The following is a 110,652-nucleotide window of genomic DNA, read 5'->3' as shown; positions in this document are numbered from 1 at the left end:
TTTCGGCCACGCCGGCGACGGCAACCTCCACTACGCGGTGATGGTCGACCCCGACGACCCCGAGGACGTGGCCCACGGGAAGGAGGTGTCCCGAAAGATCGTCGAGCGCGCCATCGAACTCGGCGGGACCTCGACGGGCGAACACGGCATCGGCCTCGGCAAGCAGGACTACCTCGTGGCCGAACACGGAGAGGCCGCGGTCGACGCGATGCGGTCGGTCAAGAAGGCGCTGGATCCGGCCGGGATCATGAACCCCGGCAAGGTGTTCGACGGCCCGGACGCCTGAGTCCGGGCGACGGCGATCCGATCAGGGCTCGGAACTCGTGTACAGATACAGGGTCGCCACCGCGAACAGCACCTCGGCCGCCTTGGCGACGACGGCCATCACGTTGAGTTCGCCGCCCATGTAGAACGCGGAGACGAACCCCTCGAACCCGCCGAAGAAAAAGAAGGCGAGGAAGGTGACGAGGGCGTACCCGGCGGCGACCAGGTACAGTTCACGGCGCCAGTATCGCGTCAGGTAGACGACGATGCCGCCCGCGAAGCCGAGGCCGTTGAGCGCGAAGAGGATGGCGAGGGTCTGACTGAATCCGATCACTCGCGGCGCCAACACGAGGTGGATGACGCCCGTCACCGCCGCGAGGAGGATGGCGACGTAGCCGACGGGGTTCTCCGGCAGGTCCACGAGCGACCCTCCACCGCTCGCGGTCGTGTTGCTCACGCTCATCGCACCGCCCCCGGTCCGGCGGACTCCCCACGGGTCGGTGGGCGCGCTGTCTCTGTCGCTCGCGTGTTGGTTACTCGCATCGACGGGGGCGTCGACACTCCGAATTCGGGTCGTACCATACACCGGACTGTCAACGGCGCGAGGCAAATGTCGATTGGTACGATCCTCGAAACGCGTCCCGAATCCGTTAGACGACGCGGCTGTGGCGACGCCCCTCACAGATCGACCCGGTCGAAGTCGTAGAACACGGCCTCGAAGTCCTCCTCGGTCATCTCCGACTCCAGTTCGTCGATCCGGTCGCGCGCCCGCTCGAACTCGGCTCTGAGTCGGTCGTACTCCTCGCTCTCGGCGAGTTCCTCCTCGGTCTTGTGGGAGTCGAGGGCGGCCAGTTTCGAGGCGGCGGCGAACAGATCCGAGAGGGTGCGGTCGTACTCGTCGCGTTCGAGGAGGCCACGGACGAGTCGGCGGATGTCCTCCCGGAAGAGCGGCTTGACGACGTAGTCGTCGAAGCCCAGTTCGAGGACGTCGAAGTCGGGTTCGACGGCCGTCACCATGGCGACCCGCACCGAGAGGCCTCGGTCGCGGATCCGTTCGAGCACCTCGTCGCCGGAGATGCCGGGCATCAGCCGGTCGAGCAACACCACGTCGACGTCCTCGTCGACCCGTTCGAGGGCTGCCTCGCCGCTCGTCGCGACGCGAACGTCGTAGTCCTCCGAGAGCCACTCGGCGAACAGTTCGGCCAGTTCGGTCTCGTCTTCGACGACGAGGACGCAGGGTGGTGACGAGGTCATTGGAACGTCTCTCCGGGACGGTTACGGTACCTTTCGGAGGCTCCCTCAAATCAGTTCTCCCGCACGGGACCGGTCCGCGGGGATCGCTCCCGGCGACTCGCCGTCAGGACTCCGACCGGGAGCGTCGCTCCAGCGTGAGCGTCCCACAGACCGGACAGAGGTAGTGATCGTCGTCGAACGTGGACTCGCATCTGGAACAGACGTAGGTGGATCCCTCCTCCGGTCCCAGATCGAGCATCCCGTCGTAACTGTACGGTGCGGTCACGGGTTCCACACCTCGCGGCTGTGTTTACCGGCTACTCCCACGTGCATGTTGGGGTGGTCCGTACCGATCCGTACCACTCCATAGTACCAAAAGTTACCGGTCGTCGGTCCCCCGCCTCCCCGCGGCGGCCGACCCGTCCGTCGGCACCGGTCGGAGGGCCTACGCAGGGCTTACCTGTCTTCGCGCTCTCGGACGATGTATGTCCAACCGCGTCGTCCAGGGGCGCATGGTCACCCCCGAGCGCCTGGCCGAACTGATCGAGGGCGAACCGCCGATGGAGGCCGACGGCATCGAGGACGCCGACCGGCAGTGTCCGGACTGCGGCGGCGACGTCCTCGCCGTCTCCTACATGCCGTCGGTCACCGAGTTGATCACCGGCTACAAATGTCAGGACTGCGACTGGGCGGCCGACGACCGATAACCGAAATCCCTTTACCGTCCTTCGGGTAACGGAGTAGCGAGGGGTTGTGGCCAAGCCCGGCATGGCGACTGACTCCAGAGGCCACGCCCGGTGACGACACTCCAGACTGATATACCGAGCGCGCGACTGATCATCGCCGCGCGACGACGACCCTCTGGAGTACCGAGGCGCAACCGGAGATATCAGTCGATCGGGGGTTCAAATCCCTCCAACCCCACTCTGAAAATAAGTGTTTCGGGGGGTTTTACGGCCTCTCGAACGCGCTTCACTACCGAAACGTGAACGCGAGCGGCTGCTCTGCCCGGTTCCAGTCTTCTACAGAAGAGACGAGGCGAGTGCCTCGGGGCTTGACCCCGAGGCGGTTCACGCCGGGCTCCGGCGTGGGTGACCAGGTCGAGGAGTGTGCCGGCTCTCCTCCCGTCGTACTCCCTCGGCTCGTACCACGTGAGAAGACGTTCTTCCCGTTCTCCCTGACGTGATCCCCGTCAGATTGACGACGTGACACTCGTCGAGACCGTCGGCTCGGCCCGAGTGCGAGCAGATCCAGTAGCCGTCAAGTTCGCCGAGTGCGTCGACGTCGCGATCCTCCAACGCCGACGGGGCTTCGGGTCGCCGCTGGGACCTCCCTGCGACGCCCGGCTAGAAGACCGCCGCGATGGCCTCGTCGAGTGCGTCGACCGCCGTGTCGATCTCCGCGTCGGTCACCGGGAGCGGCGGCGCGACGACGACCTGGGTGCGCGGCCGGCCGCCACCGACGAGGACGCCCCGCCGTTCGGCCTCGTCGATCACGTCGTCGACGGGGTTGTCCCCCGACTCGATCCATGGGTGATGGAAGGGATCGCCCGTCTCGGGATCGGTGAACTCGACGGCCCACAGCAGGCCGCGGCCGCGCACGTCGCCGACGGCGTCGTGGGCGTCGAGGTCCCGCAGGCGCGATTCGAGGTGGGCGCTCCGGGCCCGCGCGTTCTCGATCAGGCCGTCCGCGTAGACGTCCATGGCCGCCACGCCCGCGGCACACGCGAGCGGGTGGCCGGCGAAGGTCTGGCCCACGTCGATCCCCGAATCGTGGAGGTGAGCGGAGAGTTCGGGGCTCGTGATCACGCCCGCGAGCGGGACGTACGCGCTCGTCGCCCCCTTGGCGAAGGTGAGGAGATCCGGCACCACGTCCTCGGTCTCGATGCCGAACCACTCGCCACACCGGCCGAAGCCGGTGATCACCTCGTCCGCGATCAGGAGGACGCCGTACTCGTCACACACGTCGCGCACGCGCTGCCAGTAGTCCGCCGGTGCCGGATACGCGCCGCTGGTCCCGCCGACGGGTTCCATCAGGACCGCCGCCACGGAGTCCGGCCCCTCGTTGTGGATCACGTACTCCAGGTGATCGGCGGCCTGTCGGGCGACCTCCTCGGGCGTGTCACCGTCGAACGGCGAGTGGTGAGTCAGCGGCGGCAGGAACTTCGCCGCGCCGGTCGTCTCGGCCTGCCGCCCCATCGCGTTCCGCGTCTCCGGATCGCCCGTCAGCGAGGCCGCGCCGTAGGTCGCGCCGTGGTACGACCGGTAGCGCGTGAGCACCTTCCGCCCGCCGGTGAACTCCCGCGCGAACTGGACGGCGGACTCGTTGGCCTCGCTCCCGGAGACCGAGAAGTAGACGTCGCCGAGGTCGCCGGGCGCGACGTCGGCGATCCGGGCGGCGAGCGCCGACCGCGCGTCGTTTCCCTTCGACGAGGCGACGTAGGAGAGCTTCGACGCCTGTTCCGTGATGGCGTCGACGATCCGGTCCTCGCCGTGGCCCGCGTTGACACAGTAGAGCTGTGAGATGAAGTCGAGATACGCGTCGCCCTCGTCGTCGTAGACGGTGACGCCGTCGCCGTCGACGAGCGTCAGTACGTCGTCGTCGCCGTACCAGTGCGGGATCGCGTCCGCACGGGCCTGCGCGGGTGGGTGTGCCATACGGCCCCGTTGGTGACGGCAAAAATAAACGTTCGCCCGTTACTCGTGGGCGAAGTACGCGACCGTCCCGTCGTCGGCGTGGTCGTCGACGCGGGCGAAGCCCACACGCTCGAACTGCACGACGTCGTCGACGGCGGCGTCCGCGATGGCGGGTTCGGCGACCCCCGTCACGTCGCCGTCCATCGTCCGCAGGCGCAGGGGGACGCCCTCTTCGGCGGGCGCCCAGTGGACCACCGGCACGTCCTCCTCGCGGACGGCGGCGATGTCGTCGCCGACGTACTCGAACCGGTCGTCGACGCGGCGGACGCAGCCGTAGCCCTTCAGCCAGACGCGGTCGCCCGGAGCCGGGAGATCCGCGGGTTCGACGAGCACGGCGCCCGACATCGGCACGTCCCGGCGCCCCCGCTCCTCGTGTTCGGGGTGGACCGGCGGGTGGCCGGCGTCCGGGCCGCCCTCGACGGTCACCTCGACCCCGTCCCGGACGAAGAAATAGCGGTTCGCGTCGTCGTCGATCAGGTCGCGGTTGTTCGCGTAGACGGCGCTCATCGACAGTTCGACGTTGCTCGTCGAGGTGCCGAGTTCGATCATCGCGTCGACGATGGCCTGGCCGCGGATCCCCCGACGCCGGAGGCTGGCGAGGGTGGGCGCCCGGGGGTCGTCCCAGCCGTCGAGTTCCCCCGCGTCGATCAGTTCCTTGATCGTCGAGGTGGAGAGGGTCACGTCGTACTCGTCGACCTGGACGTGCCCCCAGTGGACCACTTCGGGGTACTCCCAGTCGAAGTAGTCGTAGACGAACCGCTGGCGCTTCGCGGAGTCCTGCAGGTCGATGCCGCGGATGATGTGCGTGACGCCGGTGAGGTGGTCGTCGACGCCGGACTGGAAATCGAGCATGGGCCAGCAGCGGTACTCGGCCGCCTCGGGCCGGGGATGCGGGCGGTCGATCATCCGGAAGGCCACCCAGTCGCGCAACGCGGGGTTCTTGTGGGTGATGTCGGTGCGGACCCGGAGGGTCATCTCGCCCGCCGAGTAGTTCCCGTCGACCATCGCCTCGAACTCTCGTTTCGTCTGCTCGGCCTCTTTCTCCCGGTGCGGGCAGGCCTCGCCAGCGTTCTTCAGGTCGGAGAACTCCCCCTGCGGGCAGGAGCAGGTGTACGCGCCGCCCCGGTCGATCAGTTCGCGGGCGTGGTCGTAGTAGGTCTCCAGGCGGTCGCTGGCCCGCAACACCTCGTCGGGTTCGAAGCCGAGGTACTCGATGGCGTCGAGGATGGCGTCGTAGGCGTCGAGGTCGGGGCGCTTGGTCTCGGGATCGGTGTCGTCGAACCGGCAGACGAATCGGCCGTCGTAGCGCTCCTTGTACGTCCCGATGACGGCGGGCATCCGGGCGTGGCCGAGGTGCCACGGGCCGTTGGGGTTCGGCGCGGCGCGCATGACCACGCCGTCGTCGACGTTCGGCAGGTCGGGGAGGGGGTGGTCCTCGCCTTCGTCCTCGCTCTCGATTGCGGCCAGTTCCTCGGGTGCGAGTTCCTCGAGTTCCGCCCGCCGCTCCGCGGGCGAGAGGTCGTTCACCTCGGCGACGACGCTCCCGACGACGCCCGGAATCTCGTCGGCGTGGTCGCGGAAGTCGGGGTTCTCGCCCATCAGCGGCCCCATGACCGCACCCACGTCGGCGTCGCTGTCGTACTTCACCGCGTTGAGGAGCGCGTGCGTCCGCGCGGCTCGTTCGACGCGGTCGCGAAGTTCGGAGTCCATTACCTCCCGGTTCCGGCCGACGGGTAAAAACTGGCGTGGATCGGGGGCCGCGGGTAGGGGTACGTCCATCGTTACCGTTTGTCATACAAAACCGTTTCGCCGCCGTTCCACAAGCGGTTTGTCGGTCGGCCGGGACGGGGGCGTATGAAACTCGCACGCATCGCGGTCGATGGCGAGGTGTACACCGGCGAGTACCGGGACGGTGCCGTCGAGACGGACGCGGGACGGTTCGTCGTCGGCGAGGACGGCGCACTCGCCGCCCCCTGCGATCCCTCGGCGCTCTACTGCGTCGGCCGGAACTTCGCCGAGACGCTCGACCAGATGGAGTACGACGTGCCCGATCAGCCGGCCTTCTTCATCAAGCCGCCGGCCTCCGTCGTCGCTCACGGGGAGCCGATCCCCTACCCGACGTTCTCCGAGGAGGTCACCTACGCCGGCGAACTCTGTGCCGTGATCGACGAGCGGTGTCACCGCCTTGACCCCGAGGAGGTCCCCGAGGTCGTCCGGGGCTACACCATCATGAACGACGTCGACGCCCTCGATCAGCCCGGGCGGACGGCCCGCAAGGCCTTCGACGGATCCGGCCCGCTGGGGCCGTGGATCGAGACGGACCTCGACCCCCACGGGATCGACATGCACACCGACGTGAGCGGCGAGCGCCGGCAGGAGGCCAACACGGAACTCATGCTGTTCGACCCCTACGAAATCGTCTCTTTCCTCTCGGAGCGGTTCACCTTCCGCCCCGGCGACGTGATCGCGTTCGGCAGTCCGGCCAACCCCGGCACCGTCGACCCCGGCGACACGGTCGAGATCACCTACGAGGGCGTGGGGACGCTTCGGAACGACGTGGCGCCGCCGGAGCGCTAGACGACCTGGTTCTCCAGTTCGTCGATTCCCTCCTCGATCCGCCGCAGGTTCTCCACGAGGATGTCGGCGAGGCGGTCGTAGTACTTCGGCGTGTTGCCGGCGTTGTGCGGGGTTATCTGGACGTCGTCGAACGACCAGAGCGGGTGGTCCGCGGGCAGCGGTTCGGGGTCGGTCACGTCGAGGGTCGCCCCGCGGATGTCCCCGTCCCGCAGCACCGTCACCAGCGCGTCGGTGTCGACGACGGGGCCGCGGGCGACGTTCACGAGCAGGGCGTCCGCGCGCATCGACGCCAGGGCGTCGGCGTCGATCAGGCCGCGAGTGGTGTCGGTGAGCGGGCAGGCGAGGATCACGTAGTCCGCGCGGGCGAGGGCGGAGTGTACCTCGTCGAAGCCGACCACTTCGTCGGTCGGGCCGCCCTTCTCGGGGGTGTAGCGGACGCCGATCGTCTCGACGCCGAAGGGGTGGAGTCGCTCCACGAGGGCGGAGCCGATGGCGCCCAGGCCGACGACGGCGGCCGTACTCCCGTGGAGTTCGCCGACGGGGTAGGCCTCCCAGTGGGCGCGCTCCTGTCGCTCCCGGGCGAGCCTGAACCGGCGTTCGTGGCCGACCAGGGCGCCGACGACGTACTCCGAGATGTTTGGGCCGTGGACGCCGGCCGCGTTGGTGACGGCGACTCCGGCGGCCTCCAGCGCGTCCACGTCGAGGTGTCCCGTGCCGGCGAAGGCGCAGGCGAAGAGGTCGAGGTTCTCGGCCACCTCCAGCCACTCGGGGTCGAAGCTGATGCCGGTCGCCACCCGAGTCCGGCGAAGCAGGTCCCGCTCCTCGTCGGGCGTGGTCGCGACGGCCACCTCGTGGTCGGGGAGTCGGTCGCGGAGTTTCGCGCCGTACGCTTCGGGGGCCATGCCGTGAACTTTCTGCCGCAGGACGACGACGTCCGGATCGGTCATGGAGGGGGTTGCTCCCGCCTCCGTTATAGTCCCTCGGGGGACGACCGCGGGACGGGGCCCCGGCCGCCGGGCCGCGTCGCGTTCCGGGCCATTAATACAGTCGCCCGCCAGGACGTAGGGTATGGAACACGTCGACGTAGCCGTCGTCGGCGGCGGCCCCGCCGGGTCGGCGGCAGCGCGCGCGGCGGCGGCGACCGGTGCGTCCGCGCTCGTCCTCGAGAAGGGGGTCCCCCGCGAGGATCGGACAGGCCTCGGCCCGGACTCGACGGACGCCGCCGGCATCCTCGACTACTGGGTCGACATCATGGGCATCCACCCCGACGAGTTCCCCGACGGCGTCCTGCTGTCGGAACTCGACCGCGCGGAGTTCGTCGGCCCGTCGGAGTCCTGTACCCTCCGAAGCACCGGCATCGACTCCTCGTACGACAACTTCGGCTACACCTTCCACCGCGCCCGGTTCGACGACTGGCTTCGGGAGCGCGCCGAGACGGCGGGCGCCGACTACCGCGTCGGCGTCTCCGTGCGGGACGTGGAGACGACGCTCGACGCCGACCCGCGGCACACGCTCCGGCTGGCCGACGGCGACGCGGTGACCGCCGACGTCGTGATCCTCGCGGACGGCCCACAGCGAACCGTCACCAACCGCGTGCTGGACCGCTACCTGCCCTACCCGGTGACCGACCGCCTCGGGACGACGACGGCCAACCACATCGCGTATCAGGAACACCGAAAGCTGCCGCCGGCCGTCGCGGAGGACCTCCGCGGAGCCATCACGTTCTGGTGGGGGTACATCCCCGGTCACACCGCCTATCCGTGGATCTTCCCCAACGACGACGACGTGGCCCGGATCGGCCTCACCATGCCCATCGGCCTCGACCTGGACGACGTGACGGATCCGGCGTCGTACGCCCTCGTCCGGCCGGACGACGAGTCGGTTCCGGGGGGGAGCGAGTACCTCCGTCGCCTCCTCGAACACGAGTACGGCGACGAGTACGACGTCCCCGAGGACTTCCCGCTGGTCGAGGACCGGGGCAAGTCCGCGGGCACCGAGACGTATCCCATCTCCTCGACCAGACCCGTCGACTCCCCCGTCGACGCCGGCATCGCGGTCGTCGGCGGCGCGATGGGCACCACCTCCGCGTTCCACGAGGGGGGCGACCACGTGGCCGTCCGCACCGGGAGCATCGCGGGCGAACTGGCCGGCTCGGGCGACCTCTCCGGCTACAACGACGCCTGGAAGGACGCCATCGAGGACGAGATTCTCCGGAACGTGACGATGGCCGACATGACCGCGGCGTACGGCCCCGACGACTGGGACCGGGTCTTCCGCACCGCACGCAAGATGCTCGCCGAGGAGTCGGGCTACCGGCTGTTCGAGCGCAAGTTCGCGGCCGGGTGGGACGCGATCAAACTCCTCGTGGGATACCGCTGGCGGAAACGGCGACTCCGAGGCGGGTACGTCAACGTCCCCGAGTCCGACTACGTCTACTGACCCGACCGGTCCGCAAGACGTTACCGCCTGGGGGGCGTACCCCGCCGTGCGTGCCTTCAGTCCCCGCCCGAGCACGCCCATCAGGGCGCGATGACCGCGCGGCGAACCCGGGCACGCTACACGTGGCGCCGTCCCACGCATCCGACGGCCGCCCGGCACGAGGGTTAGCCGGCCGACACGGCACGCTGCCAGGGATGAGGCCGGACGTTAGTGTTCCGGGCGTACATTTCGGTCCGAGTGTTGTCCTTAGCGTGGAGAATCAGCGAATTACAGCCAGCTTCGGCTCACGTATTCGAGCGTCACGTCAGACTGATCGATATACCCGGAGAGTTCGTGTACGATGTCCCCTACTTCTCGGGCCGAAAGCGTCTGATCTTTCTGAAAGAGAATCCCAGCAGTATCTTCGACATCCATCTGGGTGAAGAAGTCGTCATCCTGTGTGAGAATGAGACGGGTCGTTTCGCGTCCGTAGGCAGCGATCGATTCGTCGTCAGCACCGAGGCCGAGTTCCTCGACATCGCCGATCCACTCGACATCGTGATCGAGTTTCTGCAGATAGTTGATCGTCGCCTGTTCGACGTTTTCGTCAGCTAGAATGCGATACCCCATTAGTCTCGAACGTCGTCGGGGTCGGTCGTCAGGTGGTCGTGTTCGTCGGTCACGGATTGACGCTGGCGTTCGATCGCCCGCATCTCCCCGGGGTGATCGTGGTAATAGGTGAGTGCCCGGTAGACATCAGCCACGTCGAGCTCATGGCGATCTGCGACCGTTCTCGGATCGAGTCCACGCTCCTCGACTTGTTCTTTGATGAACTGAACAGTAATCCGCCGCCCTTCGAGGTGTGGCTCGTCGTGGAGTTCCTGCACGATACGTCTCGTCACCTGGCTCATACTGTAAGCTACGGCGCCACCATACTTGAACGTCCGGCCGGGTTCGTACCCAGATCACTTCCACCGAGCCTACTAGTAGAAACTCGGCCGGTAGTGTTCCGGGCGTACACTTTCACTCGCTCAGTCACTCGTGGAGCCAGTCATACCACTCGTCGAGATCAACGAGTTCGTTCTCGATATCCCGCGAGCCGTACTGATTGAACACCTCGTCTACTGTCCGGGCAAGCCCCTCGGGATCACTATCGGGAAGCTTCTGATCGTAGTACAACAGCATTCCGGCGTGTTCTGTGGTCCGGTGGAGCGGTTCGAAATCCTTGGCGTTGTTCGTGACCAAGACTACCCCCTTCGCTGTCACACCACCGAAGTAGTTCGACGTCATCGGTCTACTCTCCGAACTCGTCTTTGGCCTGAACCACATCGTATCCTCGCTCACGGAGTAACCGCTCAAAGATGCGGCCAACGTGTTCGTCTAGGAGAATCCGGGCACCCGTCACTGGATAGTCTCTTTCGGCTTCAGCGAGGACTCTCGAACCCGATCGAACGCATCTTCGTTTTTCTGTTCGAGTTCACGCATCTCCTTGATGTGGTCATAGTAGTACGAGAGTGCCTCGTACACCGCTGCGAGCGAGACATCGAGTTGGTCAGCGACGTACGCCGGCGACTGACCGGAGTCTATCACCCGCGCAGCAACGTGACGAACCCCGACTCTGGTCCCATCGATACGCGGCTCTCCTCCGAGAATATCCTCGTCGCGGGTAATCGTCATGCTACGATATAGGGCCGTCTTCGTTTATACTTCTTTGGCGCCGTCGCGCAATCGGTCGAAATCCGACCCGAGCGGAAAAGGAGACAACCGACGCCTTAGCGCGTTTCGACCCCGAATATTATATTCCACTTTCACTGCGCCTACTAGTAGATTCTCGCCCGGTAGTGTTCCGGGCGCACATCGATCTTGTACGCTGCGCGAGTGAATCCACGATCTACCGGATCCTTCGGACCGATCGGCCGACGGACGCGGTATCTACGTCCACCGGATCTGCGGGTAGATTCTCGACCGGTTCTGTCGTCCTCTCGATACCCCCCGGTCTGTTCACGGCGACCGGCGGCGTACCGCCGGGCTTCGGACCGTCGTAGAGAGAAAAGAACAGGTCCGTCCAGCACGAGACTCCGGCGATGACCGTCTGGTATCCGTCGGTCGGGGACGTTCTCGACATCCACGAGGACATCGTCTCGGAGTATTCCGACACCAGTCCGGGAGTCCGGAGCCGTGGCGATGTCGAATTCGCACTCGAGTACGTCGGCGGACGGAGCTTCGGGTCGGGTCCCGAGACGATTCACGAGACGGCGTTCCAGTCGCTTCGACTCCTCGTCGCCAATCATCCGTTCGTGGACGGCAACAAGCGCACCGCACTCAACGCGACGGCCGTGTTCTACCTGCTCAACGGGTATCGGTTCGACTACGACGACGAGATCAGAGGGATACTGAAGCGGTTCGGAACGGACGAGACGACGGTCGACGAGGGCCACTATCTCCGGACACGGACGACGGCGGTCGATTTGGCGGCCGTCGTCGAACGGTGGCGGGACGACCTGGTTGCGGACGGACTGGATCGACCGGCCGACACCCCTCCCGACGACGTGATGGCGGACGTTCGTGGGGAACTCGTCTCGCGGGTCGCCCGGGCTGACAGGGACGAACACCGCGAGATCTACGACGCTCTCGAAACCGAGTAACTCCCTCGTCCGTCGAGGTCCGGCCCACGGACGTTCGGCTTTCAGCCCACCCGAGTCTATCGGGAGGTTCTCGCCCGGTAGTGTTCCGGGCGCACACTCCGGGACGTCTATCGCGGCCACGACCGTCGATCACTCCCGCTCGGGATCCAGGAGGGACGATGCGACGAGTCGCCTGATTCCACGTCGAAGGAGACCACTGGCCGCAGGTTGAGAGATGTCCAGTTCGGCGGCGACGTCGCTCAGGGTTGCGCTTCGCGGTTCCTCGAAATACCCCGCGTCGAATGCGACGAGGAGTGCCTCTCGCTGGCTATCGGTCAACCCAGCCTCCGTCTTCCCCAGACTCGCGTATTCGTTCACCCGCAGCAGTTCGATCCCGATGTCGTTCCGTTGTGCATAGTCCCAGAGGTGGACCAGGTCCGTTCGGTCGGGCATCCACACTGTCAACATCCAGGCGCTCCCGTCGTTCTCCATGTCGAGGGTGACGCCGTTCGCGGCCGAAATCACCGGTGAGACGACCTTCGCTTCGTCCGTATACTCGAAGGTGTAGATCGCCGTCTCGTCTCCGGTTTCGGTGACGCGCTCGAATTCGCCGACGGTGTCGTCGTTGCGCAACCCGTCCTCGAACCGGTCGAGATCGGCCGACGCGATGTGATAGAAGAACTTCCCCGACGTCGGGTCGGTTCCTGCCTCCGACACCGACTCGACGGTCGAACTCCGGTCGTGCGCGACCGTCTTCGTGAGGACTATGTCGGGGTGTTCGACTCGGACGACCGCTTTGATATCCGCCATTGTTCTGTCGGGTGGTGATTTCGGCGTGTCGAGCCCTGCGATCGGACGGCCACGCGACGCGCAGTGACCATCTTGCGACGTCTGCTACCGGGATCGTAGCAATGGCGGTGTGGTGGCTTAACTGAGTCGGTGAGTCGTGTGGGTCGACTCCGGGACTCCGGTTCGATCTTGCACGGTTCAGACGCGACGGTCGAACAGCGTCGCCCAGATGGCCGCGACCCGACTGGCCTCGAACGGCGGGGCGACGCCGGCTGGGAGGTAGAATTTCGATTCGGTAGCATTGCTGCGGTCGTCGGTACGGTTTCGCCGTGCCATACCCGAATAGGGGGCCCGTAACCGCATTGTTCTGTAGCTTAATCGTATAATCCGTTTATCCCGTGGCCGGGGGCTATCGCCCATCCCGGCCCCAGTTCGTCGTCGGCTGGTGGGGCGGGAACCTTCGGTCGTCGAATACGACGGCCGCTACGACGACGGGCTATTCTCGGCCCTCGAATAGCTCTCGGAGAGCGTCGCGGAGGTAGATCACGTCGTCGTACCGGTCGTCTTTCTCCTTTGCCAGCGCGGTCAGCAGTATTCCGTCGAGCGCCTCGGGGACGGAATCGACCTCGCTCGGCGGCGTGGGTGACTCGTTCAACACCTGATGCATCGCCCTCACCGGGGCGCCTTCGAACGGCGGTCGTCCGGTGAACAGCTCGTAGAACACGGCCCCCAGCTGGTAGATGTCGGTCGCGTCGTCGGTCGGCCCGTACTCCTCGGAGAACTGTTCGGGGGCGGCATACTGCGGTGAGAGCATCTCGTCGCCCGTGGAACGGTCGAGCAGGTGTTTGGACACTCCCCAGTCCGCGACCTTCGGCGCGTCCCAGGCGTCCTCGACGGTTCGAAAGAGGATGTTCTCGGGCTTGAGATCGAGATGGGCGACGCCTCTCCGGTGAGCGTACCGGACCCCCTTCGTCACGGCGAGAGCCGTCCACAGGGCCTGGGGCAGGCGCATCTCCCCGCATCGCTCGCCGAGGTGGCCGCCGTCCATGTACTCCATGGCGATCCAGGGCAGCGGTTCGGCGCCGTAATCGACGACGTCGACGACGTGATCGTGGTCGTCCAGTCGTGCCCACGTCTCGGCCTCGTCGAGCATCCGCTCGACCTGGTCGGTGTGGAGCGTTCCGGAGGCGCGTGACTCCTTGATCGCCAGCGTGACGTCCCCATCCGAGGTGGGCAGTATCGCTTTCCGCACGTCGGCGTTCCCACCAGCACCGATGGGTGCCTGCTCCGTCAGCGCCCCGTACCGAACCGACAGCGTCGGCGCACCCGGAACCTCGTCCGGAATTCGCGTCGTCTCGACTCCTTCGACGGCGGTGGTACTGCCCGGACGACTGCCGTCACCGTCTCCTCGTGTGTACCACCACGCGCCGGCACCGGCACCCCCGAGGCCGATCATGCCGGCCAGTACCGGAAGCACTCCCGAGTCGTCCCCGCGTCCGCCGCCACCGGTCGTCCTCCCCCCAACCGCGGTGGTTGCCGTCGGTGACGGCGTGAGCGGTTCGGTCGGTGTCGCAGTCTCCGTCTCGGTCGGGGCTGGCGTCGACGACGGCGTTGCGGTCTTCGCCGACGGCGTTGCGGTCTTCGCCGACGGCGTTTCGGTGATCGCATAGACGCTGTCGTCCCAGCTTCCGATGTAGACGGTTCCGTTCACCACCGCCGGCGACGAGCGAATCGCGTCACCCGTCTCGTATCTCCACCGTTCGGTCCCGTCCGCCGCCGACAGCGCGTACACGTTGCTGTCCTTGTTCCCGACGTAGACGCTCCCGTCTACCACCACCGGTCCGAGCATGATGTGATCGCCGTCCCTGAACGACCACTGCTGGCTCCCGTCGCTCGCGTTCAGCGCGTGGACGTTGCCGAAGCTATCTCCGGCGTAGACGGTTCCGTCCGCCACCGCCACCGAGCCGAGTGCGTACCCGTTCGTCTCGAAGCGCCACCGTTCGGCCCCGTCCGCCGCCGACAGCGCGTAGACGTACTCGTCGTTGCTCCCGACGTAGACGGTTCCATCCGCCACCGTCGGCGCGGTGTACACGTCGGCACCCGTCTCGAAGCGCCACCGTTCGGTCCCGTCCGCTGCCGACAGCGCGTAGACGTTGTCGTCGGCACTTCCGACGTAGACGGTTCCATCGGCCACCGCCGGCGCACCCTGAATCAGAGCAACCGAATCGCCGTCGGAGGGAGCAGCGCTCCACTGGCGGCTCCCGTCACTCGCATCGAGTGCGTAGACGGTCCCGTCGCCACTCCCGAGGTAGACGGTTCCGTTCGCGACGGTCGGTGATGGATGACTCGTTCCCGTCTGCTCGGCGACCCACCGCTCAGTTCCGTCCGACGCCGACAGCGCGTACACGGACCCGGAGAGGTTCCCGACGTACACGGTGTCGTCCACCACCGTCGGTCCGCCGCGCACCCAACCGTCCGTCTCGAAGCGCCACCGTTCGGTCCCGTCCGCTGCCGACAGCGCGTAGACGTTTCGGTCGTTGCTTCCGACGTAGACGGTCCCATCCACCACCGCTGGTGACGAAGACACTTGCCCCCCCGTCTCGAAGGTCCACCGCGGGCCGACGCCGTCGGTCGGTCCGGTGTTGTCGGGCGCGTGCCCGGTGTTGGCGTCGTCGTAGCCGAACTGTCGCCACGCCTCTCCCGACTGGGCACGCGCGGGCCGTCCCGTCTCCGAGAGAAGGGTCCCCCCGACGCCCATCACGCCCACCGTTCGGAGCACTCCCCGCCGCGTCGCTCGCATCCCTGTCACAACCTCGCAGAACACGGCGTTCTCGAAAAAAGATTCCGTCGCTCGACACTGCGCCGGCACACGGACCAGGGCGACACGCCGGGATTAGCGGTCGCCGAACAGCTCTCGCAGGTCGTCGCGGAGGTAGATCACGTCGTCGTACCGGTCGTCCCGCTCCTTTGCCAGCGCGGTCAGCAGTATCCCGTCGAGCGCCTCCGGGACGGAAGCGACCTCGCTCGGCGGCGTCGGTGACTCGTTCAACGCTCGCTGCATCACCGTAGCGGCCTCGCCCTCGAACGGCGGTCGGCCGGTGAACAGCTCGTAGAGTACGGCCCCAAGCTGGTAGATGTCGGTCACGTCGTCGGTCGGCCCGTACTCCTCGGTGAACTGTTCGGGGGCGGCGTACTGTGGCGAGAGCCCCTCGACGCTCGTGGAGTGATCGAGCAGGTGCTTCGAGAGCCCCCAGTCCGCGATCTTCGGCACGTCCCACGCGTCCTCCACGGTCCGAAAGAGCACGTTCTCGGGCTTGAGATCGAGATGGGCGACGCCACGCCGATGGGCGTGCCTGACTGCTCTGGCCAGGACGACTCCCGTCCACAGGGCCTGGGGCAGGCGCATCTCCCCGCATCGCTCGCCGAGGTGGCCGCCGTCCATGTACTCCATGGCGATCCACGGCGTCGGGGCGCTTCCGTAATCGACGACGCCGACGACGTGGTCGTGGTCGTCCAGTCGCGCCCACGTCTCGGCCTCGTCGAGCATCCGCTCGACCTGGTCGGTGTGTAAGGTGCCGCTCATTCGCGGTTCCTTGATCGCCAGTCGGACGTCACCGTCCGGGGTCGCGAGTACGGCCCTCTTGACGTCCGCGTTGCCACCGACACCGATGGGCTCCATCTCCCGCAGCGCCTCGAAGTCGACGGAGAGGGTCGGTGCATCCGGAATCTCGTCGGGGACCATCGCGGCGTCGATGCGCTCGGCGCCGCCGGTCGGGTCGGCGGCCCCTCTCCCGGACGGGGACGTCCTCGTCCGGGGTGTCGCATCCGACCGTGTTGTCGACTCCCCGCCGTCCGGGCCGTCGACATCGCTGTCTCCCCTGCGTCGCGTGTACCACCACGCGCCGGCACCGGCACCGCCGAGTCCGACCATGCCGAACAGCAGTGGGAGCATTTCTCGGTCGTCCCGGCTCCCGCTCCCTTCCGCCGGATCCCCGCCCCCGCCGGTGGGCCCCGCCGGCTCCGGGGTCGGCGACGGCGTCGGCTCCGGAGTCGGCGACGGCGTCGGGGAGCGGCCGGTCAGCGCGGACACGTTGAAGGCACCGCTCGTGACGTAGACGGTGCCGTTCGCCACCGCCGGGGACGCCCGCACGAACCCGCTCACCCCGAGGCTCCATCGCTCGGTCCCATCACTCGCGTCCAGCGCGTACGCCGTGCCTTCGCCCGTGGTTCCGAAGTAGACGGTCCCGTCCACCACCGCTGGGGGCGAGGGTGTTCCATCGGCTTCGAAGCTCCACCGTTCGGTCCCGTCCGCCGCCGACAGCGCGTACAGCTGCCGGTCAGTACTCCCGACGTAGACGGTGTCGTCCACCACTGCCGGCGACGACGTCACGCCACCACCCGTCTCGAACCGCCACTCCTCCCCTCCGTCCGCCGCCGACAGCGCGTACACGTTCGCCTCGTTGACGACCGAACAGCCGACGTAGACGGTGCCGTCGACGACCGCGGGCGACGACTCCACTTCCCCGCCCGTCTCGAAGCGCCACCGTTCGGTGCCGTCGCCCACGTCCAGCGCGTAGACGTTTCGGTCGTTGCTTCCGACGTAGACGGTGCCGTCGACGACCGCGGGCGACGACTCCACTTCCCCGCCCGTCCCGAAGCGCCACCGTTCGGTGCCGTCGCTCGCGTCCAGCGCGTAGACGTTTCGATCGTTGCTTCCGACGTAGACGGTGCCGTCGACGACCGCGGGCGACGAAACGTACCCGCCAGTATCGACGCCCCACTCGTCGGACCCGTCGCTCGCGTCCACCGCAAAGACGGCGTCTCCGCCCCCGACGTAGACGGTATCGTCTACCACTGCCGGCGACGAACGAACCGTGCCGCCCGTCTCGTACTCCCACTCTTTGGCGCCGTCGCCCGCGTCCAGCGCGTGCAGCGTGCCGTCCCAACTTCCGACGTAGACGGTGCCGTCGACGGCCGCCGGCGACGAGGACAGTCCGCTCTGCTCGTCGAGGTCGGGATGGTCGGCGGTATAGGTCCAGCGCTCCCGAATATCGTCGATGGGGCCGGTGTTGTCGGGCGCGTGCCCGGTGTTGGCGTCGTCGTGGCCGAACTGTGGCCAGGATTCCCCCGGTTGCCCGTGGACCGGTCGACCCGTCCCCGACAGGACTGCACTCCCGACGACACTGCTGCCCGCTGCGCGAATCACCCGCCGCCGAGTCACTCCGTTCGGTGACACTACCGCCCATCGAGTGGGGTTACTGGCAAAAAGATTTCCGTGATGCGAAGGATCGCTCCGGGAACGGGTCGAGTTCTCGACTCCGTCGGGCCGTCGCCGCCGGAGCCTTCCGCCACCGCCGCTGTTTCTCCGGGAGGCGGTCGCGGGGAACACGTATCGGACCGGGAGCCGGTGCGTGGGGGCTCGAGCGACGAGAACCGCCGCTCGGTACACGTACGGGAGCGGTGTCGCACCGAACCCAACCCCTATGTCCTTCCGTCCGATACGGTGGATACCAGTGAACCACCTGATCGCGAAATCGGAACGGCGCCGGACCGACGCGATGAGCCGAGGGATCGAGTCCGCCCGGGCCGGGGGCGGATAGCATGCCGTGGGGCGTCAACACGGAGTTCACCGACGACGAGGGGCCGGAAGTCGAGATCGACGAGGAGGGGGAGTCGGTCGACCGGGGCGAGGAGGGGTCCGAAACCACGCAGGACTTCGACGTCGACGAGGCGATCTCGAAGCTGGAGTGAGCGAGGCGGGTCCCCGAGGCGACGGAGCGACGTGACTCACGCGTCGGCGGTTTCAAGCGGCTCGCTCGCGGAGCGGACGTCCAGATAGCGCCGTTCGATCCACCGGACGGCGTCCGGATCGCGGGTCACGATGGTCCCGCCGAGATTCCGGTCCTCGGTGTGGGTCACGACGATACCCTCCGTTCGCGACCCGGAGTCGGCGACGACGAGCGTGTAGGTTGGCCCCTCGTCGGTGCGATACCCCGAGAACAGCTCCAGCTTCCGGAGTGCGGCCATCTCCCCGGGGAAGTCGGACTGCAACGCCGCCAGCAGTTCCTCGCCGAAGACGATCTCCACCGGCACCTCCGACGCGAGCCCTCGCGCCAGGTCGAGACCGTGCGGGTTCGAGAACGCGGGCACGTACACGCGGACGCGGCCCTCGGGTCCCGGCCGCTCCAGCACCGCTTCGACGGCGTGGTACGGTTCGTACGGGCTCGGACTCCCCGGCGTGGCGACCACCGCGTCCGCGAGGACGAACGCCGGCAGGTCGGCGTCGGCCGGTAGCGGTGCGAGCACTTCGCGGGCCCGCACGACGTCCCCGACCGTCCCGACGTAGTCACGATACCGGTCGGCCAGGAGCGAGCCGAGGAACGTGGTCCGACAGCCACGCGGCGTGTCGTCGATCAGGCCGGCGTCGGCGAGGCGGGCGGTCGCCCGGTTGACCGTCGAGCGCGAGCAGTCGAGTTCGTCGACGAGGTCCCGCTTCCGGAGTCGATCCCCGTCGAGACGGGTGAGGACGTCGATGCGCGCGGCGACGAGATCGAGGACGTCCTCGACGGCCGTGTCCGAGCTCATGCGTGATGCTCGTGACCGTTCCCCATAGTTTATTTGCCCACGGGGTGAGCAGCTTCGCTCCCGGTAACGATATGCCCTCCCCCTCGCATCGAGTGATCCGAGGGGGGAACATGGAAGGGGAAATCGACTGGTCCGCGGTGTTCGGGGCGCTGGCGAACGAGCAGCGGCGACTCCTCCTGCGGAACCTTCGGACGAGACGTGGCCCGGTCGCCCTGAGCGAAGCCGTCGACGACCTGTCGGGCGGCGCCGACGACCTGTCGGGCGGCGCCGACGACCGGAGGCGGGTCGCCGTCGGCCTGTACCACGTCCACCTGCCGAAACTGGAGGCGGTGGGGATCGTCGAGTTCGACCTCGACGGGCGAGTCATCGACCGGGGGCCGGCGTTCGAGGCCGCCGCAGACCTGCTGGATCACGCGAGCCGCGTCGACGGCAGTCGCGGCCGATCCGGTGCGACTGGGGCGCGGTGACGTCGACCGGGCGGCCCCGGCTGGTGGCCCCGGGGACTATAGCGGATCGACTCCCTCGTCGCCCCGTCCTCCGTCCCCTCGACCCTGATCGTCGGGAGGGCGGCGAGCAGGCGTCGGGGGAGCCGGTCGACGAGTCGGGTCACCGGGACGGACGGATGCCGGAGGACACGTAGAGCCCGGCGACGACGAGCGTGGCGATCAGCCAGCGATCGGCGACCGGCCCCGTGGCTCGGTCGTTCGCCGCCGAACCTTCACCGCTCCTCGACGACGAACTCGGTCCCGGGCTCCATCCGGGCCGTCATCGCGCCGATCAGCGGCGGGTCGGGATCGGGGACCGGATAGTCGAGGCGGTACTCCCGGCCGATCGTCGCGAGCGCCAGTTGCGCCTCGATCAGCGCGAACTGACGGCCGATACAGCGCCGTGGTCCGCCGCCGAAGGGGGCGTACGCGAAGTCGGGCAGTCGCTCCCGGAGGTCCGCGGCCCAGCGCTCCGGGCGGAAGGCGTCGGGGTCGTCGTAGAATCGGGGATCGCGGTGGACCTGATCGACGGTGAGCCACGTCGGCGACCCCTCGGGGATCCGGTAGCCGTCGAGGGTCACGTCGGTCGCGGCCTCGCGCGGGATGGTGTACACCGGCGGGTAGAGGCGCAGCGCCTCGGTCACGACGCGGCCGGTCACGTCGAGGGCGTCGAGGTCCCCGACCGTCGGCGGGCCGTCGAGGGCGTCGACCTCGGCGTGGAAGCGCTCCCGAACGTCGGGGTTCGTCGCCAGCGCGTAGAACGCGAAGGCGATGGCCGTCGAGGTGGTGTCGTGGCCCGCGAAGATCATCGTCACCACCTGATCCCGGAGTCGGTCGTCGCTCAGGGCGCCGTCGGCCGCGACGCCCGACTCCCGGAGCGCGACCAGCAGGGAGAGCAGGTCGTCGGCCGCCCCGGGATCGGACGGCGGATCCGCGGCCGCCGAGTCGAGCAGGCGGTCGGCGACGCTCCGGAGCCGTCGCTTCCCGCGCTTGAACCGCCGGCGGGCGGGCGTCGGCACCCAGGTCGGGAGCGGGTAGGAGGTCGGCGCGAACCAGTGTTGCAGGCGGTCGGCGGCCGTTCGGATCGCCTCGTCGCCGTCGATGGCGAGTTCCCGGCCGAACAGCGTGGCGAAGAGCACGTCGAGGCTCAACTGACTCGTCTCCGCGGCGAGGTCGATCCGCGTGCCGGCGTCCCAGCGCCGCCGGCGGCGGCGGATCTGTTCGACCATCTCGTCGACGTAGTCGAGGAGCCGATCACGGGCGAACAGGGGCTGGAGTACCTCGCGCTGGCGGCGCCAGTCGTCCCCCTCGACGGCGACGAGGCCGCCGTCGAAGGCGATGCGGAAGTCCTCGGACTTCCGGAACTTCCCGCGGTCGCTCAGGAGGACGCGCTCGAAGTGGTCGGGGTGACCGAGGTGGTAGACGTCGCCCGGCCCGAGGAGTTTGACCCGGACGAAGTCACGCTCGGCCATGGCCCGGTTCCGGAAGCCGAAGACGTCGCGCATCGCGCCCACGGTGTGGGTCAGCGGGTGGCCGAGCGTCGACGGGTAGGGTGGTAACGGCGGATCGGCGGTCGCTCCGTCGGATCCCTCGTCCCCGTCCTGGCCGTCCGCGGCGCGTCCCTCCCGTGCCATACGTCGCCGTACGGCCTCGGGCGGTTAGTCCTTCGGGGACGCGTCGGTCAGATCCCCTGGACGGTGTCGATGACGCCTCCCGATTCGAGCGTCATCCAGGCCAGGAAGACGACGTACAGGACGAGCAGCGCGTACGCCTCGGGGTTCGTCAGTTCGAGGTGGGTTCGCGTGAGGACGACGAACACGATGGTCGCGAAGGCCAGGAAGCCGAGCATCGGGATGGCGACGAGGAAGTCGACGGTGACCGACCCGGCCAGCAGGACGCCCACGGGGATGGCGACCAGGAGGTTGAACGTGTTGCTCCCGAGGACGTTGGTGAGGCTGGTGACGTCGTCGTCGTCACGGGCCGCGCGGACGCTGACGAACGTGTCGGGGAGGCTGGTCGCGGCGGCGATGACGGTCAACCCCCACAGGAACGAGGGGGTACCGAAGAAGGCGCCGAGCGCGAGGGCGGCGCGGACGATGCCCTCGACGCCGACGGCGATGAGCGCGAGGGCGACGACGAGCCACGCCCACTCCCGTCGGACGGAGATGTCGGGCGGGTCGGCGGGGGTGTGGTCGCGGGTGTCCTGGTACTGCAGGAAGACGTACACCCCGTAGGTGAGCAGGGGGAAGACGGCCAGCGTCGGCGTGAGGATCGCCGCCTCGTTCGTCCCGCCGGGGACGTACGTCGCGCCGAGGGCGAACGTGAGAAAGAGGACGAGGACGCTGATGATGTAGAACTGGGCGTCCTTGTGGACGATGTCGCGGGTGGCCTCCAGTTCCTCGCTCGTGAGTGCCGACGCGGCGGGGATCACGAGGAGGTTGAAGATGGCGCTGCCGACGATGGCGCCGACGCCCAGCGAGAACTCGCCGTGGACGAGCGTGCTGATGACGACGGAGCTGAGCTCCGGGAAACTGGAGCCCACGGCGACGACGACGGCGCCGTGGACGGCCACCGGGAGCCCGTAGTACCTGCTGAGGTGGCTGGCCGCCGATTCGAGTCGTTCGCTCCCGACCCAGATGACGGCCGTCGAGACGATCGCCAGACCGACAGCGAGGAGCGGACCGAGCACAGCCGGGAACGTCGACTGGCAGGGGCATATGGTTGTCCCCTCGTCGGAAGCGAGGACCGCGCGGTATAAGTGTCGGGCGGGGGACCGTTTCGGTGTGTCCGACCGCTGGCTCTACGCTTGGGGGCTGGTCTCGCTGGGTCTCGGCGGCGCGTCGCTGATCGTGCCGCTGTACGTGGTGGAACTGGGCGGCGGGCCGGCGACGCTGGGCGTCCTCGCGGCCGCGGCCGCGGTCGCCGGCGCCCCCGGCGCCCTCGGGATGGGGTGGCTGAGCGACCGGACTGGCCGCCGCCGGAGCTACGTCCTCGCGGCCGTTGGCGTCGTGACCGTCTCGCTCGCGGCCGTGCCGCTGCTTTCGTCCATCGCCGCCGTCGTCGTCGCGAACGCGGCCGTCTGGCTCGCCTTCGCCGCCGCGGTGCCCGTCCTCACGCTCCTGGTCGTCGTCGACGAACCGGAGGCGGCCTGGAGCGACCGGATCGCCCGCCTCAACGAGGGACAGGGGATCGGCTGGGCGCTGGGCCTGCTCGTCGGCTTCCTCGTCCTCGTCGCCGGCGACCGACTCGGGCTGTCCGCGGCCGACGCCCAGCGCGCCGTCTGTCTGGCGTGTGCGGCGAGTGCCGGTGCCGGCGGTCTCCTCGCGGCCCGGTCGCTGCCGGCCGACGGCCGACCGGGCCGCGATCCGGCGCCCCGGCGACTGCGGCGGGCGATCCGGGACGCGTCACGCTTCGGCGTCCGCGGCGCGGGCTTCCCGTTCACGCCCCGGCGGATGGACACCCGCGGCCTCCATCCCCGGCGGTTCGTCCGCCGGTTCACACCCGAACTCGCCGTCTTCTTCACCGCCGTCACCCTCGTGTTCGCGGGGTTCGGCGCCTTCTTCGCCCCGCTTCCGGTCTACCTCGCGAGCGTCGGCGTCGGCGACGGCGGCGTCTTCGGCCTCTATCTCGCCCTGAACGTCGCCGCGGCCGCCTGCTTCGGCGCGGCGGCGACGCTCACGGCGCGCTACGAGGCGACGCTGGTCCACGCCGGCGGCCTCGCCATCCGGGGTGTCGCCTTCCCCGTCGTCGCGCTGTCCGGCGGCCTGCTGGCTCCCGTCGTCCTCCTCTTCGTCGTGATCGGGGTGTCGTGGGCGCTGGTCGCCGTCTCGGCGGGCACCCTCGTCACCCGCCTGTCGCCGCCCATCGTCCGCGGCGAGGCGCTCGGGGTGTACAGCGCCGTCTCGACGCTTTCCAGCGGCGTGGGGAGCGTCGTCGGCGGGTGGGTGGCCGCGAGCGGGTACGTGCGGACGTTCGGCGTCGCCGGCGGCGCCGTCCTCGTGGGTGCGACGGTGGTCCTCTTTCTCCGCCGTCGCGTGGCCCGTCGGTCGGCCACGAACGCGGAGCGGACGGTTTATTCGACCGACCGCACAGAATGAGGTATGGACACCTGGCAGCGCCGGACGCTGCAGTACGTCGTCGGCCTCGCGGCCGTGATGGTCGCCTACGCGGCGGCGTACGACGCCGGGATGAGCGTCTACGAGGGGTCGCCGATCAGCTTTCTGCACGCGCTCCAGGTCGTCGTCGAGACGTTCACGACCACCGGCTTCGGCTCCGACGCGCCGTGGACGAGCCCCGAGATGAACGTCCTCGTCATCGTCATGGACCTGACGGGCGTGGTACTCATCTTCCTCGCCCTCCCGGTGCTGGTCTTCCCGCTGTTCGAGCAGGCCATCTCGACGACGGTGCCGGCGGCGGCCGACGAGCGCCTCTCGGACCACGTCGTCATCTGCACGCTCACGCCGCGGGGCGAGACGCTGGTCGAGGAACTCGACTCGTGGGGCGTCGACCACCTGATCCTCGAACCCGACCGCGACCGGGCGCGGGACCTCTACGAGGAGGGCTACGACGTGATCCACGCCGATCCCCAGTCGGTCGACGGCCTGGAGGCCGCGCGCCTCCCCGCGGCCCGGAGCCTCGTCGCCGACGACTCCGACCCCGTGAACACGAGCACCGTCCTGACCGCGAAGGAGGTCGCGGAGGACGTCCGGACGGTGAGCGTCGTCGACGACCCGGACCGCGAGCGGTACCACCGCCTCGCCGGGGCCGACGACGTGCTGTCGCCCCGGGCGCTGCTTGGCGAGGGGCTCGCCTCGAAGGTGACCACGGGCATCTCGACGGAACTCGGCGAGGCCATCGAGATCGGCGAGGACTTCGAGGTGGCGGAACTCCCGATCCAGCGCGGGAGCGACCTCGTGGGACGCACCATCGCCGAGAGCGGCATTCGCGAGCGTGCGGGCGCGAACGTCATCGGGGCGTGGTTCCGGGGGGAGTTCGAGAGCCCGCCCGACCCCGACGCCACCCTCGACAACGGCACCGTGTTGCTGGTCAGCGGCCACGAGGATCAGCTCGAACGGCTGAAGGATCTGACGATGTCGGACGTGCGCCGGTTCGGCCGGGGACAGACGCTCGTCGTCGGCTGCGGCGAGGTCGGCACCACCGTCTCGACGGCGCTCTCGTCGGCGGGCGTCCCGAGCGAGGTGATGGACCTCCGCGACGAGCCGGGCGTCGACGTGGTCGGCGACGCCACCGACCCCGAGGCGCTCTCGCGGGCCGGCGTCGAGGACGCCCGCACCGTCATCCTCGCGCTCCCCGACGACACCCTCACCGAGTTCGCCATCCTCGTCGTCCGGGACCTGAACCCGTCGATAGAGCTGATCGCCCGCGCGGAGCAGACCGAGAACGTCCAGAAGATGTACCGCGCCGGGGCGGACTACGTCCTCTCCCTGGCGACGGTCAGCGGCCGGATGCTCGCCTCCACGATCCTGGAGGACGAGGAGGTGATCTCGCTCGACAAACAGGTCGAGGTGGTCCGGACCCACGCCCCCAACCTCGTCGGTCGGACGCTCGGCGAGGCGGACGTCCGCGCCAGGACGGGGTGTACCGTCGTCGGCGTCGAGCGCGACGGGGAGGTGGTGACGGACCTGGGTCCGGATTTCCGGGTCCGCGAGGGGGACGAACTCGTCATCGCCGGCACCGACGAGGGGACCAACCGGTTCACCGAGACGATGTCGTGACGACGAGTTTGCCGAGCGTGTCGCGCTCCTGCATCGTCGCGAAGGCGGCACCGGTCTCTTCGAGGGGGAAGGTCCGGTCGATCCGCGGCGACAGGTCGCCGCTCGCCACCAGGTCGACCAGCCGTTCCAGGTCGGCCTGCGTCCCCATCGTGCTCCCGATGACGCGCTTGTGGCCGAGGAACAGGTCCGGCACGTCGATCTCGGAGGTGGCCCCGGCGGTCCGACCGCAGACGACCATCCGCCCCCCGCGGCGCATCACGTCCAGTCCGAGGCCGGTGTAGGCGCCGCCGAGGTGGTTGAGTACGGCGTCCGGCCGTCCGACGTCGGCGACGGCCGACCGGAGCGTCTCGGGGTCGGTCCCCTTGATCGTGTGATCGGCACCGAGGTCCGCGAGCGTCTCCAGTTTCGACGCCGAGGACGAGGTGCCGACGGTCCGGACGCCTTGGAGCGTCGCGAGCTGGACGGCGGCGACGCCGACGCCCCCCGTCGCTCCGGGGACGAAGAGCAGGTCGCCGGGTTCGACCTCGGCCCGGCGGAGCATGTGGTAGGCGGTCAGATACGCCGTCGGGAGTGCGGCGGCGGTCGTCGCGTCGACGCCGTCGGGCAGGCGGAGCAGCCGCGACGCCTCGACGCGGGCCGACTCCGCGAGGCCACCGTGGTACAGCGAGTAGTCCGCACAGAGGTTCTCGGGGCCCTCCCGGCAGAACCGGCAGGTGCCACACGTCTCGTTCGGGCAGAGAACCACCCGGTCACCCGGTTCCACGCCGGTGACGCCCTCGCCGACGTCGCTGACGGTGCCCGCGACGTCGAGGCCGCTGACGAAGGGGAGGTCGGTCGGGTCGACCATCGACGACTCGCCGTTCAGAATCCAGAGGTCGTGGTGGTTGATCGAGCAGGCCTCGACGTCGACGACCGCCTCGCCGCGTCCGGGCTCGGGGGTCGGCTGGTTGACGACGCTCACGCCGTCCGGTCCGGTCAGTTCGGTGAAGGCAGCGGCACGCATCGGCCGAACCTTCGGCGCCGGGGACGTAAGGTTGCGGGTGTCGAGTCACGACCTCGCGTGGGACACGTTAGCGGGCGTCTCCGATGACTTAACCGTGCGCGACGCGAAGTACGGGTATGAGTGAAGAGACGGGGCGTCGGAACCTCCGAATGCCCGACGACGACGAGCTGTTCGCGGTGGTAACGGAACACAACGGCGGGAATCACGTCCGCGTCCGCTGTGAGGACGGCGAGAACCGCATGGGCCGCATCCCCGGCCGCATGAAGTACCGCACCTGGATCAACGAGGGCGACGTGGTCCTCGTCGAACCGTGGGACTGGCAGGACGAGAAGGCGAACATCGAGTGGCGCTACTCGGGGCAGGACGCCGAGCAGCTGCGCCGCGAGGGCCACATCGACTGAAGACGATCCATCCCGAGCGGCGGGGCACCGCGACGACCCTTCTGTAGTCCCGTCCCGTCCCGTCAGTCCTCGACGAGCGGGAATCGACGCACGGCGTCGGTGGCGAGGCGCACGATTCGTGCCCCGAGGCCGCCGTCGATCATCGCCGTCCGATAGCTCTCGGCCACCTCCGCGCCCGTCGCCAGCGGGTGGGTGCGGATCCACGTCCCCCGCGGTCCGATGGCGACCGTTGTGACGGCGTGTGGCACCGAACACGCGGGCGGCGCGACGACCTCCCTGACGCCCGTCCGTGTCGTCGCCGCGGGGACGTGGTGGTGGGCAGTCAGCGCCAGCGGGACGTCGTGGATCGCGAGCGTCCGGCGGAGCGACGCCCATCCGCGGACCGGGAACGTCGACCACCGATCGTGGCCGTCGTGGGCGTCCAGCGGCCCGAGGGTGTGATGGAGGGCGACGACGGGCGTCTCCGCCGAGTCGAGGACGGCCGGGAGACGGGCGCGCTGTGCCCGCGACACCGCGCCGCCGGTCGTCTCCCGGAGCGATCCGTCCGGGAGCGCCGCGCTGTTCAGGCAGACGAGCGTGACCGGGCCGATGCGGGCGACGAGCGGGTAGCCGCCGGGCGCGTACCGTCGCTCGAACGCTCGAATCGGCAGGCTGTCGCCGCCGTCGTCTGCCTTCGGGACGTCGTGGTTGCCGGGGATGACCACTGTCGGGGCGTCGAGGCCGGCGACGGCGGCGTCGAACGCCTCGAAGTTCCGCCGCTCGCCGTCCTTCGTGAGGTCGCCGGCGACGAGGACGGCGTCGACGTCAGCCTCGTTCAGCGTCCGCACGGCCCGCCGAAGGAACGCCGTGGTGCGGTGGTACGCCTTCCAGGTGCCGGTCGCCCGCGTCGCCACGTGCGGGTCGGCAATGACGCCGATCGTGACTGGGGGCGACGCCCGCGGCCGCCGGAGCGTGGCGAGCGTCCGCGGGGTCCCACCCGCCCGGACCGTCAGCCGGCGTCGTGCGCCCGTCACGAGTCGATGACGTGGAGGCGGTCGGTATCGACGGCGAGGTGGACGCGCTCGTCGGCGGCCAGGCTCGTGTCGTCCGGGCGGACCGTCAGGGTCGTCCCGTCGTCTGTTTCGACGATGGCCTCCCGGCGCTCGCCGAAGTAGAACACGTCCGACACCGTCGCCTCGATGTCGCCCGTGCCGACCGTGAACGCCTCGGGCCGCGCCACCACGGTCGGGTCGGTCGTCCCCTCGGGCAGGCGGTCCAGCGTGGCGAAGCCGAGGTCGAGGGCCTCACCCTCGGCCGCGGCGTCGAGCAGGTTCGTCGTCCCGATGAAACTGGCGACGAACTCGTTGGCCGGCCGCTCGTAGATCGTCTCGGGTGCACCCACCTGCTCGATCCGGCCGTCGTTCATCACGGCGATGCGGTCACACGTAGCCATCGCCTCCCGCTGGTCATGAGTGACGTACAGCGTCGTGACGCCGAGATCATCGAGGAGCGCGCCGAGTTCGGGTCGGAGCTGGCGCTTGAGCTTCGCGTCCAGACCAGTCATTGGCTCGTCAAGCAGGAGGACTCGGGGCTCGGGAGCGAGCGCCCGAGCGAGTTCCACCCGCTGTTGCTGGCCGCCCGAGAGCCGGCGGGGATCCCTGTCGGCTAGGTCGGCGATGTCGAGCATGTCGAGCAGCGTCCGGGCGCGCTCGTGCCTGTCGGGTTCCGGGACGCCCTGCATCCGGAGGCCGAACGCGACGTTCTCGACGACGCTCATGTTGTCGAACAGCGCGTTCGACTGGAACAGCAGACCGACGTTGCGCTCGTCCGGCGGGACGGCCGTGACGTCCGTGTCGCCGAAGCATACCCGTCCCTGCGTCGGCGCCTCGAACCCCGCGATGGTCCGAAGCGTCGTCGTCTTCCCACAGCCCGACGGGCCGACGAGCCCGAGTATCTCCCCGTCGCGAACCGTCAGCGACACGTCGTCGACGGCGACGTCCGACCCGAACGCCTTCGTGACGCTCTCGACGGTGACGCGGGTCACGCGTTCCCTCCCGTCTCGTGGATCCGCTGGTCGGACACCATCTGGAACACGACGAGCGACAGGACGACGATGCCCACGAACAGCGAGGCGAGCGCGCTCGCCTGTCCCACGCTCGCGGTTCTGAACCCGCCGAACAGGGCGATGGGGAGCGTCGCGTTCCCCGTCGCGTAGATGAAGAACGTGATGTTGAACTCGCCCATCGACAGCGCGAACACCATTATCGCGCCTGCCACGACGCCGCGATAGATGTTCGGAACGACGACGTACAGGAACGTCTCGACCCAGCCCGCTCCGAGGGCGCGGGCGCTCTCTTCTAGCCGTCGGTAGTCGATGGATTCGAGCGTCGACATGGTCGTTTGGACGATGAAGGGGACGGTAAACAGGACGTGCGCACACGCGATCAGCGCCGTCGATCCGGCGAGGTCGACCCCGAACCGGGGCACTCCCCACACCCGGACGATGCCGATGCCGACGACGATCCCCGGAATCGCCATCGGGAGGACGGTTAGTTCCCGCAGCAGGTCGACGAACGCGAAGTCGTAGCGGACCAGCGTGTACCCCGCTGGTACGCCGACGAGGGTCGCGACGACGGTGGTGAGGAGTGCGACCTGCAGGCTCAACAGCAGCGGGTCGAGGTTGGTGGCCAGGGCGCCGGCGTAGTGAGCGAGCGTCAGCGACCCGAGTGATCGCCCGGAGAGCGACCCGCCGACCGAGTGAAACAGGATGGTCAGGAGGGGCAACAGGATGAACGCGAGGACGGCGATACAGACGACGTAAAACGCCGCCAACCCCACGTCGACCGACTGCCCGCGACGGGATCGCTCACTCATACACCGCCCCTCCGAACAGCCGCGCGTAGCCGTAGATGACCCCCACCGTGATGGCCGTGAGGACGATGGCCATCGCGGATCCGGCGCCGTAGTCGTACGTCCCGAGGATGACGCTGTATATCTTCAGCGGGAGGATGTCGACGGTGCCGCTGGCGAGGAGGAGCGCCGTCCCGAAGGCGGCCATCGAGACGCTGAACGCCAGGACGACGGCGGAGGCGATGCCCGGAAGGATGGCCGGAAGGGTGACGTGGCGGAACGTCTGTCGGGGCGACGCGCCGAGTGACCGCGCCGCCTCCTCGACGGTCGGGTCCACCTTCTCGATAGCGCCGACGAGCGACATCGTCGTCCGGGGGAGCGTGAAGTAGACGTAGCCGATGAGAAGTCCGACGAGGCCGAACGCGACGCTGTACCCCGACGGGTCGCCGCCTGTCACGGCCGCGGCCGCCCGCGTCAGCACGCCCGTCCGGCCAACGAGAACGATGACCGCCCACGCGACGAGGATGCCGGGGAGGCTGATGGGAAACGAGATGACGGCCACGATGACCCGCTCGCCCGGCAGGTCCCGCCGGGCGATGAAATACGCCATGAACAGACCGAGGACGACGGCGACGGCGGTGACGAGAGCCGCGATGGCGAGGCTGGTGACGAGCGCCGTCCGGTAGGTGGGGTCGAGGAACACGGCGGCGTAGTTCGCGCCGATCCACGCCTCGTCGTCGAGGCTCAGCCGGACCAATCTGAGCAGCGGCAGGCCGAGAAAGAGGGCGTACAGCGCCACGAGCGGGCCGCTGAGCAGCCAGGGGAGCAGATCGTCGAGCCGCCGGCGCCACGACACGTCGGGGCGTCGCCACGCGAACGCCGGGTGGTCGTCGGCGTGATCCGACATTACAGTATCTCGCCGACGAACCGGGACCGCGCCCGCTGCTGGTTCGACTCCAGTTTCGTGTAGTCGATGGGCTCGGACGCCTCGTAGGCGCTCTGGGGGAGCTTCCGCTCTTGCACCTCGCTCGGCAGTTCGACGCTCGGCCGGATGGGATTGACGAACGCCCGCGCGAATATCTTCTGCCCTTGGTCGCTCAACTGGAAGTCGAGACACCGCTTGCCGGCCTCGGGGCGCGGGGCGTCGGCCACCAGATTCAGCGTGTAGGGGACCTGTACCGAGAGGTCCGACGGCACGACGACCTTCACCTCGTCGGGGGAGAGGTCGCTTTGGTATTTCGCCATGTAGGCGTTGAAGTCGTAGGCCAGCAGGACCGGAATTTCACCCTTGAAGAAACTCGTCACGACGCCCTGTTTCGGCATCGTCGCGATGTTGCCACGGCTCTGGAGATCGCTGAAGAACTGGATGCCGGGATCGAAGTCGTCGAGCGACCCGCCCATGGCGAGGTTCGCGTTGACGAAGTTGATGAAGCCGTTGAACGCCGAGTCCGGATTGTACAGGCCGATGCCGTTCTCGAATCGCTCGTCGAGGAGGTCCTCCCACGTCTCCGGTGGCTCGTCGACGGCGCCGGTGTTGACCGCCCAGCCGACCGTGGCGTAGTGGTTCGAGAACCAGTTACCGTCCGGGTGTTTCAGCTGATCCGGAATCTCGTCGAAGCCCGTGACCTCGTAGGGAGCACACAGTCCCCGGCTGTCCGCCTTGATGGCGTCCGTGATCCCCATGTAGGCGGCGTCGGCCTGTGGGTTGTCCTGCTCGTTTGTGAGGGCGTTGAGCGTCTGCCCGCTGTTTTTCGTGTCCTCGGGGAAGTCGATCCCCGTCTGCTCGGTGAACGTGTTCCGAATCGTCTGATAGTTCGCCCAGCCATTGACCGCGTTGTACTGGACGACGGTGTCGGCCGGACCGTCGCCGCCACTTCCAGCGCTGCCGAGACAGCCGGCCATCCCAACGACACAACTCCCCGCGAGTCCGAGCGCGGCCCGCCGCGACACGCCGCGCGAACGCGATGATCCGTACATCGTCGCCCGATTCTTGCCGGCATCCTCTCAAGGGGGTTTATAATAGGCGTCCGTAGCGTTCGTGGGGCGTACCCACCGCTCGCAACGGGTATGTAGCCGTTGCCAACGCCCCCGTGGCGTCTCGGCGTGGATGACCCGTTCACGACCAGCGGCCCGTGGACACCAAACGACTTTGTGCGCACGGGGTGTCGGTCGGCGCATGGATTCGAGGCCGGACCTCGACCGGTTCGACTCGCGCCGGTCGACAGCCTACGCACAGGGGGGGATGGTGGCGACGAGCCAGCCGCTCGCCGCGCAGGCCGGCGTGGCGGCCCTCCGCGACGGCGGCAACGCCTTCGACGCCGCGGTGACGACGGCGGCGGCGCTGAACGTCGTCGAGCCGATGAGCACGGGCATCGGCGGCGATGCGTTCGCGCTCTACCGCACCGCCGACGGCGACGTGGGTGCGTTCCGGGCGTGTGGCGGCGCCCCTGCCGACGCGACGGTCGACGCCGTCCGCGAACGGGTCGCGGAGCGCTCGGGCGGCGACCCCGACGAGGCGTCGATGCCGAACGCCGGCCCACTCGCCGTCACGGTCCCCGGGACCGTGCGCGGGTGGGAGACGCTGCTCGCGGACCACGGGACCCGCTCGCTCGCGGCCGCCCTGCAGCCGGCCATCGACTACGCGACCGAGGGATTCCCGGTCAGCGAGGTGATCGCCGACATGTGGACGGCGGCCGAGGCGCTGTTCACCGAGGCGGACGCCCGCGAGGAGTACCTGATCGACGGCCGGTCGCCGGAAACCGGCGAGGTGATGACCCTCCCGGACCTGGGTTCGACGCTCTCGACGGTGGCGACGGAGGGCGCCGACGCCTTCTACGAGGGCGCCATCGCCGACCGCATCGGGGCGGCGGTGCGGGAACGCGGCGGCCTGCTGACGGCCGCCGACCTCGCGGAGTTCGACCCCGAGTACGTCGACCCCGTCTCGACGACGTACCGCGGCGCCGAGGTGTACGAACTCCCGCCGAACAACCAGGGGCTGGTCGCCCTGGAGGCGCTGAACGTCGCGGAGGAACTCGACGCCGGCGCCTACGACTACGACGCCGCCGAGCGCGTCCACTACTTCGTCGAGGCGCTGAAGCGGGCCTTCCACGACGGCCACCACTACATCACCGACCCCGAGTACGAGGACGTCCCCGACTTGGGGTCGAAGGCCCACGCCGCCGAGCGCGCGGCGACGGTCGGCGAACGCGCCCGCTCGGTCTCCGTCGGCGGGCCGGCCGCCCCCGGCGACGGCGACACCGTCCTCCTGACCGTCGCCGACGGGGCGGGCAACGTCGTCTCCTTCATCAACTCCGTCTTCGGTCACTTCGGGAGCGGCGTCGTCGTGCCGGGGACGGGGATCACGCTCCAGAACCGCGGGAGTTCGTTCTCGCTCGACCCCGCCCACCCGAACCGGATCGAACCCGGAAAGCGGCCGTTCCACACCCTGATTCCGGGGCTCGTCCGCTTCGACCGCGACGACTGGGCGGCCTTCGGCGTCATGGGCGGCTACATGCAACCCCAGGGGCACCTGCAGGTGCTCGCGAACGTCCTCGATTACGGCATGCCCCTGCAGGCGGCGCTGGACGCGCCGCGCTGGCGCTACCTGGCCGACGGCTCCCTCGCCGTCGAGGACCGGTTCCCCGAGGGCCTGCTGCCGAAGCTCTCACGCCGGGGTCACGACGTGGTCGTGAAGTCGGCCTCGGAGTTCGGCGGCGGACAGATCACCCGGCTGGCCGACGGCGTCATTTCGGGGGCGACCGAACCCCGGAAGGACGGGGCGGCGGCGGGCTTCTAGGCGCGCCAGCGCGCGAGCGCGTGGTAGCCGACGAGGCCGACGCCGAAGGCGACGCCGACGTTCGTCAGCAGCGCGACGACGCCGATGCCACCCGCCAGGAGTGGGTCCTCCGTGTCGATTCCGGCACGGCCGAGTTCCAGCGCGACAAGGACGAGCACCACCCCGAGGACGGCCATGGGGAAGGCGGCCACGGCGTCGACGGCGACGACGGCGAGCAGGAGGTAGACGCCGCCGAGAACGAGGTTCGAGGTGGCGGTGCGGGCGCCGAAGGCGTACTTCCCGGCGACCCCGCCGCTCCCGTGACACATGGGCATCGCGCCGAAGGGGAGCGCGAGCAGGTTCATGAGACCCATGCTCGTCGAGAGCTCGTCGGGCGACGCCTCGGCGTCGAAGTACTCCTCGACCAGCAGCGAGGTGGCGACGGCGGCGTTGCCGACGGTCATGGCGAGTTGGCCGAGCGTCGCACCGACGGCGTCCCGCGAGAACGCGAGCGCCCCGATATCGAGGAGTGCGAGCGAGGGGAGTCGCGGGGTGATCGATCCGCCGGCGGTCACGGCGACGGCCGCGCCCACGCCGAGGACGACCAGCGCGGCGGCGTCGCGGTAGCCGAGGACGACGGCACCGAGCGCGACGACGACGGAGAGCGCGGCGAGTCGGGGGTCGCCGAGTCCCGTCGTCACGCCGGTCCGGAGCAGGATCAACGCGACGCCGACCTGAATCCCCCGAACCACGGGTTCGCCGACGTAGGGGGCCAGCCGACCCAGCGTCCCGGTCGTGCCGATCAGGAGCAGGACGCCGCCGGCGAGCAGGCCCGCGGCGACGTACTCGCCGCCCGAGAGGCCGCCGGCGATGACCAGCGCCGCCAGCGCCTTCATCGGCTCGACGGACATCGGGTGGCCGTAGTACAGCCCCCAGACCACCTGAAAGAGCCCGAACCCGAGCAGCAGCCGACCGAGGCCGAGGTCGGTGAGCGCCGCCACGGCCACCACGATGGGAAGGACGGTGACGGTGTCGCCGACGGCGCCCGTCACCTCCCTCCAGGCGACGTCGAACCGCGACTCGTGCCAACTGGCCAGCGACATCTCTCGCCTCCGGCTTCCCTCTCGACACCTAAACAGTTATCGAGAAACTGATATATGTCACGATCGCGGGCGGATGTGGTCGGTTTCGGTTACGGGCCGGCGTCTCGGCGGCCGTGAAGCGGTCACGGACCCGAGTTCCGGTGTCACGGGATCTACGGACTCGATAAACTCTCTAAAAATCCCTGACGACGCGATAAAACGACACGAATCGCTCGGCGGCCGGCGTTAACCGAGCGAAACGAGACGAAGACAGCCCAACGATTTGCCCCCTATATGGGGGTGGGGATCCATGCATCGGGTGGAGCCAGTCACCATGTCCCTGTCCGAACGCACCCCCCTCGACGCCACCGGCACCGAACCGCTGCCCACCCTCGGGAACGCCCTCCGCACGGCCGTCGCGTACGCCGCGCTCCCGGTCCAGTTCGTCGCCTTCTGGCTGGCGACCCTGCTCCCGCTGACGTACCTCCCGCTGCTGGCGACGGGGATGGTGGCCGGCAATCGTCTCTCGTTCGCCGGGCTACTCGGCCTGAACGCCGTCGCCTTCGTCGTCGGTCACTCCCACAACCGGCCGGAGTGACGACGCGCTTCGGACTGGTTCCACCCGCCCATATCGGAATCCCTTTTCGCTCGCCCGCGCAACGTGCGTCCATGGAGGTACGCGAAATCGAGGGGCTCGGCCCCGCCGAACGGGCGGCGCTGTTCGAGCGCGACGCGGGGATCGAAGCCGTTCGCGAGGACGTCCGCGACATCGTGGACCGCGTCCGCGACGAGGGCGACGTGGCGATCCGGGAGTTCTGCCGGGAGTTCGACGGCGTCGAGGTCGGCAACCTCGACGTGACCGACGCCGCCGAGCGCGCCCACGAGAGCGTCGACGACGACCTGCTGTCGGCCATCCGCGCCGCCGCCGAGAACGTTCGCGAGTTCCACGAGCGGCAGCTGCCGGCCGACTGGCGCGAGGACTTCGACGGGCGCGAACTCGGCCGCCGGTTCCGGCCGCTCGACCGGGTCGGCGTCTACGTCCCCGGCGGCACGGCCGCCTACCCGTCGAGCGCGCTCATGGGCATCGTCCCCGCGACGGTCGCCGGCGTCGACCACGTCGTCGTGACGACGCCGCCGGCCGAGGAACTGAACCCGGCCACCCTCGCGGCCGTCCACGAGGCGGGCGCCGACGCCGTCTACAGCGTCGGCGGCGCCCAGGCCGTCGCCGCCATGGCCTACGGCACCGAGACGGTCACGCCGGTCGGGAAGGTGGTCGGCCCCGGAAACCGCTGGGTCACGGCGGCGAAAGCCGAGGTCCGGGGCGACGTCGACATCGACTTCCTCGCGGGGCCGAGCGAGGTGCTCGTCCTCGCCGACGGGACCGCCGATCCGACCTTCGTGGCCGCGGACCTGCTGGCACAGGCCGAACACGACGACCACGCCTCGGTCGTCGCGGTGACTGCCGATCCGGACCTCGCCGAGGCGGTGGTCGACGAGGTGGAGCGTCGGCTTCCGGACGTCGCTCGCCGCGAGACGGTCGAGGCGGCACTCGACAACGACGCCAGCGGCGTCTTCCTCGCGCGCTCGATGTCCGAGGCCGTCCTCTTCGCCGAGGAGTACGCCGCCGAACACCTGTCGATCCAGGCCGACGACGACGAGGCGCTGCTGGATCGGATCGACAGCGCCGGCAGCGTCTTCCTCGGTCCCTACACTCCGGTCGCCGCCGGCGACTACGCCTCCGGCACCAACCACGTCCTGCCGACGGGGGGTGGCGCCCGGCGCTTCGGCGGGCTCTCGGTCGAGACGTTCCTCCGCTCGACGACCGTCCAGCGCCTCGACCGGGACGCGCTCGAGGGCCTCTCGGGGACCATCACGACCCTCGCCGAGGCGGAGGGCCTGGACGGCCACGCCGAGAGCGTCCGCCGCCGGTTCGAATAGTCCGCAAATTTGACAGTCGAGGCCCGTGACGTTCGGAACGCGATGCGTCCCTCCACTTCCGTTCCGACCGCCCTGAACCGAACGAAATCGTCACTCGCGCTCCTGCTCTCGGGAGCGGCGTGGCTGCTCGGCCGACTGGCCGCCGGGACGTCGTGGCTGCTCTCGCGTCTCGTCGGCGGGGGCCGTCGGCTCCGGCGTCGGGCCGAGAGCGTCCTCCGTGGCCCGGTGTCCCGGGTCGTCCGCGGGCCGCTCCTGACCTTCCTGCTCGGCCGCCGGGCCGCCGTCTCCGTAGCGCTCGTCGGCCTCGGCGCCCTGCTCGGGGCCGTGACCGCGTGGGGCGTCGCCGCGACGACGGGCTACCCGCCCCTCGAGGGGTGGCTCGCCGGGACGTGGGACGGCACCGACCCGCAGGCCGTCGTCTTCGTCGGTGGCGCCCTCCTCCTCGCCCTCGCCGCGGCCAGCGCGGCGCTGAACGCCGGCTTCCTCCCGACGACGCTGCTGGTCGCCGGCCCCCTGTTCGGTCTCGGCCTGACCCGCTACGGCACCGTCGTCTCGACGCGCTACGGCCAGCACGTCGTCTCCCTGCCCGAGGCCCTCGCCTTCGCGTTCGCCGTCGCGGCCGTCGGTGCCGGCACCCTCGGCGTCGCCGGCTACGTCCTCGGCGCGGGCTGTCGCCGCGCGGTCCGGGTAGTCCGGGCGGACGCCGCGCTCCCCGCCCTCGCCCGGCGTAACGAGGACTGATTACGTCACCCCGTCAGGGTTAACAGGCTTCGCGGTGTATCCACGCCCATGAGTACCGAGAGCATCGACGGGACGAGCGACGCGGTGGTGGAGGTCACGGCCGACGCCGCCTCGGAGGCCCTCGACCTGATGGACCGTGAGGGGATGGACCGCGACGTGGGTGGCCTGCGCCTGTTCGTCCAGCAGGGGGGCTGTGCGGGGCTCTCCTACGGCATGCGATTCGACGACGAACCGGAGGAGGACGACCTGGTGGTCGAGAAACACGACCTCCGCGTGTTCGTCGACCCGGCGAGCGCCGACTACATCGGCGGCTCCGTGCTGGACTACGAGTCCGGCCTGCAGGCGGAGGGGTTCCACGTCGAGAACCCGAACGTCGTCTCCGAGTGTGGCTGTGGCGAGTCCTTCCGGACCTGACGTGAACGCCCGTTCGACCCCCGACGACCGGACCGTCTACGTCGACCGGGAGGACGCCGAGCGCGGCGCCGACGGCCCCTTCTTCGTCGCCTACTGCTCCCCGGACCGCGACCGCCGGTGGGGCTACCTCTGTGGCAACTGCGACAGCTTCGACAACGCCATGGACGCGATGGGACGCATCGAGTGCAACGCCTGCGGCAACTACCGGAAACCGGACCGCTGGGACGCCGCCCACGAGTGACTCCTTGCCGTGGTAACACTTATCATCCGACCGGTCGTAGGGGGGCGTACATGGCCCCTGTTACCATGCCACCTGTCGAAGAGGCGCGGAGGATCTTCCGTCGCCTCGGCTACTCCGTCGACGGCGACGGGGTCGACCTCCGGGCCGAACGGAAGTGGCGCACCGTCCACGTGACCGCACTCGACGCCGACGACGCGTCCTCCCCGCGGCGACTGCGCGCGGACGGGGGACGGACGGAGTATCGACTCCGGTGTTTCGTCACGTGGATGGAGGCCACAGGGGACCTCCGTGATCGACTCGCGTCGCTCGATCCGGACTACGAGTGGGCCATCATCGGCGTCGACGACGGGAGCGACGACTACGAGGTCGTCGACCCCGTCGGGACGGCGGCGTAGGGCGCCCCGGCGCCGCAGTTTTACGTTCCCGGCGACCGGCCATCGGGTATGGCCGGCGTCGCACTCCAGTCGAACCTCCTCCGGGGCGCGCTCGTCGAGTTCCTCCACCGCCTCGTCGAGGCGCTCCCGACGGTCGTCACGGGTATCGTCTTCCTGGTGCTGGCGGCGATCCTCGTCAAACTCGTCCTCGCGGTCCTGAAGGCCGTCCTCGCGCGGACGATGCGCGGGCAGTCGCCCGTCTACCGCCAGTTTCTCACCACCATCGTCGCCGTCTTCCTCTGGTTCGGGGTCGGCCTCTCGACGCTCTCGGTCGTCGGACTCGACGACATCGCGGCGTCGCTCGGCACGGCCGCCGGCTTCCTCGCTCTGGGCGTCTCCTACGCCACGAGCGACATGATCGCCGACGCCGTCGCCGGCGTGTACCTCCTCCGCGACCCCGACTTCGAGACCGGCGACACCGTCCGCGTGGGCGACATGGAGGGGGAGGTCCGATCCATCGAACTCCGGAAGACCCGCTTCGCGGTCGACGACGACATCGTCGTCCGCGGAAACGCCGACATCGAGGCGCGGTGGGCCAAGGTCGGGGACGAAGCCGCCTGACGCCCCCTGTCACCTGTTCGCACGACGCCCGCGCAGTTTATACTCGTTGCCCGAGAATTCGGTGCATGTTCGTGGGTCACGCCGCTTTCGCGTTCGCCGTCGTCGGCGGCGTCGCCGTGTGGCGCGGCTGGACCGCGGAGCGAGCCCTCACCGTCGGCCTCTTGGCCGGAGGCTTCGCCGCGCTCCCCGACGTCGACATCGCGTACGCCCTCGTGGGCGTCGCGGCCGCCGCCGGCGGCGACGCCCTGACCCTCGCGACGGCGTTCTGGTCGACGGGCAACCTCGTCCACCGCGCGGTGACCCACTCGCTCGTCCTCGCTCCGGCAGTGGCACTGCTCGCGGCGCTCGTGGGTACCACCCGCGGCGGCCGGTTCGCCGCGGCCGCCCTCGGAGCCCTCCTCGTCGCCGTCGCCTGGACGGCGAGCGGCCCGCTCGGCGTCGTCGTCACGGTCCCCTTCGTCGTCGGTGCGGCCCTCCTCGGGGGCGTCGCCGACGCCGTCGGCCTCCCGGCGCCGAAGGTGTTCGCTGTCGGGCTGGTCGGCCTCGTCTCTCACCCCTTCGGCGACCTCTTCACCGGCGACCCGCCGGCGATGGGCTATCCGCTCGACGCGACGCTCGTGGCCGAGCGGGTCGCCCTCGCGGCCGACCCGACGCTCCACCTGCTCGCGGCGTTCGGCGCCGAACTCGCGACGATATGGGCCGCCGTCCTCGTCGTCGGCGCCGCCACGGGGCTCCGCGCCCGAACCGCCGTCGCTCCGAGGGCGACCCTCGGCGCCGGCTACGCCGCGAGCGTCCTCCTCGTTCCCGCGCCGACGCTCGACCTCTCCTACCCGTTCGTGTTCTCCGTCCTCGGCGTCGGCCTCGTCGGCGCGCTCCCGCGGGTCCGGGTGGTCGGCACTCCCGACGGCCCGACCGTCGAACCGCCGGACTGGCTGGCGGCCTGTCTGACCGGCCTCTCGGCGATTACGGTCGCCTGGCTGGCCTACGCCGTCGCCTACGTGATCGTCGGCTAGAACGCGAAACGGGGGCTCAGTACCCCCGCGAGATCAGGTACTCGGAGAGGTCGGCCAGCAGCCCCCGCGCCTCGTTGTCGGGGAGGACGTCGAGGTCCGCCTTGCTCCGGTCGACGAGCGACCGGGCCTTCTCGCGGGCGTACTGAATGCTTCCGGCCTCCGAGAGCGTCGCGACCGCGTCCTCGACGGCCTCGTCGGTGAGCGACTCGGCGTCCTCCGCGTCGACCAGGCCGTCCACGTCGACGCCTTGCTGGCGGGCGTGGAGGGTGATGAGCGTCTCCTTGTTCTCGACGAGGTCGGAGCCGCGCTGCTTGCCCAACTGCTCCGAGGGCACCGTCAGATCGAGTACGTCGTCCTGGATCTGGAACGCCGACCCGGAGTGGATCCCGTAGTCGTAGAGGGCGTCGACCACCTCGTCGTCGGCGTCGAGGAGGACCGCGGGCGTCGCCGCCGCGTCGCCGTACAGCACCGCCGTCTTGGACTCGACCATCTCGAGGTACTCCTCGGGGAGCACCTCGGTTCGGCGCTCGAACTCGACGTCGAGGGCCTGGCCCTCGCAGATGCGCGTACACGTGTTCGCGAGCATCCGCATCGCCTCCAGCCCGTTCTCCGGCGCCGCACCGGTCTCCGCCATGATCTCGAAGGCCGTCGAGTAGAGGGTGTCCCCCGCCAGGATGGCGGTGTCAACGTCGTAGGCCTTGTGGACGGCGGGAACGCCGCGCCTGAGCGCGTCGTCGTCCATGATGTCGTCGTGGATGAGGGTGAACGACTGGATGATCTCGAGGCTCAGTGCGCCCGCCATCACGTCCACGTCCCCGCCGTCGAGGGCGGGGAACTGTCGGTAGTCGACGGAGAGTGGGGGGACGTCCGCGATGGCCTCGGCCGCGAGCAGCGACACCGTCGGCCGGAGGCGCTTGCCCCCCGCCTTCAGCAGGTATCGCGAGGCCTCCCAGAGCCGTTCCGGCTCCTCGAGTGGGAGGTCCTCGTCGAGGGCCGCGTTGACCCGCTCGCGGCGCTCGCGAACCGCCGCGAGCACCCGCTCCTCCGCCGAATCGGTCGTCATTCCACCAGCTGGATCATGTTCCCGTTGCGCGTGACGTGCAGGTCGCGGCCCAGCGCGTAGCCCTGGCTCTCACACAGGTCGACGTAGGGCGCGAACCCTTCGAGGTCCTGGTGGGCGGGGATGACGTGCTGGGGCTGCAGGGCGTCCAGCATCTCGTAGTGGCCCTCCTCGCGGAGGTGGCCGGAGACGTGAATCTCGTCGTAGATGCGCGCGCCCTGCATGCGGAGCAGGCGCTCGGACTGGTAGCGCTGGCCCTCGTTGGTCGGCTCCGGGATGACGCGCGCCGAGAACAGCACCTTGTCGCCGTTCTCCAGTTCGTACGGCGTCTCGCCGCGACCCATCCGCGTCAGCATCGCGCGCGGTTCGCCCTGATGGCCCGTGACGATGGGCAGGTAGTTCTCCTTGCCCTCCTTCATGATCCGCTTGAACGTCCGGTCGACGGACTTGCGGTGGCCGTACATCCCCAGGTCGTCGGGGAAGTCGACGAAGTTCAGACGCTCGGCAGTCCCGGAGTACTTCTCCATCGACCGACCCAGCAGGACGGGCTGGCGGCCGATGTCCTTCGCGAACTCGACGAGGCTGGTGACGCGGGCGATGTGGGAACTGAACGTGGTGGCGACGATGCCCCCGTCGTAGTCCTCGATGGAGTACATCACGTCACGGAGGTGCTTGCGCGCGACGGACTCGCTGGGCGTGCGGCCCTTCCGACCCGCGTTGGTGCAGTCCTCGATGTAACAGAGGACGCCCTCGCCCTCGCGGCCGATCTCGCGGAAGCGGTCCATGTCGATGGGGTCGCCGATGACCGGCGTGTGGTCCATCCGCTTGTCGAGGCCGTAGACGACGGCCCCCTCCGGCGTGTGGAGGACCGGGTTGATCGCGTCGATGATGGAGTGGGTGACGTTGACGAACTCGAGGTCGACCTTCCCGGAGTCGCCGATGGACATCGTCTCGCCCGCGTCCATCTTCACCAGGTCGTTGCCGACGTTGAACTTGTCCTCGCCCTGGACCTGCTGTTTCACCAGTTCGATGGTGAACGGCGTCGCGACGACTGGCGCGTCGTAGCGGTGGGCGAGTTTCGAGATGGCACCGATGTGGTCCAGGTGACCGTGCGTGGGGACGATCGCCTGGACGTCCCCTTCGAGGTCGCTCATCACCCGGTCGTCGGGGATGGCGCCCATGTCGATCAGGTCGAGACTGTGCATCTGTTCGGTTTCGACGTTGTCGTGGATCAGCACCTGCGACAGGTTCAGACCCATGTCGAAGACGACGACGTCGTCACCGGCGCGGACGGCAGTCATCTGCCGCCCGACTTCCTCGTAGCCGCCGATCGTTGCGATTTCGATTTCCATTGTTAGCATTGAAACGCCACAGTCGTGGCAAGTTGCTCATGCAAATCCCGTCCTCGGGGGCCACCGGCCCCGGCGTCTTGCAGCACGTCGGTCGCTGGTCCCCGCCGTGTGGCCGCTGCCACACTTGCCCGCGGGTCGCTGGTAACGGCCTCTACACGCCGGGGTGATAAAAAGTGCGTGGGTCCGCGGCGCCGGGGACACGACGTGACACGGACACGCTTATCGGTCGGGGCGCCTCCCGTCGTGACGCATGCCGACACGACGGACGCTTCTCGCGGCGGTCGGCGGCGCGCTCGTCGGCGGCGGCGTGACGTACGCCGGCGACGCGGCGACCGAGTCCGGGTACGGCTCGATCGAGTGGGCGAACGAACTCGACGAGGAGGTTCGGGTCCGGACGGTCGTCCGCTCGGACGGTGGCCCCCTCGCCGGGCGGACCGTCGTCTACGAGAACGACACCCGGCTGTTCCCGACGGACCACTACCGCGCCGTGGAGACGAACGCCGTCCGGACCGGCACCTACGGGGTGGAGGTCGCGGTGACTATCCCGGGCCGATCAGCGCCCGTGGGTCCCGCCTCGACGACGTGGACGCCGGCCGGCTGTCACCACCAGCGGTTGATCGTCCTCGTCACCCGCGACCCGTCCGTCGAGTTCCTGCAACGCGAGTGTTGACGCGGGACGGGTGTCACCCGTCGACCCACTCGAACGCCACGCCCGCCCGCTCGGCGGTCACGGCGTCGCGCTCCGAGTCGCCGACGAACACCGTCGATCCGGGGTCGGCACCGATGCGCTCGATGGTCGTCAGCAACGGCTCGGGGTCGGGTTTGTGCGTCGCCACCGAGTCCCGGCCGACCACGGCGCCGACGTGGGAGCGCAGGCCGTGTCGCTCCAGCGCCAGCCGACAGGCCGACTCGGCGTTGAGCGAGCAGACGCCGACCGGCCGGTCGTGAGGGAGGGCGTCGGCACGCGGGAGGCGGATCGATCGCTCGGCGCCCCGACGCTCGTGGGCGGCGAGGATCGACTCCAGTTCGTCGGCGAGGCCGTACTCGGGCGCCCGCTCCAGCAGCGACCAGAGGTCGGCGTCGGCGTCGACGCCCGCGTCGGCGAAGGCCGCCGTCGCCTCCTCGGCGGCGGCTCGCCAGTCCACCGCCAGCGTGACCAGCGTCCCGTCGAGGTCGTACACGACGGCGTCGTGGTCGTCGATGCGGGTGTTCACGCCGCGGCGTAGGCGGGCGCGGATAATGGGGCCTTCGGTCGCGAGCGTCGGACCGGGGGCCGGCGCCGATGAGGTTCGTCAGAACCCTTTTCCGACCGTGCCGAATACGCGGAGCCATGCCGACGACCGTCGGTCACTCCGGACACCGGATCGCCTTCGAGCGCCCGCCGTCGCTCGCGAGGTGCCGTCCCTGCCGCTCCTCCCGGCCGACGGACCCGTCCGCCCGCACCCCGGCCCAAACGCGTCCGCCTGTCGCCACGGGCGACCGGGGATGGTCCGGCAGCCATGCGTAGCCTGGACCTCCTCGCCGCGGCGCGCCGGCGGGTCCGCGAGGACCTGGGGGCGTTCCGCGAACGCGACCCCGCGGCCGGCAGCCTGCTCGTCCTGTTGACCTGCTATCCCGGCCTGCACGCGCTGTGGATCTACCGGATCGCCCACCTGTGCTGGGCGGGCGGTCACACCGTCATCGCCCGCCTGCTCTCGCAGGTCGCCCGGCTGACGACCGGCGTGGAGATCCACCCCGCCGCGGACGTCGGCCGGCGGGTCGTGATCGATCACGGCATCGGCGTGGTCGTCGGATCCACCGCCGAGGTCGGCGACGACGTACTCATCTACCACGGCGTCACCCTCGGCAACCGCCGCCCGACCGACGGCAAGCGCCACCCGACCGTCGGCGACGACGTGATGCTCGGCGCCAACGCCACCGTCCTCGGGCCGATCGAGGTCGGCGACGGCGCGACCGTGGGCGGCGCCGCCGCCGTCGTCGACCCCGTCGATCCCGGCACCACGGTCGTCGGGAACCCCGCCCGTCCCGTCGGCACGACCCATCCGGTCGACGAGAGCACGGGACAGGGGGTCGGGGCCGGGGACGGAGCCGGGGACATCGACCGGATCGTCTGTGACGGGAGCGGTCGTCCCGGCGACCACGCCGACGACTGAGCGGCGTTCGCAACTGCCGGCGGCGTCCCGCAGTGACGCGAGCGCCGCCGCCGACTGCCGAGACTCCCGACGAGCGCCACGAGCTATTTACTGGACGACGCCGTACGCCCTCCCATGACACGTCCCCCCGTAGTGCTGTGTGTCGCTCTGATCCTCTCGCTCGTCGCTCCAGCGGCCGTCGCCCCCGTCGGCGCCCAGTCCGACGGCGGGACGGTCACGCTCACCGTCGCGGTCAGCAACGAGGCCGGCGACCCGATCGGCGACGCCGACCTCGACGTGGCGTGGTCCGGCGGATCGACGACGGCCACCACCGCGGGCAACGGCAAGGCGTTCGTGGACGTCCCCGACGGTGCCCGGGTCGAGATCACGGTGACCCATCCGCGGTACCTCCGCGACTCGCCGTACGTCGTCGAGTCGGCGTCCGAGCGCGAGGTGTCGGTGACGGTGTTCCGGAAGAGCACGCTCCGCCTCGACGTCGCCGGGCCCGACGGCCCCATCGCCGACGCCTCGGTCCTGATCGAGCGTGGCGGACTGGACGTCTCGACCGGGACGACCGGCGAGAACGGCGTCTTCGAGACCGGCGTGTTGCGTGCGGGCGACTACACGATCACCGTCACCAAACCGGGATACTACGTGCGGCGGAAGCCGATCCGCATCGATGGCGACATCACGAACCGGGTGGCGCTGCGGCCCGGGTCGGTGTCGGTGACGGTGAGCGTCGAGGACCCCCACTTCGATCCGGGACGGCCCGTCGGCGACGCGCTGGTCACGATGGAGGGGGTCGGTGACGGGCGCACCGACGCCGACGGGAACGTCACCCTGGAGGTGCCCGTCAACACGCCGACCACCCTCCGGGTCACGAAGGACGGCTACCGGACCGTCACGCGCGACCTGACGGTCGGCGAGGAGAACGCCACCTTCACGGCCGACGTCTCGCGAACCCCCGACCTCACGGCGAGTCTGACCAACGACCGCATCGTGGCCGGCACGCGAGCCGTCGTGACGGTGACGAACGCCTACGGCGAACCCGCGTCGGGCGTGACCGTCACGCTCGACGGGGAGCGCGTCGGCACCACGGACGCGGAGGGGGAGCTCGCGGTGCGGATCGACGACCCCGGCGAACACACCCTCCGGGCGTCGCGCGGGAGCGTCACGTCGAACGCGGTGACGGTCGAGGCCATCGCGGCCGGCGACGGGGTGACGCCGACCGCCGACCCGACGCCGACGGCGACCGACGCGGCCACCGAGACGCCCACCGGAACGGGCGCCGGCGGTCCCGGGTTCACGGCCGCGCTCGCGGCCCTGGCGGTGATCGCTGCCGGATTCCTGCTCGGCCGTCGCTAGCCTCGCAGCGACTCGACGACGTCCTCGGGGTCGGCGTCGAGGCCGCCGCCCTGTGCGAAGGTCGGCCCGCCGCCACCGCCGCCGCCGAACCGGTCGGTCACTTCGCCGACGGCGTCGCCGGCGTCCACCTCGCCCGTCGTCGCGACGACCACGTACGGCGACTCGGAGTCGCCGACGACCGCGACGACGTCGGCGCCGTCGCCGACCCGCTCTTTCGCCGCCTCGCCCACCTCGTTGGGGCCGAAGCCGGCGACGGTGCCCACCCGCCAGACCGCGCCGTTTCGCTCGACCGTCGGGAGCGCCGACAGGCGTGCGCCGAGTACCTCGGCCTTGTACTCGCTGGCCGCCGCCTCGGCGTCGTCGCGTTCGGCCACCAGGGCACGCACCGCGTCGTCCAGGTCGGCGACCCCCGTCCCGAGTTCGCGGGCGGCGTCCAGGGCGGCGCCCCGAACCGTCGCCCGGCGGTCGATGGCCGCGGGTCCGACGGCGAACTCGACGCGGGTGAGCCCCTCGCCGGGATTCGAGCGCTCCAGGACCTCGACCGGCCCGATCTCGCGGGTGTTCCCGACGTGCGTGCCGCCACAGGCCGCGACGTCCCAGTCCTCGATTTCGACGAGGCGAACCGTGTCCGCTCCGGCCATCACGCCCTCCTCGGTCTTCGTGTTGAACGCCACGTCCTCGCGGGCGCGGGCCTCGTCGACGGGGACCCGTTCCCACGAGACGGGACGGGAGTCCCACACCGCCCGATTGGTGAGCCGTTCGAGTTCCACCAGCACCGCGTCGTCGACGTCGGTCGAGGTGGCGAAGTCGACGCGGACCTTCTCGGCGTCGATGCCGAACCCGCCGTACCCCAGGTCGTCGAGGAGCCGTCGGCCGGCGCCGTACAGCAGGTGACTGGCCGTGTGGGCGCGGGTGCAGTAGGTGCGGAAGTCGTCGTCGATCACGCCGACCACCTCGTCGCCGGGGGCGAGGTCGGCGTCCGCCGCGAGGGTGTGGACCACGGCGTCCCCGTCGGCCTGCACGTCGGCGACGGGGACGCCGGCGAGCGTGCCGCGGTCGGCGGGCTGACCGCCGCTCTCGGCGTAGAAGTACGTCCGGTCGAGGGTCACGTCGCGGCCGTCGACGCCGCGAACCGTCGCCTCGAACTCCCGTACGTCGGGGTCGGCAGGAGCGCGCGTCTGCATGGACGTGGGTCGGGCGCCCGGCGCATAAATCCGTTCGGCTCCTACTCGTCGACCAGTTCGATCCCGAGGCGTTCCTCGACGGCGCGGACGAGCGACCCGCCGACGCCGGCACGCGTCGCTCGCCCCTGTTCGAGGGCGAGGACGTCGTCCTCGTCGGCGTCGAGTTCGGCGGCGAGCTCCTCGACGGTGAGGCCGGCGTCCTGTCGGGCCGTCTCGACGCGCTCGCCGTAGCCCGAGACGAGGTAGGGCAGGCGGTCGGCCTCGTAGTCGGTGCCCTCCTCCTCCCAGCGTTTCGTGTCGCCCCGGGAGGCGTCGTAGATGCGGGCGGTGTTCCGGGCCGCGCGCTTCCGGCGGCTGGGTTCGTCGGCGTCGGTCCGTGATCCGGATCCCGATCCGGATCCCGACTCCGACCCGCGCCCCCCGCTCGATTCGCCGTGTGGCGCACACTCCGAGCAGACCAGCAGGCTCGCGCCCGCGACGTTCGCGCGTTCGAGCGACGACGTCTCGCGACCGCAGAGTTCGCAGGCGTCGCCGTCGTCACCGCCCCCGCCGGAGCCCGTGGAATACTTCGCCATACCCCGGTGTACCGGGTCGTCCTATTTTAACTCCCTGCCCTCATACGGCTTATTGTAACTGTCTACCGGTGGGCCGCCGAGACGATCCGGCGACCCACCGGTACTGGCTTCCAATAACCCGTATCACTCCTCCTCGAACCGGAGGTCGGCCGACAGCCCCTGTGCCAGCGACACCTCCGGGTCGTTGTTCACCGTCCACGCCGTGCGCTCGGTGACCGCCTCGATCACCTCGCGGGCGGACGGCGACCCCTTCCCCGACTTGCCGAGGCCGCCGAAGGGGAGTTGCACCTCGGCGCCGATGCAGGGCAGGTTCGCGTAGGCCAGCCCCGCCGTCGCGTGATCCCGGTAGTAGTTGAGCTGTCGGTAGTCCTCGCTGACGACGGCGCCCGCGAGGCCGTAGTCGACGGCGTCGTGAATCTCGACCGCGCGCTCGATGCCGCCGCTGTAGGGGATCAGGGCGACGTGTGGGCCGAACACCTCCTCGCTCAGGACGCGACTCTCGGGGTCGAAGGGGAGTTCGTAGACGAACGGGCCGACCCAGTGGCCGGCCTCGTGGCCCGCCGGCACCGCGTCGGCGTCGCCGGACGCCCCACGGCTCCCTCCCGACCCCGCCTCCGCGCCGTCGAGGGTCGCGCGGTCGACGAGGACCGTCGCTCCCTCCTCGCGGGCGAGGGCGTTGTACTCGTGGAACTTCTCGACGGCCGACTCGTCGATCAGCGGCCCCATGAACGTCCCCTCGTCGAGGGGGTCGCCGACCGCGACCCGCGAGGCGGCGTCGACGAAGCGGTCGCGGAACTCGTCGTAGACGTCCTCGTGGACGATCAGGCGCTCCGCGGAGACGCAGCGCTGGCCCGTGGTCTTGAACGCCGACAGCACCGCCGCGTTGAGCGCGACGTCGAGGTCCGCGCGGTCGGTCACGACGACGGCGTTTTTCCCGCCCATCTCCAGACTGCAGTCCCGGCCGGCGACGCCCCCGAGCGTCGCGTCGATGTCGTGGCCGACCGCCGCCGACCCGGTGAAGAGGACGGTGTCGACCCGGTCGTCCTCGACGACGGCCCGCCCCGTCTCGGCGGCGCCCTGCACGAGGTTGAAGACGCCGTCCGGGATCCCGGCCGCCGCGAACAGTTCCGCGACGACCTCGCCACACCGGGGCGTCTGCTCCGCGGGCTTCCAGACCACCGTGTTCCCCTCGACGAGCGTCACCGCGACGTGCCAGAAGGGGATGGCAATCGGGAAGTTCCAGGGGGTGATGGAGCCGACGACGCCGCGGGGTCGGCGCCGCATGTACGCGTCCCGGCCCGGGAGTTCGCTCGGCACCACGTCGCCGTGGGGGTGGCGGGCGTTGCCGGCCGCCCACTCGACCATGTGGATGGCCTCCTCGACGTCGGCCAGTCCCTCGTCGATCTCCTTGCCACACTCCCGGGTGACGAGTTCGCCGAGTTCGGCCTTGCGCTCGCGGAGGCGGTCGTGGACCGCCCACAGGTAGCGCGCGCGGTCGACGTACGACCGATCGCGCCACGCCGGTTGGGCGGTCTCGGCTGCGCTCACCGCCGCGGCCACGTCCGTCGCCGTCGCCGTCGCGACGGTCGCGATCGTCTCGCCCGTCGCCGGGTTCGCGCTCGCGAACGTCTCCCGGTTCTCGGCCCCGATCCAGTCGCCGTCGACGTACCCGCCGCGTATCGGTTCGTCCGTCATCCACGGCGCTTGGTGACGCGGGAAGTTAAATTCGCTGTCAGGAGCGGAGCGAACTCAGCACCGCCCGCACCGCGAAGGCGAGGTTCTCGCGGCGCTCCCGAACCCGGCGGTAGAAGTAGGCGGCCCACGCCGACCCGTACGGGACGTACTGGGCCACGCGGTGCGTCGCCGCGAGTTCGCGCTGGCGCCCCTCGCGGACGCCCATCAGCATCTGGAACTCGAACGCGCGGTCGTGTCGCGCCCCGAGGTCGGCCGCGAGTTCGATCAGCGCCTCGTCGTGGGTCGCCACCGCGACGCCGACGGTGCAGTCGGCGAACAGTCGCCGGAGCAGGTCGCGGTAGGCGGCGTCGACGGCCGCCCGGTCGCGGTGGGCGAGGTCGGCCGGTTCGTCGTACGCCCCCTTCACCAGCCGGATCGCGCCGTCCGTGTCCGCCAGTCGCGCCACGTCGTCGGGCGTCCGCCGGAGGTTGGCCTGCAGGCAGACGCCGACCCCGCCCGGGTGGGTCCGGGAGAGCGCCTCGTAGGCGTCGATCGTGGCGTCGGTGGTCCCGTGGTCCTCCATGTCCAGCCAGACGAAGACGCCGGCGTCGGCCGCGGCGTCGACGACGCGGTCCAGATTCCGGCGGAAGCAGTCCTCGTCGACGCCGAGGCCGACCTGCGAGGGCTTGATCGAGATGGCGGGGTGGGGCGTCACGTCGGCGTCGGCCAGTCGCTCGACGAGGGTGAGGTAGGCGTCGGCGTCCGCGGCGGCCGCCTCGGGGGTCTCGTGGTGTTCGCCGAGGTGGTTCACGATGCCGCCGATGCCGTCGGCCGCGAGCGACCGGACGTGTTCGACGGCGCCGTCGGCCGTCTCGCCCGCGACGAAGCGGTCGGCGATCGGTGGGAGCATGGGGAGTCGTAGGCGTCCCGTGGGCATGAACCCGTCTCCGTTCCCGTCCCCGTCGCCCGCCATCGAAGCGATTAAGCCCGGACTGGCCGAAGCGACGCCCATGCAACAGCTCATCGTCAGGGGCGACCCCGGCATCCGAAAGGACGCCGTCATCGACTACGACGGCGAGGAGCAGGTCTGTTTCGCCATCCAGCGACAGGGCGACTACCACGGCCCCGAGGAGGTACAGCTCTGGTGTACCATCGGAACCCCAGACGAGCGCGAGGCCTTCGAGAAGCGACAGTACGTCCCCCACTGGCTCGACGTGGACGCCGTCGACGCCGACTCGCTCGACGTGATCAGCGCGCGCGGCGAGTGAGGGCGACGGTCGCTCACGCAACGCCCAGTTCCCCCTCGTCGACCCGATAGACCGTCACCGCCTCGTTCTCGAACACCGGCGTCAGCCCCGAGACGCCGGCGAACGTGACGTCGCCGTAGCGCGCTCGCTCGGCCGGTCCGACCCACACGTAGTCGACGCCGTAGCGTTCGAGTACGTCGACGGTGCGCTCGGGCGGGCCGGTGTACGCGTCGTCGACGTCGCGGACGCGCGTGAGGTAGGGCTCCCGGCCGCGATACCCCACCTCGTGGTGCCAGCCCGCGACGGTCGGCACGCCGGTGAGGCTGGCGGCCGGACTCGAATCCCAACTGTACATGCCGGGCGGCGCGGGGGCGTCGCGCTCGGGGCCGGGATACCGACTCGTCGCCGGCGCCGAGAGGAGCGTCGGCTGTCCCGACAGGTCGTCGACGTAGGCGATGGCGGGCGCCTCCGCGGGGTGTTCGCGCTCGACGAACCGGGTGGCGTCGAGCGTCGGATCGGCGGGGCCGCCGAAGTGCGCCGGGAGCGCCAGCCCCGCGTAGGGCACCGTCGCGAGGACGACGGCGACGGCGAGGCCGGCTCTGAGCCAGCGGGCGCGGGTGCCGGGCACCGAGGCGCCGCCCGGCCAGCGGACGAACGCCGGCAGGGCGACGCCGGCGGCCACGCCCCACAGCACCCACACCTGCGAGTAGGTCTTGAACACCGTGTTCATGCGGAGCGGCCCGGCGAGTTCGCGGACGTAGACGAGTTCGACGATGCCGACCAGCCCCGCGCCGGCGACGATCAGCACCGTCTCGAAGCCGACCGGACGGTCGGTGCGGCTGGCGGCCCACCCGACGATCAGGAGCGGGCCGACGACGAGCGCGACGGCGAGGTCGGCCGTCAGGGCGAGGACGCCGAGGGCGCCGAGGCCGAGCAGCGGCGCGAGCACCCGGTCGACGGACAGCCGATCAAGCAGGTAGGCGACGAAGACGGCGACGAACCCGCCGTGAACCAAAAGGAGCGCCGGGAGGCTGGACCGCTCGGCGGCCGCCAGGATCGCCACCTCGCGGCCGCCGGCGGCCCCGAGCAGGAAGGGCGCGGCGAGGAGGGCACCGAGGGCGCCCGCGACGACGGCGACGGCGAGCGAGCCGGCGAGACGTTCGAGTTCGGCCGTCAGCGGTCCGGGGCCGGGGTCGCGCGCCCCCCGCCACCGCGCCACGCGCGCCGAGAGGACGGTCCACGGCTCCGCGTCGTCGAGTGCGAGTGCGAGAAAGAGCAGCCCGAACAGGGAGGGGAAACTCCAGGTGTCGACGACGGCCTGGAAGCCGGCGAGGACGGGTACCGCGACGAACGCGAGGGCGCGCCGGCGGCGGACGTCGGCCGCCGGCGTCCGGTAGAGGGCGAAGGCGAGGCCGGCGCCCAGGAGGAGGAAGGGCGTGCCCATCATGTGTGCGTGGAGGTCGCCGTTCAGCCACGCGAACAGGGGGAACTCGTTGATCGTCCCGGGGATGACGCGGCTGGCGGTCCAGTAGGAGAACGATTCGAACCCGGAGAGCACGGCCTCGGTCGAGTAGCGGGTCCGGGCGGCGACGACGTCCGCGGCGGCCGTCCGGAGCGGCCCCGGGAGGACGGCGACGACGAGTCGCGAGACGGTGACGAGGTTGCTCGCGAGGCCGACGAAGAAGGCCGCGGCGAGGCCGGCGAGGCGCCACGACCCGGCGCGGTCGCGGGCGATGGCGCCGGCGAGGCCGTACGCGGCGGTCACCAGCGTCGCGTAGAAGCCGGCGAGCGAGAGGTTGTAGGCGTACCGTGGCGCCGTGCTCGTGAGGTCGGCGAGCGTCGCCGTCAGGAGGTGGCCGCCGTAGTAGTAGGCGACCGGCTCGTTCGCGAACCACATGTCTTCGGGCGGGAGCCGGGTGGCGCGGTCGAGGGACTGCAGGAGGCCGAAGTCGAGGAACTTCTCGCCGCCGATGGGGTAGACCGCCGGGTCGACGGCGCGGACGGCGACGAGGAGGGCGAAGGCGGTGACGAAGACGACGGCCGCCTCGGCGGTCCGGCGGTCGGGACGGACGCCGTCGGCGAGTCCGATCCGGCGGTCGAGGAGCGCCTCGCGGTCGAGCGCGGTGAGGAGGGCGAGGCCGGCGAGGGCGACGGCCCCCGCCGCGAGCGCGAGGGGGCCGAAGGTGAGGTGGCCGACCCAGTAGACGACGGTGCCGAGGACGACGAGCGCCGTCGGGAGGCCGAAGCCGGCGCCGCGACCGGGGAGCGTCGCGAACAGGCGGGCCGCGACCGGACGGCCGAGCGCCCCGAGGATCCCGTAGAGAACCAGCCAGCGGAGGACGAGCCCGTACTCCATCTGTCGGACGGTCGATCCACCGACACTAAACCGTTTGTGGTGTGGGTCGGGGAGGCGAAGTCGTTCGGTTTTTTACCACCGTCGCGAAAGAGGATCCCATGACCCGCTCCGTCGGGGTGGTGATCCCCGCCTACCACCCGGACGTCGACCGCCTCGAAGCCTACGTCGAGGCCCTCCACGAGGCGGTCGCCCCCGAGACGATCCGCGTCGAACTCGACGCCGCGGACCCCGGGGTCCGCGACCGGATCGAGGCGCTCCCGGTCACCCTCCACGAGGCGTCGACACGGCGGGGGAAGGGCGCGGCGATCACCGCGGGGTTCGAGGCGCTCTCGACGGACGTGGTGGCCTTCGCGGACGCCGACGGCAGCACCCCGGCGTCGTCAATCGCGGACGTGATCCGGCCGGTCGAATCGGGGGATGCCGACCTCGCCGCGGGGTCGCGCCGCCACCCCGACGCGACCGTCGAGTCCCACCAGACCGTCGCGCGCCGGTACCTCGGCGACGGCTTCGCGTGGCTGGCCCGTCGCCTCCTCGACGTCCCCCTCCACGACTACCAGTGCGGGGCGAAGGCGCTCACCAACGACGCCTGGACGCGGATCCGCCCGCACCTCCACGAACCGGGGTTCGCGTGGGACATCGAACTGATCGCCGTCGCGGACGCCGTCGGCTGTCGGATCGTCGAGGTGCCCGTCGTCTGGGAGGACCGCCCCGAATCCACCGTCTCGCCCGTGCGGACGACGCTCCGTCTGGCCCGCGGCCTCGTCGTCTCCCGCCACCGGGCGCGCCTGCTGCGGAACGACCGCCTGCACGCACTGCTGGACCGGCCACGGGACTCGACGCCCGCGCTCGTCGACCGAGACCACCGATGAACGGCGGGCTGGGCAAACTCGAGGAACTGTACTCGGGGCTTCGCTTCGGCCAGTTCGTCTCCGTCGGCGCCGTCGGCGCCACCGCCGAGACCATCGTCGTCGCGGTTCTGACGGCGGGGTACGGCACCCTCCCGCAGGTCGCCAAGGCCGTCGGCGCCGAGGTGTCCATCACCCTGATGTTCCTGATCAACGACCGGTGGACCTTCTCCGAGGCCGGCGCCGACGGCTGGCTTCCCCGCGGTCGGCGCTACCTGAAGTCACATCTGGTCCGGGCGGGCGGCCTGCTCGTCGGCTTCGCCGTCCTGACGGCGCTGACCGCGTGGACGGACGTCACGCTCTACGTCGCCGGCGCGGACCTCTGGCCGACGGTGGCCAACGCCATCGGCATCGGCTGTGGCATGTTGCTGAACTACCTGACCGAGGGACTGTTCACGTGGCGCGTCGGCGCCGACTGAACTCCCGTCCGGCACGCGAATCACAACCCTTAATGCCGCGACCGGATTCGATTCCGGTAGCGGGATGGGATAGCCAGGAGATTCCGCCGGGCTCATAACCCGGAGATCGGTAGTTCAAATCTACCTCCCGCTATATTCTGACGGCCATCACGACGGAGGAGCGTAGCGACGAGGGAGTCGGCCGTCGGACCACTCGCCCGGTCGATTCGAATCAGGGGGGAATCAAGTCGACCACCCGCGCGACCGGCGGGGTGACCTACGACAACTCGTACACCGACGTGCCCGCGGCGACCACCACGCGGTCACCGACGAGCGCCACCCCGCCGACCCCCCGCCTCGTCCGGACGGTGTGGGTCCACAGCCGGTCGCCCGCGTGGCGGTCGTAGGCACGCACCACTCCCGCGGTCCGCTCGCCGCCCGCCACCCGTTCGCCGGCGACGACGAGGGTGTCCCCGGCGACGGCGGGCGCGACGGCGTGCCACTCGACGCCGTCGTCCCAGACGGTGGCGCCGGTTTCGAGGTCGAGGGCGACGACGCGGCCGGCCCGCCCGTCGTCGGTGCCGACCGCCGCGTAGCCGCGGTCCGCGACGACGGCGGGGGTGACGACGTCCTGGCCCAGGCGGCGGGGCTCCCAGAGGCGGGCGCCGGTCCCGGCGTCGACGGCGGCGACGACGCCGCCGCCCTCGGCGTAGGTGCCCTGCACGAGGCGGCCGTCGGCGACGGCGGGAGCGTGGACGAAGCCGTCGACGGGACCGGCGCTCCAGGCCCGTTCGGGGTCGGCGTAGAGGTAGCGGTCCCGCCCCGTTCGCCGGCCGTAGGCGACGGTGCCGTCGAGGGGGGCGCCGGCGGCGTACAGTCGGCCGTCGACGAGGGCGGGCATCGTGCCGTCGGCCCGCCAGCGTCGCCCGCCGTCGACGCCGAGGCTCCGGAGCGTCCCGCCCGTCGATCCGAGATACACCTCCCGCGCCCCGACGATCAGTCCTCGTGGGTTGTCGGCGCCGACCGGCGTGCGGTACGCTTCGCGCAGGCCGCCGGTGGCGTAGCCGACGACGGCCGCGGGGTCGGTGGCGGTACCCGATTCGAGGCTGACCGTGTGGAGGCGGCCGTCGGGGCCGAACCCGGCGCGGGGCGTCGCGGCCTCGACGGTCCCCGCCGCCGGCCCGCCGTCGCGGGGGGAGGCCGCGAGCCCCGATCCGTAGACGACGACGTGGTCCGGGCCGACGAGCGGCGGGACCGAGGGGTACCTGGCGGCGGACGGTATCGAGGCGAGTTCGCGGACCGAGGGCCGCTCGCGCGGCGGCGACGCGTTCGGGTTGTGGGCGGTGTTCGCGGGGTCGTAACGGCGGAGCGGCCACGTCCCGGGCTCGGGGGTCCAGGTTTCGAACGCGGCGTCGACCGTCCCGCGGTACAGGCGGTAGGTGCCGTAGCCGCCGGCCCCGACGGCGGCGGCGCCGCCGAGCAGGTGGCGGCGTGTGATGGAGGGCATCGGTCGGCGGTTCGCACTCGCGGTACAAAAGCGTGGGACCGATCGTCGCGGCGAACCGCCGCGACCGGCCTCACCGGAGCGTCACGTCCTGCTGTTCGACCGTCGCGCGGCCCGCACGAAAGCTCCGAAGCCCCGCGGCGAGGGACAGGAGGGCGGCGAGCGGTGCGAACGACAGCCCGCCGGCGGTGACGCCGAGGATGGCGACGACGCCGGCGACGCCCGCGAGCGTCCACACCAGCCACCGGCGGCGCGTCCAGAGCGCGTACGCCGCGACGGCGGACAGACAGAGCAGGAGCGTCGCCCACGCGACGGGCTGTGCCAGCGGTGCGACCGGCGACGTCGGTGCGCCGGCGACGGCGGTCAGCGAGCGGAGGCGCTCGACGGCGGCGGGCAGCGGGCCGCGGTCGCCGAGGAGGAGCAGCGCGCCGACCCCGCCGGCGAGGACGGCGAGGGCGTCGACGAGCGGGCCGATGCGGTCGACGGTGGAGGGGGCCGCGGAGGGGAGGGAGGACCGGGCGGACATGGTCGACGGTGCGTCCGGCAGCGACAAAAATCCTTGTCACCGCGGGAGTGAGGCGGTCGCTCGGGCGGCCCGTCTAGAACTCGACGGCCGAGGACGAGGCGGGACCGCCGTCGTCGAGCGCCCCGGTGTCGACGAAGGCGTACTCCTCGTCGGTCAGGTAGACGTCACCGTCGACGACGGTGACGTCGACGGCTTCGAGGGTGGCACCCTCGCAGGGGCCGAACGTACAGAACCCGGTGTCGGCCTCGAAGTACGCGCCGTGGTTCGCACAGACGAGTTCGCCGTCGCGCATCGGGGCGCCCGAGCCCTTGTCCAGTCGCACGTCGAGCAGGTGTCGACAGTAGTTCAACCAGCCGCGCACGCCGTCGGCCGTCCGGACGAGCACCGCCTCCCGAGGCTCGTCGGTGTCGCGCCGGCGGAGGGTGAAGAGAACGGTCGTGTCGTCGGGAACCGCGTCCAGCGACGTGATCCGTCGGTCGGCGTCCATCGGGCCGAGGTACCCGCCGCCGGGATTTATAGCTCACGTCATCGGCCGCGGGTCGCGGCGACGCGGGCCGCGAACAGTTCCGAGAGCAGGTCGGTGACGGGGCCGCCGCCCACCGGCACGCCGTCGAGGCGGGCCAGGGGGCGGACCCCCGCGGTCGGGTCCGCGACGAACGCCTCGGCGGCCTCCCGCACGTCGGCGGGGGTGTAGGCGCCGTCGACGACCGGCAGTCCCTCGTCCCGGGCGAGTTCGCGGACGACCGACCGGGTGGCGGTCCGCGGCGTCCGGTCGCCGAGCGCCGGCATCCGGACGGCCTCCTCGTCGACGAAGGCGACGTCGGTGACCGTCCCGCCCACGACCCGTCCGTCGGCGTCGAGGAGCAGCGCCTCGTCCGCCGGGTCGTCGTCCGGCGGCGCGGCCCGCCGGAGTTCGGCCTGGGCCCGCACCGCGTCGAGGCGGCCGTGCGTGAGCGCCGTCGGTACGTCCCCGGAACTCGCGCGGGTGCGGACGGTCTGGACGGTCAGCGGCGGCGTCGACGCCGGCACGGGCGTGGCGGTGACGACGACCGTCGGATCGGGGTCGACCGGGGGGCGAAGCCGGGCGGCCCCGGGGAGCGCGGGCGATCCGTCGCCGCCGCGGCCCCGGGTGATCGAGACGCGGACCAGCGCCTCGTCGAGGTCGTTGGCGGCCACCGTCGCCTCGATCCGGGACCGCAGGTCGGCGGCGTCGACGTCCGGGTCGAACCCGAGGGCCGCACAGGCGTCGAACAGGCGGTCGGCGTGGGCCGGCCACGCGAACGGGACGCCCCCGTAGACGCGGACGGTGTCGGTCACGCCGTCGCCGAACGCCACCGCCCGGTCGTCGACGGGCAGGGTCGCGTCGTCGGCGTCGACGAGGTCACCGCCGACGTGGTGCTGCATCGCGCGTCAGCGGTCCTTCGCGCGGTCGATCCACCGGCCGACGCGTTTTTCCGAGAGGTCGACCTTCGGCGCGAGTTCCTCGGCGTCGGCGGCCGCGAGGTCCGTCACCGACTCGATACCGACGCTCGCGAGCCGTTCGGCGTACGCGGGACCGATGCCCTTGATGACCTCGACCGATTCGGACGACGCCGCGTCGTCGTCGTGTTCGCCGGTCGTCTCGCCGACCGACTCGGCGTCCGCCGTGTCGAGTTCGGTTTCGGCGTCGTCGCCCCCCGGCCCCGCCGCCTCGGCGGGTTCCGCGGCGTCGTCGTCCGCGTCGACGAGCGAGTCCGTCGACGCGGCCGCGTCCGCCCCGCTGGCGGCCGCGTCGCCGTCGCCCACGGAGTCGGTTCCCTTGACGGCCGCCTCCGACTCGGTCTCCGCACGTTCGCGCTCGACGCTGACGGTCGTCTCCCGCCGCTCGTCGTCGGACGACGAGCCGCCCAGTCCGAGTACCGACAGGAGCGTATCCAAGATACCCATTGGACCTTGTTACGGTCGCCCGATACTTAAAAACCTTCGAGGCCCTCAGAGGTGCGACCGGAGGGCGGCGTTCATCGCGTCGACCGGGGCGTCCCGGCCGGTCCAGTGCTCGAAGGCGACGACGCCCTGGAACAGGAGCATCCAGGCGCCGTCGATGGTGGTCGCGCCCGCCGCGGCGGCCTCCCGGAGCAGGCGCGTCTCCACCGGGGAGTACACCGCGTCGAGGACCGCCAGATTCCCGTGGAGCAGGGGCGCGGGCACCGGCGTCTCGTCTTCCTCCATCCCGACGCTCGTCGCGTTGACGAGGACGTCGGCGGCGGGGACCCGGTCGTCGAGCGTGTCGAGGCCGCCGGCGGTCACCGTGGCCGCGGGGCGGTCCGCGCGCACGTCGGCCGCGAGCGACTCCGCCCGGTCGACGGTCCGGTTGGCGACGTGGACCGACGCGCAGGCCTCCGCGAGCGCGACGGCGACGGCGCGGCCGGCGCCCCCGGCGCCGACGACGACGGCCTCCGCCCCCGAGAGGGGAACGTCGTGGTGGTCGAAGGCGCGGCGCACCCCCGCGGCGTCGGTGTTGTAGCCCCGCGGGGGCGACGTCGAGAAGTCGACGGTGTTGACCGCGCCGATGCGGGCCGCGAGGTCGTCGGGCTCGACCAACTCGAGGACGTCCTGCTTGAACGGGATGGTGACGTTGAGCCCGTCGATTCCGAGCGCCGCCGCCCCGTCGACGGCGCGGGCGACGTCGTCGGCGTCGGGTTCGAAGGTGACGTATCTGGCGTCCATGCCGAGTTCCCGGTAGGCCGCCTCGTGCATCGGCGGCGAGAGCGAGTGCCCGACCGGGTTGCCGATCAGTCCGTAGACGTGCATCGACCGCGGGTTGGGCGGGCGGGGGGAAAAGCCCACGCGTCCGCCGCCGTCGCCGGTGCTTATCAGTCACCCGCGTGTACACCCGGCCGGTATGCCACGCGCACCGAGGTTCGAACTGTACCAGGACCGGGCCGACGAGTGGCGGTGGCGACTCGTGGTGTCCAACGGCAACATCATCGCCGACAGCGGCGAGGGCTACACGTCGAAACAGGGCGCGAAACGGGGCATCGAGAGCGTCAAGAAGAGCGCGCCCGACGCGCCGGTCGTGACCGAGGACGGGGGGTGAGCGAGCGACGCCGACGCGCCGATCCCGCCCGTCCGGACGGGGATCACGGCTCTCTGCCCGCGATACGCTCGAATTCGACGCTGTGAGCGTCCGTACCGAACGATAATCGCATTCGCCGCTTCTCGGCGAATTCTCCGGGAAGAACCCACTCGGAGCGCCGATATCGGACGGAGGACCGACAACTTGTGTTTTATTAGCCGGGCGAATGCTACCGAAAGACACGACTGGTTCCATGATTCAGACACGCACACTCGCCGCGGGACGCGCCGGCACGTCCCCGGGAATCGGGGACGAACCATGAGACGGCAGGCTCTCACCGCGCTCGGCGGCGCGGGGGCGCTGACGCTCCCGTGGGTCGTCACCTACCTGTCGGGGGCGGCACACGGGCTCTCGACGCTCGCGACGGTTGCCGTGAGCGGGCTGTCGGTGCTCGGCGCGTCGTTCCTGCTCGCGTGGGGCGCCGAGACGGCCGAGAAGGACGTCCCCCGGGCCTTCGCCATCGCCGTCCTCGCGGTGCTGGCGGTCGCCCCGGAGTACGCCGTCGACGCGCTCTACGCGTGGAACGCCGGCGTCTACGCGGGGACGGAGCGGGGGATCGAAGCGGGGAACCTCGCCGTCGCCAACATGACCGGCGCGAACCGCATCCTCATCGGCATCGGCTGGGCCGGCATCGCGCTCTTTACCGTCTTCCGGAGCGGGGCGTCGGACGATCCGGCGGTGGTGACCCGCGACGGCTTCCTCGCCGACGCCGTCTCCCTCGACCGCGACATCGGACTCGAAATCGTCTTCCTCTTTCTCGCCACGCTGTGGGCGTTCCTCGTCCCCCTCAACGGCGGCATCGACGTCATCGACATGGCCTTCCTCGTCGGCCTCTACGTCGCGTACATCGCGGTCGTCCTGAGGGGCGACGTCGACCCGGACGATGCCCACGTCGGCGTCCCGGCCTACCTCCAGCGGTTCCCGAAACCCTACCGCGCGGCGACGGTCATCGGCCTGTTCGTCTACTCCGGCCTGATGATCTTCACCGCGGTCGAGCCGTTCGCACACGGCCTCGAACAGCTGGGACAGAACATCGGCATCCCCTCGTTCTTCATGATCCAGTGGATCGCGCCGCTGGCCTCGGAGTCGCCCGAGTTGATCGTCGTCGTCTACCTCGTCAACAAGGCGCGGTCGACGGCGGGGTTCAACGCGCTCATCTCCTCGAAGCTCAACCAGTGGACGCTCCTGATCGGGACGCTCGTCGTCGTCTACTCCCTCGCTCTCGGGCAGTACGGGGCGCTCCCCTTCGACCAGAAGCAGTCGGGCGAGATCTGGCTGACCGCGGCGCAGTCCTTCTTCGCCATCTCGCTGCTGGTCAACTTCGAAATCTCGGTGCGGGAAGCCATCGTCCTGCTCGTGCTCTTTCTCACACAGGTGCTCTCGGAGTTCCTGCTCATCCGGGGGCTCCTCGAACTCCCCATCTCCGACTACCAGCTCCTGCTGGTGTTCACGGGCGTCTACATCGTCCTGGGACTGGCGCTGTTCGTCGCCCGACGGGAGGCGCTGGGCAGCATCGTCCGGCAGTCCGCCGGGACGGTGAGCGACGCGTTTTCGAGTAGCAGCGATCAACCGAGGGGGGCGGACTGAGATGTTCGACGACATCCTGATCGCCGTCGACGGCAGCGACTGTGCCCGCTCGGCGGCCAAGCACGGTGTGGAACTGGCTGCCAAGTACGATGCCGCCGTCGACGTCGTCACGGTCTACGGCGGCGACGACGACGAGGGGCAGGCCGTCCTCGACGACGTCGTCGGGATGGCCGACGACGCCGGCGTCGCGGTCGAGACGGAACTCCTCTCGGGGAAACCGGCCAAGACCATCGCGGCGCGGGCCGAGCAACGCGGCGCCGACCTGGTCGTGATGGGACGGCGCGGCCGGTCCGGGATCCGGTCGCGACTGCTCGGCACCGTCACCGAACGCGTCCTGCGCCGGAGCCCCGTGCCGGTGCTGACGGTCCCGGAGGGCGACGTCGACAGCGACACCGGCACCGCGTACGGGGACGTCCTCGTGACCACGGACGGCAGCGACCTCGCCGCCGCCGCCGGCCCCTACGGCGCCGACCTGGCCCGTCGCTTCGACGCCGCGCTGCACGTCCTCAACGTCGTGGACGTCCAGGCCGAGGCGGGCGTGTTCAACGCCGGCGGCGTCGACAGGGAGTACATCGAGCGCCTGGAGACGCGCGGCCACCAGGCGGTCGACGAACTGCTCGCGACGGTGGACGCGTCCGAGATGGACGTGCGACGCGCCGTGATTCGCGGCGCCGCCCACGACGCCATCGGCGAGTACGTCGACGAGAACGACGTCGACGTGGTCGTCATGTCCTCGGAGGGGCAGTCGAACCTCGCCGGCCAGCAACTGGGTACCGTCGCGGGGCGGGTCCTCCGGACCGTCGACCGGCCGGTGCTGGTGGTCACGGAAGGCTGACCGCCGGGCCGCGAATCGAGTCCGTTTTGAGGGTCGACCGCCAGGGTTCGCCGTGATCGCTATCGTCGTCAGTCGCGCCGACAGCGCCTCCGAACGCATCGGCGAGGCGTTGCTCGACCTCGCCGACTGGACCGAACGCCGCGACGAGCGCCGCCCCGACGGCGAGGGCGGTGGCACCTACTACCGCACCGACGGCTTCGAACTGCGGACCTTCGACGACCTCCACATCCACCTCGACGAACCGGACGCCGCCTTCGACGACCCCGACCTGCTGGTCGTCGTCTCCCGTCACTCGGGGGAGACGGGGGCGCTCCTGACGGCCCACTTCACGGGCAACTTCGGCGACGCGGAGTACGGCGGCGAGGCGGGCGAGTTCGCCCGCGCCTGTCCCAACGCCGCGGCCGAAGCCGTCGCGGCGCTCGACGAGTACGCGCCGGCGGGCTACGACGTCGGCACCGAGTGCACCCACCACGGCCCGACGAACGTGGGCGTCCCGTCGATGTTCGTCGAACTCGGGAGCGGGGAGGCGCAGTGGTCGGACCCGGCGGGCGCCCGCGCCGTCGCCCGTGCCGTCCTCGACCTGTGCGGGGTCACGGCGGACCGGGACAAACAGGTCGCGGGCTTCGGCGGCGGCCACTACGCGCCCCGGTTCGGTCGGATCGTCCGCGAGACGGCGTGGGCGGTCGGCCACGTCGCCGCCGACTGGGGCCTCGAGGCGATGGGCAACCCCGCCACGAACCGGGACGTCCTCCGCCGAGCGGTCGAGGCGAGCGGCACCGACACCGTCCTCGTCGAGGGTGGCCGGCCGGGGCTGACGGACGTCCTCACCGACCTGGGCTACCGGGTCGTGACCGAGACGTGGCTGCGGGAGACGAGCGCCCACCCGCTCCCCGTCGTCGAGGCCGTGGAGGAGCGTCTGGACGACGTCACCGACGGCCTGCGGTTCGGCGAGGTGGTGCCGGCGTTCGAGGGGACGGCCGGGGACGCCGTCGTCGTCACGGACCTGCCGACCGCCCTCGTCGACGCGGCCCACGGCGTCGACGCCGAGGCCGCGCGGGCCGCCGTCGCGGACCACGCCGTCGCCTTCGAGACGACCGAGGGGGGTACGCGACCCCGCGGCCGGGTCGCGCTGTCGGCCGCCGATCCGGCGGCGGCGGCCGAGGCGACGACCGACGCGCTGTCGCGCGTCCTCGCCGACGACTACGACGAGGTGAGCCGACGGGACGGCGAAGTGGTCGCGCGCACCGAGGCGTTCGACCCGGCGGCCGCGAGCGACCTCGGCGTGCCCGAGGGGCCGGCGTTCGGCCGCCTCGCGGACGGACGGGCGGTCGAAGTCGACGGCGAACGGATCGACCCCTCGGCGGTGCGAACCGAGCGGGTCGAGCGCTTCCCCGTCGTCGAGGCTCCGGAAACGTAAGCTCTCTGACTAATGTCTGACGGGCGCAAGACGCGCTCCACGAAGCGGTTCCGCGGAGCGTCAGACGCGCGCGTGACAACGGGCGGAAAGATAATGTGGCTGCCTTCGAAACGCGTGGGCATACCATGGACTCCATCGTGGAGGATGCAATCGAAGAAGCCGAGGAGCCGGGGGATGGGGCCGCGGCAGGGGTCGACGCCAGCCGGGAGCCCGCGACCGACACGTCCGCCGACACCGGGAATCGAACGGGAGAGATGACCGACGAGGAACTCCAGGACGTCCTGGAGGACCTCCAGACCGATATCACCGTCGTCGGCTGTGGGGGCGCCGGCGGCAACACGGTCAACCGCATGGCCGAGGAGGGGATCAAGGGCGCCAACCTCGTCGCCGCCAACACCGACGTGCAACACCTCGTCGACGTGGAGGCCGACACCAAGATCCTGATGGGGGAGGAGAAGACCGGCGGCCGCGGCGCCGGTTCGCTCCCGCAGGTGGGGGAGGAGGCCGCCATCGAGAGCCAGGAGGACATCTACGGCGCCATCCAGGGCTCCGACATGGTGTTCGTCACCGCGGGTCTGGGCGGCGGCACCGGCACCGGGTCGGCGCCCGTCGTCGCCGAGGCGGCCCGCGAGTCCGGCGCGCTCACCATCGCCATCGTGACCACGCCCTTCACCGCGGAGGGCGAGGTCCGCCGGACCAACGCCGAGGCCGGCCTCGAACGCCTGCGCGACGTTGCCGACACCGTCATCGTGGTGCCCAACGACCGCCTGCTGGACTCGGTCGGGAAACTCCCCGTCCGGCAGGCGTTCAAGGTGTCCGACGAGGTGCTGATGCGCTCGGTGAAGGGCATCACGGAGCTCATCACCAAGCCCGGCCTCGTCAACCTCGACTTCGCGGACGTGAAGACGGTCATGGAGAAGGGCGGCGTCGCCATGATCGGCCTCGGCGAGAGCGACTCCGAGCAGAAGGCACAGGACTCGGTGCGCTCGGCGCTGCGCTCGCCCCTGCTGGACGTGGACATCTCCGGTGCCAACTCGGCGCTCGTGAACGTCACCGGCGGCACCGACATGGCCATCGAGGAGGCCGAGGGCGTCGTCGAGGAGATCTACGACCGGATCGACCCCGACGCCCGCATCATCTGGGGCACCTCCATCGACGAGGAACTCGACGGGACGATGCGGACGATGATCGTCGTCACGGGCGTCGAGTCGCCCCAGATCTACGGCCGCGGCGACGACGAACCGGCGCCGGAACCGTCTGGCGGCGACGACATCGACTACGTGGAGTAGTCGGCGCTCGCGCCGTCGAGGCCGTCGCCGAAGCCGTCGCCGGGGGCGCCGCCCGTCGACGACCCACCCTGTTATCAATAGATAGAAAAAGCCGGCTCGTCTAGACCACCCCATGGACGTCAAATACGACCTCTCAAGCTACGTCCGCGTGCTCAAGATGGCGAGCACGCCGTCGTGGAACGAGTTCTCGCAGGTTGCGAAAGTCGCCGGCGCCGGCGTCTTTCTCGTCGGCCTCCTCGGGTTCATCATCTTCGCCATCATGACGTTTCTCCCCGGAGGGGCATAGATGGGCATCTTCGCGGTCAAGACCACGGCCAGCCAGGAGCGCACCGTCGCGGACATGATCGCCAGCCGCGAGGAGGACGAGGTACACGCGGTGCTGGCCCCCGACTCCCTGACGAGTTATGTGATGGTCGAGGCGGACAACAGCGCCGTCCTCGAACGCGTGATGGACGAGATCCCCCACGCCCGGTCCATCGTTCCGGGCACCTCCTCGCTCACCGAGGTGGAACATTTCCTCTCGCCCACCCCGGACGTGGAGGGCATCGCCGAGGGCGACATCGTCGAACTCATCGCCGGGCCGTTCAAGGGCGAGAAGGCCCGCGTCCAGCGCATCGACGAGGGCAAGGATCAGGTGACCGTCGAACTGTACGAGGCGACGGTCCCGATCCCCGTCACGGTCCGTGGCGACCAGATTCGCGTCCTCGACTCGGACGAGCGCTAACCCGCCCGAGACTTCTCGCCGTGCCGACACGCGGCCACCCGAATAGCAACCACTAACTGCGGCGTCCGTCCAGTTGGTCCCGTGACGTCGGCAGGGTCGACCCGAATCGACATGCACGTGAAGGTACTCGACGACTCCGTCGTCGACCGGGCGAAGGCCCGCGGACTCGACGCGCTCGTCTACGCGCCACACTTCACGCGGTTGCCGACCATCCGCGAACGCGCCGACCGGTTCTCCGACGACGAACTGCTCGTCGTGCCCGCGCGCGAGGTGTTCACCGGCCCGTGGCACGCCCGCCGACACCTCCTCGCCGTCGGCCTCGACGACCCCGTCCCCGACTTCGTCACCTTCGAGGGTGCGCTCCACGCGTTCGATCGGCAGGACGCGGCCGTCCTCGTCCCCCACCCCGAGATGCTGAACGTCAGTTGCTCCCGCGAGGACGTGGCCGACCGCCCCGGGGCCGTCCACGCCGTGGAGACGTACAACGCGAAGTGTCTCCCCCACCAGAACCGCCGGTGTCGGGCGGTCGCCCGCGAGACGGGCCACCCCGGCTTCGGGTCGTCGTACGCCCACCTCCGGCGGACGGTGGGGGAGGCGTGGACCGTCTTCGAGACGGACGTCGACTCCGAGGATGCCCTCGTTGCCGCGCTTCGCTCGGGCGCGCCCCGGCGGGTCGTCCACCGGGGTGGCCCCGGCCACCGTCTGCAGGGCCTCGCCGAGTTCGCCCACCTCGGCTACGAGAACACGTGGGGGAAACTCGACAGGCTCTTTCTCTCGGGCACCGAGCCCACCCACCCGAGCCACATCGCCTACGACGGCCGGTTCGACGACGTGGCGGTCTACTAGATCCCGACCGCGTTCAGCGCGCCCGCGGTGTTGCCCAGGGGCATCACGTAGACGTGAAAGGCCCCGAGCGCGGCGAGTTCCACGCCCGTGACGACCACCGTCACGAGGTCGGCGTACTTGCTGCTGGTCGTCACGCCGGACGGCAGCCCCCACTCCTGGCTCGTCAGCGGGTAGAGGAAGGCGATGCCCCGACGGCTCCCGACCACGTCGAGGAGGTAGTGGGTGGCGATGCCGATCCAGACGAAATAGAGGTTGTCGAAGACGAGCGGGAAGCCGACGAAGATGCCGAGCACGAAGGCGTTGTGCAGGGTCTTGCGGTGTTTGCCGAAGGCGGTGTCCACGTCCGGAAAGAGCGCCCCGAGGACGACGGGGACCGAGAGTTTGGCTATCGTTTCGGCGGTGACGAGTGCAGTCTCGGCCGTCAGCGTCGTCGGCGCCGCGAGCACGACGCCCAGCCCGACGCTCAACAGCGCGGCGTTGAGCACGTGTCCTTTCTTGTTCACGGCCCATGGTTCGCCCCCGCCCACACAAGCGTGTCGACGCGGGGCGGAGCGAAAGAGGGATTTGGGGGCCGTCCGCAGGGCGACCATGGACTACGACACGCCGCTTTTCTTTCACGTCATGCAGTACGCGGACGCGGCCGACCGCGACGTGATCGATCTGGTGAGCGGGGGGCCGGACTGGGAACCGCCGACCGCCCTCCGCGAGGGGTTGCGGGAGTACGCCGACGTCGACCCCGCGGCGTTCCAGTACCCGCCGAGCGACGGCCTGCGCGAACTCCGCGAGGAGATCGCCGCCCGCCGCGGCGTCGACGCCGATCGGGTGATCGTCACGAACGGCGCCGGCGAGGCCAACTACCTCGCGATGGCGGGGGCGCTCGAGCGCGACGCGGGATCGGAGATCCTGCTCACCGACCCCGTCTACCCCTACTATCCGGGCAAGGCGCAGATGCTCGGCTACGACGTCACGTTCGTTCCCGTCGCCGACGACGGCGGCCTCGACGTCGCGGCGATGCGGGAGGCGGCGAGCGCCGACACCGCCGCCATCCTGATCAACTCCCCCAACAACCCGACGGGGGCGGTGTACGACGCCGACGCCGTCGCCGCGATGGTCGACCTCGCCGACGACACCGACGCCGTCCTGATCTCCGACGAGGTGTACGACCACTACGACTTCTCCGGCCGCTTCGAGAGCGCACTCGCCGTCGAGGGCGAGCACACGGTCGTCACGAACTCCTTCTCGAAGTCGATGGCGGTGACGGGACTGCGTGTCGGCTACGGGATCTTCCCCCCACACCTCGCGGACGCGGCTCGCACGCGGCACATGCTCGTGAACGTGACCGGCGCCCGGCCGTCGCAGGCGGCGGTCCTCCGGGCGCTCCGGGAGACGGGGCCGGAGTACTACGAGGCCTCCCGGGACCTCCTGCGCGAGCGCATCGACGCCTTCACCGAGGCGCTGGACGCCGCCGGCGCGGAGTACGTCGCCCCCGAGGGCGCCTTCTACGTCTTCGCGCGCTTCGAGGGCTTCCCCGGGACCCTGGAGAACGTCGAACGCCTCGTCGACGAGGCGGGCGTCGCCTGCATGCCCGGCGACACCTTCGGGACGCACGACGAGTGGGTGCGGTTCGCGCTCGTCACCCCGCGGGCCGAGGAGGCCGCACGACGGCTGGCCGACTACTTCTAGCAGACGACGATAGCCGTGCGGTAGTACGTCCCGTCTCTCACCACGACGTCGATGTCGTGCCACGCGTAGTCGAACGCCTCGACGCTCTCGTTTCGCGCGCGGTCGAAGGTCGCCCGCTGCTCGGCGGTGAGGTTCCCGTAGGGAACGGCCGAATCGCGGTCGGCCGGTTCCTCGTCGAGTTCGTAGACTGTCAGGGCGGGCGGGCAGTCCGTGCCGACCGAGCGGGTCGGACTCGGCGTCGGCGTCCCGGTCGTGGAGGACGTCGGGACCGCGCCGAGACAGCCCGCGGCCGTCACGCTCACGAGCACGGCGACGACGAGCAGGGGGCGCCGGGAGGGACCGATCATGGGTACGGTTCCCGCGCCCACCGGCAAGTGTCTTCCCCGTATCGACGGGTACAGGTGTCCGGGCCGTCTCGCATCGCGTATGAGCGACATCGACGTGGAGCCGGTCGACGAGGTGGACGACGCGGACGCGGCCGATCACGACCACGGCCGCGGGGCCGCGGCGGTCGACGTCGAGGCGGCGACGGACCTGCCCGCGGGCGTGGACGCGCCGGAGTACGTCCTCTACGGTGGGAAAGGCGGCGTCGGCAAGACGACGATGGCGGCGGCGACGGCGCTCTCCTCGGCCGCCGCGGGGACGGCGACGCTCGTCGTCTCGACCGACCCCGCCCACTCCCTCTCGGATACGCTAGACACCGAGATTCCGGCGCGGCCGACGCGCATCCGCGAGGACGCCCCGCTGTGGGCCGCGGAGATCGATCCCGAGGCGGCGATGGAGGAGGGCCTGTTCGGCGAGGGCGGGGTCGGCGTCGCGGGCGACGACCCGGGGGCGGGCGGCGCCCCGCTCGGCGGCCTCGGGGACCTCGGCGAGGCGCTCGGCGACGAGGCGGTCGACCCCCTGATGGGCGGTTCGATGCCCGGCGCGGACGAGGCGGCCGCGATGCGGCAGTTGCTGGAGTACCTCGACGACCCCCGGTTCGACCGCGTGGTGATCGACACGGCGCCGACGGGCCACACCCTGCGCCTCTTGGAACTCCCCGAGGTGCTCGACTCGATGGTCGGGCGCCTGCTCTCGATGCGCGAGAAGTTCTCGGGGATGATGGAGGGGTTCAAGGGCATGTTCGGCGTCGGCGGCGAGGGCGAGGAGGGGCCGGACCTCGACGAACTCCGGGACCGCATCGAGCGCCTCCGGGCCGTCCTGCAGGACCCCGCGCGGACGGACTTCCGGGTCGTGATGGTGCCCGAGGAGATGAGCGTCGTCGAGTCCGAGCGCCTGGTCCGCCGTCTCGACGAGTTCTCGATTCCCGTGGGGACCGTCGTCGTCAACCGCGTGATGGAGGACCTCGCGGACGTGGCCGACGTCGACCCCGAGTGGGTGGTGTCGCCGAACCTGGCGGACTGCGAGTTCTGTCAGCGTCGCTGGGACGTCCAGCAGAACGCGCTTCGCAGAGCGAGTGATCTGTTCCGCGGCCACGACGTGAAGCGCGTGCCCCTGCTGGCCGACGAGGTGCGCGGCGAGCGGGCGCTGCGGGTCGTCGCGGCCTGCCTAGCGTAGCCGGTCCAGCAGCGAGAACGCCCGGTCGCGCAGGCGGTCGGGGACGAACCGACCGAGGACGCTCACCCGGGCGAGCGTCCCGACCGGCACCCGACTCGCCGGCTTCGTCGAACTCGCGGCGTTCAGGACGTCCTCGGCGACCCGGTCGGGCGACACCGCGCCGGGACCGCCGCCGCCGATGGCCTGGGTGTCCTCGAAGACGCCGTAGAAGGACTCGTAGGCGCCCGAGCGATCCAGCCCCTCGACCTCCGACTCCGCGCGATCCGAGAAGCGGGTGTCGACGGGACCGGGTTCGATCAGGACGGCGTCGATGCCGTACTCGTCGACCTCGGCCCGGAGGGCGTCGGTCATGGCTTCAAGCGCGAACTTCGACCCGCTGTAGACGCCGCCGCCGGGGAAGGAGACGCGGCCGGCGACGCTGGAGACGTTGACGACCGTCCCCTCGCGCCGGCGGCGCATGTGCGGCAGGACCGCGCGGGTCAGCCGGTGGGCGCCGTAGACGTTCACGTCGAACTGGCGGTGGACGGCGTCGACGGGGACGTCCTCGATGGGCCCGAACTGCGCGTAGCCGGCGTTGTTGACGAGGCAGTCGATCCGTCCCTGCTCGTCGAGGATCCGGTCGACGACCCGCTCCACGTCGTCGTCCTCGGTCACGTCGAGTTTCGCGACGGTACAGCCGCGGTCACCCAGCGTCTCGACGTCCGCGGGGTTGCGGGCGGTGGCGTACACCTCCCACTCCTCGTCGAGGAAGGCCTCGGCGGTCGCACGACCGATACCGGACGAACAGCCCGTGATGAGGACGGTCTTCGGTTGCACGGAGGCATCCTGAACCCGGCGGCAGTTAACTCATTCCCGATCCACCGCGAACGGGCTCTCCCCCTCGGTCCACTCCCAGCCCGGCAGGCGGGTCTGGAAGCCCGCGGCGAGTGCGGCGTCCAGGTCGTCGGCGCCCGCGCCGCCCTCGGTGTGGGTGACCACGTCGGCGAAGTGGAAGGTAGCCTGCGCGAGCAGCGAGAACGGCTGGCCGCCGGCGACGGTGGCGGCGAGTTCGCGGCCGAGCACCTCGTCGACGACGAACCCGGGGTAGTCGTCGGTCACGTCCAGGTCACGGAGCAGGGCGACGTAGCCGGCGACGTTGACGGCGCGGTCGCCGTCCGCGAAGACGACGTCGACCTCCTCGCGGTAGGCGTCCGGATTCACGCGCCCCACCTCGACGCCGAAGCAGTCGCCGAGGCGGTCCCGCGTCGCGTTGATCAGGGGGACGACCGTCGGGGCGCGGTCGCGCACCCACTCGCACTCGTCGGCCACGGCCGCCGGCGTGAGTTCCATACCCTCCGTCGGGTGCCGATCCCCTTCGACTTTGCGAAGGCTTTTATAATGCCCGGCTGATAGGGTGACTCAAGCGGGTTTTCGCTGCCTCTTCCCGCAGTCGAGCACCTCCCGTACAGCACCGTACCTATGCGACCTCACGGCACGACCGTGGATCGGACTTGCCACCGTTCGGCACCGACCGTCCACGCGGACGCGTTCCCGGCGACCGAGGATCGGACGAGGACGGCCGTACGGAGGGCTCTCAACCGGCACATATGAGCTCCGTAGACAAGCAACTCGAGGAACTGAAAGCAGAGATCGAGGACGAACTACCCCCCGGAATCTCCGTCTCCGACGTGAAATACGAGGGTCCGGAACTGGTCGTGTACACGCGCGATCCCAAGGAGTTCGCCAGCAACGGCGACCTGATCCGGAAGCTGGCGAGCAAGCTCCGCAAGCGCATCACGGTCCGGCCGGACCCCGACGTGCTGATGGACGCCCGCGAGGCCAGAGAGCGGATCCGGAGCGTCATTCCGGAGGACGCCGGCGTGACGGACCTCGACTTCCACGTCGACACCGGCGAGGTCGTCATCGAGGCCGAGAAACCGGGAATGGTCATCGGGCGCCACGGATCGACGCTCAGAGAGATCACGAAGGAGATCGGGTGGACGCCCGAGGTGGTGCGCACGCCGCCCATCGAATCATCGACGGTATCGAACGTCCGCAACTTCCTCAAGCAGGAACGCGAGGAGCGGCGCGACATCCTCGAACGCGTGGGCCGGCAGATCCACCGCGAGGAGATGGCCGACGAGCAGTGGGTGCGCATCACCACCCTCGGCTGCTGTCGCGAGGTCGGCCGCGCGAGTTTCATCCTCTCGACGGCCGAGACGCGCGTTCTCGTCGACTGCGGCGACAAGCCCGGCGCCGAGGGCGAGGTGCCGTACCTCCAGGTCCCCGAGGCGGCCCCCCTCAACTCCATCGACGCCGTCGTCCTCACCCACGCCCACCTCGACCACTCCGCGCTCATTCCCCTCCTGTTCAAGTACGGCTACGACGGCCCCATCTACTGTACCGAACCCACGCGGGACCTGATGGGCCTGCTCACGCTCGACTACCTCGACGTGGCCGCCAAGGAAGGCCGTACCCCGCCCTACGAGAGCGAGATGGTCCGGGAGGCGATCAAACACTGCATCCCCCTCGAGTACGGCGACGTGACCGACATCGCGCCGGACGTGAAGCTCACCTTCCACAACGCGGGCCACATCCTCGGCTCCGCCGTCTCCCACTTCCACATCGGCGACGGCCTCTACAACGTCGCGTTCTCGGGCGACATCCACTACGAGGACACGCGCCTGTTCAACGGCGCCGTCAACGACTTCCCGCGGGTCGAGACGCTGGTCCTGGAGTCCACCTACGGCGGGCGCAGCGACTACCAGACCGACCAGGAGGACTCCGAGCGCAACCTCCTGCAGATCATCAACGACACCCACGAGAAGGGTGGAAAGGTCGTCATCCCGGCGTTCGCGGTGGGGCGGTCCCAGGAAATCATGCTCGTTCTGGAGGAGGCGATGCGGAGCGGGAAGATCCCCGAGATGCCCGTCCACCTCGACGGCATGATCTGGGAGGCGACGGCCATCCACACGACGTATCCGGAGTACCTCCGCGACGACCTCAGGGATCGGATCTTCCACGAGGACGAGAACCCCTTCCTCGCCGAGGAGTTCAACCACATCGACGCCGGCGAGGACGAACGCCAGGAGGTCACCGACGGCGACCCGGCGATCATCCTCTCGACGTCCGGGATGGTCACCGGCGGCCCGATCATGTCCTGGCTCCGTCACCTCGGCTCCGATCCGGACTCGACGCTCGTCTTCGTCGGCTACCAGGCACAGGGGACCCTCGGCCGGCGCATCCAGAACGGCTGGGACGAGATTCCGATGAACGACCGCGAGCGTGGCGGCCGCGGCAACACGCTCTCCCTGAAGATGGACGTCGAGACGGTCGACGGCTTCTCCGGCCACGCCGACCGGCAGGGCCTCGAGAACTTCGTCAAGACGATGAACCCCCGCCCGGAGAAGGTGCTCTGTGTCCACGGCGACGAGCGCTCCGTGCAGGACCTCTCCTCCGCGCTCTATCACGACTACAACATGCGGACGTTCGCACCGAAGAACCTGGAGACGTTCCGGTTCAAGTAGCGTCGGACCTCCCCTCGGTGCGACCGGAGGCGACGGAACGGTCCGTTGGCGATCACGACTCCCACGTATTGTCAACGAAATTGTTTGTTTCGGTCACGGTGGTCGTCTCGACGCTTCGGGGCCAATGAATGGGGGCTTCGGTCCACCTGTCGAAAAGTCGAATCGACCGACAACGATATATTACTGAGCCGACCTATGGGGGTCGATGGCTCCAGAGTCGAAGCGGCCGGATATCAAGCGGATAACGGGACGATATCTCGACGCGTGGGAGGAGTTCGGCGACGATCGGTTCACGTGTGAGGAACTGGAAACCGAGCTTTTGCGGAAGCGTGATCCCGAAGACGTGCCGAGTGCCAAGTCGATCTATCAGGATCTGTACCGTGTCGCGAGCCTTGGGCTGGTGGAGTGGTACGGTGAGAACCAGTATCGGGTAGCGATTCCACCGCATGCCGACGACCGGCAGTGGACCACCCTGATCGAGGCACAGATCGGCTGGATGCGCGACCGGATCGGCGAAGCGCTGGCGACGCGGGACGACGACGAGGAACCCGAGGAGGATGAACGGACCGATCCCGAGGTGTTAGAACACGACGGGAGGCGATACATGTCGGCGTTTGTCGGTCCCCGGAGCGATCTGGAGAGTCAGGCGAGATACTACCAAGCCGCCCTCTCGCCGGCGAAACACGACGGCGTCGTGCTTCGTTCGTACCAGCGTGTCGCAAACTCCACGAAGAAGCTCGCGGAACGGATCTGTGACGAGAAAGAGATGGACGACACGGACTGTGTGTACCGGTTCGAACTCTCGGACGAGGAGATGGTGGAGGTGGGTGACGACCTGGAGTATCACGTGTTCCTGTCGGAAACACGGCTGCTCTGAGCCGTTCGACTGCTCCCCTGGTGTTCCGCCGGAACGACCCCAGCGCCGGTCTCGCGAAGATTCACCTTCACGTGCGAACGGGTGTCGTGGCGTGTGTTCAGGCGCGGAGAGGACCTCCGTGGGAGACCGCACGCGGAGACACCGGAGACTTCGTTCGGACGCGTCTCCAACAGCGCCACTCAATCGAAGTCGTCGGCCGGATCGACGACGGCTCCCGAGTCGGGATCGACCCCGATCCGATCACACAGGTCGGCGAGCGGACACGCCTCCAGGCCGTCGAGACACGCGGGTTTGCGCGCCGAGCAGTGCTCGCGGCCGAACTGGATCATGGCGGTGTGGCCGAACCCGCATTTCTCCGCCGGCACCGCGTCCTCCAGGGCCTCCCGGACCGCATCGTGATCCGCGTCCGGCGGCGCCAGCCCCATGCGCCGGGCGATGCGATGGACGTGGGTGTCGACGGGGAAGACGCCGCCGCGGCCGCCGGCAAAGAGGAGGACGCAGTCGGCGGTCTTGGGGCCGACGCCGCGCACGTCGAGCAGTCGCTCCCGTACCTCGGTGGGGTCGCCCTCGCGGACGAAGTCGTCGAACGCGTCGGCGCCGCCGAAGTCGGCGAGGACCTCCTCGGCACAGTCGACGATGACGCGGGACTTCCGGTTGTAGAGCCCCGCGGACTCGATGGTCGAGGCGAGCGTCCCGCGGTCGGCGGCCGCGAGCGACGCCGCGAGGTCACCGTCGCGGCCGTAGCGATCAAGCAGGGCGTCGAAGGCCGGTTGACTCGCCACGTCGCTCGTGTTCTGGCTCAGGATCGTGCGGACGAGACAGGGGAAGGCGTCCCGGCCGCCGTAGGCCTTCCGCCAGTAGACGTCGCCGAGGGCGTCGACGACGGCCTCCGCACGCGTCTCGGGGTCGCCGGCGGCGAACCGGGCGTCGGCGCCGCCGCCGTCGGCGCCGCCGCTGACGTTCTCGGCGGGTTCGTCGGGCATGGGCGTCGTTGGGAGCGGAGCGAGAAAAGCGCGGCGTCAGTCGACGGCGAGCGTCAGGGTGAGGGCAGCGCCGTCGGCGAGGGCCGACACGAGGGAGCGGTCGAGGTCGGCCGCCGCGGCGTCGGCGCCGACGGCGACGGTGCGGTCGTCGACGTAGGTGCTCGTCCGGACGACGGCGCTCCGGTCGCTCTCGAAGGTGAGGTCGGGGTGACCGCGGGCGCGCACCGCGCGCGTCCGGCCGCCGACGTCGAGCGTCAGGGTGATCGTCGCCCCGGGGTCGCGGCAGGCGTCGACGAAGGCGTCGTCGAAGTCGGCGGGCGCGCGGTCGGCCTCGATGCCGACGATGCAGTCGCCCGCCGGCGTCAACCAGTCGTCGGTCGTCACCTCGAACGTGCTTCCGTGGGTCGCGGCGACGTGTTCGTGGCCGCGGGCGCGAACGACCTCCTCCATGGCGGGTGATCGCCGGCGGGCGGGTTTAGCGGTACCGACTCGGCGCCGACCTACTCCCTGACGACGGTGACCGTCACCGCGCCGCAGGCACACTCGTAGGCCCGGCGCTCGCCCGCGTCGGTCCGCATCGCCACCATCAGGGCGTCCTCGTCGAGGGGTCGATCACAGCCGGCCGCCTCGCACGTACTCGTGAGGTTCTCGAGCATATCTCCGGGTAGTCGCGCGACCGACATGAACCCGTGCCGTCCGCGCGGTGAAACTGAAACTGTAGCGTCGGGGCTCCCGTCGTTTATATATCTCTCCGGACCAGTTGTGAACGGTTCACACGCCCGATATACCGTGCCTTGGTACCGTTTCGCAGCCCTTCTGCCACCGAAGTATTTATGTGTGTGTCGGCTGTATTCGCTGGTACCAACGCGCCTCCGGCGCGTGGCGGCATCGCACGCAGAATGATCGGGAATTCTTATCCACGGTTGGTTGCGGGACGAGGAGCCGCCAGTCCGCCCGGAGCGGTGGTATCGAGGTTTCAACAATGGTAACAACAGAAGAAGTACTCGACGAATTCGACGTTGCGGCGCTCGAAGACGAGAACAACGTCGAACTCACCGACGATCAGCTCGAAAACGACTCGAAGGGACAGCTCATCAAACTCGCCGGTCAGCTCCGCGACCGACGCAACGAACTCAACCAGATGGCGTCGGAGCGGGCCTCCAAGCGTGACGACCTGAACGCCAAAACGCGGGAGAAGGTCGACGAGGCCCAGGAGCACCGCGAGAAGCGCGACGAGCTCAACGAGAAGGTCCAGGAACACAAGGAACAGCGCAACGAGCTCAACGCGAAGGCCAACGAGCTCTTCGACGAGGTCGAGGAGATGAAACAGGACCTCGAACTCGGCGACGGCAAGGATCTCGAAGAGCTCGAAGAGGAGATCGAACAGCTCGAGTTCCGCCAGCAGACCGAGGTCCTGAGCGCGGAGGACGAGCGCGAACTCATCGAGAAGATCGAGGACAAGCGCGAGGAGTACCAGCAGCGCAAGGAGAAACTCGACGACGCCAGCGAACTCGAGGAACTCGTCGAGGAGGCCGAGGAGGTCCGCTCCGAGGCGTCCCAGCACCACCAGAAGGTGACGGAGCTCGCGGACAAGGCCCAGGAGCATCACAACCAGATGATCGAGGCCTATCGCGAGGCCGACGAGATCCGCGACAAGGCCGACGAGATGCACGAACTCTTCGTCGAGGCCCAGGAAGCGGCCGACCGGCACCACGAGGACTTCGTGCGCGTCCAGAAGCGCCTGCGCGAACTCGACAAGGAAGAGGAGCAGGAACAGCAGGACGAGCGCGAGGCCGAGCGCGAGGCCGCCAAGGAGGAGGCCGAGGAGATCTACCAGAAGTTCAAGGAAGGCGAGACCCTCGACACCGAGGACCTGATGAAGCTGCAGAAGACCGGCCTCCTGTAGTTCGGCTCCGTCGACGCACGTGTTTTTATGCCGATCCGTCCCCCAGCACTGCGTATGGTGAACGAACGTGAGTGAGGGAGACGACGTCGGCCGACTCGCCGTCGTCCTCGGCGGCGGGTTGCTCGCGGCCGTCCTCGGTTTCGTGATCTTCGTGGTTCTGCCCGGATCGCTCGCGGACCTCCTCGGGATGTTGGTGACCGTCGGCGTGGTGGTCCTCGGTGCGCGCGCCGCCGGCGACCTGGCGGACTCGATCTTTCCCGACTACAACGTCGCGGAGGTGGCGGTCGAGGGGCCGATCACCCGTGACGGCTCGACGCCGAGTCCGATCCCGGGCGGGTCGCTCGGCGCCACCGCCGACGACGTGGTCGACGTGATCGAACGCGCGGACGAGGACGACGCCACGGAGGCCCTGCTGGTGAAACTCGACACGCCCGGCGGGGAGGTGGTCCCGAGCGACGACATCCGGAAGGCGGCCGCCGACTTCGACGGCCCGACCGTGGCCTACGCCACCGACGTCTGTGCCAGCGGCGGCTACTGGATCGCGAGTGGGTGTGACGAACTCTGGGCGCGCCGCGCCAGCATCGTCGGCAGCATCGGCGTCATCGGCTCGCGGGTGAACGTCTCGGAGCTGGCCGACGAACTCGGTGTCTCCTACGAGCGCTTCGCCGCGGGGGAGTACAAGGACGCCGGCATGCCCCTGAAGGAACTCTCCGCGGAGGAGCGGGAGTACCTGCAGGGGTTGATCGACGGCTTCTACGACGACTTCGTCGAGCGGGTGGCCGAGGGACGCGACATGGACCCCGAGGCGATCCGGGAGACGGAGGCGCGGGTCTACCTCGGCGAGGACGCCCACGAACTGGGGCTGGTCGACGACGTCGGTGACCGGGACGACGTCGAGGACCACGTAGCCGACCTGCTCGACGCCGAGGTGTCGGTCCGCGAGTTCGAACCGGAGAAGGGGCTGGCCGCACGCCTCCGCGGCGGCGCGACGGCCGTCGCGTACGCCTTCGGCGCCGGGATGGCGGGCGTCGTCGTCGACGACGACCGGGGCTTCCGGCTCCGATTCTGACCCCCGCAGCGGGGGATATTTATTCCCGTGGATAGTTCTCGTCACCGTGACAACCCTGGTCCTGTGTGTCGACCGCGCCGACGACATCGGGCGGACGGTCGGCGTGTCGATGCCCGTCGACGGGTGGGACGCGGTGCGGTCGCTGGTGACGGAGGTCGGACTCGCGGACCCGGAGGATTCGACGGTGAACTGCCTGCTGGAGGCGCTGCGGGTCACCCGCGACCTCCGCGGCGAGGGCGAGGACGCCATCGTCGCCGTCGTCTCGGGAACCGGCGACTCGGCCGTCGGCGCCGACCGGTCGGTCGCCGCACAGATCGACGACCTGCTCGACCGCCACGACCCGCGCTCGGCGATCATCGTCACCGACAGCGCCGAGGACGAGCGGCTGGTCCCCATCGTCGAGAGCCGCCTCCCCGTCGACTCGGTCGACCGCGTCGTCGTCCGGCAGGCCCGGGACATCGAATCGACGTACTACCTCCTCAAGCAGTTCCTCGCCGACGAGGAACTGCGCTCGACCGTCCTGGTTCCGCTCGGCGTCGGCCTGCTGCTCCTCCCGGTGTTGCTCGTGCGGTTCTCCCTGCCCGTGGCGCTGGCCGGCCTCGCCTCGCTGCTCGGGGCCGCCGTCCTCTACAAGGGGCTCGCCATCGACACCTACCTCTCCCGTCTCCCCGACCGGATCCGGGAGGCCCTCTACTCCGGGCAGGTGTCGGTCGTCACCTACGCCGTCGCGGGTGGCCTCGCACTCGTCGGCGCCTTCCTCGGTGCGCTCGCCGTCTCGACGACGACCGAGGGGGTCGTGGTTCCGGTCATGCAGTTCGCCTACAGCAGCATCCCGTGGCTGGCGCTGGCGGCGCTGACCGCGAGCGCCGGCCGCCTCCTCGACGAACTCATCGACTCGGATCGGGTGCCCCGGCCGTATCTGAACCTGCCGTTCGGCGTCGTCGCCCTCGGCCTCGTCGTCCGCGGATTCGCGGGTTACTTCCTCGAACGCGAGGGGGTTCTCGGCAATCTGCGGGTGGCGGGGATCACCGTGCCGGCGACCGAACGCCTCGCGCTCTTTGTCGTCACCGCGATCGTCGTCTCGCTGATCGGCGTCAGGGTGGCCGCGAACGTCGCGGACCACGAGGAGGAGGCGGACGCCGAGGCGGCCGAGCGCTCCTGACTACCAGGGGGCGAAGTCGGGGTCGACCAGCCGTTTCTCCCGACCGATGCCGTCGATCGTCGCCACGTCCTCGTCGTCGAGGTCGAGCGTTCGCGACGCCCAGTTGTCGCGGACGTGGTCCTCGCCGGTCGCCTTCGGGATTGCGGTCACGCCCTTCTCGCGGAGCCACGCCAGCGACACCTGCGCCTCGCTGACGCCGTGTCTCTCGGCGACCGACTGGATCTCTGGCACGTCGAACACCTCGCCGCGGGCCAGCGGCGAGTACGCCACCACCTCGACGTCGAGGTCGGCGCAGTGCTCCCGGAGTTCCGTCTGCGGGAGCAGCGGGTGGCACTCGATCTGGTTGGCGAAGATCGGCGCGTCGGCCGCCTCGACGGCCTCCGTCACCTGTGCCGGTTCGAAGTTGCTGACGCCGATGCGGTCGATCAGGCCGTCGTCGTACAGGTCGTCGAAGGCGCCGAGCGTCCCCTCGGGGTCGTACGCCCCGGCCGGCCAGTGGACGTAGAGCAGGTCGACCGCGTCGACGCCGAGTCGCTCCAGGCTCTCCTCGGTGGAGGCCCGGACGTCCCCGGGCGCGAGGTCGTCGATCCACACCTTCGTCGCCAGGAAGAGGTCCTCGCGGTCGAGGTTCGCCCGCGCGATCCCCTCGCCGACGTGTTCCTCGTTGTCGTAGGCCTGTGCGGTGTCGACGTGGCGATAGCCCAGATCGAGCGCCGTCGCCACGGCGTCCGCACACTCCTCGGGGGCCGTGTTCTGCCACGTGCCGAGACCGAGGATCGGCATGCCGTTCGTTCGCCGCACCTCACCGGTGGACTGAGTCACATCCGACCCGAGGCGCGAGACGCCGAAAGGGGTTGCGGAAGGGTCGTTCCGGTTAGCCGGAGAGCCGCTCCCTCGCGAACTTCCCCAGGAGGGGCACGTCGCCGAGGTGGAGGAGCTTCAGCATCGCACGGACGTTGCCCGCGTTGGCCTTCGCCAGCGTGTCGCTGTCGGTTCCCTGGAGGTCCGCCATCAGCGTGTCGTACCGATCGTTGGGGGCGAGATACAGGAGTTCGGTCATCAGGAGCCGCTCCCGCATCCGTGGAGCCACCTCGCTGTGCCAGAGTTTGCTGTAGACCGACATGGCCTCCGCCGAGGTGTCGGGGTCGGCCTCGGTGAAACAGCGGTCGGCCGTGATGGCGGCCATACGCCCCGACTTCATCCCCTTGTGGATCCCCTCGCCCCACAGCGGGTCGATGGTCGGCACGGCGTCGCCGATGGCCATGAACCCGTCCGTACAGAGCTGGCCGGGCATCTGGATGTGAGCCGAGCCGCGGTGTTGCTGTTTCTCGGCGATGCGCTCCGCGTCGGCGAAGCGCGGGTCGGTGTCGAGCCAGTGGTGGAGGTAGTCGTCGATGCTCGCCCCGTCGCGACCGTACTGCTCGTGGCTCGCGTTCTGGATGTAACAGAGGCCGACCTTCGCGGTGTCGCCGCCGGTGTGGAAGATCCAGGAGTAGCCACCGGGGGCGTACTCGTGGTCGAGACGGAGCATCATCGCGTCGGTGAGGTCGGCGTAGTCGGGGTGGTCGACGTCGACGCCCTCCATCTCCCACTCCACGCCGATGGCCTGGTGTTCCCGTTGCAGGTCGCTCACGCCGAGTTCCTTCGCGAGCGGCGCGGCCGGCCCCGTCGCGTCGACGACGATGTCGGCGGACGCCTCCTCGTCGCCCGCGTACCTGACGCCCGAAATCGTGCCGCCCTCCATGATCGGGCCGTTGACGCGGGCGTCGAACCGGTAGGTCGCCCCCTCCTCGCGGCCCTCGCCCACCAGCCAGCGCTTGAAGTCGGCGAACTCCAGCACTGCACCGGGTTGGTGCTGGACGTAGTGGTCGTTCGGCGACTCCAGCACCACGTCGTCGGTGTAGTTCATCACCACCTCGTCGGGCACGCCGAAGGAGGCCATCATGGAGGGGAAAGTCCCGGCGGTCGACTTGTTGCTCTGGCGGGGGAAGTCGTCCTCGGCTTCCGCCTCGAGGACGAGGACGTCGTAGTCCCGCTGAGCGAGGTCGCGGGCACACTGGGCCCCCGCGGGCCCGGCGCCGGCGACGATCACGTCGAAACGGTCGGACATATCCCCCGATGCCGGGAGAGCGTAATCAGTCTTGCTGAACCGGGACGAGCGGGGCACGGCGACGGAGCTATGAGCTAGCGAGTTGAGGCGACGTGTGATGCTGGTCGAACTCGGGATCATGTACGTCCGGCGCGGGATCGACCGCCGCGCCGCCCTCCTCTGTCTCGCGCTCTATCTCCCCTCGTTTCTCTTCGTCTGATCCGTCACCGTCGGTACACTTAGGCCGGCGCGTCCGGTACGGGGGACCGATGGCACCAGTCCGTCGCGTCGTCCTCGACGTGTTGAAACCCCACCAGCCGTCGACGGTCGAGGTGGCCAGCCGGCTCGCCGACCTCGACGGGATCGAGGCCGTCAACGCGCTGCTCGTGGAGACCGACGCCGAGGTACAGACCCTGAAGCTCACGGTGGAGGGATCGGACATCGCGGTCGAGCGCGTCGACGACGAAGTCGAACGCCTCGGCGGATCCGTCCACTCCGTCGACCAGGTGGTGTGTGGGGAGTATCTGGTCGAGGAGGTCCGGACCCCGCAGGACTGACGTGCGCGACCGACTGCGCTCCCTCCGGTCGGCGCTCGCCCACGACGAGGTGCGGTCGATCTCCCGCCGCTACTTCATCTCGAACGGCTTCGACGGCACCCTCACCAGCATCGGCGTCACCGTGGGGGCGTACCTCTCGGGGATCGACGAGGGGGTGACCGTCGTCGCCATCGGCCTCGGGGCGGCGGTCGGCCTGTGTACCTCCGGCGTCTGGAGCGTCTGGGAGATCGAACGCGCCGAACGCCGGGCGCAGGTCGCGAGCATCGAACGCGCGATGCTCACCGACCTCGACGACACGCGAGTGACCCGACGGATGCGGGACGCCCGGGCGATCAGCGCCGTCACCAGCGGGCTGGGGCCGCTGGTCGGGATCGTGCTCCCCCTGCTCCCGTACCTCCTCGAAGGGTCGACGCTGACGATGTTCGAGAGCACCGTCGCGGCCGTCGGCGTCGGCGTGACGACCCTCTTTACCTTCGGCGCGTACATGGGAACCGTCGCGGGCCTGAACCCCTACGTCGCGGGCGTGCGGATGGGGCTCGCGGGCCTCGTGGTCGCCCTCCTCAACCTCGTCCTGCCGGGGTAAGCGCCGACCGGCGGTCCGGGGACGGATTTTTGTCGGTGGCCGACGCGTCGGCCACCGATGCACGACGGTGTCGACGCGCGGGAGGAGGGTAGATGACGACGCGTCGCGAGGGCGGGTACCTCGCGGCCGCCCTCCTCGTGGCGGTCGGTGTCGGGCACGCCGCCGGACCGGTCGCCGCGCTCTCGCCCGCCGCCGGCTACGCCCTCGGGGTGGCGGCCTTCGCGGCCGTCCTGTGGGTCACGGGGGCGATCCCACTCCCGCTGACGTCGCTCGCGATACCCGTCCTCCTCGCGTGATGCCGCCGCTCACCGCTCCAGCGGGCCGACCGTCGACTCGAACGCGTCCCGGAGGGCGTCGCGGAGGTAGAGCGTCGACTCGTACCGGTCCGCGGGGTCGGTGGCGAGGGCCGTCAGGAGGACGTCGTCGACGGTATCGGGGACCGACGCGACGTCGCTGGGGGGCGGCGGCGTCGACGTTCGGACCTGCTCGACGACGTCGCCCGGGCCGTCGCCCTCGAACGGCGGCCGCCCGGTGAACAGTTCGTAGCAGACGGCTCCCAGTTGGTAGACGTCGGTGGTAGCGTCGACCGATCCGTCGCCGTCGAGTTGCTCGGGGGCGGCGTAGGTCGGGGTGTAGCCGCTCGCGCCCGACGAGCGGTCGAGGAGGTGTCTGGAGAGGCCCCAGTCCGCCACCTTCGGCACGTCCCAGGCGCCGTCGACCGAGCGAAAGAGGACGTTCTCCGGCTTCAGATCGAGGTGGGCGACGCCGCGCTTGTTGGCGTGACTGACGCCGCGAGCGACCGCCAGTGCCGTCCAGAGTGCCTGGGGCACGGACACGTCGCCGGCGCGTTCGTCGAGCGTTCCCCCGTCCATGTACTCCATGGCGATCCAGGGGAGCGGTTCGGCACCCCAGTCGACGACGCCGACGACGTGGTCGTGGTCGTCCAGGCGCGCCCACCGTCTCGCCTCGTCGACGAAGCGCTCGCCGACGTCCGCGTGGAGCGTCCCCGAGAACCGGGGCTCCTTGAGCGCGACGGTCACGGGACCGTCGGGCGACGGGACGGTGGCCTCGAACACGTCGGCCCGGCCGCCGCTGCCGATCCGGTCGCCGCGGGAGAGCGCGCCGTGGTCGACCGAGACGTCGGGACGTCCGGGAATCGCGTCGGGGGGACCGGCGAGCGACGCCCCTCCCGGACCGTCGCTCACGGTCACCTTCGCCGGCCGCTCGACCCGGCCCGCCCGCGCGTATCCCGTCGCCCGCACGTCGACCACTGCGTCGGCCGGTCGCTCCGACTCGACGCGCGCGACGACGCTGTGCCGGTCGGGGTCGATCGACTCGCCCGGGTCGGGAGCGAGGAGGGTCGCGTCGGCCGCGTCGAGCGCGCTCTCCACCCGCCGCCGCGTGGACCGGATCCACCGCCGGAGTCGATCGGTCGTGCCCGGATCGCCGCCGACGGCCCGGTCGAGATCGTCGGCGACGGCGAGGGCGTCCTCGGCGATCGACGCGGTGAGTTCGTCGTCGGTCAGGCGGTCGAGCTTCTTCCGGGTCGCCCGCAGCCCAGCCTGCACCGGTTCCGGGTCGTCGGCGTCGGCGTCGAGCGCCCGCGAGAGGTCGTCGCGCACGTCGAGCAAACACTCGATTTCCGCCGCCGTCGGCGATCGGTCGAGGAGTTCGGGACCGTCGTCGCCGCCGGACGGGTCGTCGCGCCCCGTCACAGCCCTCCCGTCGAACAGGTCGAACTCGGTCGACGCCGCGGGGTCGTCGGCGTCGTCGACCGTCGCCGATACCGTCAGCGTCCCCGTCGCGTCCACGGCGACATCGACCGCGATGTCCGGGTTCCCTGCCGGCGCCGATGGGAGGTCCCGAACCGTGACCTCGCCGACCGGTTCCGGGGTGTCCGACGTGCCCTCGCGCAGGACGCGGACGCGGACCGACTCCTGGTCGTCCGTCGCGGTGGTGAACGTCCGCGACGCCTGGGCGGGGAGCGAGGTCCCCGCATCGAGGAGGCGTTCGAAGCCGGGGCCGTCGCCGTCGCCGACCGTCTCCAAACCGACGCCGTGGGGGAGGACGGGGCTGGTGATCGGGGGGTAGTCGGCCGGATCGTCCGACCCGGTTCTCGGTTCGAGGAGTCGGTCCGGACGAGCGGCGGCGATCCGCACCGGACTCTCGGAATCGGGCGACCCCACCCTGAACAGCACCCGTCGACTCCAGTCCACCGCTGCGGGAGTCAGACGCCGACGGGCGTCGAACGTGGCCTCGGCTTCCTCTCCCGTCTCCTCACACGCCGCGGTGGCGTTGACGATCCGCCGTTCGTCGATCGAGAGCGTCACCTCGATTCGGGGGTCACCGGCGGGTGCGGCCGGGAGGTCCGTCAGCGCCACGTCGCCGAGGACGGTGCCGCCGTCGGGGGCGGACCCACCCTCGCGAACCCGGACGCGAACGCCGGACTGTTCGTCGGCCGTCGTCGTGAACGTCTTGGACGCCTCGGTGGGAACGGTCGTATCCGCCCGGACGAGCGGTTCGAACCCGTCGCCGTCGACGGCCACGCCGAGGGAGCGAAAGAGGGCATCGAGCAGAACGACGTCGTCGACGTGTCCGGAGAGGACGCCGCCCTGGATCGCCGCGCCGAGCGCCGCGGCCGTGCCGGGATCGGCGGTCGTCGTGGGCACCGTCTCGGTGACCGCCTCGATGCGTTCACGGACCGCCGGCGTGCGCGTCGCGTCCCCCGCGAGCACCACGTCGTCGACACCGTCGACGGCGGCCGCGTCGAGAACGCGGTCGATGGGGGCCTCGATTCGGTCGATCACGTCGTCGACGATCGACTCGAACGCCGAACTGGACAGGGAGGTATCGAGGTCGAGGGGACCGTCGTCGGTGACGGTGACGGCCGGGAGTTGGATACGGGTCCGCTCGCGGGTAGAGAGATCGGCGCGTGCGTCCGCGGCCGCCTCGATCAGTCGGCGGTGAGCCTGGGGGTCCGACCGAAGGTCGACGCCGTGGTCGTCCGCGAACGCCGACGCGAGGTGGTCGGCGACGGCGGCGTCCAAATCCGCGCCGCCGAAATCGGGGACCCCGTCGGTCGCGAAGACGTGGTAGACGCCGCCGTCGATGTCGAGCACCGAGACGTCGGCGGTCCCGCCGCCGAAGTCACAGACGAGGACGGTCCGCTCGCCGTCCCGGTCGAACCCGTAGGCCATGGCGGCGGCCGCCGTCGAGTGGACGGTGCGCTCGACGGAGAACTCCAAGATGGAGGCGGCGTCCCGAAGTCGACGACGGTACGCCCTCGTGGCGCCGTTGGGCGCGGTGAGGACACACTTCTCCAGGTCGCCCGCGCCGTCGGGAAGGGCCCGCGAGATGACGGCCGCGGCCAGCGTCTCCGGCGGGTACGACACGCCGTCCACGACGACCGGTTCGCCCGTCCGGAGGCGGTCGACGAGGTCGGTGACCGTCCGCTCGGGATGTGTGGTCGTGCGGTCGGCCGCGCGCGTGCCGGCCACCAACGTTCCGTCCTCGGCGACGGAGACGACGGTGGGGGTCGCCTCGCGGCCGGCCCCGTTCGGGACGATCCGTGGCCGTTCCCCGTCGTAGACGGCACAGCGGGTCGTCGAGGTGCCAGGGTCGATCCCGACGATCGGGTCCCGGAAGTGAGACACGGTCGTAAGCCAGTCACACCGCCGCTTAACTTTTTTTGCGGCCGTCGAAAGGCGGACCGTATCGAACGCCCTCGCCGGCGCGGCCCGAGAACGTCGGCCCCGGAGCCGATCAGTAGAACTCGCGGACCAGATCCATCGCGTCCTCGGGAGCGCCGTCGGGGATGTCCGACATGTCCGCGTCGACGCCGTGGCTCCGCTCGTAGGGCACCGACTCCTCGTCCCGGTAGAGGACGCCCTGGTACTCCTTGTCGCGGTCGAGGATGCGCGAGCGGGCGTCCTCGTAGCTCGTCGGATCGTGGTCCGCATCCTGCAGATCGACGATGTGGTCCCGGAAGTAGTCGTAGGTGTCGACGTCGTTGAACGTCACGCAGGGGGAGAACACGTTGACGAAGCCGAAGCCGTCGTGTTCGACGGCCTGCTTGACGATTTCGGCGTGACGCTGGGCGTCCGTCGAGAACGACTGCGCGATGAAGGTCCCGCTGGCCGCGAGCGCCAGGGCGAGCGGGTTCACGGGCGGTTGCTGTGGCCCCTCGGGCGTCGTCGACGTCTCGAAGTCCTCGCGACTGGTCGGCGAGGCCTGGCCCTTGGTCAGCCCGTAGATGCGGTTGTCCATGACGACGTAGGTCATGTCGACGTTCCGGCGGACGGCGTGGATGAAGTGGCCCGCGCCGATGGAGTAGCCGTCGCCGTCGCCGCCCGCGACCATCACCTCGATGTCGGGGTTGGCGAGTTTGACGCCCGTCCCCACGGGGAGCGCGCGCCCGTGGACGCCGTGGATGGCGTAGGAGCGCATGTACGTCCCGATCTTGCCGGAACAGCCGATGCCGGCGACGACGAACGTCTCGTCGGGGGTGTTGCCGGTCTCGGCCAGCGCCTTCATCATGCCGTTCATCGTCCCGAAGTCGCCGCATCCGGGACACCAGGTCGGCTGTGCGTCGGACTTGAAGTCGGTGAATCGAACGTTGGAACTCATGCGGTGGCCTCCTCGCCGGTCGCCAGCACGTCGGCGATCCGTTCGGCGAGTTCGTCCGCCTTGAAGCGGACGCCGTCGTACTTGTTGATGCGGGTGACTCGCGTCAGCGTGTCGTGTTCGATCAGGTCGGCGAACTGCCCCGTGGCGTTGCACTCGACGACGACCGTCTCCTCGGCCGCCTCGACGGCCTCGGTCAGGTCGGGACGGGGGAAGATGTAGGGCACCGAGAGGAAGCGGGCGTCGACTCCCTCCTCGTCGAGGAAGGTCTTGGCCTCGATCAGCGCCCCCTCGTTCGACCCCCACGAGACGACGAGCGTGTCGGCGTCCGGGTTCCCGAACTCGCGGGGCTCGAAGGGTTCGCGCTCGCGCGCCGTGTCGACCTTTCGACTCCGCTTGTCGACCTGCTGGACGCGCATGTCGGTGTCCTCGGTCCGGCGCCCGAGTTCGTCGTGTTCGAGGCCGGTGGACATGTGGACGCCGCCCTCGGTGCCCGGGAACGTCCGTGGGCTGATCCCGTCGTCGGTGAGGGCGTGGGGTTTGAACCGTCCCTGTTCGTCCTGCCACTCCCCGACGGTCCCCTCGTCGACGACCTTCCCGCGGTCGATTTCGACCGCGTCCATGTCGAACTCCTCGGGCGGGTAGGTCTGTTCGGTGACCGCGAGCGAGAGGTCGGCGGTCAGGTAGACGGGCAACTGGTACTTCTCGGCGAGGTTGAACGCCTCGACGGTCTTGTGGAAACACTCCGCGATGGTGGTCGGCGCGAGGACGAACCGCGGCACCTCGCCGTGGCCGCCGTAGAGCATCGCGTTCAGGTCGCCCTGTTCCTGCTTGGTGGGCATCCCCGTCGAGGGACCCGAGCGCATCACGTTACAGATGACCAGCGGCGTCTCGCTGGTGGCGACCAGCCCGAACGTCTCCGTCATGAGGTCGATGCCGGGGCCGGAGGTGGCGGTCATCGACCGGGCGCCCGCGCGGGCGGCGCCGAGCGCCATGTTGATCGCCGAGAGTTCGTCCTCGGCCTGCACGACGTGGCCGCCGTACTCCTCGATGCGGCCCGTGAGGTACTCCATCACGTCGGTCGCGGGCGTGATGGGGTAGCCGGCGTAGAACCGACAGCCTGCGGCGATGGCGCCCATCCCGATGGCCTCGTCGCCGTTCAGGAGGACGTAGTTCTCGTCGGTACACTCCAGGTCGAAGCCGAACTCGTGGTCGTACTCGTCGAGGACGTACTCCCGACCCAGCCGTGCGGCCTCCTTGTTGTTGTCGACGATGGCCGACCCCTTGTCGCCGAACCGCTTTTCGAGCGCGCTGTCGAGGTTCTCGATGGGGAACTCACCCACCGCGCACGCGGCGCCGAGCGCGACGACGTTGCGCATGATCGCGCCGCCGGCGTCCTCGGCGAGGCTCTTCAGGGGCACGTCCAGCCCGATCATCCCCTCGGGGATCTCGACGTCCTGCATCGTCGTCCGATCCCCGTCGTAGATGATGACGCTCCCCTCGTGGAGTTCGTCGAGGTTCTCGTCGATGGTCCGCTGGGTGAGCGCGATGAGTACGTCCAGCCGGTCGACGACGCTCTGAACCTGGTCAACTGACGTGCGGACTTTGTACGCCGTGTACCCGCCGCGGATGCGCGACGCGAAGTCCTTGGAGGTGAACACGTGCCGACCGGCCCTCGAGAGCGCCTGGGCGAAGATTTTCCCGGTGGAATCGATGCCGTCGCCGGCCTCTCCACCGATCGCCCAGTTGAAGTCCGCAGGCATGCTGTGTGGGGAGTATCGCCGGATCGCTCAAAAGCCTTCTGAATGGTTCGGGTTCCCGCAAAACCGGCCGGTCACGCCGCCCGCCGCCGAATCCGGCGACCGCACGATGCCGGAACCGACGGTCGTCGAACCCGCATGGCGTAGGTTTATCACGAATGATTGGAAAGTCTACCGTGACACATGTCCGACGACGACATAGAACTGGAGGCGCGCCTCGAGGAGCAGGCGACGTTCGATCCCTCCGATGCGTTCGTCGAGCAGGCGAACGTCTCGGACGCCGACATCTACGCGGAGTTCGACGAGAACTGGCCGGAGTGCTGGGAGGCGGCCGCCGAGCTTCTCGACTGGGACGACTCCTACGACCAGGTGCTCGACGACTCGAACCCCCCGTTCTACGAGTGGTTCACGGACGGGAAGCTGAACGCGTCGGCGAACTGTCTGGACCGCCACCTCGACGAGCGGGGCGACGAACCGGCCATCGAGTGGGTCGGCGAACCCGTCGACGAGGACGACCGGACGTTCACCTACGAGGAACTCCACCGCGAGGTCAACGAGTTCGCCGCGGCGCTCCGTGACCTCGGCGTCGGCGAGGACGACGTCGTGACGATGTACATGCCGATGATCCCCGAACTGCCGATCGCGATGCTGGCGTGTGCGCGCATCGGCGCGCCCCACAGCGTGGTGTTCGCGGGCTTCTCGGCCGACGCGCTGGCGACGCGGATGAACGCCGCCGACTCCGAGTATCTGGTCACCTGCGACGGCTACTACCGCCGTGGCGACCCCCTCGACCACCTCTCGAAGGCAAACGACGGCCTCGGCGGCGTCGACCACGCCGTCGAGGACGTGGTCGTCGCCGAACGCCTCCGGGACGGCGACGGCTTCGGCCACGACCTGGCCGACAACCAGCACGCCTACGCCGACCTGGTGGCCGCCCACGAGGGCGCGACGGTCGACCCCGTCCAGCGCGACGCCGAGGACATGCTGTTCCTGATGTACACCTCGGGGACGACGGGCCAGCCGAAAGGCGTCAAACACACCACCGGCGGCTACCTCGCGTGGACCGCGTGGACCAGCCAGGCGGTGCTCGACATCAAGCCCGAAGACACGTACTTCTGCTCTGCGGACATCGGGTGGATCACGGGCCACTCCTACATCGTCTACGGGCCGCTCGCCCTCGGGACGACGACGATGATGTACGAGGGGACGCCCGACCACCCCGACCGGGACCGTCTCTGGGAGATCGTCGAGGAGTACGAGGCCAACCAGCTCTACACCGCCCCGACCGCGATCCGGGCGTTCATGAAGTGGGGGTCGGAGTACCCCGAACGACACGACCTCTCGAGTCTCCGCCTGCTGGGGACGGTCGGCGAGCCGATCAACCCCCGCGCGTGGAAGTGGTACTACAAGCACATCGGGAACGAGGAGTGCCCCATCGTGGACACGTGGTGGCAGACCGAGACGGGCGGCATGATGGTCACCACGCTGCCGGGCGTCAAGACGATGAAGCCCGGATCCGCGGGGCCGCCGCTCCCGGGCGTCGACGCGCGCATCGTCGACACGAACGGCGAGGAGGTGGGTGCCGGCCGCGCCGGCTACCTCACCGTCCAGAAGCCGTGGCCTGGGATGCTCCGCACCCTCTATCGCAACGACGAGCGGTACATCGAGGAGTACTGGGCGGAGTACTCCGACACCGACTCCGACGATCCGGAGGACTGGGTGTACTTCCCGGAGGACGGCGCCAAGATCGACGACGACGGCTACATCACCGTCCTCGGACGCGTCGACGACGTGATCAACGTCTCGGGTCACCGCCTGGGGACCATGGAGATCGAATCCGCCATCGTCGGGGTCGAGGGCGTCGCCGAGGCGGCCGTCGTCGGCGGGCAACACGAGGTGAAAGGCGAGGCCGTCTACGCCTACGTCATCACCGAGGAGGGGTACGAGGAGAACGACGACCTCCGCGACCGCATCGTCCAGGGCGTCGAGGACGCCATCGGCCCCATCGCGCGTCCGGAGCGCGTGGTCTTCACGCCCGACCTGCCCAAGACGCGCTCGGGCAAGATCATGCGTCGCCTGCTCGAAGACATCGCCAACGAGGAGGAGCTTGGCGACACCTCGACGCTCCGCAACCCGGACATCGTCGAGGACATCCAGGGCAAGATCAGCGGCGACTGAGGACCGTCGCAGGGGGGTCAGCGGTAGTGTTGGAGCGACGTCTTCGCGGGGAGCGGGCGACCGGCTCCGGGAACTAGCTCTCCCGTGCGGGCACGTCGCCGAGGGCGCCGAGACCGTCGATGTGGGTGGCCGTGAAGAACACGGCCCCGTCGACCAGCACCGGAGGGGACGTCACCTGGTTGTGGAAGCCCGGATCGAACGAGTAGTGCCAGCGTAGCTCGCCCGATTCGCGGTCGAACGCGCTGATCGTCTTCTTCCCGGGTGCGAATTCGGGGTTGCCGACCGGGAACACGACCGTCTCGCTCCCGACACAGAGCCCCGGCTTGTACACCGGCGTGTCGCGGTGCCAGCGCTCCGTGCCGGTGTCGCCGTCGATCGCGACGGCGCCGTCCGAACCGGTGACGAAGACGGTCCCGCCGTCGACGGCGACCGTCCGTGGGGGGACGTCGTCGTCCTCACCGAACGAGCGGAGTTCGCGGAGCCGGTCGCCGGTCTCCCTGTCGTGGACGACGAGCGTTCGGTCGTCGGAGACGAACACGCCCTCCCGGGTCGCGACGGGCGCGGCGGACTCGGGTGCGGCCGTGAGTTGGCTCCGCCAGCGGTCCGAGCCGTCCGCCAGCGAGACGGCGACGAGCGACGGCGCTCCGTCCACGTCTCCGACGGCGAACACGCGCCCGTCGTACACTGCGGGCGCACGGGCGAGCCCGGTTACCGTGTAGGTCTCCCAGCGTCGCTCCCCGTTCGCTGCTCCGAACGCTTCGATACCGACCTCGGACGCGACCAGGACGGTCCCGGTGGCGTCGTCCGCGACGAGGTGTTCGAACCCGTTCGTCGGGGCCGTCCAGAGCCGCTCGCCCGTCCGGGAATCGAGCGCGACGAGTTCCCCGTCGTGTGCCACGACGCACCGATCGTCGACGACGACGGTCCCGTTGTCCCCGCTGGCGTCCAGGGTGGTTCGCCACCGTTCGGTGCCGTCCCGTGCGTCGAGGGCGATCGCACTCCCGTCGTGGCTGGGATCGAAGTTCGTCGTGTACACCGTCCCGTCGGAAACCGCGGGCTGCCAGCGCGTGAACGCCTCCGACGTCCACGCCAGGTTCCCTCGCGGTGGTGCGGAGACGTCCGGTGCGTGCGTGTTCGCCCCGCCGGCTCCGTACTGCGTCCACGCCCCGGTGGGAGCGTCCGGCAGGGGCGTGTCCGACGACGGGAGCATCGACAGACACCCCGAGAGCGCGCTCGCGCCGACGACCGCCGTCGACAGGAACGTCCGTCGGTTCATGTTCGACGACGCGGCGTCATCGTGTGTCGGGATGCCGACGGCTCGCGACGGTCGGGATCGACACGAGGAGCCCGAGTTTCGGCGTCCAGGGCGGTGCGTCCTCTCGACTTCCGAAGGCACGGTCCATACGGATCGATGACGCCCGCGGGTGGTATATCCTCCAGCCGGATTTCAGGCTGCGAAACGGATGCCACGTCCGCAGGGGGGCGCCCCGTCGAGATGCGACGGGACGCCGAACACGAGCGGGATGAATTACGCGTGCGATCCGCCGTTCACGCGGCGCCGCGGTCGTACTCCCGCCACACCGCCAGCAGTTCGTACAGGAAGACGACGACGACCAGCGCGAGCGACCCCCAGATCAGGGCGGCGAAGCCGAGCGCCGAGAGGGTCACCGGCGCTCACCCCCCGAGCCGTCGGTCGCGGGCTCGTCGTCGAGTCGGCGGATCTCCCGGTCGAGGTCGTCGAGGTCGAACCGCTCGTCGCCGAGGCGGGCCGCCGCGACCGTCAGGGTGGTCGAGACGGCGGCGGCACCGAGGAAGGCACGGAAGTAGGTTGCCGCGGGGAGCGTCGCGAGCGGCAGGACGCCGCGAGCGGGCGGGAAGAACGCGAGGCCGACGACCAGGGCGACGGCGCTCGCGGTGAGGGCGCCAGCGGAGGTCGCCCGCGGCGAGAAGAGGCCGTGCAGGAGGGGGACGAAGGTCGCGGCGGCGAGCAGGTCCGCGAGGAGAAAGAGCGTGAGCACGGAGTAGCCCTGCGCGCCGACGACGGTGGCGGCGGCGGCGACGACGACGGTGACGCCGCGCGCGGTCGCGGTGAGGCGGTCGCCGGAGACGTCGAGGAGTCGCGGCAGGTCCGCGGTGACGACGCTCGCGATGGCGTTGAACAGCGTGTCGGCGCTGGAGACCACGAGCAGGACGGCGAGGACGGCGACGGCGATCACGGCCGCGTCGGGGAGGACGTCGGTCACGACGAGGAAGAAGGAGACGCTGGCGTCGGCGGGCGCCTGGACGAGGCCGAGACCGACGGCGACGGGGCCGAAGGCGCCGGCGAGAAAGACCATGGGCACGACGGCGACGGCGGCGACGAGGAAGGCCCGGCGGAGCGTGCGCTCGTCGCTCGCGGCGTAGACTCGCTGCCACCACGCCTGGTTCAGCATCTCCGCCCCGACGATGGCGACGACGACGTAGGCGCCGAACTCCAGGCCGGTCGCGGAGCCGACCGTCAGGAGTTCGGGCGAGGAGTCGACGATGGCGGCGTGGGCGGCGTCGGTCCCCCCGAGCGCCAGAATCGTGACGACGACGCTCACGATCAGGAGCGGGAGGACGAGGAGGGTCTGGACGGTGTCGGTGACGATGCTCGCGCGCAGGCCGCCGTAGCCGGTGTACGCGAGGACTGTGACGCCGACGACCGTCGCGGTCTGCCAGCCGGGGACGCCCGCGATCAGCGAGAGCGCGCTCGCGATGCCGGTGAACTCCGCGGCGAGGAAGACGAACATGTAGGCGACGCTGACGACGAGGACGTAGGCGTACATCGCCGACCCGTAGCGGGCGTAGGCGTACTCGGTGAGGCTGTGGCCCCGCGGGAGCAGGTCACGGATGCGCGGGCCGACGACGGCGAAGGCGGCGAGCGCGAGCGCGGAGCCGGCGGCGTACCCCGCGACGGCCGTGATGCCGCCGAACGCGGCGCCGGCCTCGGCGGGGCTGAACAGGATCCACGCGCCCATGCTGGAGGCGACCACCGTCGCCGTCAGCGTCCCGCCGCCCGCCGAGTCGCGGGCGGTGATGTAGTCCTCGACCGTCTCGATTCGCCCCCGGGCGTACCACGCGCCGAGCGCCGCGAAGGCGAGCAGCACTACCGTCAACAGGCCGAGCAGCGGCGCCGTGCTCACCACGACGCCACCCCTCCCGTCGGTTCGGTTCGCTCCATGCACTCTGCTGGACGACCGACGGAATAATACTTTGTGATATAACCGGGTAATCGCTAGAGGTAGCTCGCGTCCCACCGGGTCGGCTTGCGGCGGTTCTCGCAGTCCTCGCAGACGACCCGACCCATGGTGTCCATCGAGACGGCGAAGCCGTCGCAGTTGCCACAGAGGTAGCCGTAGCGCTCGGTGCGGTCGCGGTCGAGATACACCGAGTAGAAGGGGCCGTTCGAGCCCCGGACGCTCTCGTCGAGGGCGACGTACACCTGCCGGCCGTCGGGGAGCGTCGCGGCCTCGGAGAGCACCTGTCGGCCGCCGGTTTCGGGGAACTTGGAGTAGAGCTTTTCGACGAACGGTTCGCCGCCGATTTCGACGGTTCGTTCGCCGATGGCCTCGAAGTCCTCGTTCTCGTAGAAGTCGGTCCCCGCCTCGTTGGCCGCCAGCACGCGCCCCTCGATGCGGGTGACGCCGTGATCCAGGAGTCGCTGCTCCAGCGCCGCCAGCAGTTCGTCGCCGAGGCCGATCCCCCGGCTGTCGGGTTCGACGTGGAGCCAGTCGATTTCGCCGACCGTCTCCCGGCGTTCGACGACGTAGCTCTGGGCGAAGCCGACGAGTCGGTCGTCGTCGACGGCGACGAGGAACTCCGTGTTCGAGTCGTCCAGGTCGTCGACGAGCGTCTCCTCGTCGTACCACCGCTCGACGGCCTGCGCGATGATGTCGTCCTCCAGTGCGTGTCCGTACGACGCGGCGAGGGAGTGGTGTGCGACCGTCCTGATTCCCTCGATGTCCTCCGCCCGTGCCTCACGAATGTCCATGCAGGGGATGTGGCGGGGCCGCTCCTTAAAGTGTCGCGGTGGGCCGTGACCCCGGGGGAACGACCAAGGGGCCGCCGGCCCTCGTTCCCGGTATGGCCGGACTCTGCTTCGACATGTACGGGACGCTGTGTGACACGAGTAGCGTGCGGACCCGTCTGGGCGAGGAACTCGGCGTCGCCGACCGACTGGTGGCGGCGGTCGACGAGACGTGGCGGCGGAAACAGCTCCAGTACTCCTACCAGAGCGCGCAGATGGACGACTACGAACCCTTCTGGTCGATCACGGACCACGCCCTCGACTACGCGCTGGCCCAGTACGACCTCGACCCGGACGCGGAGACCCGGGAGCGCATCCTGGGGGCGTACGACCACCTGGAGCCGTTCCCGGGCGCCGTCGAAACGCTCGATCGCCTGTCCGCGGCCGGGCACGACGTCGTCGTCCTCTCGAACGGCGACCCGGAGATGCTCGAACGGCTGGCGGAGAACGCGGGGTTGGCGCCTCACCTGGACGGAATCGTCAGCGCCCACGGGGTGCGGACGTTCAAGCCCGATCCGGCGGTGTACGAACACGCCGCCGAGACGCTCGACCGACCGCTCGACGCGTGCCGACTGATCTCTTCCAACGCGTGGGACGTCGCCGGCGCCGGCAACGCCGGCATGGCGACGGCGTGGGTGAACCGGACCCGCGATCCGCCGGAGGCCATCGGCGCCCGGCCCGACGTCGAGGTGACGACCCTGCCCGCCGTCGTCGACGCCCTGGGGTCGCCGTAGCGATTCCCCGCCGATCCGCCGACCCTCCCTGTCGACCCCCCGCCGGCCGGGCCGTCCAGTTCGATCGTTGACTATAATGGTAAATTATCCGACTATTGAACAGAAACTATTATTAACGTTCTGGCCGCCGGGATGTGTATGGGTAGCAATGGTGGCAATGTGGATCGACGTGACGTGATCAAAGCGGCCGGCGCCGCCGGCACCGCGGGCCTCGTCGGCCTGGCGGGCTGTTCGGGCGGCGGTGGCGGTGGCGGCGGTGGCGGCGGATCGGAGTACCCCGTGCTCGGCAACTATCCCATCGAGGGCGATACGGCGACGCTCGGGTTCAACGTCCCCCAGTCCGGGCCGTACGCCTCCGAGGGCGAGGACGAACTCCGCGCGTACGAACTGGCGGTCGATCACCTGAACAACGGCGGCGGCTGGGTCGACTCCCAGTTCGACGACCTCTCGGGCGACGGCGTCCTCGACTACCAGATCGACTCGGTGAGCGGCGACACGGCGACCGACGCCGACACCGCGCGCCAGTCCGCGTCGCGGATGATCCAGCGCGACGACGCGATCATGGTGACCGGCGGGTCGTCCTCGGCCGTCGCCATCGCGGTGCAGGAGCTGTGTCAGCGCGAGAAGGTCCTGTTCATGGCCTGTCTCACCCACTCCAACGAGACGACGGGCGCGAACTGCGTCCGCTACGGCTTCCGGGAGATGTTCAACGCGTACATGACTGGGCAGGCGCTCGCGCCGGTCCTCCGTGACGAGTACGGGAGCGACCTGGAGTTCTACCAGCTCTACGCCGACTACAGCTGGGGTCAGACCGTCCAGGAGTCGATGAACCAGTTCCTGACCGAGACGGCTGGCTGGGAGCAGGTCGACTCCGTCGCGACGCCGCTCGGGACCAGCGACTACTCGTCGTACCTCTCGGAGGCGGCGAACTCCGGGGCCGACGTCCTCCTGTTGGACCACTACGGGCTGGACGGCGCAACGTCGGTGAGCCAGGCGGTCGACGCCGGCATCGACGAGAACATGGAGCTCGTCGTCCCGCTGTACAACCGCCCGATGGCCGAGGCCGCGGGCGCCGCCATCGAGGGCGTGTTCGGCACCGTCGCCTGGGACTCCCAGATCGACAACACGCCGTCCCAGGAGTTCCTGCAGGTGTTCCAGGACGAGTACGACCGCGTCCCCTCGGGACCGGCACAGCTCGCCTACTCCCAGACGCTCCAGTACGCCGCGGCCGTCGAGCGGGCCGGGACGTTCTACCCGCCCGAGGTGATCCGCCAGCTCGAGGGCTACGAGTACAGCAACATCGGCATGGGGCCGGAGACGATGCGGGCCTGCGACCACCAGGCCCAGCGCGACGTGCCGGTCGTCCGCGGGCTCCCCGAGTCCGAACAGCAGGAGGGGCGGTACTTCGAGATCATCAACATCACGAGCCGCGACGAACTGGGCTACGCGTGTGACGCCGGCCCGGCGGCGGAGTGCGAACTCGGCGAGTACGGCGACGAGTAACGCCGGCTTCCCCCTCGCTCACCCGTGGTGCAAAACTATAGCCAATTATGACCACACTAACCCTAAACATGACACTACTAACCGTTCCCCGTCGTCGATCCTCCGGGCGTGACGACTCCCGTGGGGTGAGACGATGAGCTTTCACATCGAGGCGATAACCGTCCTCCTCAACGGACTGCAGCAGGGCGCCATCTACATCCTGCTGGCGGTCGGCCTGTCGATCATCCTCGGGACGCTGAAGTTCGTCAACTTCGCCCACGGCGCGCTGTACCTGATCGGCACCTACGCCGGCCTGTTGTTCGCCCTCGAAATCAACCTCACCAGCGGCCTCCTGCAGGAGTGGGGCTACGGGACCCTGGGCCTCGACCTCGGGTACATCCCCGCCCTGCTTCTCGTGCCGGTCGTCGTGTTCGTCGTCGGACTGGCGATGGAGCGCTGGGTCGTGGAACCGTTCAAGGATCGCCCGGACACGGACCAGATCCTCGTCACCTTCGGGCTCGCCATCGTCGTGCAGGAGGTCTTCCGCATCTTCTTCGGCTCCAGCAGCCTGCCCTTCTCGCAGCCGGCCTGGGCCGAAGGGGCGCCGCAGGTGCCGTTCCTGGCGGGGATCCCCATCTCCTCGTGGCGATACTACGTCATCCTCATCACGGCGGTGCTGGTCGCCATCGTCTACCTGCTAGTCGAGTACACCGACTTCGGGCTGGTGGTCCGGGCCGGCACCCGCGACCCCGAGATGGTCGAACTGCTCGGCATCCGGCTGAGCCGGCCGTACATCGCCGTCTTCGGGATCGGCGCGGCGCTGGCCGGCGTCGCGGGCGTCGTCGGCGGCCCGCTCAACCCCGTCAACCCGACCATCGGGAACGACATCCTCGTGCCCGCGTTCCTGACCGTCGTCATCGGCGGCGTCGGCTCCATCGCCGGCGCGACGCTGGGGGGCGTCATCTTCGGGCTCACCTACGCCATTCTCGTGGCGACGTTCTCCTCGTGGGCGCAGGTGGGGCTCTACGCCATCGCGGCGGTCATCCTGCTGGTGCGGCCACAGGGCCTCCTCGGCGAGGAGGGGGTGGCACCGTGAGCGACGAACCTGCGTCCACGGCGGAGACGGAGGCCGAACAGGGGGCCATCGCCGAGGCCATCGGCGTCTGGGCGCCCCGCGGCAACGAGGCGCGCGTCATGGCGGGCACCGCCGTCGTCCTCGCCGTCTTCCCCTTCGTCTTCGCCCGCATGCCCGTCACGAGCGGGATCCTGCGTGGCTACCAGAGCCTCGCGACGCTCATCCTCATCTGGGGCATCTTCGCGCTCGGGTTCGACCTGCTGCTCGGCTACACCGGGCTGCTCTCCTTCGGCCACGCGGCCTTCTGGGGCGGCGCGGCCTACGCGGCCGCCGTGTTCAGCCAGCAGGTCTCCGGCTCGCCCATCCTGATGGTGGCGGCCGGGACGGGCTTCGCCGTCCTGCTCGCGTGGTTCCTGGGCTTCCTGTCGCTCCGCCGGGGCGGCATCTACTTCGCCATCCTCACGCTCGCGTTCGCACAGATGCTGTTCTACATGTCCTCCTCGCCGCTGGCCTTCATCACCGGCGGGGAGAACGGGTTCACCGGCGTCCAGACGGGCGAACTGCTCGGGATGGTCCCGCTCGAGGGCGAACTTCCGCTCGTCCTCGGACCCCTACTGGGGACGTATCTCTACGCCTTCGTGGCGGTCATCACGCTCCTCTGTGTGGCGCTCGGCTACCGCATCCTCCACTCGCCGTACGGGATGGTGTTCCGTGCGATCCGCGAGAACGAACAGCGCGCCGAGTTCGTCGGGCTGAACGTCTGGCGCTACCGGCTGATGTCGTTCATCCTCTCCGGCTTCTTCGCCGGCGTGGCCGGGAGCCTGTTCGTCATCCACGGATCGTACGTCCCGCTGGCCTCGCTGTACTGGACCACGAGCGGGGAGGTGGTCATCATGACCGTCCTCGGCGGGACCGGATCGCTGTTCGGTCCCATCGTCGGCGCGGGGGTCTACCTCTACGTCGAGAACATCGTCAGCGGGGGGCATCCGGTCGACTTCATCGCGCCCTTCTGGCACCTGATCCTCGGCCTCGTGTTCGTCGTGACCATCTGGGTCTTCCCCCGCGGCATCTGGGGGTTCTTCCGCGATGTCCGCGACCGGATCACGGGGGGTGAGGAGTGATGGCGCTGCTCGAAACCGAGGGGCTGGTCAAGGAGTTCGGCGGCCTCGTCGCCACCGACGACGTGGACCTCTCCGTCGAGGAGGACGAACGCGTCTCGATCATCGGACCGAACGGCGCGGGGAAGTCGACGCTCATCAACCTCATCACGCGCCGTCTCGACCCGACCGCCGGCGACATCCGGTTCAAGGGCGAGTCCATCGTGAACCGCGACCCCCACGAGGTGGTCCAGATGGGGATCAGCAAGTCCTTCCAGACGGCCTCCATCTTCTCGAACCTCACCGTCCGAGAGAACGCCGAGATCGCTGCGCTCGCGGCCGAACACGGATCATTCGGGTTCAAGTTCCTCGAACACCGGGACAGCCTCACCGGCGTCCACCAGGTGGCGGCGGACACCCTCGACGCGGTCGGCCTCCTCGCGCAGGCCGACCGGACGGCCGCCGAACTGCCGTACGGCGACAAGCGCCGCCTCGAGATCGGTATCGCCCTCGCGGCCGAACCCGACCTCCTCCTGATGGACGAACCGACCGCCGGCATGTCCCCGGAGGAGACCGAGTCGACGGTCGACCTCGTCGAGGAGGTCAAACGCGAACTCGGCCTCACGTTCGTCCTCATCGAACACGACATGGAGATCGTCTTCCGGATCTCGGATCGGATCGTCGTCCTCAACCGCGGCCAGGTGATCGCCGAGGGGACGCCCGACGAGATCAGGGGCGATCCCGAGGTGCAGGAGGCCTACCTCGGAGGTGTCGACCTGTGAGCCTGCTCGACGTCGACGCCATCGACGCCTACTACGGCGAGAGCCACATCCTCCGTGACCTCTCGCTGTCCGTCGAGGAGGGGGAGATCTGTGCCCTCCTCGGACGCAACGGCGCGGGCAAGACGACCACGCTCCGCTCCATCTGTGGCGCGAACCCCCCGCAGGTCCGCGAGGGATCGATCCGGTTCAAGGGCGAGGACATCACCGGCATGCCCGCCGACGACGTGGCGATGCAGGGCATCTCGCTGGTGCCCGAGGAGCGGCGGGTGTTCGCCAACCTCACCGTCGAGGAGAACCTCCGGATCGCGGAGGTGTCGCGCAACGCCTCGAACACCTGGCGACGGCCGCTCACCTCGACCGGCCGGTCGATGTCCACCGAACAGGTGTACGACGACTTCCCCCGCCTCGGCGAGCGGAAGACCCAGAAGGCGGGGACGCTCTCCGGCGGGGAACAGCAGATGCTCGCCATCGCCCGCGCGCTCAAGCAGAGCACCGACCTCCTCCTGCTCGACGAGCCCTACGAGGGGCTGGCCCCCCAGATCGTCGAGGACGTGGAGGCGGCCATCGAGCGGATCAGCGAGCAGGGCGTGACGATCCTGCTGGTCGAACAGAACGCGGCGGCCGCGATCAAGATCGCCGGGCACGCGTACGTCGTCGACCAGGGAGAGATCGTCTTCGACGGCACGGCCGACGAACTCCGCGGGGACGACGAGATCCGGGAGCGCTACCTGGGTGTCTGAGATGGACGGTCCCTCGGAGGCGGCCCTCGAATCCGCGCTGGACCGACTGATCGCGGCCGGCGTCGTCGACGAACGGTCGGACGGGCTGGTCACGACCGACGAGTTCGAGTCGACCCGCCGGATCTACCGCGACTCCTACGCCGACGCGGACGCCGACCGGTTCCGTCGGACGGTCGCGGAGACGTTCGGCGTGAGCGAGGCGGCGGCCGGCGAGCGGATCGACGCCGGGACGGTGACCCGCGAGGATCTGATCGCGGCGCTCTCGATCCGGGCCGTCCTCGGCGGCGCGGAGTCACGCTCCGCGAGCGACCGGCCGGAGGCCGACGCCGGCCCCGGCGTCGACGACCAGCGACTGGCGACGATGGCGACGCTCGTCGGCGAACTCACGCCGGCGTCGCCGGTGCCGGCGGGCGTGCCCGAACTCGACGACGAGGAGTGGGCGGCGTTTCTCGACGCGCACCACGACGCCGTGATAACGGTGTGGCGACGCGACTGTGCGCCCTGTGACGCCCTGAAGGACGACCTCGACGCCGTGCTCGACGCGCTCCCCGACGACGTCGCCGTCGCCGGCGTCGACGGCGAATCCGTGCCCGCGTTCCGTCGCACGTTCGACGTGACCACGGCGCCCGCCGTCTGTCGGTTCCGCGCGGGCGACCTCGTGGACACCGTCGCCGGGCGGAAGCCGCCGGCGACGTACGCCGAGGCGCTGTTCTAGTCGTCGGTGTCGCCGGCGACCATCACCGGCCGGTCGGCGTTCAGGATCACCGACTGCGTGACGCTCCCGAACAGCGCCTTCCCAGTCGGCGAGCGCTTCCGGCCGGCGACGACGATGAGGTTCGCGTCCCCGTCGGTCGCCGCGTCGAGGATCTGTTCGGCGGGGTCGCCGCTCGACTCCGTCACGCTCACCTCGATGCCGCGCTCCTCGAGGAACTCGGTCGCTTCGCGCACCGAGCCGATCTGTGACGCGGAGGCGCCGCTCGGGTTGTCCGTGAAACTGTGGATGATGGTGACGCGCGCCCCCGTCTCGGCCCCCGGCAGGTCGGCGACGGCCCGCGCACACGCGAGTGCTCGCTCCTCGTTGTCGTCGACGCCGATCACGACGTGGTACATGTTCCCCTCTCGACCAGCCAGGACTAAGTGTCTTTACCCCGGGCCGTCTCGGTATCGAGTCGGTCGGACAGGTAGCCCACGAGCGCCAGCGGGACGCCGAGGGCGACGGCGACGGTCACCATCCCGTAGGCCGCGAAGCCGACTCCGGTCGGCGGCAGCCGGATCAGGAAGAACAGCCGCGGCGCGCTCCCCATCGGGACGACCGACCCCAGTACGAGGCCGAGGGCGCCGGCGATGCCGACGATGAGCACGTACAGGAACAGCACGAACCGCCGGCCGTCGAGGCGCGACTGCGTCCCGGTCACGGCGGCGCTACGGCCGGGAGGCGATTAGCGCTTTCCATTCGAACCGACGAGCCTTTGCCGACGCCGGTCGTCCCTCGACGTATGACCAACCAGGACATCCTCGGCATCATTCTGGGGAGCGTCGCGCTCCTGATGTTCGTCACCGGCATCCTGCTGGCGACCTGACTGCGGCGTCGAACCGCGACCGAAAACGGGGGCTGCTTACTCGTCGGTCGTGCCGCCGTCGGTGGCGACCTCCTCGTCGCCGCCGTCGGTGATGGCCGTCTCCATCCTGTTCTCGAACCACTGCCACTCGTTGGTGTACATGCCGTCGTCGCGCAGGTTCCACGGGTCGCCGTCCTGCACCTTCGGCCCCTCCAGCCACGAGACGACGAAGTTGTACGTCCAGATGAGGCCGCCGACGAACATCAACACGGCGCCGAGCGTGGCGATCTGGTGGAAGGTGGCGAACTGCGGCAGGTAGGTGGAGTAGCGCCGGGGCATGCCGCCGTAGCCGAGGACGATCATGGCGATGAACGTGATGTTCGACCCGAACATCCAGAGCCAGAAGTGCCACTTGCCGAGGCGGCGCTGGTACATCCGGCCGGTGAACATCGGGAACCAGTAGTAGAGTCCGGCGAAGCCGGCGAAGGCGATGGCGCCCATGACGATGTAGTGGAAGTGGCCGACGACGTAGTAGGTGTCGTGAAGCACCAGGTCGACGGGGATGGAGGCGAGGAAGACGCCGGTGACGCCGCCGATGATGAAGTTGGAGACGAAGCCGACACAGAACAGCATCGGCGTCGTCAGGCGGAGGCGGCCGTTCCACATCGTCGTGATCCAGTTGAACGTCTTCACCGCCGAGGGGATGGCGATGGCGAGCGACACCGCCATGAACGAGGCGCGCAGGCGCGGGTCCATGCCGGTGGCGAACATGTGGTGGGCCCAGACGCCGAAGGAGAGCACGCCGATGGCGAGCGTGGAGTAGACGACGAACTTGAAGCCGAACAGCCGCCGGCCGGAGAACCGCGGGAGGACGTAACTGACGATGCCCATCGGCGGGAGGACGAGGATGTACACCTCGGGGTGGCCGAAGAACCAGAACAGGTGTTGCCAGAGCATCGTCCCGCCGGCTTCGATGGCGAAGAAGGTGGTGCCGAGGTTGCGGTCCAGCAGGAGCATGATCAGCGCGCTCCCGAGCAGCGGGAAGGCAAAGAGGATCAGCCCCGACTGGGTGAGGATGGTCCACGAGAAGATGTCGAGGTTGGCCCAGGTCACCTCCTCGGCGCGTTCGGTGAGGATGGTCGCGATGAAGTTGATCGACCCCATCGTCGCCGAGACGCCGGTGAGGTGGAGGCCGAGGATCATCAGGTCGACCCCGGCGTTGGCCTGATTGCCGCCGCCGACGCCCGCCGAGAGCGGCGTGTAGAGCGTCCAGGCGGTCTGGGCGGGGACGATGTCACCGAGCGGGAAGAACCCGGCCCAGATGAGCAGCGCCCCGGGCGGCAGGAGCCAGAAGGCGATGGCGTTGATCCGGGGGAACGCCATGTCGTCCGCGCCGATCAGGAGCGGGACGAGGTAGTTCGCGAACGCCGCGATGATGGGCGTCCCGAACAGGAACAGCATGGTGATCCCGTGACTCGTCAACAGGGAGTTGTAAAACGTGTTCGAGATGATCGTCATTCCGGGGTCGATCAGCTCGACCCGCATGATCATGATCATGAGGCCGCCGACGACGAAGGCGATGACGCCGTAGGCGCCGTAGAGCATCCCGATGTCCTTGTGGTCGACCGTCGTCAGCCAACGGATGATACCGGCCGGCTTCTCCTGTGAGACGTACCCCGACTCGCCGGTCGCCCCGCCGCTCCCGAGCGGCGTGTACGACCGCCAGTCCTCGATCCGCGCGAGCCACGCGGCGATGATCACGAGGAAGAGCCCCATGAACACCGTCAACGCTAACTGTCCGGTGATCTGCATGGGCGTTGCTCAGGAACGCAGGGTTAAGAAATATTCGGGACCGGTTTTCGACGGATCGGCCGACGGACGCGGCTCTCGGAGGGGCTGACGGCCGTCCGGCGGGGGGTCACTCCCCGTGTTCGTCCTCGATCGGTTCGGCGCCGTCGACGGTCGCGCCGCCGGGCATGTACACCGGACTTCCCTTCTCCGCCAGCGAGATGGCCTTGCCCGAGAGGTAGGTCAGGATCGCGAGCAAAACGAAGGGAGCGACCAGCAGTACGTACTGGAGGATCCGACCCGTCGTGCCGATGTCGAACGGGTTGAAGACGGCGTATCCGACGATGAAAAAGAGGATGATGAACAGCGGAATGAAATTCACCGTCAGATCGAGGAGCGTCTCCCGATCGAACACTTTCGTCGCCATATCCCACCCATAACACAGGCCGAACAAATAGGTTTCCATCCGGGCAGGTGGGGTCGGTCGACCGCCGCGAGCGCTCCCGTGACGGCGCTCAGACCGGTTCCCGTTTCGGGACGAACAGTTCGCCGCCGATGCCCGCGAGGGCGAGGATGACGCCGGCCGTGATGATGGCGTAGCCGCGCGTCACGAGGTTCACGTCGGTGAAGGCGAGGACGCCGCCGACGGCGACCAGGAGGACGGCGAAGACGGCGAGCGGTCGCCACGCCGTCTCGGCGTAGCCGGCCTCCCGGATCAGCCCGGTCACGCTCCCGCAGAACAGGAGCAGCCCCGCCACCGCGACGACGAACACGTCGAACAGGATGCCGAGTTCCGCGATGGGGATGCCGAGCGCGACGAAGAGCGGCCAGGGACTCGCCATCCGATACTGATCGCTCAGTCCCGGTTGATCGTCCATACGCGGCGTAGGGAGTCGACCGTAGAAAACGCTTCGACGCGTCCTCACGCGAGGTTGATCCCGTGGCGGGCGAGAAAGCGACCGACGGCCTTGATCTCGACCGGGCTGCCGACGATCCGACAGGTCGTCCCGTCGGCCGCGAAGACGGAGACGGCGAAGTCGGACTCGATGTCGCCGCGGAGTCCGGACAGCTCCTCACAGGGCAGCACGATCTGGGTGCTGTCTCGCAGCCGCTCGGGATCCGGCATCGGTTCCGTTCCCCACGTCTCCACACCACAGTATAACCGTGTCGAAACGCTATCACTTGGGGCGTGGGACCGCTTGGGGCGTGGGACCGCTTGGGGCGCGGGACCGCGCCACGCCGAAGGAACAGGTTTTTCGACGCCGCCGGCCGAGTGGCGGGTAATGGGTCTGGAGGAGGAGATCGAGGACCTCCGTGAGGAGATCGCCAACACGCCGTACAACAAGTCCACCGAACAGCACATCGGTCGGCTGAAGGCGAAGCTGGCGGAAAAAAAGGAGAAGCTCGAACAGCGGTCCTCGTCGGGCGGCGGGCAGGGGTACGCCGTCGAGAAGACCGGCGACGCCAGCGTCGGCCTCGTCGGCTTCCCCAGCGTCGGCAAATCGACCCTGTTGAACGCCCTCACCAACGCCGAGAGCGAGGTCGGGGAGTACGAGTTCACCACGCTCGACGTGAACCCCGGGATGCTCAAGTACAACGGCGCCAACATCCAGATCCTCGACGTCCCGGGGCTGATCGAGGGCGCCGCCGGCGGACGCGGCGGCGGGCAGGAGGTGCTGTCGGTCGTCCGCACGACCGACCTCGTGGTGTTCGTCCTCTCGGTGTTCGAGATCCAGCAGTACGACCGCCTCAGCGAGGAACTGTACGCCAACAAGGTGCGACTGGACACGTCCCCGCCGAACCTCTCGATCACCAAGACGGGCAAGGGGGGGCTCCGTGTGACCACGACCGACGACGTGAACCTCGACGAGGGGACGATCAAGAGCGTCCTCCGCGAACACGGCTACGTCAACGCCGACGTGACGATCCGCGGCGACTGCTCCATCGACGAACTCATCGACGGCATCCAGGACAACCGGGTGTATCTCCCCTCCATCGTCGCGGTCAACAAGGCCGATCTGATCGACAAGGACTACCTCCCCACCGTGGAGGAGGAGCTCCGCGACCACGGCCTCGATCCCGACGAGGTGGTGTTCATCAGCGCGGCGGAGGATCGCGGTCTCGACGCCCTCAAAGAGGAGATATGGGACGCGCTGGGCCTGATCCGAGTGTACATGGACAAACCGGGACGGGGCGTCGATTACGAGGAGCCGCTGGTTCTGCGGGAGGGCGAACACACCGTCGACGACGCGCTCGAGAAGCTGGGTGGCACCCTCGACGAGCGGTTTCGCTTCGCCCGGGTCACCGGCCCGAGCGCGAAACACGACGAACAGCAGGTCGGACGCGACCACGAACTCGCCGACGAGGACGTGATGCGCGTCGTCGCCCGCCGGTAGCGTGTCCGATCGTTCGGCCGCCGACCCGCTCGCCGTCCTCGCGCTCCTCGCGGTCCCGTGGTCGGTCCAGACCTTCGCGGGCGCTCGCCCACCCACGTTCGTCTTCGCCTGGGGGCTCGTCACCGTCGACCCGTTCGCCGTCACCTTCCTCTGGGACTTCCTCCTTCGCTACACGCGCGGCCTCCCGCCCTACATCACGGCGTGGCCGCTCTCGGTCGGGAGTTACCTTCTCGCGCTCGCGAGCGCGGCGGGCGGGTACGCCCTGGGGCGCGAGGACCCGCGCGTGACGGCCGGCCTCCTCGCCGCCGCCGGGGTGGCGCAGCTGACCCTCGCCCGTGGCTTCGCGTTCCAGCCCGGACGCACCGCCTGGCCGCTCGGAACGGTCGCCTGCCTGGCGGTCGCGTGGTGGGTGTACCGGTAGCGCGGCGCCGAACAGTTGAATCATTAACATTAATTATCGATAGTGACAAATACTCTCCCCGGAGGGACTACTCGATGGGAGCCGACATCGACGACCTGATCGACCGTCTGGAAGCGCTCGACTCCGAGGAGCGTCGGGAGCTATCCCGACGGATGCGCGCCGACTGGGTCCAGCGCGTCGAGGACGCCCAGCGGGCGTACCTCGACCGACTGGAGGAGGAGAACCTGGTCGGCGGGGGCGGATCGGTGTTCCAGCCGATTCCCGGGGAGGAAGCGGAGTGGGTCGAGTACTGCCGGGACCATCCGAACGACCCGATCTGTCTGCTGGGCGCCCCGCCCGCCGTCGGGGACCGACTCTCCGACTTCCTCGAGATCCGTGAGGAGTACCTCTCGCACCTCGAGGAGGAGGGCCTCCTCGACGTCGAGTCGTCGTCCGGCGGTGGGATCCGCCCCGCCGGCGGCACGTCGCGGCCGGCCGTCGGCTATCGGGGCGATCCGAGCCCGCAGCCGAGCCTCCGCACGGACTCGCCGGTGGGGCTCACGCCCCCGCCGGATCCGTGGCCGTGGCCGCCGCAGTGGCCGCCGTGGCCGTGGCCCTGGCCGGGACCGGGTCCGCGCCCGGGTCCGTGGCCGTACGCCGACAACGGGGACCCGGTGCCCCTGCCGATGGACCGCGCCGGCCGCGACGACGGCTGGGCGTCGCTCCGGGGGCCTCGGCGGATGGCCGCCGTCGATCCGCGACGGCTCACACCCGGTAGCGGGGCCGCAACGGCACGGCGAGGGCTCACCGTCCCGCCCGACGAGTGGCCGCCGTGGCCGTGGCCCTGGCCGTGGCCGGGTCCGCGCCCCGACCCGTGGCCGGTCGGCGGCGACCCGATCCCGTTCCCCGCGAGCCGCTGGTAACTGACCGGGGCGAGGGACCGCCGCTTGCGGTACGTTTTTCGGCGTCCCCGCCGTCCCCTCGCCCATGGACGGAACCCTCGATCACGTCATGATGCGAGTTTCGGACCTCGACGACTCGCTTTCGTGGTACCAGTCACACCTCGGCTACGAGGAGAAGGATCGCTGGGAGGCCGACACGTTCACCAACGTCTACCTCGGTCCCGAAGACATGCACGAGGCGGGGGCGATGCTGGAGCTCACGCACAACCACGACGGCCGGAGCTACGACATGGGCGACGCGTGGGGCCACATCGCCGTGCGCGTCGAGGACGTCTACGACGCCTACGAGGAACTGATGGCGGCGGGCGTCGAGGACTACCGCGACCCCGACTCCTGTGGCGGGAGCTACGCCTTCGTGACGGATCCGGACGGCCACGAGGTGGAGATCGTCGAGCGCGACCACGGGGCGCGCTGGAGCCTCGATCACACCATGATCCGCGTCGAGGACGCCGACGAGGCGCTCGGCTTCTGGACCCGGAAGTTCGAACACGTCCCCGCCGGCCGGTGGGAGTCCGACACCTTCGCGAACTACTTCACGGAACCCTCGGACGCGCCGCCGGAGGCGATGGCGGTCGAACTCACCTACAACTACGACGGCCGGAGCTACGACATGGGCGACGCGTGGGGTCACCTCTGTGTCCGGGTCGACGACCTGCACGACGACTGGGAGCAACTCATGGTCCGCGAGGCGGCGGACTACCGCGACCCCGCCTCCTGTGACGACATGTACGCGTTCACGACGGATCAGGACGGCCACGAGATCGAACTCCTCGAACGGGAGCGCGTGGCGCCGCCGCTGTTCCCCGAGTAGGGACGCCCCGGCCTCGCCCGCCGAGCGGACACCGAACGGGTTTTAACGCCCGACGTGAAATTCCCGGTAAGGTAGATATCTATGCAGATGCCACGCCGATTCAACACGTACTGCCCGCACTGCAACGGGCACTTCGAACACGAGGTCGAGAAAGTGCGTCGCGGTCGCGAGACGGGGATGAAGTGGATCGACCGCCAGCGCGAACGCGCCACGACCACCATCGGCAACGCCGGGAAGTTCTCGAAGGTGCCGGGTGGCGACAAACCCACGAAGAAGACGCACCTGAAGTACCGCTGTGCCGAGTGTGGGAAGGCCCACATGCGCGAGGGCTGGCGCGCCGGTCGACTGGAGTTCCAGGAATGACGGGGAACTTCGTCACCGTCGAGTGTGCGGACTGTGGCAACGAACAGACCGTCTTCGACAAGGTGTCGACGACGGTGAACTGTGCGGTCTGCGGGAGCACGCTCGCCCGGCCGACCGGCGGTCACGCGGCCTTCGAGGGCGAGGTAACCGGCACCGTCGAGGCACGCTGACACACCCACCATGAAGTACAGTGGCTGGCCCGAACCGGGCGAACTCGTCGTCGGCAAGGTCGACGAGATCACCGACTTCGGCGTCTTCGTCGACCTCGAGGAGTACGAGGACAAACGCGGCCTCGCCCACATCAGCGAGGTCGCAAGCGGCTGGATCAAGAACGTCCGCGACCACGTCCGCGAGGGGCAGACGGTCGTCGCCAAGGTGCTGGACGTCGACGAGGGATCACAGCAGATCGACCTCTCGATCAAGGACGTCAACGAACACCAGCACAAAGAGAAGATCCAGGAGTGGAAAAACGAGCAGAAGGCCGACAAGTGGATGTCCCTCGCCTTCGGGGAAGACGTCGCCGACGAGCAGTACCAGGCGGTCGCCGACGCGCTGCTCGCCGAGTTCGAGAGCCTCTACGACGCCTTCGAGTCGGCAGCCATCCACGGGAGCGAGGCGCTCGAGGACGTCGATCTGGACGACGAGGACGTCGACACCATCGTTTCGACGGCCCGCGAGAACGTCTCGGTCCCCTACGTCAACGTCACCGGCTACGTCGACCTGGAGTGTCCGAGCGGCGACGGCGTCGACCACATCAAGGAGGCGCTGAAGGCCGCGGAGGGCAACGGCGACGTGAGCGACGAGATCGACCTGACGGTGTCGTACGTCGGGTCGCCGGAGTACCGCATCCAAGTGCAGGCGCCGGACTACAAGCGCGCGGAGTCGGAACTCGAAGCCAGCGCGAAGCGCGCCAGCGAGGCCATCGAGGCCGCGGGCGGCACGGCGCGGTACCACCGCGAGCGCGAGACCGACGACGAATGAAGGCGGACATCCGGGTGTGTGGCTCGTGGCGGGAGCGCCACGACCGCCCGGTGTACACGCTCGGCGAGGCGTGTCCCGAGTGCGGTGCCGAGGCCGTCAACAGCGCCCCGGCGCCGTTCGATCCTGCGGACCCGTACGGGAAGTACCGACGCGCTCTTAAGCGCCGCGAACGCGAATAGCCGGTATGGACGCCATCGAGATCGAGACGGTCGCGGAGTCGGAGCTATCCGATCCGGTGTTGATCGAGGGGTTGCCCGGCGTCGGTCACGTGGGGAAACTCGCCGCGGAGTACCTGCTGGAGGAGTTCGAGAGCGAACTCGTCCGCCGCGTCTACGCCGACGAGTTCCCCCCGCAGGTGAGCATCGACGACGAGGGGGTCGCGGAACTCGTCTGTGCGGAGTTTCACGCCGTCGAGACCGGTGGCCGTGACCTGCTCGTCCTCACCGGCGACCACCAGGCGGGGAGCAACGCCGGCCACTACCACCTCACCGAGTCCTTTCTCGACGTCGCCGAGGACCTCGGGACGGACCGACTGTTCGCCCTCGGTGGCGTCCCGACCGGCGAACTCATCGAGGAGTACCACGTCCTCGGGGCGGTGACCGACGCGGACCTGAAGGGGGAGCTGGAGGCCGAGAACGTGGAGTTCCGCGAGGACGAACCCGCCGGCGGCATCGTCGGCGTCAGCGGCCTGTTGCTGGGGCTGGGTGGCCGTCGCGGCCTCGACGCCGCCTGTCTGATGGGCGAGACCAGCGGCTATCTGGTCGATCCCAAGAGCGCCCGTGCGGTGCTTGAGGTGTTGGAGTCGGTCCTCGGGTTCGAACTCGACTACGCGTCCCTCGAGGACCGCGCCGAGGAGATGGAGGAGGTCGTCGGCAAGATCCAGGAGATGCAAAACCAGAGCGCCCAGGTGCCGACGGACGACGACCTGCGGTACATCGGATAGGCGCCCCCGCCGCCGAGAAGTTCTTT

119 protein-coding genes and 2 tRNA genes (1 of these 121 running past the window's edge) are annotated in these 110,652 nt (G+C 69.7%); 62 read left to right on the top strand and 59 right to left on the bottom strand.

All coding sequences use genetic code 11. The annotated features are described in order from the left end of the window. Positions 1-286 carry the 3' portion of an FAD-binding oxidoreductase gene (locus NBT67_RS07105; RefSeq protein WP_251344147.1) on the top strand. It extends 1,109 nt beyond the left edge of the window, so the window shows 286 of its 1,395 coding nt (coding positions 1,110-1,395); its start codon lies beyond the left edge, outside the window; its stop codon occupies positions 284-286. 21 nt (positions 287-307) lie between these two features. Here NBT67_RS07105 and NBT67_RS07100 read toward each other — a convergent pair whose 3' ends face one another. From NBT67_RS07100 to NBT67_RS07090, 3 genes are all read right to left on the bottom strand, one after another. Further along, on the bottom strand, positions 308-727 hold the full coding sequence (locus tag NBT67_RS07100) for a DUF7475 family protein (RefSeq protein ID WP_251344146.1): 420 nt from the start codon (positions 725-727) through the stop codon (positions 308-310). 215 nt (positions 728-942) lie between these two features. Continuing rightward, positions 943-1,518, bottom strand: coding sequence for a response regulator (locus NBT67_RS07095; protein WP_251344145.1), 576 nt, complete (start codon positions 1,516-1,518; stop codon positions 943-945). Positions 1,519-1,621: 103 nt separating this feature from the next. Next, positions 1,622-1,783 carry a hypothetical protein gene (locus NBT67_RS07090; RefSeq protein ID WP_251344144.1) on the bottom strand — a complete coding sequence of 54 codons (162 nt, stop codon included), beginning with the start codon at positions 1,781-1,783 and terminating at the stop codon, positions 1,622-1,624. Positions 1,784-1,982: 199 nt separating this feature from the next. Between NBT67_RS07090 and NBT67_RS07085 the strand changes: the two genes are divergently transcribed. Together NBT67_RS07085 and NBT67_RS07080 are read left to right on the top strand one after the other, a co-directional pair. Next, on the top strand, positions 1,983-2,204 hold the full coding sequence (locus NBT67_RS07085) for a DUF5795 family protein (protein WP_251344143.1): 222 nt from the start codon (positions 1,983-1,985) through the stop codon (positions 2,202-2,204). A 40-nt stretch (positions 2,205-2,244) separates the two neighbouring features. Then, a tRNA-Trp gene (locus NBT67_RS07080) sits at positions 2,245-2,421 on the top strand. Between the two features lie 422 nt (positions 2,422-2,843). Here the strand turns inward: NBT67_RS07080 and NBT67_RS07075 are convergent. Both NBT67_RS07075 and NBT67_RS07070 read right to left on the bottom strand, forming a co-directional pair. After that, positions 2,844-4,154 carry an aminotransferase family protein gene (locus NBT67_RS07075; RefSeq protein ID WP_251344142.1) on the bottom strand — a complete coding sequence of 437 codons (1,311 nt, stop codon included), beginning with the start codon at positions 4,152-4,154 and terminating at the stop codon, positions 2,844-2,846. A gap of 39 nt (positions 4,155-4,193) precedes the next feature. Further along, entirely contained in the window at positions 4,194-5,903 is a 1,710-nt protein-coding gene (locus tag NBT67_RS07070) for a glutamate--tRNA ligase (protein WP_251344141.1), read from the bottom strand. A 144-nt stretch (positions 5,904-6,047) separates the two neighbouring features. Between NBT67_RS07070 and NBT67_RS07065 the strand changes: the two genes are divergently transcribed. Beyond that, positions 6,048-6,770, top strand: coding sequence for a fumarylacetoacetate hydrolase family protein (locus NBT67_RS07065; RefSeq protein ID WP_251344140.1), 723 nt, complete (start codon positions 6,048-6,050; stop codon positions 6,768-6,770). Here the strand turns inward: NBT67_RS07065 and NBT67_RS07060 are convergent. Next, positions 6,767-7,717 (bottom strand): D-2-hydroxyacid dehydrogenase, encoded by a 951-nt coding sequence (locus NBT67_RS07060; RefSeq protein WP_251344139.1) that lies wholly within the window; start codon positions 7,715-7,717, stop codon positions 6,767-6,769. The genes NBT67_RS07065 and NBT67_RS07060 overlap by 4 nt on opposite strands. A 121-nt stretch (positions 7,718-7,838) precedes the next feature. Here NBT67_RS07060 and NBT67_RS07055 point away from each other — a divergent pair, with 121 nt between their 5' ends. Continuing rightward, positions 7,839-9,209, top strand: coding sequence for an NAD(P)/FAD-dependent oxidoreductase (locus NBT67_RS07055; protein WP_251344138.1), 1,371 nt, complete (start codon positions 7,839-7,841; stop codon positions 9,207-9,209). Positions 9,210-9,476: 267 nt separating this feature from the next. On the opposite strand, the gene NBT67_RS07050 is transcribed toward NBT67_RS07055, so the two are convergent. The 4 genes from NBT67_RS07050 to NBT67_RS07035 all read right to left on the bottom strand — a co-directional run bounded on the left by NBT67_RS07050 (position 9,477) and on the right by NBT67_RS07035 (position 10,865). Further along, positions 9,477-9,818: a DUF5615 family PIN-like protein gene (locus NBT67_RS07050; protein WP_251344137.1), complete on the bottom strand. Its 342-nt coding sequence runs from the start codon at positions 9,816-9,818 to the stop codon at positions 9,477-9,479. After that, positions 9,818-10,099, bottom strand: coding sequence for a DUF433 domain-containing protein (locus NBT67_RS07045; RefSeq protein WP_251344136.1), 282 nt, complete (start codon positions 10,097-10,099; stop codon positions 9,818-9,820). The genes NBT67_RS07050 and NBT67_RS07045 overlap by 1 nt, the downstream gene beginning before the upstream one ends. Positions 10,100-10,223: 124 nt before the next feature. After that, positions 10,224-10,532 carry a hypothetical protein gene (locus NBT67_RS07040; RefSeq protein ID WP_251344135.1) on the bottom strand — a complete coding sequence of 103 codons (309 nt, stop codon included), beginning with the start codon at positions 10,530-10,532 and terminating at the stop codon, positions 10,224-10,226. Between the two features lie 57 nt (positions 10,533-10,589). Beyond that, positions 10,590-10,865 carry a DUF433 domain-containing protein gene (locus NBT67_RS07035; RefSeq protein ID WP_251344134.1) on the bottom strand — a complete coding sequence of 92 codons (276 nt, stop codon included), beginning with the start codon at positions 10,863-10,865 and terminating at the stop codon, positions 10,590-10,592. Between the two features lie 407 nt (positions 10,866-11,272). On the opposite strand from NBT67_RS07035, the gene NBT67_RS07030 reads away from it, so the two are divergent. Further along, entirely contained in the window at positions 11,273-11,833 is a 561-nt protein-coding gene (locus tag NBT67_RS07030; protein ID WP_251344133.1) for a type II toxin-antitoxin system death-on-curing family toxin, read from the top strand. Between the two features lie 129 nt (positions 11,834-11,962). On the opposite strand, the gene NBT67_RS07025 is transcribed toward NBT67_RS07030, so the two are convergent. The 4 genes from NBT67_RS07025 to NBT67_RS07010 form a co-directional block, all read right to left on the bottom strand. After that, positions 11,963-12,622: a helix-turn-helix domain-containing protein gene (locus NBT67_RS07025; protein ID WP_251344132.1), complete on the bottom strand. Its 660-nt coding sequence runs from the start codon at positions 12,620-12,622 to the stop codon at positions 11,963-11,965. 177 nt (positions 12,623-12,799) lie between these two features. Then, positions 12,800-12,937: a hypothetical protein gene (locus tag NBT67_RS07020; protein ID WP_251344131.1), complete on the bottom strand. Its 138-nt coding sequence runs from the start codon at positions 12,935-12,937 to the stop codon at positions 12,800-12,802. A gap of 160 nt (positions 12,938-13,097) precedes the next feature. Continuing rightward, positions 13,098-15,401: an outer membrane protein assembly factor BamB family protein gene (locus NBT67_RS07015; protein ID WP_251344359.1), complete on the bottom strand. Its 2,304-nt coding sequence runs from the start codon at positions 15,399-15,401 to the stop codon at positions 13,098-13,100. Between the two features lie 93 nt (positions 15,402-15,494). After that, positions 15,495-17,837: an outer membrane protein assembly factor BamB family protein gene (locus NBT67_RS07010; protein ID WP_251344130.1), complete on the bottom strand. Its 2,343-nt coding sequence runs from the start codon at positions 17,835-17,837 to the stop codon at positions 15,495-15,497. 365 nt (positions 17,838-18,202) lie between these two features. Between NBT67_RS07010 and NBT67_RS07005 the strand changes: the two genes are divergently transcribed. After that, positions 18,203-18,352, top strand: a complete 150-nt coding sequence (locus tag NBT67_RS07005; protein ID WP_251344129.1) for a hypothetical protein — start codon at positions 18,203-18,205, stop codon at positions 18,350-18,352. A gap of 36 nt (positions 18,353-18,388) precedes the next feature. Here NBT67_RS07005 and NBT67_RS07000 read toward each other — a convergent pair whose 3' ends face one another. Next, positions 18,389-19,186, bottom strand: a complete 798-nt coding sequence (locus NBT67_RS07000) for a helix-turn-helix transcriptional regulator (RefSeq protein ID WP_251344128.1) — start codon at positions 19,184-19,186, stop codon at positions 18,389-18,391. 110 nt (positions 19,187-19,296) lie between these two features. Between NBT67_RS07000 and NBT67_RS06995 the strand changes: the two genes are divergently transcribed. Next, entirely contained in the window at positions 19,297-19,653 is a 357-nt protein-coding gene (locus NBT67_RS06995) for a DUF7344 domain-containing protein (protein ID WP_251344127.1), read from the top strand. 251 nt (positions 19,654-19,904) lie between these two features. On the opposite strand, the gene NBT67_RS06990 is transcribed toward NBT67_RS06995, so the two are convergent. Both NBT67_RS06990 and NBT67_RS06985 read right to left on the bottom strand, forming a co-directional pair. Further along, positions 19,905-21,305 (bottom strand): cytochrome P450, encoded by a 1,401-nt coding sequence (locus NBT67_RS06990; RefSeq protein ID WP_251344126.1) that lies wholly within the window; start codon positions 21,303-21,305, stop codon positions 19,905-19,907. 47 nt (positions 21,306-21,352) lie between these two features. Further along, positions 21,353-22,360, bottom strand: coding sequence for a sodium:calcium antiporter (locus tag NBT67_RS06985; RefSeq protein ID WP_251344125.1), 1,008 nt, complete (start codon positions 22,358-22,360; stop codon positions 21,353-21,355). Between the two features lie 94 nt (positions 22,361-22,454). On the opposite strand from NBT67_RS06985, the gene NBT67_RS06980 reads away from it, so the two are divergent. Both NBT67_RS06980 and NBT67_RS06975 read left to right on the top strand, forming a co-directional pair. Further along, a complete protein-coding gene (locus NBT67_RS06980; protein WP_251344124.1) occupies positions 22,455-23,768 on the top strand; it encodes an MFS transporter in 1,314 nt (437 codons plus the stop codon). 3 nt (positions 23,769-23,771) lie between these two features. Next, positions 23,772-25,406 (top strand): potassium channel family protein, encoded by a 1,635-nt coding sequence (locus NBT67_RS06975; protein ID WP_251344123.1) that lies wholly within the window; start codon positions 23,772-23,774, stop codon positions 25,404-25,406. On the opposite strand, the gene NBT67_RS06970 is transcribed toward NBT67_RS06975, so the two are convergent. Further along, on the bottom strand, positions 25,387-26,409 hold the full coding sequence (locus NBT67_RS06970) for an alcohol dehydrogenase catalytic domain-containing protein (protein ID WP_251344122.1): 1,023 nt from the start codon (positions 26,407-26,409) through the stop codon (positions 25,387-25,389). The genes NBT67_RS06975 and NBT67_RS06970 overlap by 20 nt on opposite strands. Positions 26,410-26,525: 116 nt before the next feature. Between NBT67_RS06970 and eif1A the strand changes: the two genes are divergently transcribed. Next, positions 26,526-26,810, top strand: coding sequence for a translation initiation factor eIF-1A (gene eif1A / locus NBT67_RS06965; RefSeq protein ID WP_251344121.1), 285 nt, complete (start codon positions 26,526-26,528; stop codon positions 26,808-26,810). 62 nt (positions 26,811-26,872) lie between these two features. Here the strand turns inward: eif1A and NBT67_RS06960 are convergent, their stop codons facing one another. From NBT67_RS06960 to NBT67_RS06940, 5 genes are read right to left on the bottom strand one after another with little or no spacing between them, the layout of a single operon-like run. Next, entirely contained in the window at positions 26,873-27,823 is a 951-nt protein-coding gene (locus NBT67_RS06960) for a metallophosphoesterase family protein (RefSeq protein ID WP_251344120.1), read from the bottom strand. Then, the gene (locus NBT67_RS06955) at positions 27,820-28,833 is read right to left on the bottom strand and encodes an ABC transporter ATP-binding protein (protein ID WP_251344119.1); all 1,014 of its coding nucleotides are present in this window, start codon (positions 28,831-28,833) and stop codon (positions 27,820-27,822) included. The genes NBT67_RS06960 and NBT67_RS06955 overlap by 4 nt, the downstream gene beginning before the upstream one ends. Beyond that, positions 28,830-29,663 (bottom strand): ABC transporter permease, encoded by an 834-nt coding sequence (locus NBT67_RS06950; RefSeq protein ID WP_251344118.1) that lies wholly within the window; start codon positions 29,661-29,663, stop codon positions 28,830-28,832. Before NBT67_RS06950 ends, NBT67_RS06955 begins: the two co-directional genes overlap by 4 nt. Beyond that, the gene (locus NBT67_RS06945) at positions 29,656-30,546 is read right to left on the bottom strand and encodes an ABC transporter permease (RefSeq protein ID WP_251344117.1); all 891 of its coding nucleotides are present in this window, start codon (positions 30,544-30,546) and stop codon (positions 29,656-29,658) included. Before NBT67_RS06945 ends, NBT67_RS06950 begins: the two co-directional genes overlap by 8 nt. After that, entirely contained in the window at positions 30,546-31,616 is a 1,071-nt protein-coding gene (locus tag NBT67_RS06940) for an ABC transporter substrate-binding protein (RefSeq protein WP_251344116.1), read from the bottom strand. The genes NBT67_RS06945 and NBT67_RS06940 overlap by 1 nt, the downstream gene beginning before the upstream one ends. A gap of 199 nt (positions 31,617-31,815) precedes the next feature. Here NBT67_RS06940 and ggt point away from each other — a divergent pair, with 199 nt between their 5' ends. Continuing rightward, positions 31,816-33,435, top strand: a complete 1,620-nt coding sequence (ggt, locus tag NBT67_RS06935; RefSeq protein ID WP_251344115.1) for a gamma-glutamyltransferase — start codon at positions 31,816-31,818, stop codon at positions 33,433-33,435. Here the strand turns inward: ggt and NBT67_RS06930 are convergent. Continuing rightward, a complete protein-coding gene (locus tag NBT67_RS06930; RefSeq protein ID WP_251344114.1) occupies positions 33,432-34,517 on the bottom strand; it encodes a putative sulfate/molybdate transporter in 1,086 nt (361 codons plus the stop codon). The two genes, ggt and NBT67_RS06930, sit on opposite strands and share 4 nt — an antisense overlap. A 289-nt stretch (positions 34,518-34,806) precedes the next feature. Between NBT67_RS06930 and NBT67_RS06925 the strand changes: the two genes are divergently transcribed. From NBT67_RS06925 to NBT67_RS06890, 8 genes are all read left to right on the top strand, one after another. Beyond that, complete coding sequence (locus tag NBT67_RS06925; RefSeq protein ID WP_251344113.1) at positions 34,807-35,094, top strand: DUF8028 family protein; 288 nt, start codon at positions 34,807-34,809, stop codon at positions 35,092-35,094. A 71-nt stretch (positions 35,095-35,165) separates the two neighbouring features. Then, positions 35,166-36,434 carry a histidinol dehydrogenase gene (gene hisD / locus NBT67_RS06920; RefSeq protein ID WP_251344112.1) on the top strand — a complete coding sequence of 423 codons (1,269 nt, stop codon included), beginning with the start codon at positions 35,166-35,168 and terminating at the stop codon, positions 36,432-36,434. 42 nt (positions 36,435-36,476) lie between these two features. Next, positions 36,477-37,175 (top strand): DUF8071 domain-containing protein, encoded by a 699-nt coding sequence (locus NBT67_RS06915; protein WP_251344111.1) that lies wholly within the window; start codon positions 36,477-36,479, stop codon positions 37,173-37,175. 48 nt (positions 37,176-37,223) lie between these two features. Beyond that, the gene (locus NBT67_RS06910; protein WP_251344110.1) at positions 37,224-37,589 is read left to right on the top strand and encodes a HesB/IscA family protein; all 366 of its coding nucleotides are present in this window, start codon (positions 37,224-37,226) and stop codon (positions 37,587-37,589) included. 1 nt (position 37,590) lies between these two features. Beyond that, on the top strand, positions 37,591-37,830 hold the full coding sequence (locus NBT67_RS06905; RefSeq protein WP_251344109.1) for a DUF5816 domain-containing protein: 240 nt from the start codon (positions 37,591-37,593) through the stop codon (positions 37,828-37,830). A 65-nt stretch (positions 37,831-37,895) separates the two neighbouring features. Continuing rightward, on the top strand, positions 37,896-38,225 hold the full coding sequence (locus NBT67_RS06900; protein WP_251344108.1) for a DUF7116 family protein: 330 nt from the start codon (positions 37,896-37,898) through the stop codon (positions 38,223-38,225). A gap of 48 nt (positions 38,226-38,273) precedes the next feature. After that, positions 38,274-38,825, top strand: coding sequence for a mechanosensitive ion channel domain-containing protein (locus tag NBT67_RS06895; RefSeq protein ID WP_251344107.1), 552 nt, complete (start codon positions 38,274-38,276; stop codon positions 38,823-38,825). A 65-nt stretch (positions 38,826-38,890) separates the two neighbouring features. Further along, a complete protein-coding gene (locus NBT67_RS06890; RefSeq protein ID WP_251344106.1) occupies positions 38,891-39,838 on the top strand; it encodes a metal-dependent hydrolase in 948 nt (315 codons plus the stop codon). A 16-nt stretch (positions 39,839-39,854) separates the two neighbouring features. Here the strand turns inward: NBT67_RS06890 and idsA3 are convergent, their stop codons facing one another. Together idsA3 and NBT67_RS06880 are read right to left on the bottom strand one after the other, a co-directional pair. Then, positions 39,855-40,901, bottom strand: a complete 1,047-nt coding sequence (gene idsA3 / locus NBT67_RS06885) for a geranylfarnesyl diphosphate synthase (protein ID WP_251344105.1) — start codon at positions 40,899-40,901, stop codon at positions 39,855-39,857. Beyond that, a complete protein-coding gene (locus NBT67_RS06880) occupies positions 40,898-42,250 on the bottom strand; it encodes a ribonuclease J (RefSeq protein WP_251344104.1) in 1,353 nt (450 codons plus the stop codon). The genes idsA3 and NBT67_RS06880 overlap by 4 nt, the downstream gene beginning before the upstream one ends. 250 nt (positions 42,251-42,500) lie before the next feature. On the opposite strand from NBT67_RS06880, the gene NBT67_RS06875 reads away from it, so the two are divergent. Then, a complete protein-coding gene (locus NBT67_RS06875) occupies positions 42,501-42,920 on the top strand; it encodes a hypothetical protein (RefSeq protein ID WP_251344103.1) in 420 nt (139 codons plus the stop codon). A gap of 13 nt (positions 42,921-42,933) precedes the next feature. Here the strand turns inward: NBT67_RS06875 and NBT67_RS06870 are convergent, their stop codons facing one another. Beyond that, positions 42,934-43,464 carry an HAD family hydrolase gene (locus NBT67_RS06870; RefSeq protein ID WP_251344102.1) on the bottom strand — a complete coding sequence of 177 codons (531 nt, stop codon included), beginning with the start codon at positions 43,462-43,464 and terminating at the stop codon, positions 42,934-42,936. A gap of 285 nt (positions 43,465-43,749) precedes the next feature. Here NBT67_RS06870 and cysE point away from each other — a divergent pair, with 285 nt between their 5' ends. Both cysE and NBT67_RS06860 read left to right on the top strand, forming a co-directional pair. Further along, the gene (gene cysE, locus NBT67_RS06865; protein WP_251344101.1) at positions 43,750-44,403 is read left to right on the top strand and encodes a serine O-acetyltransferase; all 654 of its coding nucleotides are present in this window, start codon (positions 43,750-43,752) and stop codon (positions 44,401-44,403) included. A gap of 114 nt (positions 44,404-44,517) precedes the next feature. Continuing rightward, positions 44,518-45,747, top strand: a complete 1,230-nt coding sequence (locus tag NBT67_RS06860; protein ID WP_251344100.1) for a carboxypeptidase regulatory-like domain-containing protein — start codon at positions 44,518-44,520, stop codon at positions 45,745-45,747. Here the strand turns inward: NBT67_RS06860 and NBT67_RS06855 are convergent. From NBT67_RS06855 to NBT67_RS06840, 4 genes are all read right to left on the bottom strand, one after another. Further along, on the bottom strand, positions 45,744-46,931 hold the full coding sequence (locus NBT67_RS06855) for an alanyl-tRNA editing protein (protein WP_251344099.1): 1,188 nt from the start codon (positions 46,929-46,931) through the stop codon (positions 45,744-45,746). The two genes, NBT67_RS06860 and NBT67_RS06855, sit on opposite strands and share 4 nt — an antisense overlap. A gap of 41 nt (positions 46,932-46,972) precedes the next feature. After that, positions 46,973-47,506, bottom strand: a complete 534-nt coding sequence (locus NBT67_RS06850) for a helix-turn-helix domain-containing protein (RefSeq protein WP_251344098.1) — start codon at positions 47,504-47,506, stop codon at positions 46,973-46,975. Between the two features lie 123 nt (positions 47,507-47,629). Next, complete coding sequence (locus NBT67_RS06845) at positions 47,630-49,201, bottom strand: aldehyde dehydrogenase family protein (protein WP_251344097.1); 1,572 nt, start codon at positions 49,199-49,201, stop codon at positions 47,630-47,632. A 37-nt stretch (positions 49,202-49,238) separates the two neighbouring features. Continuing rightward, positions 49,239-50,090, bottom strand: a complete 852-nt coding sequence (locus tag NBT67_RS06840; protein WP_251344096.1) for a proline dehydrogenase family protein — start codon at positions 50,088-50,090, stop codon at positions 49,239-49,241. Positions 50,091-50,190: 100 nt separating this feature from the next. Between NBT67_RS06840 and NBT67_RS06835 the strand changes: the two genes are divergently transcribed. Further along, complete coding sequence (locus NBT67_RS06835; RefSeq protein WP_251344095.1) at positions 50,191-50,448, top strand: HAH_0734 family protein; 258 nt, start codon at positions 50,191-50,193, stop codon at positions 50,446-50,448. 13 nt (positions 50,449-50,461) lie between these two features. Here NBT67_RS06835 and NBT67_RS06830 read toward each other — a convergent pair whose 3' ends face one another. Continuing rightward, on the bottom strand, positions 50,462-52,783 hold the full coding sequence (locus NBT67_RS06830) for a DUF2298 domain-containing protein (RefSeq protein ID WP_251344094.1): 2,322 nt from the start codon (positions 52,781-52,783) through the stop codon (positions 50,462-50,464). A 98-nt stretch (positions 52,784-52,881) separates the two neighbouring features. Here NBT67_RS06830 and NBT67_RS06825 point away from each other — a divergent pair, with 98 nt between their 5' ends. The 3 genes from NBT67_RS06825 to NBT67_RS06815 all read left to right on the top strand — a co-directional run bounded on the left by NBT67_RS06825 (position 52,882) and on the right by NBT67_RS06815 (position 54,240). Beyond that, a complete protein-coding gene (locus NBT67_RS06825) occupies positions 52,882-53,652 on the top strand; it encodes a glycosyltransferase (protein ID WP_251344093.1) in 771 nt (256 codons plus the stop codon). Continuing rightward, positions 53,649-54,107, top strand: coding sequence for a GtrA family protein (locus tag NBT67_RS06820; protein ID WP_251344092.1), 459 nt, complete (start codon positions 53,649-53,651; stop codon positions 54,105-54,107). The genes NBT67_RS06825 and NBT67_RS06820 overlap by 4 nt, the downstream gene beginning before the upstream one ends. Positions 54,108-54,165: 58 nt before the next feature. Then, positions 54,166-54,240, top strand: a tRNA-Met gene (locus tag NBT67_RS06815). Positions 54,241-54,363: 123 nt separating this feature from the next. Here NBT67_RS06815 and NBT67_RS06810 read toward each other — a convergent pair. From NBT67_RS06810 to NBT67_RS06785, 6 genes are all read right to left on the bottom strand, one after another. Then, positions 54,364-55,593, bottom strand: a complete 1,230-nt coding sequence (locus tag NBT67_RS06810) for an outer membrane protein assembly factor BamB family protein (RefSeq protein WP_251344091.1) — start codon at positions 55,591-55,593, stop codon at positions 54,364-54,366. 70 nt (positions 55,594-55,663) lie between these two features. After that, positions 55,664-56,116, bottom strand: a complete 453-nt coding sequence (locus tag NBT67_RS06805; RefSeq protein WP_251344090.1) for a hypothetical protein — start codon at positions 56,114-56,116, stop codon at positions 55,664-55,666. A gap of 73 nt (positions 56,117-56,189) precedes the next feature. Beyond that, the gene (locus NBT67_RS06800) at positions 56,190-56,603 is read right to left on the bottom strand and encodes a Rieske (2Fe-2S) protein (protein WP_251344089.1); all 414 of its coding nucleotides are present in this window, start codon (positions 56,601-56,603) and stop codon (positions 56,190-56,192) included. A 38-nt stretch (positions 56,604-56,641) separates the two neighbouring features. Further along, positions 56,642-57,520 (bottom strand): aminotransferase class IV, encoded by an 879-nt coding sequence (locus NBT67_RS06795; RefSeq protein ID WP_251344088.1) that lies wholly within the window; start codon positions 57,518-57,520, stop codon positions 56,642-56,644. A 6-nt stretch (positions 57,521-57,526) separates the two neighbouring features. Then, positions 57,527-58,042, bottom strand: coding sequence for a helix-hairpin-helix domain-containing protein (locus NBT67_RS06790; protein WP_251344087.1), 516 nt, complete (start codon positions 58,040-58,042; stop codon positions 57,527-57,529). A 45-nt stretch (positions 58,043-58,087) separates the two neighbouring features. Then, the gene (locus NBT67_RS06785) at positions 58,088-58,906 is read right to left on the bottom strand and encodes a shikimate dehydrogenase (RefSeq protein WP_251344086.1); all 819 of its coding nucleotides are present in this window, start codon (positions 58,904-58,906) and stop codon (positions 58,088-58,090) included. Positions 58,907-58,997: 91 nt separating this feature from the next. On the opposite strand from NBT67_RS06785, the gene NBT67_RS06780 reads away from it, so the two are divergent. The 8 genes from NBT67_RS06780 (at position 58,998) to NBT67_RS06745 (ending at position 65,929) form a co-directional block, all read left to right on the top strand. Then, positions 58,998-59,192, top strand: a complete 195-nt coding sequence (locus tag NBT67_RS06780; RefSeq protein WP_251344085.1) for an HVO_2922 family protein — start codon at positions 58,998-59,000, stop codon at positions 59,190-59,192. 297 nt (positions 59,193-59,489) lie between these two features. Then, positions 59,490-60,818, top strand: a complete 1,329-nt coding sequence (locus tag NBT67_RS06775) for a sodium:calcium antiporter (protein ID WP_251344084.1) — start codon at positions 59,490-59,492, stop codon at positions 60,816-60,818. A 1-nt stretch (position 60,819) separates the two neighbouring features. Then, positions 60,820-61,653, top strand: a complete 834-nt coding sequence (locus tag NBT67_RS06770) for a universal stress protein (protein ID WP_251344083.1) — start codon at positions 60,820-60,822, stop codon at positions 61,651-61,653. Positions 61,654-61,705: 52 nt separating this feature from the next. Next, positions 61,706-63,070 (top strand): D-aminoacyl-tRNA deacylase, encoded by a 1,365-nt coding sequence (locus tag NBT67_RS06765; protein ID WP_251344082.1) that lies wholly within the window; start codon positions 61,706-61,708, stop codon positions 63,068-63,070. Positions 63,071-63,195: 125 nt separating this feature from the next. Next, on the top strand, positions 63,196-64,359 hold the full coding sequence (gene ftsZ / locus NBT67_RS06760) for a cell division protein FtsZ (RefSeq protein WP_251344081.1): 1,164 nt from the start codon (positions 63,196-63,198) through the stop codon (positions 64,357-64,359). Between the two features lie 112 nt (positions 64,360-64,471). Then, positions 64,472-64,645 (top strand): protein translocase SEC61 complex subunit gamma, encoded by a 174-nt coding sequence (locus NBT67_RS06755; RefSeq protein ID WP_251344080.1) that lies wholly within the window; start codon positions 64,472-64,474, stop codon positions 64,643-64,645. Then, positions 64,646-65,083, top strand: coding sequence for a transcription elongation factor Spt5 (locus NBT67_RS06750; protein WP_049936914.1), 438 nt, complete (start codon positions 64,646-64,648; stop codon positions 65,081-65,083). 111 nt (positions 65,084-65,194) lie between these two features. After that, the gene (locus tag NBT67_RS06745) at positions 65,195-65,929 is read left to right on the top strand and encodes a PHP-associated domain-containing protein (RefSeq protein WP_251344358.1); all 735 of its coding nucleotides are present in this window, start codon (positions 65,195-65,197) and stop codon (positions 65,927-65,929) included. Here NBT67_RS06745 and NBT67_RS06740 read toward each other — a convergent pair. Further along, positions 65,926-66,432 carry a metal-dependent hydrolase gene (locus NBT67_RS06740; RefSeq protein WP_251344079.1) on the bottom strand — a complete coding sequence of 169 codons (507 nt, stop codon included), beginning with the start codon at positions 66,430-66,432 and terminating at the stop codon, positions 65,926-65,928. The genes NBT67_RS06745 and NBT67_RS06740 overlap by 4 nt on opposite strands. 85 nt (positions 66,433-66,517) lie before the next feature. Between NBT67_RS06740 and NBT67_RS06735 the strand changes: the two genes are divergently transcribed. Next, positions 66,518-67,612, top strand: coding sequence for a pyridoxal phosphate-dependent aminotransferase (locus tag NBT67_RS06735; protein ID WP_251344078.1), 1,095 nt, complete (start codon positions 66,518-66,520; stop codon positions 67,610-67,612). Here the strand turns inward: NBT67_RS06735 and NBT67_RS06730 are convergent. After that, positions 67,609-67,959: a DUF7979 domain-containing protein gene (locus tag NBT67_RS06730; protein ID WP_251344077.1), complete on the bottom strand. Its 351-nt coding sequence runs from the start codon at positions 67,957-67,959 to the stop codon at positions 67,609-67,611. The genes NBT67_RS06735 and NBT67_RS06730 overlap by 4 nt on opposite strands. Before the next feature lie 79 nt (positions 67,960-68,038). On the opposite strand from NBT67_RS06730, the gene NBT67_RS06725 reads away from it, so the two are divergent. Next, complete coding sequence (locus NBT67_RS06725) at positions 68,039-69,172, top strand: ArsA family ATPase (protein ID WP_251344076.1); 1,134 nt, start codon at positions 68,039-68,041, stop codon at positions 69,170-69,172. Here the strand turns inward: NBT67_RS06725 and NBT67_RS06720 are convergent. Then, positions 69,164-69,988 (bottom strand): SDR family oxidoreductase, encoded by an 825-nt coding sequence (locus NBT67_RS06720; RefSeq protein ID WP_251344075.1) that lies wholly within the window; start codon positions 69,986-69,988, stop codon positions 69,164-69,166. The two genes, NBT67_RS06725 and NBT67_RS06720, sit on opposite strands and share 9 nt — an antisense overlap. Positions 69,989-70,018: 30 nt before the next feature. Further along, on the bottom strand, positions 70,019-70,501 hold the full coding sequence (locus tag NBT67_RS06715; RefSeq protein ID WP_251344074.1) for a DUF7984 family protein: 483 nt from the start codon (positions 70,499-70,501) through the stop codon (positions 70,019-70,021). A gap of 257 nt (positions 70,502-70,758) precedes the next feature. Here NBT67_RS06715 and NBT67_RS06710 point away from each other — a divergent pair, with 257 nt between their 5' ends. Then, positions 70,759-72,678, top strand: coding sequence for a beta-CASP ribonuclease aCPSF1 (locus NBT67_RS06710; protein WP_251344073.1), 1,920 nt, complete (start codon positions 70,759-70,761; stop codon positions 72,676-72,678). A gap of 205 nt (positions 72,679-72,883) precedes the next feature. Next, positions 72,884-73,555: a hypothetical protein gene (locus NBT67_RS06705; protein ID WP_251344072.1), complete on the top strand. Its 672-nt coding sequence runs from the start codon at positions 72,884-72,886 to the stop codon at positions 73,553-73,555. Positions 73,556-73,734: 179 nt separating this feature from the next. On the opposite strand, the gene NBT67_RS06700 is transcribed toward NBT67_RS06705, so the two are convergent. From NBT67_RS06700 to NBT67_RS06690, 3 genes are read right to left on the bottom strand one after another with little or no spacing between them, the layout of a single operon-like run. After that, complete coding sequence (locus NBT67_RS06700) at positions 73,735-74,538, bottom strand: endonuclease III domain-containing protein (RefSeq protein WP_251344071.1); 804 nt, start codon at positions 74,536-74,538, stop codon at positions 73,735-73,737. A gap of 36 nt (positions 74,539-74,574) precedes the next feature. After that, the gene (locus tag NBT67_RS06695; protein WP_251344070.1) at positions 74,575-74,988 is read right to left on the bottom strand and encodes a DUF371 domain-containing protein; all 414 of its coding nucleotides are present in this window, start codon (positions 74,986-74,988) and stop codon (positions 74,575-74,577) included. A 50-nt stretch (positions 74,989-75,038) separates the two neighbouring features. Continuing rightward, positions 75,039-75,194 carry a hypothetical protein gene (locus NBT67_RS06690; RefSeq protein WP_251344069.1) on the bottom strand — a complete coding sequence of 52 codons (156 nt, stop codon included), beginning with the start codon at positions 75,192-75,194 and terminating at the stop codon, positions 75,039-75,041. A gap of 326 nt (positions 75,195-75,520) precedes the next feature. Here NBT67_RS06690 and NBT67_RS06685 point away from each other — a divergent pair, with 326 nt between their 5' ends. The 3 genes from NBT67_RS06685 (at position 75,521) to NBT67_RS06675 (ending at position 78,675) form a co-directional block, all read left to right on the top strand. After that, on the top strand, positions 75,521-76,444 hold the full coding sequence (locus NBT67_RS06685; protein WP_251344068.1) for a coiled-coil protein: 924 nt from the start codon (positions 75,521-75,523) through the stop codon (positions 76,442-76,444). Positions 76,445-76,511: 67 nt separating this feature from the next. Beyond that, complete coding sequence (gene sppA, locus NBT67_RS06680; RefSeq protein ID WP_251344067.1) at positions 76,512-77,513, top strand: signal peptide peptidase SppA; 1,002 nt, start codon at positions 76,512-76,514, stop codon at positions 77,511-77,513. A 46-nt stretch (positions 77,514-77,559) separates the two neighbouring features. Continuing rightward, on the top strand, positions 77,560-78,675 hold the full coding sequence (locus tag NBT67_RS06675) for a DUF373 family protein (RefSeq protein ID WP_251344066.1): 1,116 nt from the start codon (positions 77,560-77,562) through the stop codon (positions 78,673-78,675). Here NBT67_RS06675 and NBT67_RS06670 read toward each other — a convergent pair whose 3' ends face one another. Beyond that, complete coding sequence (locus NBT67_RS06670) at positions 78,676-79,458, bottom strand: aldo/keto reductase (protein WP_251344357.1); 783 nt, start codon at positions 79,456-79,458, stop codon at positions 78,676-78,678. It abuts the gene before it with no gap. A gap of 91 nt (positions 79,459-79,549) precedes the next feature. Then, complete coding sequence (locus tag NBT67_RS06665) at positions 79,550-80,785, bottom strand: digeranylgeranylglycerophospholipid reductase (protein WP_251344065.1); 1,236 nt, start codon at positions 80,783-80,785, stop codon at positions 79,550-79,552. A 248-nt stretch (positions 80,786-81,033) separates the two neighbouring features. Between NBT67_RS06665 and NBT67_RS06660 the strand changes: the two genes are divergently transcribed. The 3 genes from NBT67_RS06660 to NBT67_RS06650 all read left to right on the top strand — a co-directional run bounded on the left by NBT67_RS06660 (position 81,034) and on the right by NBT67_RS06650 (position 82,200). Beyond that, positions 81,034-81,321 (top strand): DUF211 domain-containing protein, encoded by a 288-nt coding sequence (locus NBT67_RS06660; RefSeq protein WP_251344064.1) that lies wholly within the window; start codon positions 81,034-81,036, stop codon positions 81,319-81,321. Between the two features lies 1 nt (position 81,322). Continuing rightward, positions 81,323-81,904 carry a VIT1/CCC1 transporter family protein gene (locus NBT67_RS06655; RefSeq protein WP_251344063.1) on the top strand — a complete coding sequence of 194 codons (582 nt, stop codon included), beginning with the start codon at positions 81,323-81,325 and terminating at the stop codon, positions 81,902-81,904. Between the two features lie 92 nt (positions 81,905-81,996). Then, on the top strand, positions 81,997-82,200 hold the full coding sequence (locus NBT67_RS06650; protein ID WP_251344062.1) for a hypothetical protein: 204 nt from the start codon (positions 81,997-81,999) through the stop codon (positions 82,198-82,200). Positions 82,201-82,209: 9 nt separating this feature from the next. Here the strand turns inward: NBT67_RS06650 and grpE are convergent, their stop codons facing one another. From grpE to NBT67_RS06635, 3 genes are all read right to left on the bottom strand, one after another. Further along, positions 82,210-85,557: a nucleotide exchange factor GrpE gene (gene grpE / locus NBT67_RS06645; RefSeq protein ID WP_251344061.1), complete on the bottom strand. Its 3,348-nt coding sequence runs from the start codon at positions 85,555-85,557 to the stop codon at positions 82,210-82,212. Positions 85,558-85,666: 109 nt separating this feature from the next. Beyond that, positions 85,667-86,530 carry a 2-oxoacid:ferredoxin oxidoreductase subunit beta gene (locus tag NBT67_RS06640; protein ID WP_251344060.1) on the bottom strand — a complete coding sequence of 288 codons (864 nt, stop codon included), beginning with the start codon at positions 86,528-86,530 and terminating at the stop codon, positions 85,667-85,669. Beyond that, on the bottom strand, positions 86,527-88,290 hold the full coding sequence (locus NBT67_RS06635) for a 2-oxoacid:acceptor oxidoreductase subunit alpha (protein ID WP_251344059.1): 1,764 nt from the start codon (positions 88,288-88,290) through the stop codon (positions 86,527-86,529). Before NBT67_RS06635 ends, NBT67_RS06640 begins: the two co-directional genes overlap by 4 nt. 180 nt (positions 88,291-88,470) lie before the next feature. Between NBT67_RS06635 and acs the strand changes: the two genes are divergently transcribed. Continuing rightward, positions 88,471-90,465, top strand: coding sequence for an acetate--CoA ligase (gene acs, locus NBT67_RS06630; protein ID WP_251344058.1), 1,995 nt, complete (start codon positions 88,471-88,473; stop codon positions 90,463-90,465). A gap of 73 nt (positions 90,466-90,538) precedes the next feature. Here acs and NBT67_RS06625 read toward each other — a convergent pair whose 3' ends face one another. The 3 genes from NBT67_RS06625 to NBT67_RS06615 form a co-directional block, all read right to left on the bottom strand. Beyond that, positions 90,539-91,741, bottom strand: a complete 1,203-nt coding sequence (locus NBT67_RS06625; RefSeq protein WP_251344057.1) for an outer membrane protein assembly factor BamB family protein — start codon at positions 91,739-91,741, stop codon at positions 90,539-90,541. A 388-nt stretch (positions 91,742-92,129) separates the two neighbouring features. Next, positions 92,130-93,632 (bottom strand): sodium:solute symporter family transporter, encoded by a 1,503-nt coding sequence (locus NBT67_RS06620; protein ID WP_251344056.1) that lies wholly within the window; start codon positions 93,630-93,632, stop codon positions 92,130-92,132. 89 nt (positions 93,633-93,721) lie between these two features. Continuing rightward, positions 93,722-94,477 carry a GNAT family N-acetyltransferase gene (locus tag NBT67_RS06615; protein ID WP_251344055.1) on the bottom strand — a complete coding sequence of 252 codons (756 nt, stop codon included), beginning with the start codon at positions 94,475-94,477 and terminating at the stop codon, positions 93,722-93,724. Positions 94,478-94,569: 92 nt separating this feature from the next. Here NBT67_RS06615 and NBT67_RS06610 point away from each other — a divergent pair, with 92 nt between their 5' ends. The 7 genes from NBT67_RS06610 (at position 94,570) to NBT67_RS06580 (ending at position 101,138) form a co-directional block, all read left to right on the top strand. After that, entirely contained in the window at positions 94,570-95,247 is a 678-nt protein-coding gene (locus NBT67_RS06610) for a haloacid dehalogenase type II (RefSeq protein WP_251344054.1), read from the top strand. Between the two features lie 138 nt (positions 95,248-95,385). Then, a complete protein-coding gene (locus NBT67_RS06605) occupies positions 95,386-96,750 on the top strand; it encodes a substrate-binding protein (protein WP_251344053.1) in 1,365 nt (454 codons plus the stop codon). 133 nt (positions 96,751-96,883) lie between these two features. After that, entirely contained in the window at positions 96,884-97,825 is a 942-nt protein-coding gene (locus tag NBT67_RS06600) for a branched-chain amino acid ABC transporter permease (RefSeq protein ID WP_251344052.1), read from the top strand. Continuing rightward, the gene (locus NBT67_RS06595) at positions 97,822-98,925 is read left to right on the top strand and encodes a branched-chain amino acid ABC transporter permease (RefSeq protein ID WP_251344051.1); all 1,104 of its coding nucleotides are present in this window, start codon (positions 97,822-97,824) and stop codon (positions 98,923-98,925) included. Before NBT67_RS06600 ends, NBT67_RS06595 begins: the two co-directional genes overlap by 4 nt. Beyond that, the gene (locus NBT67_RS06590) at positions 98,925-99,683 is read left to right on the top strand and encodes an ABC transporter ATP-binding protein (protein ID WP_251344050.1); all 759 of its coding nucleotides are present in this window, start codon (positions 98,925-98,927) and stop codon (positions 99,681-99,683) included. Before NBT67_RS06595 ends, NBT67_RS06590 begins: the two co-directional genes overlap by 1 nt. Then, positions 99,680-100,423, top strand: a complete 744-nt coding sequence (locus NBT67_RS06585; RefSeq protein ID WP_251344049.1) for an ABC transporter ATP-binding protein — start codon at positions 99,680-99,682, stop codon at positions 100,421-100,423. The genes NBT67_RS06590 and NBT67_RS06585 overlap by 4 nt, the downstream gene beginning before the upstream one ends. Position 100,424: 1 nt before the next feature. Next, positions 100,425-101,138, top strand: coding sequence for a thioredoxin family protein (locus NBT67_RS06580; protein ID WP_251344048.1), 714 nt, complete (start codon positions 100,425-100,427; stop codon positions 101,136-101,138). Here NBT67_RS06580 and NBT67_RS06575 read toward each other — a convergent pair. From NBT67_RS06575 to NBT67_RS06550, 6 genes are all read right to left on the bottom strand, one after another. After that, a complete protein-coding gene (locus NBT67_RS06575; protein WP_251344047.1) occupies positions 101,135-101,533 on the bottom strand; it encodes a universal stress protein in 399 nt (132 codons plus the stop codon). The two genes, NBT67_RS06580 and NBT67_RS06575, sit on opposite strands and share 4 nt — an antisense overlap. Positions 101,534-101,556: 23 nt before the next feature. Beyond that, entirely contained in the window at positions 101,557-101,838 is a 282-nt protein-coding gene (locus NBT67_RS06570; protein WP_251344046.1) for a DUF7520 family protein, read from the bottom strand. A gap of 201 nt (positions 101,839-102,039) precedes the next feature. Continuing rightward, complete coding sequence (locus NBT67_RS06565) at positions 102,040-103,758, bottom strand: cbb3-type cytochrome c oxidase subunit I (protein ID WP_251344356.1); 1,719 nt, start codon at positions 103,756-103,758, stop codon at positions 102,040-102,042. A 142-nt stretch (positions 103,759-103,900) separates the two neighbouring features. Next, positions 103,901-104,197, bottom strand: coding sequence for a DUF6684 family protein (locus tag NBT67_RS06560; RefSeq protein ID WP_251344045.1), 297 nt, complete (start codon positions 104,195-104,197; stop codon positions 103,901-103,903). An 88-nt stretch (positions 104,198-104,285) separates the two neighbouring features. Next, positions 104,286-104,648 carry a DUF7541 family protein gene (locus NBT67_RS06555; protein WP_251344044.1) on the bottom strand — a complete coding sequence of 121 codons (363 nt, stop codon included), beginning with the start codon at positions 104,646-104,648 and terminating at the stop codon, positions 104,286-104,288. Between the two features lie 44 nt (positions 104,649-104,692). After that, positions 104,693-104,896 carry a VNG_1110C family protein gene (locus NBT67_RS06550; protein WP_251344355.1) on the bottom strand — a complete coding sequence of 68 codons (204 nt, stop codon included), beginning with the start codon at positions 104,894-104,896 and terminating at the stop codon, positions 104,693-104,695. Between the two features lie 157 nt (positions 104,897-105,053). Between NBT67_RS06550 and NBT67_RS06545 the strand changes: the two genes are divergently transcribed. The 9 genes from NBT67_RS06545 (at position 105,054) to NBT67_RS06505 (ending at position 110,626) form a co-directional block, all read left to right on the top strand. Then, positions 105,054-106,166, top strand: coding sequence for an OBG GTPase family GTP-binding protein (locus NBT67_RS06545; RefSeq protein ID WP_251344043.1), 1,113 nt, complete (start codon positions 105,054-105,056; stop codon positions 106,164-106,166). Position 106,167: 1 nt separating this feature from the next. Next, on the top strand, positions 106,168-106,587 hold the full coding sequence (locus NBT67_RS06540; protein ID WP_251344042.1) for a TIGR04206 family protein: 420 nt from the start codon (positions 106,168-106,170) through the stop codon (positions 106,585-106,587). 74 nt (positions 106,588-106,661) lie between these two features. Further along, complete coding sequence (locus NBT67_RS06535; protein ID WP_251344041.1) at positions 106,662-107,489, top strand: hypothetical protein; 828 nt, start codon at positions 106,662-106,664, stop codon at positions 107,487-107,489. 64 nt (positions 107,490-107,553) lie between these two features. Then, a complete protein-coding gene (locus NBT67_RS06530; RefSeq protein ID WP_251344040.1) occupies positions 107,554-108,339 on the top strand; it encodes a VOC family protein in 786 nt (261 codons plus the stop codon). A gap of 81 nt (positions 108,340-108,420) precedes the next feature. Beyond that, entirely contained in the window at positions 108,421-108,702 is a 282-nt protein-coding gene (locus NBT67_RS06525; protein ID WP_251344039.1) for a 50S ribosomal protein L44e, read from the top strand. Next, positions 108,699-108,872 (top strand): 30S ribosomal protein S27e, encoded by a 174-nt coding sequence (locus NBT67_RS06520; RefSeq protein WP_157688946.1) that lies wholly within the window; start codon positions 108,699-108,701, stop codon positions 108,870-108,872. The genes NBT67_RS06525 and NBT67_RS06520 overlap by 4 nt, the downstream gene beginning before the upstream one ends. Positions 108,873-108,882: 10 nt before the next feature. Then, the gene (locus NBT67_RS06515; protein ID WP_251344038.1) at positions 108,883-109,683 is read left to right on the top strand and encodes a translation initiation factor IF-2 subunit alpha; all 801 of its coding nucleotides are present in this window, start codon (positions 108,883-108,885) and stop codon (positions 109,681-109,683) included. Continuing rightward, complete coding sequence (locus tag NBT67_RS06510) at positions 109,680-109,862, top strand: RNA-protein complex protein Nop10 (protein WP_251344037.1); 183 nt, start codon at positions 109,680-109,682, stop codon at positions 109,860-109,862. Before NBT67_RS06515 ends, NBT67_RS06510 begins: the two co-directional genes overlap by 4 nt. Positions 109,863-109,867: 5 nt before the next feature. Next, the gene (locus NBT67_RS06505; RefSeq protein ID WP_251344036.1) at positions 109,868-110,626 is read left to right on the top strand and encodes a proteasome assembly chaperone family protein; all 759 of its coding nucleotides are present in this window, start codon (positions 109,868-109,870) and stop codon (positions 110,624-110,626) included. The last annotated feature ends 26 nt before the right edge of the window (positions 110,627-110,652 follow it).

The sequence above is a fragment of the Haloplanus sp. GDY1 genome (assembly GCF_023703775.1).
Classification (GTDB): domain Archaea; phylum Halobacteriota; class Halobacteria; order Halobacteriales; family Haloferacaceae; genus Haloplanus; species Haloplanus halophilus.
The sequence above is the reverse complement of the archived record's forward strand: the minus strand, read 5'-3'. Positions and strand labels throughout refer to the sequence as shown.

Coding starts and splice junctions, on each gene's coding strand:
- NBT67_RS07100 (WP_251344146.1), bottom strand. CDS start 727: ATGAGCGTGAGCAACACGACCGCGAGCGGTGGAGGGTCGCTCGTGGAC.
- NBT67_RS07095 (WP_251344145.1), bottom strand. CDS start 1,518: ATGACCTCGTCACCACCCTGCGTCCTCGTCGTCGAAGACGAGACCGAA.
- NBT67_RS07085 (WP_251344143.1), top strand. CDS start 1,983: ATGTCCAACCGCGTCGTCCAGGGGCGCATGGTCACCCCCGAGCGCCTG.
- NBT67_RS07075 (WP_251344142.1), bottom strand. CDS start 4,154: ATGGCACACCCACCCGCGCAGGCCCGTGCGGACGCGATCCCGCACTGG.
- NBT67_RS07070 (WP_251344141.1), bottom strand. CDS start 5,903: ATGGACTCCGAACTTCGCGACCGCGTCGAACGAGCCGCGCGGACGCAC.
- NBT67_RS07065 (WP_251344140.1), top strand. CDS start 6,048: ATGAAACTCGCACGCATCGCGGTCGATGGCGAGGTGTACACCGGCGAG.
- NBT67_RS07060 (WP_251344139.1), bottom strand. CDS start 7,717: ATGACCGATCCGGACGTCGTCGTCCTGCGGCAGAAAGTTCACGGCATG.
- NBT67_RS07055 (WP_251344138.1), top strand. CDS start 7,839: ATGGAACACGTCGACGTAGCCGTCGTCGGCGGCGGCCCCGCCGGGTCG.
- NBT67_RS07050 (WP_251344137.1), bottom strand. CDS start 9,818: ATGGGGTATCGCATTCTAGCTGACGAAAACGTCGAACAGGCGACGATC.
- NBT67_RS07045 (WP_251344136.1), bottom strand. CDS start 10,099: ATGAGCCAGGTGACGAGACGTATCGTGCAGGAACTCCACGACGAGCCA.
- NBT67_RS07035 (WP_251344134.1), bottom strand. CDS start 10,865: ATGACGATTACCCGCGACGAGGATATTCTCGGAGGAGAGCCGCGTATC.
- NBT67_RS07030 (WP_251344133.1), top strand. CDS start 11,273: ATGACCGTCTGGTATCCGTCGGTCGGGGACGTTCTCGACATCCACGAG.
- NBT67_RS07025 (WP_251344132.1), bottom strand. CDS start 12,622: ATGGCGGATATCAAAGCGGTCGTCCGAGTCGAACACCCCGACATAGTC.
- NBT67_RS07020 (WP_251344131.1), bottom strand. CDS start 12,937: ATGGCACGGCGAAACCGTACCGACGACCGCAGCAATGCTACCGAATCG.
- NBT67_RS07015 (WP_251344359.1), bottom strand. CDS start 15,401: ATGCGAGCGACGCGGCGGGGAGTGCTCCGAACGGTGGGCGTGATGGGC.
- NBT67_RS07005 (WP_251344129.1), top strand. CDS start 18,203: ATGCCGTGGGGCGTCAACACGGAGTTCACCGACGACGAGGGGCCGGAA.
- NBT67_RS07000 (WP_251344128.1), bottom strand. CDS start 19,186: ATGAGCTCGGACACGGCCGTCGAGGACGTCCTCGATCTCGTCGCCGCG.
- NBT67_RS06995 (WP_251344127.1), top strand. CDS start 19,297: ATGGAAGGGGAAATCGACTGGTCCGCGGTGTTCGGGGCGCTGGCGAAC.
- NBT67_RS06990 (WP_251344126.1), bottom strand. CDS start 21,305: ATGGCACGGGAGGGACGCGCCGCGGACGGCCAGGACGGGGACGAGGGA.
- NBT67_RS06975 (WP_251344123.1), top strand. CDS start 23,772: ATGGACACCTGGCAGCGCCGGACGCTGCAGTACGTCGTCGGCCTCGCG.
- NBT67_RS06970 (WP_251344122.1), bottom strand. CDS start 26,409: ATGCGTGCCGCTGCCTTCACCGAACTGACCGGACCGGACGGCGTGAGC.
- eif1A (WP_251344121.1), top strand. CDS start 26,526: ATGAGTGAAGAGACGGGGCGTCGGAACCTCCGAATGCCCGACGACGAC.
- NBT67_RS06950 (WP_251344118.1), bottom strand. CDS start 29,663: ATGAGTGAGCGATCCCGTCGCGGGCAGTCGGTCGACGTGGGGTTGGCG.
- NBT67_RS06945 (WP_251344117.1), bottom strand. CDS start 30,546: ATGTCGGATCACGCCGACGACCACCCGGCGTTCGCGTGGCGACGCCCC.
- NBT67_RS06940 (WP_251344116.1), bottom strand. CDS start 31,616: ATGTACGGATCATCGCGTTCGCGCGGCGTGTCGCGGCGGGCCGCGCTC.
- ggt (WP_251344115.1), top strand. CDS start 31,816: ATGGATTCGAGGCCGGACCTCGACCGGTTCGACTCGCGCCGGTCGACA.
- NBT67_RS06930 (WP_251344114.1), bottom strand. CDS start 34,517: ATGTCGCTGGCCAGTTGGCACGAGTCGCGGTTCGACGTCGCCTGGAGG.
- NBT67_RS06925 (WP_251344113.1), top strand. CDS start 34,807: ATGCATCGGGTGGAGCCAGTCACCATGTCCCTGTCCGAACGCACCCCC.
- hisD (WP_251344112.1), top strand. CDS start 35,166: ATGGAGGTACGCGAAATCGAGGGGCTCGGCCCCGCCGAACGGGCGGCG.
- NBT67_RS06915 (WP_251344111.1), top strand. CDS start 36,477: ATGCGTCCCTCCACTTCCGTTCCGACCGCCCTGAACCGAACGAAATCG.
- NBT67_RS06910 (WP_251344110.1), top strand. CDS start 37,224: ATGAGTACCGAGAGCATCGACGGGACGAGCGACGCGGTGGTGGAGGTC.
- NBT67_RS06900 (WP_251344108.1), top strand. CDS start 37,896: ATGCCACCTGTCGAAGAGGCGCGGAGGATCTTCCGTCGCCTCGGCTAC.
- NBT67_RS06895 (WP_251344107.1), top strand. CDS start 38,274: ATGGCCGGCGTCGCACTCCAGTCGAACCTCCTCCGGGGCGCGCTCGTC.
- NBT67_RS06890 (WP_251344106.1), top strand. CDS start 38,891: ATGTTCGTGGGTCACGCCGCTTTCGCGTTCGCCGTCGTCGGCGGCGTC.
- idsA3 (WP_251344105.1), bottom strand. CDS start 40,901: ATGACGACCGATTCGGCGGAGGAGCGGGTGCTCGCGGCGGTTCGCGAG.
- NBT67_RS06880 (WP_251344104.1), bottom strand. CDS start 42,250: ATGGAAATCGAAATCGCAACGATCGGCGGCTACGAGGAAGTCGGGCGG.
- NBT67_RS06875 (WP_251344103.1), top strand. CDS start 42,501: ATGCCGACACGACGGACGCTTCTCGCGGCGGTCGGCGGCGCGCTCGTC.
- cysE (WP_251344101.1), top strand. CDS start 43,750: ATGCGTAGCCTGGACCTCCTCGCCGCGGCGCGCCGGCGGGTCCGCGAG.
- NBT67_RS06860 (WP_251344100.1), top strand. CDS start 44,518: ATGACACGTCCCCCCGTAGTGCTGTGTGTCGCTCTGATCCTCTCGCTC.
- NBT67_RS06855 (WP_251344099.1), bottom strand. CDS start 46,931: ATGCAGACGCGCGCTCCTGCCGACCCCGACGTACGGGAGTTCGAGGCG.
- NBT67_RS06850 (WP_251344098.1), bottom strand. CDS start 47,506: ATGGCGAAGTATTCCACGGGCTCCGGCGGGGGCGGTGACGACGGCGAC.
- NBT67_RS06845 (WP_251344097.1), bottom strand. CDS start 49,201: ATGACGGACGAACCGATACGCGGCGGGTACGTCGACGGCGACTGGATC.
- NBT67_RS06840 (WP_251344096.1), bottom strand. CDS start 50,090: ATGCTCCCACCGATCGCCGACCGCTTCGTCGCGGGCGAGACGGCCGAC.
- NBT67_RS06835 (WP_251344095.1), top strand. CDS start 50,191: ATGCAACAGCTCATCGTCAGGGGCGACCCCGGCATCCGAAAGGACGCC.
- NBT67_RS06830 (WP_251344094.1), bottom strand. CDS start 52,783: ATGGAGTACGGGCTCGTCCTCCGCTGGCTGGTTCTCTACGGGATCCTC.
- NBT67_RS06825 (WP_251344093.1), top strand. CDS start 52,882: ATGACCCGCTCCGTCGGGGTGGTGATCCCCGCCTACCACCCGGACGTC.
- NBT67_RS06820 (WP_251344092.1), top strand. CDS start 53,649: ATGAACGGCGGGCTGGGCAAACTCGAGGAACTGTACTCGGGGCTTCGC.
- NBT67_RS06810 (WP_251344091.1), bottom strand. CDS start 55,593: ATGCCCTCCATCACACGCCGCCACCTGCTCGGCGGCGCCGCCGCCGTC.
- NBT67_RS06805 (WP_251344090.1), bottom strand. CDS start 56,116: ATGTCCGCCCGGTCCTCCCTCCCCTCCGCGGCCCCCTCCACCGTCGAC.
- NBT67_RS06800 (WP_251344089.1), bottom strand. CDS start 56,603: ATGGACGCCGACCGACGGATCACGTCGCTGGACGCGGTTCCCGACGAC.
- NBT67_RS06795 (WP_251344088.1), bottom strand. CDS start 57,520: ATGCAGCACCACGTCGGCGGTGACCTCGTCGACGCCGACGACGCGACC.
- NBT67_RS06790 (WP_251344087.1), bottom strand. CDS start 58,042: ATGGGTATCTTGGATACGCTCCTGTCGGTACTCGGACTGGGCGGCTCG.
- NBT67_RS06785 (WP_251344086.1), bottom strand. CDS start 58,906: ATGCACGTCTACGGACTGATCGGCAACCCGGTCGGGCACTCGCTCTCG.
- NBT67_RS06780 (WP_251344085.1), top strand. CDS start 58,998: ATGCCACGCGCACCGAGGTTCGAACTGTACCAGGACCGGGCCGACGAG.
- NBT67_RS06775 (WP_251344084.1), top strand. CDS start 59,490: ATGAGACGGCAGGCTCTCACCGCGCTCGGCGGCGCGGGGGCGCTGACG.
- NBT67_RS06770 (WP_251344083.1), top strand. CDS start 60,820: ATGTTCGACGACATCCTGATCGCCGTCGACGGCAGCGACTGTGCCCGC.
- ftsZ (WP_251344081.1), top strand. CDS start 63,196: ATGGACTCCATCGTGGAGGATGCAATCGAAGAAGCCGAGGAGCCGGGG.
- NBT67_RS06755 (WP_251344080.1), top strand. CDS start 64,472: ATGGACGTCAAATACGACCTCTCAAGCTACGTCCGCGTGCTCAAGATG.
- NBT67_RS06750 (WP_049936914.1), top strand. CDS start 64,646: ATGGGCATCTTCGCGGTCAAGACCACGGCCAGCCAGGAGCGCACCGTC.
- NBT67_RS06745 (WP_251344358.1), top strand. CDS start 65,195: ATGCACGTGAAGGTACTCGACGACTCCGTCGTCGACCGGGCGAAGGCC.
- NBT67_RS06735 (WP_251344078.1), top strand. CDS start 66,518: ATGGACTACGACACGCCGCTTTTCTTTCACGTCATGCAGTACGCGGAC.
- NBT67_RS06730 (WP_251344077.1), bottom strand. CDS start 67,959: ATGATCGGTCCCTCCCGGCGCCCCCTGCTCGTCGTCGCCGTGCTCGTG.
- NBT67_RS06725 (WP_251344076.1), top strand. CDS start 68,039: ATGAGCGACATCGACGTGGAGCCGGTCGACGAGGTGGACGACGCGGAC.
- NBT67_RS06715 (WP_251344074.1), bottom strand. CDS start 70,501: ATGGAACTCACGCCGGCGGCCGTGGCCGACGAGTGCGAGTGGGTGCGC.
- NBT67_RS06710 (WP_251344073.1), top strand. CDS start 70,759: ATGAGCTCCGTAGACAAGCAACTCGAGGAACTGAAAGCAGAGATCGAG.
- NBT67_RS06705 (WP_251344072.1), top strand. CDS start 72,884: ATGGCTCCAGAGTCGAAGCGGCCGGATATCAAGCGGATAACGGGACGA.
- NBT67_RS06700 (WP_251344071.1), bottom strand. CDS start 74,538: ATGCCCGACGAACCCGCCGAGAACGTCAGCGGCGGCGCCGACGGCGGC.
- NBT67_RS06695 (WP_251344070.1), bottom strand. CDS start 74,988: ATGGAGGAGGTCGTTCGCGCCCGCGGCCACGAACACGTCGCCGCGACC.
- NBT67_RS06690 (WP_251344069.1), bottom strand. CDS start 75,194: ATGCTCGAGAACCTCACGAGTACGTGCGAGGCGGCCGGCTGTGATCGA.
- NBT67_RS06685 (WP_251344068.1), top strand. CDS start 75,521: ATGGTAACAACAGAAGAAGTACTCGACGAATTCGACGTTGCGGCGCTC.
- NBT67_RS06670 (WP_251344357.1), bottom strand. CDS start 79,458: ATGCCGATCCTCGGTCTCGGCACGTGGCAGAACACGGCCCCCGAGGAG.
- NBT67_RS06665 (WP_251344065.1), bottom strand. CDS start 80,785: ATGTCCGACCGTTTCGACGTGATCGTCGCCGGCGCCGGGCCCGCGGGG.
- NBT67_RS06660 (WP_251344064.1), top strand. CDS start 81,034: ATGGCACCAGTCCGTCGCGTCGTCCTCGACGTGTTGAAACCCCACCAG.
- NBT67_RS06650 (WP_251344062.1), top strand. CDS start 81,997: ATGACGACGCGTCGCGAGGGCGGGTACCTCGCGGCCGCCCTCCTCGTG.
- NBT67_RS06640 (WP_251344060.1), bottom strand. CDS start 86,530: ATGAGTTCCAACGTTCGATTCACCGACTTCAAGTCCGACGCACAGCCG.
- NBT67_RS06635 (WP_251344059.1), bottom strand. CDS start 88,290: ATGCCTGCGGACTTCAACTGGGCGATCGGTGGAGAGGCCGGCGACGGC.
- acs (WP_251344058.1), top strand. CDS start 88,471: ATGTCCGACGACGACATAGAACTGGAGGCGCGCCTCGAGGAGCAGGCG.
- NBT67_RS06625 (WP_251344057.1), bottom strand. CDS start 91,741: ATGAACCGACGGACGTTCCTGTCGACGGCGGTCGTCGGCGCGAGCGCG.
- NBT67_RS06615 (WP_251344055.1), bottom strand. CDS start 94,477: ATGGACATTCGTGAGGCACGGGCGGAGGACATCGAGGGAATCAGGACG.
- NBT67_RS06610 (WP_251344054.1), top strand. CDS start 94,570: ATGGCCGGACTCTGCTTCGACATGTACGGGACGCTGTGTGACACGAGT.
- NBT67_RS06605 (WP_251344053.1), top strand. CDS start 95,386: ATGGGTAGCAATGGTGGCAATGTGGATCGACGTGACGTGATCAAAGCG.
- NBT67_RS06600 (WP_251344052.1), top strand. CDS start 96,884: ATGAGCTTTCACATCGAGGCGATAACCGTCCTCCTCAACGGACTGCAG.
- NBT67_RS06590 (WP_251344050.1), top strand. CDS start 98,925: ATGGCGCTGCTCGAAACCGAGGGGCTGGTCAAGGAGTTCGGCGGCCTC.
- NBT67_RS06580 (WP_251344048.1), top strand. CDS start 100,425: ATGGACGGTCCCTCGGAGGCGGCCCTCGAATCCGCGCTGGACCGACTG.
- NBT67_RS06575 (WP_251344047.1), bottom strand. CDS start 101,533: ATGTACCACGTCGTGATCGGCGTCGACGACAACGAGGAGCGAGCACTC.
- NBT67_RS06565 (WP_251344356.1), bottom strand. CDS start 103,758: ATGGGGCTCTTCCTCGTGATCATCGCCGCGTGGCTCGCGCGGATCGAG.
- NBT67_RS06560 (WP_251344045.1), bottom strand. CDS start 104,197: ATGGCGACGAAAGTGTTCGATCGGGAGACGCTCCTCGATCTGACGGTG.
- NBT67_RS06555 (WP_251344044.1), bottom strand. CDS start 104,648: ATGGACGATCAACCGGGACTGAGCGATCAGTATCGGATGGCGAGTCCC.
- NBT67_RS06550 (WP_251344355.1), bottom strand. CDS start 104,896: ATGCCGGATCCCGAGCGGCTGCGAGACAGCACCCAGATCGTGCTGCCC.
- NBT67_RS06545 (WP_251344043.1), top strand. CDS start 105,054: ATGGGTCTGGAGGAGGAGATCGAGGACCTCCGTGAGGAGATCGCCAAC.
- NBT67_RS06535 (WP_251344041.1), top strand. CDS start 106,662: ATGGGAGCCGACATCGACGACCTGATCGACCGTCTGGAAGCGCTCGAC.
- NBT67_RS06530 (WP_251344040.1), top strand. CDS start 107,554: ATGGACGGAACCCTCGATCACGTCATGATGCGAGTTTCGGACCTCGAC.
- NBT67_RS06525 (WP_251344039.1), top strand. CDS start 108,421: ATGCAGATGCCACGCCGATTCAACACGTACTGCCCGCACTGCAACGGG.
- NBT67_RS06520 (WP_157688946.1), top strand. CDS start 108,699: ATGACGGGGAACTTCGTCACCGTCGAGTGTGCGGACTGTGGCAACGAA.
- NBT67_RS06515 (WP_251344038.1), top strand. CDS start 108,883: ATGAAGTACAGTGGCTGGCCCGAACCGGGCGAACTCGTCGTCGGCAAG.
- NBT67_RS06510 (WP_251344037.1), top strand. CDS start 109,680: ATGAAGGCGGACATCCGGGTGTGTGGCTCGTGGCGGGAGCGCCACGAC.
- NBT67_RS06505 (WP_251344036.1), top strand. CDS start 109,868: ATGGACGCCATCGAGATCGAGACGGTCGCGGAGTCGGAGCTATCCGAT.